The organism is Mycoplasmoides fastidiosum (genome assembly GCF_024498275.1).
Classification (GTDB): domain Bacteria; phylum Bacillota_I; class Bacilli_A; order Mycoplasmatales; family Mycoplasmoidaceae; genus Mycoplasma_N; species Mycoplasma_N fastidiosum.
This window is the reverse complement of record NZ_CP101809.1, coordinates 1-115343: the sequence shown is the minus strand read 5'-3', so window position 1 is coordinate 115343 and position 115343 is coordinate 1. Positions and strand designations below refer to the sequence as shown.

Genomic DNA, 115343 nt, shown 5'->3' with positions numbered 1-115343 from the left:
TTTGGTAATTGATGGATTTAATTTATTGATTTATCTGCCCAATGTTAAAAATAAAACCACAATGATTGCAACAATTAAAGCAACAGTAATACCAACTCGAATGATTTTTTGGCGTAAGTCTAAAGCACTTCATCAAATAACAAAATTTTCCCAGTTATCTTGCACCATAAAACTAATCTTTTGTCATACTGATTTTTTTTCAACTGGAACTGCTGTTGCCAATTTTTTATCAGTTGATTCTAAAGGTTTTTGTTCAGAAACTGAAGTAATTAATTCAGCGTTTGAAGTAGTTGAAACAGCTTCAACAACAGTAGCTTTAATTTTTCGCTTTTTATTTTTCTTCGCCATTTATATAAGCTGATTTATCATTAAATTTGTATAATGATGATTATAACAAATAATTAAATTAAACCGGATTGAGAAATCAGAACCAAAGGAATATTAGTCTTTTTCAGTTGCAAATTAACCGGTTATAATTATCGTTTAAAAATAACTGAATTTAATTAATTAAGAATAAAAATTTATTTTTAAATAACTCATTAGTACATGAATAAAATATTTAAATCTAAAAAGAATTCATCCAAATCAGATCCCGAATCAAATATTTTGGATCCTAGCATTGAAGAATGAAATCAATTGTTTCCTAAATTTGATGCTAAGTACCGACAATTTTGTGAAAACCAAAAATTTAATCTTGACCTTGATCAAGCGCAAAAAAATGCAGCAGCATTGTCGCTTAATCGTTGAAATCGTATGGTGCCCATTATTAGTTTCTATATTAAGAAACAGAAGCGAATGACTTGAAACCAAGTTATTCGTGAATTAAATGTTCAGGGTTTTAGATCAACCTTTTATCGAACCATTCATCATGTCATTGAAGCAATGATGAATTTAAAAGCATACGATTTAAATTTATTAATGAATCAACTAACTACTCCTAAAGTTATTCGCCCCAAAACATTAATGGTGCGAAAAAATGGACGGATTTATCGTAAATCTTAATCTTTCATTTTCTGACTAAATAATAAATAAATAAATAAATAAATAAATAAAACCCTTCACTTAAAAAAGTGAAGGGTTTTATTTAGATTTAAATTATTGATAACTAATTGCTTTTAAAGCTTTTTCATCAAAGTGTTTAATGAATTCAGTTAATAAGTGAACTAAGTGATTAAAATCATCTAAACTAACCACTCCATACGCTGCATGTAAATAACGTTGTGGAATCGAAACAATTAAGGTTGGAACCCCATCGTTACTATATTGTAATTCACTAGCATCGGTTCCACCGCCTTGTGATACAACTCTCATGAAAGGAATGTCTAATTTTTTAGCTAAATCTGTTACATATTTAGCTAATTTAGGATTAACTTGATTAAAGAAGTCTTTTAAAGTAATTGCTACTCCAGCACCAATTTTAGTGTTGCCTGGAATCGCTCCTGGAGTATCATGAGAAGCACAAACATCAACAGCAATAGCAATATCAGCTTTAATTTTAGTTGCAATGGTTTTAGCTCCACGACAACCAACTTCTTCTTGTACTGTTCCTACAAAATATGGATCATTTTTTAATGATGTATCTTTTAGATTTTCAAGCATCATTTCTAATGCCGCTAATGAAATGCGATTATCAACCGCTTTTCCTGCAATTAAATTATTGTCCATTAAAAAAGTTTCGGATTTAAAGTGAATTAGATCACCAATTTCTACACCTTTATCTAATGCATCTTGTTTGGAACTAAAACCAAAATCAGCAAATAAGTCATTTAGTTGTAATGCTTTATTGCGGGCTTCTGGTGTAATAATGTGTACTGATGTATGACCAATAACTCCTAAGAATTTTTTCCCACTGGTAGTTGTTAATTCAACTTTTGATGAAACAATTGCTTGGGGTCAAATTCCTCCAACAGTACTTAATTTAATTTGTCCACCATCTAAAATATCTAATACCATAAATCCAATTTCATCTAAATGACCAACAATCATAACTTTTGGCCCTTTAGCATTAGGGTAGTGCGCAATAATTGAACCTAAACCATCACGTTGGTAATTTAGTTGAAATTTTTTGGTCTCAGCTTGAAATTTAGCTGCAACTTCATCTTCATAACCACTTAAGCCATCAATTGTCATGTATTTAGCAATGGTGTCATAACTTTTTTTGATTTTATCGTTCATAATAAAGCTCCTTTTTTTTATTTAAATAAATATGAAAAAATCACAACCTGTTTTGAAATTACTAGTTGTGATTTTTAATATTTTTTCCTGATTTTATTTTAATTAATCAATCTATTGATTATGAGTTGGAATTATAAACACTATTTAAAAAATCAATAAATTTACTTGCTGTTCCTGCAGTATTTACTTCAGGTGTTGGCGGTGTTTGGTTGTTGTCTCCAGAACTATTGGTTGTTTCGGTTAAATTATACCAGTGAAAAATTCCGTTCCTAAATGCCATCACAGATGGAGTGCCAATTACTTGGGAATAATTGGCTTTGGCAAATGAGAATAGTGCACGAAAATCTAGTGCAGATTGATCATTACGCACATATTGACCGGCCACAATTCCGCTATTTAAACTATTATTTTGATTAGTTGATCATGGCAAAGTAAATAAACGATCGCTATAAGCATCTTGAGAAGCTGGAGGTTGATCTTCAAACATAATGAATTTAACACTAGGATTACTAATGTTATCAGCATAAGTAATTCCTTGTCCCCAAATTCCTCGAGATCAACTGGCATTGTTACTTGCGTTTCCTAATGGGGGAGTTCCTTGTGAAAAATTAGCGTTACTAAATAAAAATTCAGCACAGTGTGAACATGCTTCCGTACCAAAATACAAAACATAGTTCCCGTTATTATAGGAACGAGTACCTCTAATTAATTCCCCATAAGAAACATTTACTTTAGGTAAGTCTTGGTACTCAGTATTATTGCGAACATGTTCTGAAGTAATTTCACGAAATAAATTAGTATTGTAAGGATCATTATCTCTAGCAGCTAAAGTGATTAATGGAATCAAAGCAATTGCACCAAAACCCACAACTAATTTGCCAAATCTTTGGAAAAATTTCTTAGTTGAACTTTTAGGTTTGGAAGTTCTATCTTTTGTTTTAGTGACTGTAATTTTTTTAGGTGCTAAAACTTTCTTTTTAGCTACTTCATCAATTTTATTAACAACCCGTTGTGCAGCTTTTACTGGTTTAGGACTATTAGTTGCTGCAACATTGTTTGACTGTTTTGGTTCAACTAATTTTTGATTAGTATTATTAGTTGTTTGAGTATCTTTTGTTTGATTATTCATAAGTGATATTTGTGAAATTTGAAAAATCCTTGTTCTCCTAAATTTCGTTCAAGGCATGTTTTTAGATTATAGCACAAAAATGCTTGCCCAGAAAACTGATAATATTGTATAATTTAAAGATTAATTTTTTTAAAAAATTAGTTCAACATTTTTTTAAAAATGCTCTTAAATTTTTTTTATAAATATGATCAAAAATAACATTGGTGGTGTTCCGTTTGCAAATTATTTATGAGATGGATACCAAATTATTGCTTGATTTCTTTTATTTTCCTCCATCGTTATTTTTGCGATTTATTTCATTGTTAAATACATCAAAATTATTACCGTTAAATTAAATATTTCAGTTGCTTTCATTGGTGGCATTATTTTGCCTGTGGTAACTTCATTACCAGAATTTTTTACTGGTTTTTTTGGCGCTAGTATTGATCGAATTAGTCATTTACCAACCGGAGTTTTGTTCTCGCTTTACAATGTCACTGGTGCTAATGCAATTCAAATTTTTATTTTAAGTATTTTTGGAGTTTATCTTTTTATTTGGTGATATAAACAGCAAATTAATTTTCATAAAAAAATTCATCCAAATCAACGCTTTGGAGTTTTTACTCCATTTAAAAAAAAGAAGGGATTTGCTAGTCATCAATTAAACACTCAGTTATCTCAAAATGAAAATTCAAATGTTAATGAAAATCAACAACTAAATCAGTTTTATTTAACAAATTGAAGTCCAATTATTCGCATTAATTTCTTGCTATGAGTAATTACATTTGTCGAATATTTTGTAATGCTTCTTTTTTTATTAGTTCCTTCATGAGGGCAAGTGTTTAACATTGGTGGATTTAGTTTCATTAATTTTTTATTCTTTCTAACTTGACTTTCATACCTTATCTATTCTTATAAGTTTAATCCTGAATCAGAAGATTTATATTCTCCTTATCTAGAAAAATCTTGAGCTTGAAAAATTAATCCTAAATTACTTATTTTTGTAATTTTTTTAATGATTCCTTTTTTGTCTTTTAGCGCTTATTTAAACAGTGGAATTGTTGAAAATTTTGATACCGTTTTGAAAATTCCTAAAAGTGCGGCTGCTAGTTTTTTTCTTAGTTTAGCAACTAGTTTACCTGAAATTTCAATGTTTATTTCTCTAGCCTCTAAGCGTTTATTTGTAACTGCAGCTTCAGGCATTTTAGGATCCAGTGTTTTTAATTTATCAATTCCTTTTTATTCTAATTTGGTTAGTTTAAATCCTTTATATGGTGATAAATATACTGAAATGTTAGCAATTAGAAATCCAGAAGCAATTTTATTAATTCCCTGATTAATTCTTTCGATTTTACTTTATGTTTTTATTGCTTTAGCAATGTGAAAAAAAGCTAATCAAAAAGCATATATTGCTGTACCATTAATTTTTTTCCTAGCTGCTGGGTATATTGTTGGTTTCATGTTAATTAGTACAAGTATTTAAGGCTTGAGTAAAATTAAGTTTTTAATAAATTTCTACTATAATTAGATTTATAAAAATGGGTTTTTTAAAGTCATCTTTTTTGACTTGAAAAACCTTTTTTTAAAGTGTTAATATCACATTTATAAAAAATAGAAAAGGTTAATGGAGAATAAAAATGGCAAATTTTTTTATATTTTTATTGACCTTATGTTCTATTATGATTGGTTTATTAATCGGATCAATCTCATTTTCAAAAATAGTTAGTTACATTAAAAAAATTGATCTATTAAATCAAGGAAGTAAAAACGCCGGGGCAACTAATTTAGCTCGTCTGTCTAAATTGCGTTTTGGGTATTTAGTAGCTTTTGCTGACATGGGAAAAGTCATTTTAGCTGGATATTTATTTTATCTGGTTGCTGGTTACACTAGTTTAGCAATTTTAGATAGCGGATATATTACCGAAAACAACATGCAAACTGATTTCCGGTACGTTTTAACTTTTCTAATTTATTTGACTCCAGCTGTAGCAACATTTGCTCACTGTTTTCCTCTTTACAGCGGTTTTCGTAAAGGTGGTAAAGCTGTTGCTTCTTTTGCTGGATTTACTTTTTTTGTTTCCCCTTGACTTGGATTATTCTTTGTGGGGATTTGATGAGCAGTACAATTAATTAAAAGTTATGTTTCACTTTCTTCAATTATTGCTGCGCTTTTAACTCCTTTCTTTTATTGAATTCCTGCTTTACAACGGTTTTATTGGATTAGTCGTAGCCGAGCAATACAACCCCGTTTCTTTTTTATTCTTGGTCAAAATCGTTCTGTTGATTGAGTTTTAATCACCTATGTTTTCTTATTATTATTAGCAATTGCTTTACTATTAATTTGAAGACATCGTGAAAATATTGTTCGGTTATTAACTAAACAAGAGAGAAAATTTAGCGTCATTAAAAAGTTTATAAAAAAATAAAAATGGAAACCTCGTTTTCATTTTTATTTTGCTTTTTAGTTTAGATTTGTACAATGAAAAAATTAAACCACTACCAAATTTTAAAAGTTAATTATGAAGCAACAACAGCTGAAATTAAAAAATCATATCGTAAACTTTTAAAAAAATTTCATCCTGACATTTACAAAAAAGATGATGCTCATGACATTACAGTTTTAATCAATCAAGCCTACTTAATTTTGTCAGATCCTGTTGCACGTGATAAGTACGATCGCGAACTTTTTTTAAAAGATGATTTTGATCAAAATTTGGAACGATTTTTTCAAAATACCCAAAACCAAAGTTGAGAAGAAGGAAAAGCTACATCCATTTTTGATAAGGTGTATGGGTTTGATTCTGATAGCCAACAACAAAATACCACTGTTCAATTTCGATCTTCACGTTTTCAAAATACGAAAACATTTTGAAATAATTCTCAAGCAGATGATACTGAAAACATTGAAGATCAATTACAAAAACAGCATGAAGAAACTAAAAGTTGAAACGGTTATTTTGATAATGCCTTTGATGTCAAAATTAATAAAAAAGCAATCAAAACTTTTTGTCATGCTTTCAATGTTGATTGACACACTGTTTTAGAAATTTTGAATGAATCTAATTTAAATAGAAAAGAAATTTATTTCCGTTGTTATTATGGTCAACATTTTTTTGATCATTATCATCTAAATGCAAAACAAATTTTAGCTGAAAATGTTTATAAAAGTGTCATTGTTTACAGTGATGAATACAAAAAATTTGTTAAGCGCATCGAAGATCAAAAAGGCGGCTTAAACTTAAATGCCAAATTTTATTTTGATGAGATTTTATTAGAAACTAATTTTGAAAAACTAATTCGTTATTATCGTTTATTTGAGTGTAATTTTTGCATTGAAGATAAATATCAAAAGAAATTAAAATATTGTCATTTTTGTTTAAATAAACGTTTTTTAAAAGAACGTATGGCAATTAATATTCGTTGAAAACAAAAAAACCCTCCACAAACCAATACTATTGTTTTTAAAAATTTTGGCAATCGTAATGATTATTTTATTGGTGATCTAATTTTAAAATTAGTACCAATGAAAAATTTTGGCGAAAAAAATAGTCAAATGGTCATTTACTATGAAAAAGAAAATTTTTCTATTGACGAAATTGAAGAAAATAAAATTCTTTAATTTCAATAACTAATTCTGCATGCAAAAAAAAGTAGCGCTACTTTTTTTTTTTTTTTGTTATTTGGACCAAATTAGGCTAATTTTAAAATCCGTTTTACATCATTAAAAATCATTAATTCTTCGTTGGTGCGAACTACATAAACTGGAATTTTAGAGTTTTCTGATGAAATTACTTGAAATGCTCCAACAGAACCTTCATTTTTTATTGGATCAATTTCTAGTCCTAACAATGGAGTTTTTTCGCAAACTAAAGCTCGAACTGGAAAAGCATTTTCTCCAATACCAGCTGTAAAGACAATTGCATCAACTTTGCCCGCTAAATCATTTGCATACATCACAATGTAATTAGCTACTCGTTTACAAAATAAGTTCAAAGCTAATGTTGATAAGGGTTTACCAGCTTTAGATCCGGCAATTACATCCCGCATATCTGCAGTACCAGAAATCCCAAATAAGCCAGACTCTTTATTTAATAAAGTATCAATTTTTTGGGGATCTAATTTTAATTGTTGACTTAAATAATTAAAAATTCCTGGATCAATATCACCACTTCGAGTCCCCATTACCAAACCTTCTAGTGGAGTTAGTCCCATTGAAGTATTGATGGATAAATTTTCACGAATAGCTGTAATGGAAGCACCATTACCTAAATGTGCCACAATAATATTGACTTTATCTTTGTTTAAAATAGCTCGCATCTTTTCAGTAATGAATTTATAAGAAGTTCCGTGAAAACCATACCGTTGAATTTTTAAATCTTGAGCTAATTGGTGATTAATAGCATAAGTTTTATTTTCATCAGTTAAGGTTTGGTGAAATGATGTGTCAAAAACTCCAACATTACCAGCATGAGGTAATAATTTTTGCATTTCTTCCACAATTAAAACTTCTGGTTCATTATGCAATGGTGCTAGAGGAATATATTCTTTAATCTTCGCGATTTCTTTAGTTTCTAGTAAAGTAGAATCTTTAAAATAATTTCCACCTTGCACAATTCGATGGCCTACACCTACAATGGAATTACGGTTTTCTAAAATTTTTTTATTTTCTAAAAAGGAAAATAAAAATTTTAAAGCCTTTTCATGATTTGAAAAATCAGCCTTTGCTTCTTCTTTTTGGCCGTTATATTTGATGCTAAAGCTACCATCAATGCCGATTCGCTCACAAATTCCTTCGGCTAAAGGAGCATTTTGTTCTAATGAATACAAGGAATATTTAATTGAGCTACTCCCTGCATTAATAATCAAAATTTGTTTATTCATTTTTAGTTTCAATCTGATTGTATTAACATAAATTTAAATTTTAATATTAAATCTGAAAATCAGATCAAAAAAGTAAACTTGAAAATCTAAAAATCAAAAATTATTTAAGTATAATTTATATAAAAGCATTTTTGCTACCTTTGTTATGGCAATAAAAATTTTGTAATAAATTATTTGAAAAACAATTAGCCATTAAATTAGGCTTAATGGTTAAAGGACTTCTTTTTACTATGAATTTTTTCAGTAAAATCAAAAAATCTAAAAAAGAACAATCAACTGAAAAGATTGATTCACAAATTTTAGAAGAGTCTAAAATTGAAAATAACGAAAAATCCTTATCAACAAATTCTTCCAATAAGAATCAAGTTGTTCAAGAATCAGTAAATCAAGAAAATATTAGTGAATTTGAAAGAACAGCAAATGAATATATTGCTGAAATAAATCATTATGATCATAAATCTTTAATGCATTTTTATCATAATTACACTTTATCCAACTTAAATAAAATCAAACCCAATTTAGCTGATTTTAAAAATGTTTATGGTTCTAAAATTCATTATGATTCAAAATTCAAACGCTATAGATTAGAACAATTAGAAACAATTGAAGACTATCAAAATCTAATTAAATTTCTAGAACAAAATGATTTAATTATTTTTAAAAATTATATTAGCTCTTTTCTGTCCCAATCATTTCAAAATAAAAATTCCTATTTAAAAACATTACATTATTTAAAAATCAAAGATGATAATTTTAGATCTATTATTATTGATTTTGAAAAAATTGCACCACAATTTTTTAATTGAATTTTAATTAATGTCGAAATTGAAGAATTAATTTTGAAACGAGCAACTAGTTTTGATCATGCCTTCATTTACGTTATGGTTAATTTAATGTTAAAAGATGAAAATTTTGGCCGTTCTGGATTTTTCTTATTAAAACAATATTTAAAAGAAAATAATGTCTATACTGATTTTCAAAACATTCAAGACATTGCTTATTTCTGAAATTTATACGTTGATCAATGACGTTTAGCATTAACTAAATATGTGAAATGAGATCTTCGATATAACTCAATTCTAAAAAAACTTTACAATTTATCACCCCGTATTTTAAAGTATTGTCAATCTACTTTTCTACAGAATTATTACGATTCTGAAACCATTAATTTTGAAGATTCTTCTAACGACGAAGAAAACGAATAATAAAAAAACCTTATGCAGACAATGCATAAGGTTTTTTTATTGATTTAATTGTTTTTAACTTGCAACCAAAAGATTTGAATTGTAGTTTTCTTGTTGCATTTCTTGTTTATCAAGTTCTTTGAAAAATTTATGTAATTTAACAAGCGATACAATATCAGCGATGAATGCAAAAATTCACAAGATAGCAATAATTTGAAAAACTAAACTGTAAAAATTAAAAAATCAGAATCATTCGTAGTTTTTATGTTTTTTAATATTTTGTTTAATTTCACTTTTTCAATATGTAGAAATTGCAAATAATAAGATGGATAAAATCAAGTTAATTAAATATGTTAAAGCAGTGGCAGCTGATAAAAAGTAAACTAAACTTACTAAATCAGAATAATCTTGTCACATTAATTGCGCAGTAGATTCACTATCAACGGGAGAATATTTTAGATGAATTTCATTAGTTAATCAATTAAAAACAGAAATGATAACAATGATAAAAATAAAACCTAATAAGTGCAAAATTACTTTTGCAATTGTTGCATTGCGAGCAATTTTATATTTACTAAATCGATCAGGAATATATTTAACAAGTCCGGTCATAAAATCCTTTCATGAAAAATTTAATTTAAATTAAAGTAGTTTAATTAAATTGAATTTTTAATTGTTTTCTGTTTTACTTAAAATATAGATTCAAGGAACTAAAATAAAACCAATAGTATTTTTAAATGAATCTGATTTATGAAAAAAACGCTGTTTAATAGAAATTGTTCAACTAAAGACAAAAAAAATAATTGAACAAATAACAAAAATACTACTCAACATAAACAACGGTAGTGTTACTCAAAGAGAAGGAATAGCTCCAAAATTAAAGTTTCTAGAAAATAAATCAATAAGAGTAAAGTGATTAGTAAAGATCGCAATAACTAATGCGTATCAAAATAGTAGCAATCAGTCAGCAACTGAATAATCTAAATAGAAATTAATATTGCTTTTTTCAAAAAACATTAAACTTGGAACTAGGGAGTAGATTATTATTTTCCATTTTGCTCAATTAGTTTTTTTCACATGATTAAAAACTAATAAAGATGTAAAGACGCTCATTATTGAGAATAACACAATAAAAAAGGCAGAAAAATAATTAAAAGGCAACAAAACTTCAAAAACATTTTGCGATAAAAATAAAGCAATTGCAAAAGAAGTAATAATAAAAACACTCAATAAAGAGAAAGAGGCAACTTTTTTCATATTAGTTAAACCTAGAACTAATCCTAATTTATTAATTATTAGGTATTAATTTTTTTAAAAATGAAAATAATCATCTTCTTGATCGACTGATGAAATTAATGAATTTCTAAGTTATCTTGAATAAATTATTCTACGTTGTAAAAATTTATAATTTTTGATCTCAATAAAGACCAAATTACTAGTTATTCATTTGAAAAAAATCTGTTTTATATTAAAAAATTCATTCATAACAATGATTAAATTTAATATCTCTCACAACATAATTAATTGTAATCCTTTTTGATTTTAATAAAGTTAAATTATTATTTAGTTTGGCAAACTACACTTAACTTTATATGGTCCAAAAACCATGTAAAAACTTGTATTTATCCCATTTGTTAAAATATAAAGCCCACTTATCAAATAATAATTATTTAATTTGAGACTAAAAAGTGAATTATCTTCAAAAATTGAATAGTTTAATCAGAATAAAAGTAACATAAAAATTAAAAAACCTATGCTTTCACCGCATAGGTTTTTTAATTTTGATTCTTGACTTTTAATTTAATTGACCCTTTAAATTTAATAAATTTAGAACCTTCTGTTTCACTGTTCCAATCACTTCTTCAGCCCCTTGAGAACGAATAATTTGGTCAATTCATTCTGCAACTTGCACAAAATCTTTTTCGTCAAATCCTTTAGTTGTCATCGCTGCTACACCTAGACGTAAACCACTTGGTTTTTGTGGAGTTTGGGTATCAAAAGGAATGGTATTTTTATTGGTTGTGATATTAGCACTTTCTAATCATTTCTCCACATGATCAGCAGTAATTCCGTAACTATCTAAAATATTTAAGGTAAATAAATGGTTGTCAGTTCCATTAGTCAGAACTTTCACCCCTTTATCCAAAAATCATTGACAAAAAGCTTTAGCATTAGTTACAATTTTTTGAGCGTATTCTTTAAATTCAGGACTTAAAGCCTCACAAAAAGCAACTGCTTTTGCCCCAATAACATGTTCTAAGGGTCCGCCTTGTGTTCCTGGAAAAACAGCACTATTAATTTTGCGACTTAATTTTGGATTATTCCAAGCTAAAATTGCTCCCCGCGGTCCTCGTAAAGTTTTATGAGTGGTTGTCATCATTACATCACACCACGGAAAACAATTAGGATGTTGCCCGCCCACAATTAATCCAGCAATATGTGAAACATCAGCCAATAAAAAAGCACCAACTTTTTCAGCAATTGCTTTAAATCGTTCAAAATCAATCACTCGTGAATAATTAGAAGCACCAGCAATAATCATATTGGGTTTTTCAGCCAAAGCTTGAGCTTCAATGGCATCATAATCCAATAATAAAGTTTCTGGATCCACCCCATAAGCCACACATTCATATAGTTTTCCTGAAAATGAAACTTTAGTACCGTGACTTAAATGTCCTCCAGCATTAATATCCATCCCCATCACTTTGCCACCAGCGGGTACTAAAGCTAAATAAACTGCAAAATTAGCGGGTGTTCCTGCATGGGGTTGAACGTTTGCAAACCGGCAGTCAAACATTTCTTTGACTAAATCAATAGCCATTGATTCAATACCATCAATGTATTCACACCCCCCATAATATCGGGCTCCAGGATAACCTTCAGCATATTTATTAGTTAAAATACTTCCGGTTAGACGTAAGACATCAGCAGAAACAAAATTTTCACTAGCAATTAGTTCAATGTGTTCGTTTTGCCGTTGCTCTTCTAATTTTAATAATTCATTAATTTGATTTAATCGTGCTTGGTTTTTAGAATCCATCAAGTTATCCTTTTTTTAATTAATTCATTAAATTTAAATAGCTAAGCATAAATAAATAAGTTTCAAAATCCCTTTTAATTGATTTTGAAACTTATTTAAAATATTTTAAATTAAAAAATAACTATTTCTTAAATTGGGTTTTAATTCGACGTAGTTGGTCTAATGATTTTTCAACTAATTCGTTAATGGAATGTTGTAAATTAGGAAATTGGCCAGATTCAGCATAAATTCCTGGTTTTCCTTTCACCCCAAAAGCTAATGAAGATTTGTATTTATTACTTTTTTCGTAGTAAACTACTTCAGCTTTAAAGGTTTCTTCAGAATTAACAAAATTAAATTCTAATAACTTGGACAGTTTGTCTTGCAAATAGGCTTCAACAACTGGATCTTTTTCCATCCCTTTTCAGCGGATTTGTAAATGTAGATCGTTCATTTTGCTACCTTTATGAATAATTAATTTATTAAAATTATTTAATAAATCTAACTTTATTTTATATTAAAAAACGGCTTTCTGGATTTAAAACCAAGCCGAACAAGCCAGGAACATGAAAAATACAATTGAACTTTTTCAAGATTTTAACTTAGATCGTGGTAATTTAGAACGTTTTAAAAAACGTTTAAAAAAATTTTCTAATTTTCATAAAAAACTAAAAGTGATTCATATTGTGGGGACTAATGGCAAAGGATCATTATCCAATTTTTTGGCTGAAACTTTGATTCAAAATGGTTATAAAGTTGGATTGTTTACCTCTCCCAGTTTTATTGATCATAACGAACGCATTAAAGTAAATGGACAAATGATTAGTGATACTGATTTGATCAAATATTTACAACAAATTAAGGAATGAGTTAATAATCAGTCCATTAATTTTTTTGAAGTATTCACTTGAATTGCCATCATGCACTTTAATGCTCAAGGTTGTGATCTTTGTGTTTTTGAAGCTGGAATTGGGGGTGAATTTGACTCTACCAATGTCTTCAAAAATAATTTGGCTACTTTAGTTACTAGCCTGTCTTTTGATCATCAAGATGTTTTAGGATCAACTATTGATGCTATTGCTGCTCAAAAATTATTAATTGCAAAAAAACAAGAACCTGTATTTATTAGTTATAGCAATAAAAACATTAAACCCATTTTGTTAAAAATTCGTCAAGATTTAATTTTTGTTAATTACAGACAAATTAGTAATGATTTGTTTATTAATGACGCGGCTTGTAGTTTAATTAAATTTTGCAAATACTTTAACTACAAACTAGATTATGAAATTTTTAGGAAAAATATTTTAGGCAGACTATCTTTGTTTAGCAATAATGTTTTATTAGATGGTGCACATAATTTTCACGGCATTAAAAAGATGTACGCTAATTTAAGAAAAAATTTTGCACATCAGAAAATCATTATTGTCTACTCATCTTTACAAACTAAAAATTATCAAAAATCAATTAAGTACTTATCCAAAAAGTTAGCGAATCGTTTTTATGTAAGTTTTTTTCAACATGATAAAGCAATTGCAAAGGATGATGTTGATACTGCAGTTTCACAGTTAGAATGGGATCAGATTAAAACTTTTGTTGCACAAATGCAACAAGAGTATTTAATTGTTTTTTGTGGCTCTATTTATTTTATTTCCGCTGTTTATGATCTTTTATCATTAGATAAATTTCAAGAAATGAGACCGATTTTACCAGTACGAATTAAATCATAAAAATACCACATAGCTTTTTCAACATCTCACACATTACTTTTTTTAATAAATTTTTTTTGCTGACACAAAATTAAAATAAAATCATCAAATAGTTCGGGCGGATCAATTTGAATTAATTTTTTTAAAAGTGGTGAATAATTGTTTAACAAGAAATCGTAAGCATACGCCAAAGTTTTTTGCAAAGGAATTAAATCGCGTTTAATTGCTCCAATTAATGCTAACTGGTAACCAATTTCATCAGTTTCCACCCGACGATAAAAAATGCCAGGTGTGTCATAAATTCACATATTTTGGTGAAAGCGAAATCGAGTAAAAGCTTTAGTCAATCCTGGAGTATCAGCAACTCTAGCAACATTTTTTTGAACTAATTTATTAATAATAGTTGATTTACCTAAATTAGGCAATCCACAAACTAAAACTTGCAGAATCGGGTTTTTCATTCCTTTTCTTAAGGCTTGATCTAATTTGGGTTTTAAGGCCTGCTCAATTGCTCGAATAATATTGGTGCGAACATTTTTATCAAAAACACAAAAACTTAATTTGGTATCAATTAATTGATCTGCCAAATCTTTTTTAAGATAAATTTTTAAGATTGGTTTTTGAGCAAAAATTTGACTCAATTCTTGATTATCACTAGCCACAGGTGCTCGTGCGTCTTTGATTTCGATGATTAAATCAATCTGTGATTTAATTTTTTCAATTTCTTGTACGCTTTTATGCATGTGCCCAGGAAATCAGTTAACCCGACTGTTAGCATTGATTGGAGTTAGGTTTAAAATTTTTTTAGAATTAGTCATATGTGTAATTCTAAACTAAAATCATTTCTTTAACTCATTCAGTCCGAATTGATTGGTTTATAAAAACAAAAAATCATCTTTTTCAAGATGATTTTTTGTATGAAAATATTTTAGAATTTGTAATTAGAGATTTGCACATAAACAGCATCATCTTCTAGATATTGTTCATATTTTTTACGATCTCGAATTGTTCACAGACAAAGTGGTTTTTTAAAGGCTAAAATTTCTTTTTTCATTTTGTCATATATTTTAGTTCATGGATGAATGAATTGACAAATGCTTTTGATTTTTTTAGGATCAATTGCTTCTAATTGTGAACGAGTCCAAAATAAAAAGCCTAATTTCCATTCCTTATCTAATTCACGCATTTTTACTAAAGAATCAAAGTTAAAAGAAGAAAAAATAATTTTATCTTTTGCTTCGGGATATTTAATGGATAATTCATGAATGCGTTGTTCAATACCTTCATAATGGATGATATCGGTTTTAATTTCTACATTAATAAAACGGAAATGTTCAACATGTAAATATCGATCATAGAATTCTTCTAAAGTCATGATTTGTTGGGGCATACTACCTGGAACAAAATTTTTTGCTAAATCTAGACTTCTTAATTCACCTAGAGTAACTTTGTTAACTTCGCAGTTAAACCCAGCAGTACGGCCCGTTGTTTCATCGTGGATTATCACTAATTGATTATCTTTGGTTAGATGGACGTCAATTTCAATTCCATCAAAACCAAATCTTTCAGCAATATCAAAACTTAGTTCAGTGTTTTCAGGAGCAATTGCACTATACCCACGGTGGGCTAATAAAAATTGTTTAGACATTATTTAACTCTCTTCATCTAAAGTAACGTAAATTGTGTGTTTTCATCACACGGTAATTAGAGTATCAAACCAAAAATCCAGCAAGTAAACCAAGCATTGAAACCGCAATGCCAATTGCAATAATGATTTGGTATCCACCTTGACTAGTGTGTTCATTATTGTTAGCATCAGTAACTTTGTATAACGGATTTGCTTGAATACTGCCCGCTAATTGATAGAATCAAGCATCAGAAGAAAAACCAATGAATGACATTACTGCTGTTACAGCACCATAAGAATTTTTTGGGCGTTGGATTTCAGCAACTTGAGCGTAACGTAAAGTTACCATAATTCAGGATAAGACAGAAGAAATGAAGAATAAACAAACCATGAAAACAGCAACAACAATTTTAGCCACTGGTGAATACTGTACATAAATCATTAATCCTGTTCCCTCAACCCCTGGTAAGAAAATAAAAATCACAGTTAGGATTAAACCTAAAAATAAAGCAAGAATCAAAGCTAGAGTAATTGAACCTAAACGATCAGATCACTTACTTACTCAAGCACTAACAAAAAAACGTAATCCATATAATCGAATTCCCCCGATTACAGTCAGTGCAATCACTGGGAAATTAATGGTATTAACCAACATTTGGTTTAAATAATAAGCAAACGTTGATTGGAACATGTACATTCCTAAAATAAAGAAAGAAAGGGCTCAAACTTTTCAATCTTGCATCACTAAAAATAATTCTTTTAGACTAATGCTAGATTTTTCATTTGATTTTTTCTCGGCAATAAAAAAGTAAACTCCTATTCCAATACCAATTAAAATCGTTCCAAAAATGTATACATAAACTGCAAATGGTATTACATAACGAACTTCAGAAGTAACATTATCAACAGTTACATAACGAGTGCTTACCGAAGTCACAATAATTCCGATTAAAAAAACAAAAATTAATCCTACAACCCCGTTTAATGAGCCTTGTAAACCATAAATAAAACCTTGATTTTGTTTATCAGTTTGTTGAGAAATTAATTTGATTAGTGGCGATCAAAAAATTAAGGTTGAACTAACCCCTCAAACAGCAAAAATTAAAAAATATTGTGCTCTTAAAGATTGCTCGTTAATTCGATCGCTGCATAAGATTAAAGTACCAAATCAATAAGTAACAAATCCAGTAATTACTACAGCTAAAATTAATAACTTTCGCGAACTAAACTTATCGGCTAATCACCCACCAGGTAATTGAGTTAAAAGAGTAACCCAACCAATGATCGAAGTCATTAATGAAATATCCGCTTCTTTTACTCCTAGATAAAGTTGTAAATTTGGAATTAATGACTTTAAATAATATGGTGCAGCAATTACAAACACATCAGCTGCAGCTAAAAATAAAATAGCAAGAAATCTTTTTAGACCTAAAGCTTTAATTCTGGCAAATAAGCTCATTAGCGTACCAACTTTTTGAAATCAGCATCACGCGGATTTCTAATTGCAAAATAGATGTCTAAAAAATAAAACAAAAAAGCAGTTAAAAAAAACAATAACGAAAAAATAACAATTACATCAGGATAGCTTTCATAAAGTTTTGTTCCCAAAATTAATCACAAGAAAAAAGGTGTGCAAAAAATAATGAAAAAAACTTTAGTAACACCTGAAATATATTTTCTTAAATAAAAACGGTCAATTCCGAAAATACCTAAAAAAATTGCTAGTAACAAATTGGTATAGTAATTCAAATTAGATGTTCCTTCAGATCATCGACCTGAAAAACGCATCTCAGAATCAATTTTCCCCTCACTATTTAAGTGTTGAGCTAATTCTATATCCTTTTTAATTTCTTCTTCAGTAAGAAGAATTTTTATTTTTTTCATATAGAAAATAATGAATAAATTGTTTAAGAATAGTAACCAAATTCATAAAAAAATTCGATTCATTTTAGCTACAAAAAAGTTGAGATTTGAATCGAATTTTTAAAATAATTTGTTTAACAAAAATAATTATACCATTCTAAAAATTTCTTAAATAATCTTCGTATGATTTTTCAGATTATATTGATCCCTAAGTAAATAAAAAAATTCTGCAAGATTTTGCAGAATTTTTTTTGATTGTTACTAATCAAGATCCGATTGAACTCGAAAATTTCCCTGAATACTAATCACCCGATTGGTAATAATTAAACAGTGCTCATCATATTTGCGCACCATTTCAGTAATCTTGGGCACTTCTTTATAAAAACAAACAATTTCGATATTTGGGTGACTTTTTAGTGAATATCCCCCGATAGAGCGATTGATCGTAAAAGCATGAGCAAGTTTTTCAGCTAAAAAAACTTCCCGGATTTCTTCGATTTTGTCAGTGTAAATTTTTAAAGAAACCACATCATATTGCGGATAAAATTTTTGGGTTACTTGCTTACGAATGAATGCTGATAACAAAGTGGCTAATAAGACTGGAGAAAATAAATTTTGAACATCAACCACTCTTCTTCCAGTTCAATCGGGTGAATGGTTGACAAAAATTGCATAAGGAATAAACGAACCAAGAATGAAGGATACAAAAGTAATTACTAAATTAATATACATTGTTACTACACCAAAAAATTTCATGGTTTTTTTACTGTAATAAAAAAGATATCAATCTAATCCTCCTCGACATCCTCCTAAAATAAAAATTAAAGCTGCTGGAAAAGAAGTGAAAAATCCGGTTGCTAACCCATAAATTAAAATAATTACAACCCGTGATGAATCATTTACAAATTCGCCACTACTTAATTTTTGCACATTGTGTCACAAAAGAATTTGAATATTAGCAGCGCGTAATTCTTGATTAAAGGTTAATGGATCACCGAAAATAAAGAAATTATTTAATTGGGGAATTGAAGAAATAATTAATCCGGTAATTGTGCCTGAAATAATGTTAATGATCGAAATGATTGCAAATTGTTTGCCCACTTTAAAATACCCAAAAAAAGCAAAGGGAATATTGAAAAATAAGTTTAACGACCAGAATAATAAATTAAAAACGATCTTAGTTTGGTATTGTGAATAACCTGAAAAGGTCATTTCAAAAAAGACTAATCGAGAAATTCCTTGAAAGAGGCCAAAAATACCTAAGTTGTAGATTCCCGCATTCTGAAGAAAAAAGAAACTAAAAACCCCAATAATTGCGCCAATGATGGCTGATAATAAATAGCGTCGTAAAATATTTTTACGATCATAATACGAAGTAAATTTTAGGCTGCCAAAATTAATACTACGAACATTAATCTGACCATAGTTTCACTCTTTACTAAAAATTTTTTTAAATCCCTTTTGGAATTTATCTTTTTTTAGTTGGTCATCAATCATAAATCCACCTTTTTTGATTTAAATTTGCATTTTTTAGCGTTAATTTTGACAATTCCTTTCTTAAGGATTAATTATATGCTAATAATTTTAGCCTGATTAAAAAATCACTTAAATCCCGATTAAATACTCTTTATTCATAAGTAAAAAGAACCTTCTTTTTAGTCATTAGTTGCCGAATTAATTCAACCAATTCAAAAAGTTTTTTAATTCATAAAACTTTAAAAAATTTTTTTATTCTCATTTAATTTTGTTAAAATTACTCACGTTTATATGATGTTGTGCGGTTTTTTTAATTACTGCTGTGATTAACAAAAATTAGAAACAAATTCAATGACAACTCGTGGGTGCGACTCAGTAAATTATTTTTGCGATGGTCAACTTTAAGGTTCTGTCCGATTAAAATTGGTTAGTTAGTTTCAACTATGCAACCATCAGTTCTTTCTTTAGACTTTAGGTCATGCAAGGGAAAACTAGTGTGCGCTAGATGGTACGAAGCTGACAATGTTTAAGAAGCACATTGCCGGCAAGAAGCTCAACAAGAAAGTAAGATATTGTTTTTTTACTTTACCAGGCGTCAAATGAATGTTGAAGATAATATTTTAGCAATTGCGTCTTTAATTCGAGAAGCTAATCAACGGATTATGATAGTTTCACAAAACTTTATAGCGAAAAACCCAAGGCTTCACTCCTTGGGTTTTCTTTTTGTATAATTAAGCCATTAAAAACCAAAAAGTATTTAGTGTATGAAAAAAACAGTAAAAAATCTTGTTAATTGATTAAGAGCTTTTGTCGGATTAATTTCAATTGCTAATCTGCTTGCTTGCTTCTTTTTTTGAATTTTAGCAATTAACATTTGACGAAGTTTGTCGCGAATTGTTTTATTAACAATTAATACTAACTTTATTTTTTTGGATATTAAATCTAGTCTTATTGGTATGAGTATTAGTTTTGGCATTAGTTTAATCTTCATTGTTCTTTTTTGATACCATTCCTATCATATCCAGCAATGAAAAATGAAGAAATGAACTTTTTATAATTTATTTTTCATCATGCCTTTTGGGTTTTTAACTTTTTATTATTTTATCAATTCAGGTTATTGGGGTCTAGAAAATGGACAATTTGATTATGTTTTAAAAAGCCCTAAAGAAGTGATTGATCATCTCCCTCCCAAAGAAATACAAAAACCTTTATACAACCGGGAAAAAATAATTGCTAAAACTAAATTACAATTTCAAACTTTAGAAAAAAATGGTTTAATTAAAGAAGCAAATTTTTTAGCTCAAAAAATTTTTCATCAAAGTAGTTGAAAAACCATTAATTTTGATCAAGTTTCCATTAAAGACTTTTTCACTTTTAAGGCCGTTTTAGAACGCGTCCCTCGAAAAGATCTATTAAAAGTCAGTTTCAATCTTCAATTACACACTGATTATAATTTTGCTTTTGGCTTAGTGAATGATCGTTTAAAAGCCAAACAACAATATTTGCAAGTTTTTCTAGTGATTGATCGGACAATCACAACTTATGAAGAATTAGTAGAACTTACTTATCAACTAAAACAAGTATTTCAATCAATTGATAGTGTCTTCGTGGGCGTTTATACTAACAAGGTTCACAAAATATATTTCAATCGTCCCAAAAAATAAATTATAATCACCTTTAATTTTGAAAAGGTTTTATCATTTCAAAGAAAATCAGTAAACATAAGAAACCAATCATGCATCTTATTATTGATCATCCTTTAATTAAGGATAAATTATCTCGCATGCGAGATGAAGAAACTAGTTCAGTAATTTTTCGTAATAATTTATACGAAATTACTCAATTAATTGCTTATGAAGCAACCAAAAATTTCTTAATTAGTCCCAAAGAAATTCAAACTCCAGTTGCTAAAACCATTGGATATCGACTAAAAAATGAGGTAGTTATCGTGCCCATTTTACGCGCTGGATTAACTATGTCTGATGCTTTATTAAATTTAATGCCTAATTCTAGTATTGGTCATATTGGTCTTTACCGAGATGAAAAAAATCTAGTCCCAATTAAATATTACGAAAAAATTCCTACTAACGTTAAAAATAGTGATGTAATTATTTGTGATCCAATGATTGCAACCGCCAATTCCATTATTTCTGCTATTGAAATTATTAAAACTTATCAACCATTAACAATTTCTGTCATCGGCTTAGTTGCTGCACCTGAAGGATTAACTAAATTAAAACAAGTTCATCCAGATGTCAAAGTTTTTTGCGCTGCATTAGATGAAAAATTGAATGATAAAGGTTATATCGTACCAGGTTTAGGTGATGCTGGTGATCGGTTGTTCAAAACTAAATAATTCTGATAAAATCGACAACTATCTGCTTATTTTAAGGAGATAGTTTTTTATTTTTTACTCTGTAAAATTTTTTTAATTGATTTAATTTTTAAAGAAAATTTTTAAATTAAATCCCATTCTTTGTATAAAATGAAGTTCACTAAGTATTAACACAATATTATTCCATTGAATAATTAATCATTTAGTTAATACATTTGATACAAATATATAAAACAAAAATAAAAGATAACTTTTCAAAATAAATAACATCAGTTATTTATTTTGATATGCAACAGCAAATCTTTCTTAAACATGTTCAAAAATAAATTTAAGAAGCTAAAGTTGCGAAAAAGAATGACTTGATTATCTCTAGGATTATTGTCAACAGTTACTCTTGCAGCTTGTGCTCCGAAAATTACTAATCGCTTTCTTCGCAACGAAATGAATAAAAGCGGTTTGAAAAATTTATCAAATGAAGATCTAGTTCAAAAATTAACTAATAATTACAAAAGAAGTGAATTTAAAGACTTAAAATTTTCTGATAATTTTTACAAACCCAGTCAATTGGGTAAAATATCTGATCTTTTCAGTGAATTCAGTGAATTTGGTTATGATATTGATTTAAATTTTTTATTAAATTCATTCGTTTATAAAGAATCAATTACTAAATTATCCACTCCAGATATCACTAATGATATTTTAGATAATTTACGGTTTTTAACTTTTTTAGAGCCAAACATTGCCATTGATTTTGAGAAATTAGATTTACAGTTCCAATTAGAACATTTATCTAAAACCCAATCAATTTTAAATAACTTCCGGTTAGTATTTGAATTAACTAACAGCGATGATAATGAATTTAAATTATTTAATAAAATTGTTATTCAACCCAATTCTAAAGTACAAATAACTGTGCTAGCAGAACAGGTCAATGTTGAACCCTGATATCGTAAGAGTAATACTTATGAGGGTGACATTGAAAAATATTTTTCTTCCTGAAAATTAAGTCGCAGAAGTGAACCAATTAATGTTGATGTTGCTTATTTACAAAAATTTGTTTATGATTCTGCTAAACTCAACGAACAATCTGCGATCAGTTCTAGAGCTAATGTTTCATCAGATGAAACCAATAATTTTTTACAAGTTGATGATTTAGAAGTACTGATTCACCGAAGTTTTGCTCACAATATTTATTACACTCAAATTAATGAGTCATACGATTTCAAAAATATTTATGAAGAGGCAACACAAAAAATTAATCGTCTAACTCCCGAACAAATTAAAGCTGATCTGATTAATAATGAAATTAATATTAATCGAATTTATTATGCTAATGTCGCTCGTGATGTTGATAGCATTCTCAAATATTTTACTACCCCTAACATTCGTCAAAATAATGGTGAACTTTATTCAATTTTAGATTTACTTTATTTCAATCCAACTAAAGAATCTAAAGAAACATTGTTAAATAATTTTGACATTCCCAATTTTGCTAGAAATATTTTAATTAATATTTTCACTCCTGAAAATGGAGAAACTTTACCACCTTTAGAACAGATTTATGCTTTTATTGATGCACTTTTAAACAATGATTTTTATTCATATGTTTTTAAATATTTAGATATTCAAATCATTTGAAAACAAGATCCAGTCATTAATTTAACTAATCCTGAAGCTCCTAAAGTTTCCATGGAGTATACTAAAAAAATTACTTTTAAAAAAGATTTAGCTTTTGCTTTAAAGGGTCAAGGTCAATATAACGGTAAGTTAATTGATTATGATGTGACAAAATTATTTAATTTAACTAAATTTTTAGATGCGCTTGGTTTTCCCTTAACTGGTAACAATAGTGCTAGTGGAATTTTATCTACTTTAATGGAAAACTTAAAATTAGATGATTTAAAAATTCCTGCTAACACCTCTGTTGCAATGACTTATCGAGTTGATAATGGTAATTTATTATTAGACATGCCAGGAACTTTTGATGTAAACATTGTACCTAATTTTACTTTAGGTTGACAAATTGATCAAGCACATGTTAGCATCGATTTATCTGGTTTATATCCGTTGCTCATGTCAATTTTTGAGAAATTTAATCAATTTCAAACTCGGTTAAATAATACTGATTTTCTTGGTTTGATTGGTTTGCCAGGACTGGTAACAAAAGCTCAAGCTGGTGATTTAAAATCGCTGTTTGAACTATTAACTTATTTTTATGTTCCGCATTCACAATCTAAATCAGAATGAATTAATAAGAATGAAACAATTTTAACTAGTGAACAATTGGCTTCAAGGGTTAAACGGCCAATTGAATTATTATTTGAAGAATTCGTGCGGCAACCATTTGTTTTAACTAATAGCCATATTGGTGCTGGAGTTTCTAGTGCTTTTTATGAAATTCCTAAAACCATCAATTCGGTACCTTTATATTCTGCTTCTGCATCTGATCCAAATACTTACCAAATTAATTCTGAATTAGATTTAGAAACTTTAAGCACATTCGCTCCAGCGGCTGATATTGCTAGATCTGGAATCAACTATCAAAATCCTGATCTTTTTCAAATTGTTTGAAAAAGTGGCTATGAAAAAACTCAAATCGATAGTTATAACACTTTCTTCTCTCAAGAAAGTACGACGATTGATAATGGCGGACGCGATATTGCTTATCAAAAAATTTTAGAAAGTGTTCAATCAGATAACGATGTTAATCAAGATTTGATTAACCGTTTACAAGCAGCTGCTAAAACTAATTATCACAATCCATTAAACCAAGATATTATTCCCCAAATTTCTATTAATAAAATTCCTTTGTTGCAAGCAGTTGAAAAAATTTTACAGCAACCATTAGTTCCCAATAGTCGCTTAGCCAAATCCCCATCAATTTTAAAAGCCTTGCAAACCCTAATTTCTAGTATTGTTGAATTAGATGCTTATGTCATTACAACTACTTATCCTTCTAATTCCAATCAATTTGGTAAGGATAGTAATGGAAAATACAGTGCTAAAATTGAGATGATTAAATCAATTTATTTTAATTTCATCTCGCCTAAAATTAATTTTGATAATCTCAAATTCCCCGATGCATCAACCATTTTTAAAGAAATTTAAAAATCAACAAAAAACCAACCACTAATAGTGGTTGGTTTTTTGTTTGGATAATTATGATTTATTGATTTAATTGTGGTAGTTTTTCTTTAGCAACTAAATCTTCGTGTTCAACATTTAAGTTACGAATTCATTGCATTTTGAGTTTCATTAGTTCAAACCCACCCCATTTAATGATGTCTGATGCATAGAATAAAACTGTTGATAAAGCTAAATTTTCGCGTAAAGTTGACGAATAAGGTAAGATTGCATAAACAATAATTGCTAACCAAACAATTTGCAAAATCCCTGAAATCATGTTTGCTAATGAAACAATATTACTTCTGCCGCCTGATCCAATAATTCGTAATGTTGTTAATAATAACATTCAAATTGGATTATAAACAGCTGCAACCCAAACGGTTTCACGTAAATGATTTAAATAAAAGGCTTCAGCCTTTCACGCAGTTGCAGTCGCTTCGGCTTCTGAAGCATGTTTTACATTAACCATGTAATTATAAGCGCTAATATGAACTCCCGATGCAAACCCAGGAATAAGAGTTAAGATATAAATTAGAAGTGCTGTGGCAATTGTTAATGATAGTGCAACTAAAAAATTGATTCCCATTACTTTCTTCGAATTTCTCAGAGCCAGCTGCCAATCACCAATCCCGATAAATCGACCTACAAAATAATTAATATTGCCATTAATCGCTTGAAAACTTGAAGTCATCAAATTAGCAATCGCTAAAGCTAACCCTAACACTCCTGGTCCTGTTACTTGATATTCTTCGGGACCTAATGAAGGAAACCCAAAATTTCATAATGATGAACGGAAAACAACTAAATTAATTGCCACACTATAAATTAATGTGCCTAAAATTCGTTTGTTAAATTGGATAAAAATCACTTTTGAAAACTTTCAAAACAAAAAGTAATTAATCATGATTTCCCGTTTAGCACGGTATAAAAACACCACACTTAAAATTAAACCTACTCCAGTTGCAATGACTGAAGCATAAGCTGTGCCGACTGCGCCTCATTTGGCAACATAAACAAACAATAAATTAAAGATAATGTTAGTAAATAAAGTAATTAAAGTGGAAATAAATGATAATTTAGCAAACGCCACTTCACGTAATAAATTGCCTGAATTATAAGCAAACGCTAACAAAACTCAACTAATCGCAATAATTCGTAAATACTCAATTGTTTGGGCGGGATCACGATCCTGACCGTGAGAGAAAACATCTAAAAAAGGACCAGGCACACTTCAAGCCACAATTGCAAAAATTAGTGTAATTAATAAAGAAAAACTAATTCGGTAATTGACGACTTCAACTACTTGTTGGTATTTTTTGGCCCCATAAAACTGACCCACTAAAACCGAACCAAAAACGCCCACACCAATAAAAAAACTAGTAATCACTGCAGTTCAGGAATTAGCAAACCCTAATGAAGCTGTGGCATTAGGAATAGAAGTCACCATGAAATTATCAACGAATGAATTTAGGGCGAAAAAAAGAGCACCAAAAACAATCGGAATTGTTTTTGCTAAATATAATTTCCATTCAGCACGATTATCTGGAAAATATGCTTTCAGCTTGGATAAAATCTGCATAATTTTGTTCTCGATCTTCAAAAAAGATAAATAAAAATACACACAATTTGTGTGTATTTTTTTGAATTCAGATTTGAGTTTATAAATCAAAAAAATCTTTGCTAATAATTTTAACTAATTATTTGTTGTTAGATTTTTTTCTTTTAACCCATCATGTTCCACATTCAGATTACGAATTCATTTCATTTTTCATTTCATTAATTCGAAACAAGTTCATCTTAAGAAATCAGAAGCAAAAAAGACCACAGTAGCTAAAGGCAAATTCTGGCGTAAAACTGGTGAATGCGGTAGAATCACATAAACAATTACAGTTAATCATAAAATTTGGCCCACTCCTGTTAACAAGTTAACAGTTGAAACCGCATTGCTACGTCCTCCTGCGCCCACAATCCGCAAAGTGGTTAATAGTAACATTCAAATGGGGTTGAAGGCTGCGGTTACTAAAACAGTGTTGCGTAAAGTATCTAGGTAATAAGCTTCAGCTTGAGATGCAACTGCTGCAGCACTGGCTTCAGATGCTCCTGGTGTACTAATCATATGTTCATAAGCACTAGTGTAAACACCCGAAGCAAATCCGGGAATGACTGTGACAATTACAATAAAAATTGCAGTTGATAGACTTAATCATAGTGAAACTAGAAAATTAACTCCCATGACTTTTTTGCCGTTTTTTAAAGCAAGTTTTCAATCATCGGTTCCAATATAACGGCCCACAAAATAATTAATGTTGCCATTAATCGCTTGAAAACTTGAAGTCATCAAGTTAGCCACCGCTAAAGCTAAACCTAATACTCCAGGTCCAGTCACTTGATATTCGCTCGGACCTAAAGTTGGAAAACCAAAGTTTCATAAAGAAGATCTGAAGATTACTAAATTAATTGCTAAAGAATAAATAATAGTACCTAACATACGACGGTTGAATTGAATCATGATCGCTTTAGAAAATCTTCAAAACATGAAATAGTTAACCGTAATTTCCCGTTTAGCTTTGTACATAAATGCGACATTTAAGATCAAAGCCACAACCCGAGAAATAACCGAAGCATACGCGGTTCCTACTGCGCCTAAATTTGCGACATAAACAAAAATTAAGTTAAACACAATATTAGTCACTAACGTAATTAATGTTGAGATAAATGATAATTTGGCAAATGCAACTTCGCGTAACAAATTCCCTGAATTATAAGTAAATGCTAATAAAATTCAAGAAATGGCAATAATGTTTAAATATTCAATTGTTTGGTTTTGATCACGGTCTTGACCGTGAGAGAAAACATCTAAAAATTGAGCAGGTGCAGTTCAAGCCGCAATTGAAAATGCTAACGCAATAATTAACGAAAAACTAATTCGATAATTAATGACTTCAACCACTTCCTTATATTTTTTAGCCCCATAAAATTGACCAACTAAAACCGAACCAAATCCACCAACACCAATAAAAAAGCTGCTGATTGCTGCGGTTCAAGAGTTTGCAAATCCTAATGAAGCTGTCGCATTAGGAATTGAGGTTACCATGAAGTTATCGACAAATGAATTTAACGCAAAAAAGATTGAACTAAAGATAATTGGCACTGTTTTGACAAAATATAATTTTCATTCTGATCAATTTTCAGGGAAATAAGTTTTTAGTTTCGAAAATATAAACATTGACAAATAATTAAAAATCCATTAATATATACGAAAAATACACACATCTGTAAGGTGTGTGTATTTAAATTGAATGTGTAAGTTGATTATTAAAAAATTAGGCTAATTTATTTTCAGCAATGACTGCTTTCAAAGCGTCTAGTGCTACTGCTTCATCCTCACCATCAACAACCAGTTCCACTTCAGCACCGGTTTTTACACCTAAAGCCATCAGATTCATTACTGATTTGACATTGGCTTTCTTTTCACCATAAAACAATTCAATCTTGGAATCAAATCTAGAAGCTACACCAACTAATTTTGTTGCTGGACGTGCGTGTAAACCAATCGGGTCTAATACTTGAAATTTGTACTTTAACATTTATTATGTATCCTTGATAATTTTTATCAAAATCACTGTAATTTTAGCACATTTCTAATAATTGCAGAGAATCTTAACAATTAAAAATTTGAATGTAATTAAATTATAAACCATCGAATCAACCATGCTCTTTTATTTTCGGGTTTAAGTTCATAACCAATGCTTTTAAAAATATTTTCAATTCGAATTTGAACCATAGAAATTTGATCACTAATTAGAATATTAAATAATTATCACCAAGTTTTTTTGGTTAAAATTATTATTTATCCACTTATTATCAACTTTGAGGAAATTTCGGATGGATCCGCGTATTGAAAGCATCCTAATTAATACTGAAGAATTAGATGCAGGAATTAAAAGAGCTAGTGATTATATAAATCAAACTTATCAACATAACCCTCAACCACCAATTATTATCGGGATTTTAAAAGGCTGTATCCCCTTTATTGGCAAACTGTTACCTGGAGTTAGTATTGATGTTGAACTTGATTTTTTAACTGTCACTTCCTATCATGGTATTCAACGTAATCATAATGTGAAAATTGTGACTGATTTAGTAACTAATGTTGAAAACCGTGACGTCATTCTTGTTGAAGACGTTGTTGACACCGCTAACACTATTGCTAAAATTAGCGATTTAATTAGAATGCGAAAAGCTCGTTCATTAAGAATTGTGACTTTATTAGATAAACCATCCCAACGTTTACAAGATTTAAAAGTTGATTTTGCTTGTTTTACAATTGAACCCCATTTTGTTGTGGGGTTTGGGTTGGATTATTTACAACTTTTGCGCAATTTACCTTACATTGGTATTTTAAAACCAGAAGTATATAAAAAGAAAAAGTAGCTGATTTAATTTAATCGATAAAAAAACATCCAATAATAAATTGGATGTTTTTTTAATGTCTATAGTGATCTTTTATTAATTAGCTTCTTAAACCTAAAACTTTAATTAAATCACGGTAAGCATCAATGTTGCGTTTTTTCAAATAGTTTAGTAAACGGCGACGTTGGGAAACTAATTTGAACAAACCTCGTTTAGAAGAGAAGTCTTTTTTATTAACTTTTAAGTGTTCAGTCAAAGATTTAATTCGTTCAGTTAATAAAGCAACTTGAGCTTGAGTAGATCCAGTATTGGTTGCTGAACCACCAAAAGTAGTAATTAGTTCGCTTTTGCGTTCTTTAGTAATTGCCATGATGTGCAATCCTTTCATTATTTTTTTAAACATTTCTACCTAGATATAATTCTGAAAGGTAAATTATCCCAAGTAAAAATAATAACCGTAAAATTATAACTTATTTTATTTGTTCAATGGTGTTTAATTTTTGCAATAAAGTTTTTTTATTTTCTTCTCAAACTGGTAAAGCCAAAATTTCATTTTTATTACTATCAATAATAATGGTGTCGGTTTGATGGGTATTTAAATCAATTTTGGAAAATCGGTTAAATCGTTTGCGAGTGTTAAATTGAATGAATTTGGTTTTAGTATTTTTCAACTCATCAATATCAAAATTTCGGTGCAATAATTGATCTTGGGTGTTAAAAAACCAATCAGTAATACGGTGGTTTGGTTCATGAGATCATAAATAGTCATTGTTGTTTAATCAACCAATTCAACTATTTTGATAAGCTAAAAATAAATGCGGTTCTTCTAAAGATGAAAAATTAAATGTTAAAGAACGATAAGTTTCTTGAGAAGTGACGCTCAAATAACTAAACTTGCGTAATCGCCCATCGTAGTTATTAACCCCGATATACAAGCAATCTTTTTTAGGATTAATTTCTAAAACTTTAGCTAATTTATATAATGCATTTATTCGGGTAGCATTAATAGGACTAATATATAAATGATTCTTAGCTAAAAAAACATCAGCCTTAACAATTAAGTTAATTTTGGATAAAAAATCTTGTTTAATTTGAGCAATGTTTTCATCTTTGTCATAATGGAAAATAATTTCGACACTTCCAATGACTAATTTATTAATTGCATTTAAAAATTCATTCCAAGAACGGAAAAACTCAACTTTACCTCCGCCTTCATTCAGGATTTTATTATTACAGTAGTTATAAGCTCAGTCGTTTAATTCATAAGAAATTTTTCGACCATTCAAATCATTAATAATAACCACTAAGTCCCGGAGTGTGGCAATATGAGCAATTGCTTTTACTGTATTAGGATCAAATTTTTTCTGAAACATCATAGCATCAGCTGCAATGTTAAAAATAAATGAACCCGAATTAGCAATAATATAGCCACTACGAATTTTTAGTTTTTTAATTTGATCGACACAGTCCATGAGATTTTCATTAGACATAATGACCAAGTTTTGTTCGCCACTGATTTTTTGTAACAAACGCTTCATGTTTTGCAACAAATCTAGATCATAGTCAAAACTATGAAAAAAATCAATGTCAAAAACAATTAATTTCGAATCAAAGATCATATTAAAGCTTTACAGATGGTTGTTGATTTAAGCGAATTAACTCTTTAACAAATTGGTCGTAACTAATTTGAACGCTTGCGTCTTCGCCATATTTACGGTAATTTATTTCATTTAAATTAGCAACTTCTTTATCACCGATTACAATTTGATAAGGAATTTTTTGAATTTGAGCGTTACGAATTTTTTTAGCTAACCGTTCGGTTGAATGATCCACAAAACTACGTAAATTTAATGATTGTAATTTCTTATTTAATTCATTAGCAGCTGAAACATGTGTTTCATTATTAACTGGGATAATAACAATTTGTTTTGGACTTAATCAGAGTGGTAAATTTCCTTTATATGTTTCTAATAAAATTGCAATAAAACGTTCTAAAGTACCAATAATCCCCACATGAATCATAATTGGTTGTTGTACATTACCATGATCATCAATATAATGTAATTTAAACTTTTTGGGCAATAAGAAGTCTAATTGAATTGTAGCAACTGTGATCATTTTTCGACCAATTGTTTCCATCTGAAAATCAATTTTGGGACCATAGAAAGCAGCTTCGCCAATAATTGGTACATAATTGATTTTTAAGTCTTCTAAAACAGCTTTTAATTGACTTTCAGATTCGGACCACATCACTGGATCATTAATGAATTTTTGTTTATCATCAGGATCGTGTAATGATAGATCAATTCGGCTGAATTTAACCCCAAATCCAGTTGCAGCAGTTTTAATCATACTATAAGCTGTTTCAATGAATTTGGTGATTTGATCAGCACCTAAAAATGCATGATTGTCAATTAATTCCATTGAACGTACTCGTTCTAATCCGGTTAATCCCCCCGAATGTTCATACCGGTGTAAAATGGCATTTTCACCATAAATTTTGGGCAGCATTTTATAAGATCATAATTGTTTTTGAAATAAAACAATATGGTGTGGACAAGTCATAGGTCGTAAAACATATTCACGGTTTTCTAGAGCGATAGGGGGGAAAATATTTTCTTGATAGTGATCCCAGTGACCTGAAGTTTGATATAGTTCTTTAGAACCCAAAATAGGTGTAGTTACCAAATCAACACCATGAGCCACTTGAATTTGATTGACAAATTTGGTAATTAAATTTTTAGTAATAGTGCCGTTTTCTAATCATAATGGTAGTCCCGCTCCAATTAGAGGATCAAAACTAAAAATACATAAATCATGCCCCAATTTACGGTGATCATAAAGTTTTAGTTCTTCCAAAATTTTTAGATGGTTTTCTAAATCATCTGCATTATCAAAAGCTACTCCATAAATTCGAGTTAAACTTGGATTATTAGCATCACCCCGCCAGTAAGCTGAAGAAATTTTTAATAATTCAAAAGCTTTAATTTCTTGGGTATTGTGAACGTGACCCCCTTTACATAAATCAAAAAAGTGGGCACCAGTATAAACAACTTGTAAATCATTACCTTCTAACTCAGCAATAATTTCGGTCTTATACGGATTGTTTTGATAAAAGGTTAATAATTCTTGTTTAGTTTTCATCTGGGATGAAAAGACTAATTTTTGTTTGATAATTTGTTGCATGGTTTTTTTGATTTTGTTGAAATCTTTAGCAGATACTGAAGTTTCACCAAAATCAACATCATAATAAAATCCCTCAGCAATTGCTGGACCAATTGCTAATTTAGCATGTGGATAGAGTTTTAACAATGCTTCAGCTAAAATATGTGCTGCACTGTGATTTAATTCATATTTAATTTCTGACATAAACTTGGATCTCTCTGATCATTTCGCTTCATAGAATTGAAATGATCACTAAAAATTCATTTGTTGATAAGTTCTAGGAAAAGGTAAAGTATCTTTAATATTGTCCGTTCCCGTCACATACATCACTAATCGATCAAATCCAACTCCGAACCCAGCAGAGCGATAATAACCATATTTACGTAAATCAAGGTATCATTGCATGGAATCAAGTTCAATGTTCAATTCTTGACAACGTTTTTTCAAAACATCATAGCGATATTCCCGCTCAGATCCCCCAACTAATTCACCAATTCCAGGAACAAGTAAATCAGCAGCAGCTACTGTAATATCATCATCATTTACTTTCATATAAAAAGCTTTAAGTGATTTTGGATAATCAAAAATAAAAACTGGTCCCTTAACAACTTTTTCACACAAGTAACGTTCGTGTTCAGTTTTTAAATCCATACCAAAATGAATATTGTTTTCTTCAAAAGTAACTAATCCTGCTGCAGAATCATTTTTTAAAGTTACCACAGCATCTTTATAATTCATACGTGTAAATTTTTTATTAACTACTTCATTCAGTGTTGGTACTAAATTTGGTTTTTTATTAGCTTGAGCTAAATAATTTAATTCTGTTTTGCAATTAGTTAAAACATGATTCAATAAGTGTTTTAAAAGATTTTCGATTAGTTCTAAATTATCATCTAATGTTGCAAAACTTACTTCTGGTTCTAACATCCAAAATTCTGCGGCATGACGATTGGTAAATGATTTTTCGGCACGAAAAGTTGGTCCAAAAGTGTAAACCCTTTTTAATCCTAAGGCAAAAGCTTCGGCATGTAATTGTCCAGAAACTGATAAACGTGCTGGCTTTTTAAAAAAATCTTGGTTGTGTTCCATTTTTTGAATTTCAAATGCTTCACCAGCCCCTTCACAATCAATCCCTGTAAAAATAGGTGCATGCAGTCAAACGAAATTTAAACAAGCAAAAAAGTTATTAATTGCTGTACTTAATTGATTACGAACCATTTGAATTGCTTGAAAATATTTGGTACGATGTCGAACATGAGCAATAGTTCTTAAAAATTCAGGTGTTTGTTCTTTTTTTTGAATGGGAAAGTTTTTACAACTTGCTAAAACAACAATTTCTTTAGCTTGTAGTTCATAAGGTTGAGCAGCATTCGGAGTTTTTTTAAAATTACCACTTACTCGTACGGCTGCTCCCAACTCAATCTTAGTCGCTTCTTCGAAACCTAAAGTTTCGTTTTCTTTATAAACTACTTGTAAATTATTAAAACTAGATCCATCGTTCAATTCCAAAAAACCAAGAACTTTACCACTTTTGCGATTAGTTACTGCTCAACCGACAACGTGAATGAATTCGAGTTTATCTTTCTGAGCTTCAATTTCTTTAATGTCAATAACTTGCATTTCTTATTTTCCGTTCTTTTCTTCCAATTTTTCAATTTTTTCAATTCGAGCACAATGTCTTCCTGCTTCAAATTCCGTTGTTAAAAAAGTTTGAGTGATCTCGGTATTTTCAATAAAACTTGTAAACCGAGAAGATAAACATAAAACATTTGCTTTGTCATGAGCGACTGCATAATATGCTAAATCTTTACGATCAACTAAAGCTGCACGGATACCTCGAAATTTATTTGCAGCAATCGTAACTCCAACACCAGAACCACAAATAATTAACCCATAACTGTCCGGATCATTTTGTACTTTTAAACAAACTTTTTCAGCAATATCTGGATAATCATAAGCAGCAAAACTGTCTGTACCTAAATCTTCAAATGAACAATTAATCTCATTTAAAAAACGTTTCATATATTCTTTTTGACCAAATCCAGCATGATCAGCACCAAGATAAATTTTTTTAACTTTTATTTGATTCATTTTCTTCATTTTCCTTCTTAGAATTTAAATAATCATTAACAAAATAACTTCATTTAGGATTTTGAAATTTAATGTTAGAGTTTTTGTTTTTTTCAGCAATTTCGTTTCATGAATGATTATAATTTTTTATTTTATTATTTTTGGATTCAGCTTTAACAAGTTCTTCAATGTAATCTCGATTGTCGTATTGAAAAATATCAAAACCAAAAGTAAATTGAAAAAAAGTTCAGTAAATCATCATCCCTAAATTTAATAAACAAACTGATGCCATGAAAAAACCTAGATAACCCACAGCAGAAATATTACCCGGAAAACTAAATCCAATAGTGCTACCATTAAATTCATAATAATTTTTTACCACGATGAAATTAATGATTAAACCAATCATGTAAACTGATTGGCTAATTAGAAAAAAAATTGAACCGTTTTTCAAAAATTTAATTCGGTGAGGCTTTAGTTTATTTTTTTGAAAAAGATAATCTTTATTAGCTAATCATAAATAAGCAACTGCTAAACTAAAACTGATAAGTGAAGTAAAGGCAATGTATAAAGGGTATAGTAGTCCGCCAAAAAAACTATCATTTAAATCAGCAATTAAAATCATAAAAATTGCTAATGATGAAATCATGAAAGCTGATGCAATTGGTGCAAAATTTCAGTACCAAGTTCTTCATCTAAAATTTAATTTACGGCTATTCATTTATTTCAAACCCTCTATTGCAAAATAGAAATAATTAATTAAAGCAATTGCTGCAGTTTCACTTCTTAAGATATTATTACTTAATTTTATACTAATTGCCTTATCAGTTAGAATTTCAAATTCTTCTTTACTAAATCCACCAGCAGGACCAATAATTAAAGCAATTGTTTTCTGCATTTGAGTTCTGGTTATTTGTGCAAACTCTAATAAACGTGAACGTTCATCAGCGAACAATACCAAATCGTACCGTTCTAATTCTTCAAACATTCTTTCAGAATCAATCAGCGGTTTAATTTGGGCTAAATTAATTCGATTGGATTGTTTTGCGGCAGTTTCAATGATTTTTTCTAAGCGATCAATACGAATTACATCATTTTTTTGACAACGACTAAACAAAACTGGCACAAAAACATCACAATCCAATTCAGTCAACTTTTCAACCATTAAATCCCAAATTTTTTGTTTGGTTAATGGCAAATAAAAAGTAATTTGATATTGTTTAGTTTGAGCAACTGCTACTTCTTCAACTAATTCACAAACTACCTCTTTAGAATTAATTTTGGTTACTTTACAAAAAAATTTTTGTTGGTTATAAATACATAAAATTTTTTCATTGGTTTTTAATCGCAAAACCCTGTAAGCATGATAAACATCATCAAGTTCTAAGTAAAAAATATTTTTGATTCTTCTTTTAACAAAAAATTGACGCATTACAAACTCTTAAAATAATTATCCAAAATCGCGTTCACCAATTTGTAATCTTGATTAGCAGAATATTTTTGAGCTGTTATCACTGCTTGTTGAATCAAAACAGATTTAGGCGTTTGCATCGCATGAAATTCTGAAATTGCTTCCAAAATAATTGCTAATGTGGTTTTTTGTAGACGTTGCAGCGTTCATTTATTACTTAAAAAACTTTCTGAAATTTTCATTAATTCTAATTTGTTATTTAAATAATAATCAAAAACTGCAATTTCGAATTTAGTTCACTGATCATAATCAACAATGCGACTTTGATAATCATGAAAAGGAAAAGCAAAACTTAAATCAGCAAAAATTGTTTGAATAATGTTGACTCTACGTTTTCAAAATGGTAAATTCTGTTTATCATTACTTTCCATGATTTATTCTTCCTTTTGCAAAAAAACTTTATAATTTTGGTTTTTTAGAAAACGATATTGTTCCATTTCGTTTCTTCAAAAACCTAAAATAATGTATTTCATTTTTTTGTCTAAAACATTTAAATTATTTTTGGCAAAAACATTATCCATGTAAATGAAGCTTTTGTGATATCCATAAAATTTAGTTATTTCATCATTATAAATAAATATCAAAACTTTTGCTTGTTGGTGTTCAAGTAAATGTCGAATCTTATTGCTTGTCAAAAATCTAATTCGATATTCTAATCCTAAAACATTTCTAATATCGTTTCAAGTTAATAAATTAATAATCTTTAAAAAGTGATTTTTTTTATATCTAAATTTTTGAAAAAAGGCATTAAATGAAAAAGATCTTTGTAATGATTGATTAAAACTAGAAATAAAAAAGTCTTTAATTTTTGGCATAAATAAATGAAACTACAAGATTTTCTGATTTTTTAAAGACCATACAAATGGGTTTATTATTTACTCAATAAGATGAATCGATTAAATAGTAAATCTTGGATTCATCAGGATTAGAAAAAATAAAAATATTTCGGCTTTCATAAGCCTCATTGGCAATTTGATTTATCTTAATATCACATTCCAAATCACTTAATTTTTTTAAACCAGGAATTCTTTCTTTCGCTCTAACAACTGCATGTTTAGCTATTTTGATTTTTCCAGTTGCATAGTAACTCATTTTGAATTTCCATTTTTTGTTAATCTATAACAATCATGTTTCAATAACTTATTTAATTATACTCTTAGGATTCATTTGAAGTAATATTTCAAAAATCCAAATGGAATTTAATTTAATTCTGATGTTGATGTTGTTGCTGTTTTTTGTTTATTTATTCCAAAAAATTTGAAAAATTTATTTTGAGAATTGGAATTTTTACGAGTTAATTCGTTAGAAATTTTGACAATTCGCCCTTGACAGGCAAAAATAACATCCTCTCATTTTTTGGCGTTTAAATTTTCTAAAATCATGCGAGAAAATGCAGAATTAAACTTGTCATGTCTCTTTGCTAAAACAAATCAATATTTATACAATTTGATTGCCAATAAACGATATCCCAAAGCATTAGTAATTACTTTTTTATATAACTCTAAATTCTCTGACAAAGCATTAGCTTCATCTTGAGTTTTTATGGCTACATCATAACCTGTTAAAATTTTATCCACAAGTTTAGAACACTTATTTGCACTTTTTTGAATTTCAAGGTAAATTTCATTATTTTCGGGCAATAGCTTTTTGGCATAATCGTTAATTTGAATCATGAAAATTTTTAGAGTTCATTGCTTTTGAACTATTTCTTGAAAATTTTTATTACTTTTAAAAATATTTTCGTTTAATGTCCCCAATGAAAGACTAGTTTCTTTTAGATATTGAGCAATTGATAAATTAATTTCTAAGATTTCATGATTAGTCTTATTCGTCATGTCTTCTTTAGCTTGTGATAATTGTTTATTTGCTGAATTGAGACATAAAATTTTTTCATTCAATTCTTTATTTTGAGTAAAAATTTCTTGAGCTGATTTTTCTACTTCACTTTGTCAATTTTGAATAATTGCTCCAGCTCACTTAATAATGGATTTCAACATAAAATCAGTTTTATTAATAATTTCATCAAGCAAAATAGGCTGATTTAAAATAGCTGTTTCCTGTTTGTTTAAATTAACTTTAGCAGCATAAAAAAAAGCTGCTCTTAACATTGTGTTAACTTTTTTTTCAGAATTATTAAACCTTCCTCTTTTAATGTTTTCCAAAGTTTTTTCATAGTTTTTGTTAATAAATTGATCACACTGATTAATTAATTTCAATTCATTTGCAGAAAAGTGTAAAACTAATTGGTTTTTAGTTTTTCAAGCTTCAGGAAAAACTTTTGCAATTTTTTTCATTTTTTTCAAATTTTCATATGCTTTTAAATTTCATTTAGCATAAACTGAAAGGTTTGAAATTACTTGACTAAAATTTTTTACCAATTCTTCTTTATTAACATCACTAATTAAAGCATTAATTTTTTGTAAATATTTCCTAATACTTTTAATTAATCTAAATAAATCTTCGTTATAAAAATTTTCAGGTAATAAATTATTAACGTAGAAATTATCAATTTCCACATATTTTTGTTTAATACTAATTAATAGTTTTAAACTATCTTCCTTAAATGCCTTAGAGTCTAAAGCATATTTATCAATTTCAGAAATAGCATTTTGTAATTTTTGAATATCCTGATTAATTGAAATAAACTGTTTTTTATAATTTTTAAAATCTGAATATGTTTTTGTTTGACGCAATAAAAAAAGATTTTTTTTCGTAATCTTAATATTGCTTTCCAAACTTTGGATTGATTGTTTTAGAAAATCGGCAATTGATTTTAGTTGCTTATTTTTTGTTGTAATTGTATTAATATATTTTTCACGTTTAACAATTTGACTATTTTCAATTCCATTGAATTGAATTAATAGTTTATTTTCCTTTTTTTGGATAATATGCACAACTAATCAAATCAAACCAACAACTAAAAATATAAAAGCCAAAATTGCTGTAACTGTTAATAATGCTATTTCTAAATTACTCATAATCTCCAATGAAACAAATTTGTACTGAAAATTTTTAATAAATCTAATGTATAATATGAAGGATCATTTTTTAATCAAAAATTTAAGCACTGATTCTTTAATTGTAAATTAAAAAATGATCTTTATTTGTCTATTTTTCTCAAATAGAAAGTAGACAAATTACTACTCAAATTTTACATGAGGTCTTAATGACAAATTTAAAAACCGAAGTTGAATCAGTAAACGCTGAAAACACTGAGCAGGCCCCAAATGTGGAAGCTAATTCAACTGAATCCAAACAAGTAGAAGTTAGTTCTACTGACCCAAATAATTTTTCTGAATCAAATGAAACTGCAGATTCAGAAAAAAAGAAAAAACGATCTGAAGTTCCTTTAATTCCGCTTCCTAAATTAATTGATAGTGGGATTCATATTGGTTTAAAACCCAATAAATGAAATCCAAAAATGAAACCATTCATTTACACTAAAAAATTTAATCATATTATTGACATCCGAAAAACCACTGGTTTTTTAGAAAAAGCTTTTAGTTATTTGGTAGATGTTGTTCGTTCTGGTGGCGAAGTTATTTTTGTTGGAACTAAAAATAAATTAGTTCGTAACTTAATTAAAAGTGTTGCTGAACGTGTGGGCGTATATTATGTAACTCAAAGATGGTTGGGTGGAACTCTAACAAATTTCAAACATATTTCACACTCAATTAAAAAATTAAACGACTTAGACGTTTTATTAGCTGATGAAAGCTTGCAAGCAGGTAGAACCAAAAAAGAATTATTAGATCTTACTCGCGACCGCGATAAATTGGAAAAATTTTATGGCGGAATTAAAAATATGACTAAAATCCCTCAAGTTTTAGTTTGTTTTGATCCTGTAGAAGACATTAATTCTGTATTAGAAGCTAAAAAAGTTGGTATTCCAGTTGTTGCTGTTGCGAACACAAATGCCGATCCTTTATTAGCTGATTTTATTATTCCTGCTAATAATTTTTCTATTCGATCTGCATATTTAATTGTTAACGTTTTAGGTGATGCTATTGCATATGCAAACGATAACCCTACTGTTGTGGCTTATCGTTCCGCTGATGATATTGTGTTACCAGAAATTCAAAGACGCCACAATTTAAATCGAGGAAAAAGAAATAATTATTCTCCAACTCGTACAACCAAAGTACAAGTACATAGCGAAAAAACTGAGGCTAAACCTCAATCATCTGAAGCTCCTAATAATTAATCTCATTAATTTTTTATTAAAACTAATCGTTATATACGATTAGTTTTTTGCGCCAGTAGCTCAGTTGGATAGAGCACATGCCTTCTAAGCCTGCGGTCAGGGGTTCGAGTCCCTTCTGGCGCGCCATTTTAGTTTTAAATACTATTTAAAAAAGTCCGTTAATTATTCAACGGACTTTTTTTATGTATATTATGAATTTATAAATTCGCACTTGATTTTATTTTTTAATTTAAATTAAAATTATTAATTATGAAAATAAAAATTATTTTTGGTCTTGGTAATCCAGGATATCAATATCATCAAACTCGTCATAATGCTGGGTTTTTAATGATTGATCAGTTAGTTAAAAAATTTAATATTCAAAATTCTACAAATGAATTTGATGGAGAATGTTATGTTTTTCACTACAGTGATCAATTAAAAGTCATTTTAGTAAAACCACAAACCTATATGAATTTATCTGGACAATGTGTTCAAAAAATGATTAATTTTTTTAAAGTTCTTCATAAAGATATTCTTGTAATTTATGATGATTTAGATCTAAATTTTGGTAATTTACGCTTTAAAAAGAACGGATCAGCAGGCGGACAAAAAGGTATGATGGATATCATTAATAAAATTGGTCATAATAATATCCATCGCATTAAATTTGGAATTGGCCCAAAAATTGGTGAAACTTCCAATTTTGTTTTATCTAATTTTAATGCAAATCAATTTTTAGAAATTCCTGTTTTGGCTGAAAAAGTTTTTCAAGCAGTTAAAATGTTTTTGGATGAACAACAACCTGAAAAAATTATGAACTTTTTAAATTAATTTGCTTTTGTTTTTTAGATTTAAAACGAATTTTCTTAATTATTTTTAATCCTGCACCTAGTCCTACAATTCCAGATAATCCACCAATTGCTCCGTAAGCATATGTCATTTTTTGATCGTGATCATTTTGTAAAACTTTTGTTGTTGGCACTAGTGTTTTTTCTTCCGGATTAGTTTTTTCTATCAATTTTTCAATCGGTTTATTTACCACCGTTTGTGAATCATTTTGTAGTGGGCCTGGGATTGTTGATTCTTCATTCTCAGAATTATTGTTTACACTTTCTTCAACTTCATTTCGATTTTCTTCATGCAAATTATTGGTTGATTCACTTTGCTCTTCTTCGAGAACTAAATTATTTTCTTCAACTTCAGGTTCTGATGGTGGGGGAGGAGTATAGCTGAATTTATATTCCTTGCTTCCGCTCATATTATTTTTTAATAAACTCACATGTAGCTTTAATTTATTATTTTCAGGAACTGGCTTGAGAATAAAATCTGATCTGATAATTCCACGATTTTGAATTTCTGGAGTAATACTTAATAAATCTAATCAAATATTATCTTCAGTGTATCATTCGGGTTCATGTTCAAGTTCAGTAGTTTTTACTTCCGGAGCTAATATCAGATTATTGTAAAAAGTAATTTCTTGATTTTGATAAAAATCATTTCATTGTTTTTGAACATTTGCATTACGATGATCTTTTGGTTTAATTAGAGCTTTAAATTCATGTTCAAAATCATTTATTTCGCCCAAAATTTCCACATTAAATCGATTAATAGTTGTTTCATCAATATTTGGATTATTTAATTTGATCATTTCCTTAATTTTTTCAGGTTTAGCAAGATCACTATTAGCTCCAGTTTCATTAATTACAATACGATTAGGAATAGTTTGTAATTTTTTAAAATTACTTAATTTTAAGTTCATGTTTTGTAATCGAGCAAAATCATAATACTGTAATAATAGTTCTCCGGTTAAATCATTAGGAATAACTTTTATTCTTAACTGAAAAATTAATTTGCGATTATCAACGAGCCCTCTATCATCAATAAAACTAAAAATTTTTCTTAAGTTAAGATAATTTAAAAAATCAGAGGGATATAAATTTTTAAAATTTGTATTATCTATGTTTATTTCATTAATTAGACGATAGTTAATTCGACTTAATGAATTATCACTGGATAACTCAAAATCAGGATGATTTGCTCCTTTAACTCTAAAAGATCAATCATTGTAACCTGAATCGCTACTATTTCGATAATCAATTAATCGATAATTGTTAGAGTCTTTGGAACTAACTTTCATTTTGATATCCGAAATTCGCACTTGACCTTTTAATCCTCGTGGATCAAATGAGACAATAGTGCCATCAATTAATTCTCTTAGGTCATATGTCCCTGCTTTACCTAGTGAAACATAATTAGTTGATGTATCACGATTTTGAGCTTGAATTTTGTATGTTAATTCAAAATTAAGTTTAGAAGAAATTGCTAAAAATTTTCGTAGATCAATATATTTTTCTTTTAAAAAACGATCATTTAATCTAACTCGAATTCGATAAATGTTTTCAGCCATATAATATGGCTCTAAAATGAACATATCGTCAAAATTTAAATAAAAAATGTCATCAGTATACACATCATCTCTAACGCCTGTTGGAAAAAATTTTTTTAGTTTAACTGTTGAAGTTCCGTTACCATATCCAACTTTGGGTTCAATAAAAAAGTGCATATGTTGATATTGATAACTACCGCTTTTCTGGTTTTTTTGAGTAGCAATAAATTCACTCATATAAGGTCTTAAATAACCCTCACTTTTAAAAATGCTTGCATTAATTGCGTTATGATATCCGTATGAAGTTCAAACCATTCGATGCGATGTAGGATTACAATAAGAAAATCTTCCATAATTTTCACAATCATCGTTGATTCATTTACTTTTAGCTTCTTGACCTATTTCGACAAAATTAGGCAATTGTGTTTTAGTTCGACTTTGATATCCTGAATAAAAAGGAACAGTTCATGCTGTATGTAATAATTTTTTACCTGGTTCTAGTGCTTGAGAACTAAATAATTGATTTTTAAACCAATTCGGAAAATAAAATTCTTTCATGACATTATATTTAATTTCTCCATTTGGTCTTCATCAGTTAACCAAATCATTTCGGTTAATTTCGTATTCTCGTGCCAATCGTCTATCTTCATCTGTTCTAAAATCTTGAGCTCCAACATCTCAGTCGTAATTATTTAAACTTAACCCAAATTTGTTTAAACCAACTTCTGAATGATGATTTTCTTTATATAAAACAAAATAAATTGGAAGCTCAGGAGTCGATAATTGAGTATCATACTTAATTCTGCTTGATCGGTCTTTACATCATTCGTATCATTTGTTGCCGACTCCATAATGAATAAAACATCCAGCATTTGCATACACTTCAGATGTTAACTTATAATATCTGCGCTTGTATTTAGTATGATGAAAAATATCGCTCCGGTTTACTGAATTGTATATAGTCCGAATTTCTGAAGCTCGGTTTCGTAAATAATCATTTCGTTCCTGATCTATTTTTCGAATTTGTTCAGTTATTACATCTGATTGCAAATGTGTATTTTCTAAAGTATCATACAAATCATAACCAGCAAAGCGAGATTCTTCAATTGGTCTAATTAAAATTTCATTATCAACAGCATGACGAACATAACGATTATTTCTTAAGGAAAATAAATTATGATTTTGATAGGAATGATCTGATTTTTCATTCATTCCAATAACCAACAACGGGAAGGTGAACATTTCAATTGTCAATAATTGAAAAACCATTTTATTAAAGGTTTTCATTTTTTACTCCTTTCCTGCTTTAGTGTTCATTTATTAATGAAAAAAAGACAAAAAGGAGAATTTTTACAGAAAAAAACCACCGAATTATTCGGTGGTTTTTTAATCAATGATTTTTTCTTTAATCAAGAATGTAGTCAATTCTTTTTTAACCATTTCTTCTTTAAAAATTCATTCATAGATGAACAAATTATAGACTGAATAATTTTTTTGTTTCATGAAGAACGATAATTCTAAATTATGATCCAAACTAATTGATTCATTATGAATTAATTTAATGAATAGAATAGCTCTATTTTTGCGATCAGAAACAGATGTATAAAATTGACCTGTTGCTTCATTAAAAGTTATTTGAATTTGATACTTATCTTCTAATAAATTGAATAATCAATCTTTAATTTTTTTATGAACTTGGTAAATTAAATTATCTTGAGATCGTTCTTTTTTTTCTAAATTTTCTGTGAATAAATTACGTAGTAGTAATTGATTTTTTTTATTTTTTAAATCAATTTGTTCTTTGCTGAATGGTGCGTAAACAATCACTGAATTTTTAGCTCAAAATAAAAATTTGATTAAATCAGTACGCATTTTTGGATCATTGTAAAATGAATTGAGTGACAAATTTTTTGTGAAACTAATTCGATCATTTAAAACAAAGAAGATTCTTTCTACCGGAAAATTAATCTCTTCATCTAAATTTAAAACAATCAGTTTATTTTCGGCAATTGCTGTCATGATTGTTGGATATGATAGAAAAATTTTGAGTAAATAATTCTTATGAAATTGATTTTTGACCACAATTACATTAACACTTTGATCATTTTTTTCAAGAAATAAATTATTGAAATCATCTATCAATTTTTTGAATAAAGATAAATTAATATCTTTAAAGAAATAGTTTTCATTTACCAAAATTGTTTTAATTTTACGATCAATTTTATGATCATTTTTGTCTACAGCTAAGAAAAGATTATTGATTGTTTTAGCAATTCGATAATTATTAGTATTTAAGTTGTAGTTAATATTGAATTCTTTAATATTTAAATTTTTAATTTGCGCATTCAAACTATAACCCAGATTCTCTTCAGCATAATAATAAAATACATGAGTATTTTCTCAGTGTGAAAAAATTTGAGGAATTAATTTTGCATTTTTGTGGGAAATAAATCAATAAGCAGTATTGAATTTGTTATAAAAAACTTTTTCATTAAAGTAAAGATTATTATGTAAATCCCAGATAATAAAGGGAAATAATTCTAAAATGATTTTTCAAAATTTATCAATAAATAAACTTGGTGGAATTTTTCCGTTTTTATTGGTTGCATAATTAAACATTTTCTGTAATTCATTTTTTTGATTGGGAGAAAAATCAGTTATTCTCTTTCATAAATTTAAAAAATAGTTATGCACTAAAATATCAAGGTTATGTTGATATTTTTCATCTGAAAAGTTATCAATTAACCTCTTTTGAAATAAGTCTGAATTAATAAAGGTGTTAAAAACTGGTTGATTACGAATTCAATTTTCATTAGTAATAGCTAAAAATTCTTCGCGATTAACCAATTTTGCATTTAATAAGATTTTTAAATCTGCTCAAGATACATAAAATAATTTAGTATTTGCAGCATTATAAAAAAATTTATAAAGTGTAGTGTAATTAATTCTGTCGTCTTCAGATAAAGTATAAAAACGAACTTTATCGGGAAGTTTTTTTAGTTCAATATATTTTTTTAAGTAAAACAACCCTTTTTCCATGACGCTTTCATCATAGTCAACTAAAAATTTTTCATGCTGTTTTAAATTTTTTCAAAAATCATCGTAACCATAAGAAGCCAAAAACTTATTGTGATCAATTGATAAATTGTAAATAACTTTCAATTTCTTAATTAGAGAATTTAGTTTAATATTTTGTGCTTGACAATAATTAAAAGCAATCATAGCTCATTCAGATCAATTTTTGTTTTTAGTTTTTTCATTTATTAATCATAATGAAAAATCCAAATTTTGTTCTTGAATGGAATTCATTAAATAAATTTTTTGGAAAATTTCCAAAAAATTATTTTCATCTTTATCGTATTCCAAAAAACTTCCAACAAAATGCTTTGTATCATCGACTGAAAATTCTTCTAATTTATTTTTTAAATTCAAGATTTGATCGTAAAATAATCCATAATCCAAGTCATGAAAATTAAAGAAAATTAAATTCTTTAAAGGTGAATGTGAATTGGATAAAAATGAGAAATTAAACGATATTGATCATTAAAGATAATTGCATTTTTATTTTGAGCAACATTTGCAAAAACAAGTTTAAGAATAAATTCTTCATTAATAATGTTTGCTGCACCATAATGTAAAACTTGTTGATTTTGATGTTTTAAAAAAAATTTTTCAAATTGAAATCTTTGTTGTTGGATAACATTATCATAATTACAACCTGTATCAAAATTTTTCATTCATCTAAAATTAAATAGGTTTTTTAATTCAATTTTAATATCACTAAAAGTAATATTTTCCAAATAAAAATTAGGTTTTAGATTTAATCATTTATTTTTATATTCACCATCTTTTTCTTTTAAAGAATTTTTAAAAATAAATTTAGACAATAAATCTTCATAACCATTTTCTAAATTGAAATCTTGATTGCTATAACGTTTAAAAATTTGTAGTTCGTCATCGAATAATTGAGAATTATAAAAAACTTTTTGAGGGTTGATTTTAATTATGTTAATTTTTTTATCTTTGTCTACAACTAACTGTACTGGACACAAGATAAAAGGAATAGTTAGAACTACCTTTTTTTCTTCATCAAAAACTTCCAAAGTATTAGCAGTAAGAAATAAATTATTTTTACCTCATAAATTGAAATTTTGATAATTACTGATTTGCTTTTCTAATAAGTTTAAAGTTTTCGCTTTTATAATCTTTTTTCAATCAAAAAGCTTTTCTCAAAAATCTTGCAAATTTTTAGAGTTTTTAAATTGGCTAAATTTTTGTCTAATTATTTTTAAAAAACTTTCATTTAAATTAATATCTTTAGCTTTAATTACATCTAAAAATTCGTTAAACGTCTTTACTTCAACTAAAATTTGAAAAACAGTTTCATACTTGCGGTTTAAATTAAAGGTTAGATGAGTTTTTTTGTCATTTAAAAAATCTAAAATTTCTTCACTATTAAAAAAAATTTGTAGATTAATTTTTCTTAAATCTTTTAAATCATAATCAGTTATAAAATCACTAAAATTTTCATCATTAGAAAAATTCATTTTGACTCTCCTTCTAGTAATTTATTCTCCTGTTTGATTGAATATTTGAGTCCAAAAAATTGTTCAAATAACCGGTCAAATAGTAATTTCCTTTATTAAAAGAGATAAAAATGTTTTATAATAAAGGTTAAGTATTGTGGTGTAATTGAGTGCTGCAATAAAAACTATCATTTCTATTAAATCAAAACTCTATTGATGTAATTATATACTTAATAATATTTTGCCGTAAATAAAGGATTTGATTTAGTTTTCAAACCCAAGAAAAATAAAAAAAGGAGATAACAATGGCTGTACAACAAAGAAGAGTTAGCAAAACTCGCCGCGACAAAAGAAGAAGTCATATGGCTTTAAAAAATCCTACTTTAGTTGCCTGTTCTAATTGTTCAAAAATTATTAAACCACACCGTGTTTGTGTTGAATGTGGCTACTATAAAAATATGAACGTTTTAAATAAATAAAAATTAAAATTTTAAATTTAGATATGTCCAATGATTCTAAAAAAACATTAAAGAGTTTAGAAAAGATCAACATTAAAAAATATTCAAAAATGAAGGTAAGTGATCTTTTCCCAATTTTCAATAGTGTTTTAATTTTGAACATCATTATTATTGGTGTATCTATTGGAATTATTATCGCTAAATTTTTATAAAAATTTAGTAATCGTTTTTTTGATAATAAAACCATTAAGGAATTTCTTCATGTCAGGATTCAAATTAATCAAATTATCTGAATTAGAAAAAATTTTGGATGATACTTCTCAACCTCTAGATAAACCCCTAGTTGTTTTATTTAAATGGGAAAAATGTGGCGTATGTACTGTAAATGTACCAATCATTGAAAAATTATTGTCATCTCCAGAAGTTATTGGAACAACTTATAATTACTGAATTGATGTTGATAAAGAAGATATTTGAGAAGAAGACCAAAATAATCCCCGTTGACAAATTACTGTTGCCCCAACATATCACGTTTATGATAAAAATCGTAAACTTGTCTTTGAACACAGAGCTTTTTTATCACTCGAAATTTTAAAAGATGTTATCCAGAAACAAATTTAAAATTTACTGGCCTATTTTTTTAGAAAAACGCTATATTTTTCTTAGTTTTTTTGCTGGTTTAATTTTTTTACTTAATTTTTTAATTTCCAACATCATTAGCGATCGTTGAATTAATAGCATAATCCAATGAACAACTCAAAGTAATTTTATTGCTTTTGCTGTTGTTCTTTTTTATTTATTTTTTTCTAAAAGCCCTTTGTTTAAAACAAATTTTTTAGTATTATTTGCTGGTAATAATTTATATGTTGCTGGCATTGGTTTTTGAATAATTCTTTTTCCAGCTGTATTTGTTGGCTTGCCTGAATATGTTGTTCCAATAAATAATATTGATGAAACATTGAACAATTTACATCATGATTTTTTTTCTTATTTTTGAAATCATTGCATAACCCAAATTTGTTATTTTTTATTCACAATTAGTGTTTTTCGCTCTGGTGACAAAAATTTCATGTATCCCGCAAAAATTCGTAATCTTTTTGCATCAATCTTAATTTGAAGTACCTACTATATTGTTATTTTTGGCATCGCTCTCAGTTTAACAACAAAAATTTTTCCAGTTTACGGAATTTTTAGCAATTTTAATCCAAATACAATTTATGAGACTTATAATGGCCATAAATTGTTTAATGGTCGGGTGTTATCGGTATCGATTATTGGAATTTATCTTATTGGTTTAATAATTGTTTATCTAAATTGACGGATTTCAATCCAGTTGAATTCAGATACATCAAAAAAATTATTAAAGAATATTGATTTAAAATAAAGAATCTATGAAAAATCATCTAAAAAATTTCTCTGATAATTTCAAAACAAAAACAAATTCAACATTTATTAAAAAGCAGATTTTAAATGCTTCATTATTTCATTTAATCTCTTTATTTTCACTTCTTTGTGCCATTACCTTATTAATTATTGGTTCTGTTAAAGATTCCAGTCTATATGAGGGGTTTGGTCTATTTTTTCTAGTTGTCTTTTTTGTTTTACTATGTTGTTCTTGATCATTAATTTTTCTATTAAATCAAAACGCTTTTTTTGTGAAACGTCTTATTGGTTCAAAATTTAATTATTTATTTTTTGCTTTTTGATTGGGTTTTAGCTTTTCTGATAAATTAACCGAATACGAATTAACTCATAACTATGATTTTAGTAAAGAAAATAGTCAAATAATCGTTCCAACAAAAACCAAAAAAGCTGTGCCAACCAAAAACACCACTGAATTATTAATTGGTGAAGAAAATCATGGTACAGAAATGATTGCTACCACAATTATTGATGCTAAAGAGCAATCACCTGTTTTAACTGGTAATTTTAAAGATGAAATTGCATTGCGTTCAGACAATATTAGCCAAAAACAAGAAGAATTACAGGACAAATTAAAACAATATCAGGAAATGCTGTTGAAAAAAGAAGAACTAGAATCACAGTTAGCAAGTTTACAAAGTCAAGTTAATTCTACTTTTGATGCCGAATTAGAATTGCAAAGAACTGCTGCTTTAGAAAAAATTAAAACCGAAATTTTAGAACAGTCTACAATTATCATTGATTTTGAAAAAGATGTTGATTCGTTAATTAGTGAAATTGATTTATCTTCCAAAACGAAGATGATTCGTAAAAAAGACGAGTTAGAAAAACTTTTAGCTTATTACCAAAACAAACAAAAAAATCAATAAAAAAAGAGTTATTTTTAATAACTCTTTTTTTATTTTTAATACTTGGTTTTAAAATGAATTTTTTTAAAATTCAAAATCTTCATCACGAATTTCTTCAATTTTAGTGGATTTAATATATCCATTTCCTTTAGTGGAAAAGAAATCGTGGTTCTTGGTTCCGGTATTAATTCCGTTTAATACAATTGGATTCACATCTTCTTGAACAGTTGTATATTGTGAATCAAAACCTAAGTTTTGCATCGCTTTATTAGCATTGTATTCTACATATGTTAAAACTTGTTCGGTTAATCCCACTTTGTCATAAAGATTTTTAGTATATTCTCGTTCTACTTCCATTAATTCTTCTAATAGATGAATAACGCGGAATTGTAATTCTCCTTGTGTTTTTTCATCAAATTCTTTGAATTTTTTACTAGCTAGCAAACCAATATAAAGACCATGAATAGCCTCATCGCGCACAATTAAATTAATAATTTCTGCACTACTCATCATCAATCCACTACCAGCTAAATAAAGAGGATAAAAAAATCCAGAATAAAATAAAAATGATTCTAGGAAAACTGAGGCAACCATTGCCATATACAAATCCTCATCATTATGAATATTTTCATAATAACTTAAAACAATTCCCAATTTCTTTTGTAAGGCCGGTTCATTTTCTACTCACTTGAATAATTGATCAATTCTTTCAGAAGATGATAAAGTAGAAAAAATAGAAGAATAGCTTTTTGCATGCATTTGTTCCATCATTCCCATGAATTGAACCGTTGCTTTAGAGTGCAGGTTGGTTAAATTTAATGAAAGATTTGTCATCCCAACCGCACCTTGATAAGTATCTAAAAGTGTTAAACCCGACAAAACCTTTTCATAAAGATCTTGTTCATCTTTATTTAATTTGGTTTCTCATTGCAACTTATCTGAAGATAAAGGGATTTCTTCGTCAACTCAAAATTGCCGAACATTCTGATCTCAAAAAATTTTGGAGTACTCGTCCTCCATTTGGTTTCAGTTAACTGCTTTTAATTTATTCTTCATAGTGTAAAACGAAATATCAAATTTAAATAAAAATAGATTAAAAAAACACCATGATGGTGTTTTTGGAATTGGATTCAATTCAAACAATTAAAGTCTTTTGAACTTAAAGTCTTCACACATTTTAATTGCTTGATTCGCTCTAATTTTACAACTAAAACCCTAAAGCTTGACAAAAGTTTCGGTGATTTTTCCCCCATTTTGCGTCAAAATATCGATTTTGCGTGAAAAATTAAACATTTTATTTTTTAATATTGGCTTGGATTTAGCTCATATTTGAAATATAATTACCCTACAGGCGACAAAAAACCTTGAAAACAGGTTTTTTCCGTAATTAAAACGCAATTTTATGTAAAAAATAAGTTTTTGCATAAATTTTTTTTGTTTAACAAGGTGTCTGTTTTTTTTTTTTTTTTTTAATAAAGATTACGTTTTTTTTATTCTGATATACAAATACTTTAATAATTTTTATGATTTTAGTTTTTATAAGTCGAACCAACAATATTAAACGTTTTATTCAAAAATTACAACACATTAATCGAATTATTGAATTGAATCATCAAAATTACACAATCGAAATTAATGAACCTTTCGCTTTAATTACTTACACCGATAAACTCGGAATGGTGCCTGAAACAGTTGAAAAATTTTTAGAAAAAAATTATCATTTTTTGAAAGCAGTTGCTGCTAGTGGTAACCGAAATTTTGGGAATAATTTTGCGAATGCTGCAAATGTAATATCTGAGAAATATAACGTACCCATTTTATTAAAGTTTGAACTTTCAGGAACTCAAGAAGATGTTGATGAGTTTCAAAATAAATTTTTAAATTTATAAAAATGTCAATTAATGAAAAACAAATTAGGAGGTAATGATTATGGAAAAAAGCAGTGCGAATAAACAAAGTAGTAAATACATTGAATATAACAATTTATTAAATCGCCGAAAAGAAGATGGTTTTTTTGATCTTGAAAAAGATCAATTAGCCATTAAAGAATATCAAAAATCCATTCAGGATTTAAGCATCAATCATGGCGGACCAATTGAAAATATTCAATGATTAATTGAACATAATTATTATTCTGATTTTTTACGCGACTACAATCATGATGATGTGAAAAGATTAGTGGAGAAAATTAGATCTTACAACTTTTCTTTTACTTCTTACATGGCGATTAGCAAATTCTATGAAAGTTATGCTTTAAAAACTGATGATCGTAAATACTTTTTAGAAAATTACGAAGATCGTATTATTGCAGTTGCTTTAGATTTAGCTGGTGGAGATTTTCAATTTGCTTGAGATTTAGCAGTTTCAATGATTGAACAAAGATACCAACCTGCTACCCCTACTTTTTTAAATGCCGGAAAAAAACGCAAGGGTGGATTAGTTTCTTGTTTTTTACTAGAGGTTGATGACTCGCTAAATTCTATTAATTTTATTATTTCAAATGCGATGCAACTTTCTAAAATTGGTGGTGGTGTGGCAATTAATTTGTCTAAATTAAGAGCACGAGGGGCTGAAATCTTAAAAATTAAAAATTCTGCTTCGGGAGTAATGCCAGTTTTAAAAATTTTAGAAAATGTTTTTTCATATGCAAATCAATTAGGACAACGTCCTGGTGCTGGTGCTGCTTATTTAAATATTTTTCACTATGACTTAAAAGAATTTTTAGATTGTAAAAAAATTAATGCCGATGAAAAATCTCGGATTCAAACTTTATCAATTGGATTAATTATTCCAAATAAATTTTTTGAACTTGCTGAAAAAAATCAACCCTTTTATATTTTTGAACCATACACAATTTACAAAAAATACCACAAACATCTTGATGATTTGGATATGGATCTTTGATACGATAAACTAGTTGCTGATGACGATATTATTAAATCAAAAGAAGATCCTCGTAATATTTTGGTTCAAATTTCTAAAACCCAATTTGAATCTGGTTATCCATATATTATGTATAAAGATAATGCTAATCGAGTAAATCCTCTTAAAGAATTAGGCCAGATTAAAATGAGTAATTTATGTACTGAAATTTTTCAAATACAAACTACTTCTAAAATCAACGACTATGGCATGGAGGATGAAATTGGTTATGATGTTTCATGTAATTTGGGTTCATTAAATATTAATAATTTAATGGAATTAAAAAACATTGAAGAATCTGTTGATATTGCAATGCGTGCTTTAACACGAGTTTCTGATATCTCTGATATTTCTAATTCACCTGGTGTTAGAAAAGCTAATAGTGAATTGCATTCAGTGGGTTTAGGCGCTATGAATTTAGCTGGTTGATTAGCAAAAAAGAAAATTGCTTACGAAGATCCAATTGCTATTGAATTCTCATCTGTTTTATTTGCTGCAATTAATTTTTATTCCATCAAGTCCAGTTGCAAAATTGCTAAAGAACGTAAACAAACCTTTAAAGGTTTTGAAAAATCAGAATATGCTAATGGTAAATATTTTGATCGTTATTTGAATAACAGTTATTTGCCACGCAGTTTAAAAATTATTGAAATGTTTGAAGGTATTAAACTACCTACTGTAAAAGATTGAGAAGAATTAAAAACAGAGGTGGTTAAATATGGTTTATACAACGCTTATCGTTTAGCAATTGCACCAACTCAATCAATTAGTTATATTCAATCATCTACTGCATCAATTCAACCAATCATTGACACAATTGAAACCCGAATGTATGGTGATTCATTAACCTATTATCCAATGCCGTTTTTAAGTAAAGATAATGCTTTATTCTATAAATCTGCTTACAACATTAACCAATTCAAAATCATTGATTTAATTTCTGAAATTCAAACTCATATTGATCAAGGTATTTCTACCATCTTATATGTAACTAATCAAACTTCCACTCGAGAATTAGCGCGATTATATATTTATGCCTGAAAAAAAGGTTTGAAATCTTTATACTATACAAGAACTAAAAACCTAGAAGTTAATGAGTGCTTGGCTTGTGCGGTTTAGTTAGAAAATAATGATAAAATAACAAAGATGTGAATTAAACTTCACGCATAAAAATTGGAGTTCTTAATGAATAAAAAAATTGCATTAACAATTGAAGTTTCACAAGAAACTTATGACAAATTAGAAGAACAATTAGAAAATATTAAATCTAATGCAGATTCAGCTGAATTAAAATCATTCGTTGATGTTCGCACTGTTGAAGAATTAATTGAAAACTATGTGAAACAAATTGCTTTAATGAATGAAACATATACAGCAGCAGCTGAAAAAATGGAATCTTTGTTTCGTAAATTTGAAGAAAAAGGAGTTGACTTAAATGACTTTTTTACTTCTTTATTTCCTAATAAAGATGAAAAAAAGCAACAAGAAGAAGAAAAAGTTAACGATTCTACTCCGGTTGATGACAAAAAATCATCTGTTAAAAAAAGCTAATTTTTTAATCACAAATATGCAAAAAAACCACATGTTAATTCATGTGGTTTTTTTATTTGTTTTATTAAATGGTAAAATTAATTGATAAAAAAGAAAAAATAATTTGTTATTAAAGTGCCTTCTCGTATTTATTTGCATAGAAAAAACATTCCCAATGCCATTACAATTTTTAGAATAGTTTTAGCCTTGGTAGCTGTTATTTTCTATTTTCTAGCAGTCAATAATCACCATTATCTTTACACAGTTAATTTCACTGCGCTCAATTTAATTTCTTCTGTTTCTCAATGAGGATTTATTGGAGCCTGTTTATTTTTTATAGCAGCTATAAGCGATTTTTTTGATGGTTATTTAGCCAGAAAATGAAAAGTGGTTTCCAACTTTGGCAAAATTGTGGATCCGATTGCTGATAAAGTTTTAATTAATGGAACTTTTTTAATTTTGGCAATCAATTTTCAAATCGCTGTTGCTTGGGCCGTTTTATTATTTATTGTTCGTGATATCATGCTTGATAGTTTGAGAATGATATCAATCCGAAAAAAAATAATTGTAAGCGCTAGAAATTTAGGCAAGTGAAAGACTTTTTTACAAATAATAGCTATTTTGTGAATTTCCTTATTATTTTCTATTCCAATCACCCAATTTCAAAATTCAAATTTTTGGTTTTATTTCATTGTTCAGAATGGATTCACTATTATTGCTTTATTTTTTTCATTAGCTTCATTTATTGATTATTCAATTGTTTTTATTAAAAATAAAGTTCATCTTGGTGCTTAATTGAAACACAAGTTATTTCAACAAAATCCACTTTTTATTTCTCCGCTTTATGGTGAAGAAGAATTTCAGGATTTTTTAATACAAAATGACAGCCGTTTAGGTTTTTTGTTAACTTTTAATTTTTATTGTAAAAGTTTAAAAAAACAATCGCTTTTTCTAGAAAAATACATCGGAATCCTAATTAATACAATTTTTTCAAACTATAAAAAAATTTTTTTTATTACAAGGAACTTTGTTTATTCTGCTTTTTTGGATTTAACCCATTTAAATCCTGAAAAAACCGAAACAATTGCTAAATTAGAACAACAAATTGAATGAGCTGTTAATTATATCAATAAGGTTTTTCAATCCATTGATACCGATTATGAATTACGGTGTTATCAAACCATTTGAGGTTATGATTTTTATGATCATGTTCAATTAATGAAAGTTGCTGAATTGGGTGTCCATAATTCTGAATATGGAGATCGAATTTTTTATAAAAAATTCAATCCTCATATTCTTAATTTTGACTTAGATGTTGCTCGCGAAAAAAAAGATTTAAAATCTTTTTTACACAACTATAATTTAAGTTTTTCTTTGCAGTTGAAAAAAGATAATACTCACAATAAAGAGTTATATGTTGGACAAATTTTAGATTTGAAAAATCTTATTTTGGATCTTAATTCATTTTTTAGTGAAACCGTACCGTTAAAATTAAGACCAATTTTTTTGCGATACATTAATTATCAATTTTTAAAAATTTATGCTCGAATTGAAAGCCCCAAAGCTCCCATTTTGATTTGTTTACCAGTTAAGTATTTGATAAAAAACAAAAATGAATTTTGGCGGTTTTTAAATAAAATTAATTATTTAAAAATTGATCATAATAATATTTTGTTTTATTTTTATGATCCTCAAAATATCAGCGAGTCCATCAAAGAAAACATATATTCTTGATTTGAAAATAATAATTTCAGCCTAGAATATCGAAAGTGAAAATAATGGAAAATAATTTAATCATTCTAATTTTGTTAGGAATTTCAACAGGCATTTTAGGCATTTTTTTATGTGCGGGGATTGTCTTTTTTTTCCGTAACAAAAAAGTGCAATATGTTTTTCGACAAATTGTGCGACTTTTTTTACAAAAACGCAAAATTGATTACTTAGAATATAAAAATTTTTCCAACCAGTTGGCTGGTGTTTTAACTCGACTTTCTAAAGATGTGGTAGGCGGTTTAATTGTTGTTGAACAAAAAGATGATTTAACAGATTATGTGAAATTAGGTTATTCAGTTCGTGCTAAATTCTCATCTGAATTTGCTACTAACATTTTTTACAATAAACTCTCGCCTTTACATGATGGAGGCATGATCGTCCGTAATACCGAAATTATTTCAGTTTCATCCTATTTTCCAGTAACCAAACAACATTTAGAATCTTCTTTTGGGGCTCGTCATCGTGCAGCTGTGGGAATTAGTGAAACAACTGATGCTTTGGCCTTTGTTGTTTCTGAGACAACCGGAAATATTTCATATGCTCAAAAGGGTAAAATTAAAATGTTAGCTAAAACTGCTAATAAACTAACTAACCAAATTTATGAATTACTAGTTAATAATAATCCTTCTGATTTAGTTAGTGATGAAATCATTATCCAAGGAACTTTGGAAAAAAATCGATCTTTATGATCTTAAAAAAATTTTGGTATAATCAAATAACTGTTATTTAAAAATAATATTTTTATTAAAAAGAATATTAATTGTTATAAATAACAATGCATATTAATTATGAAACAACGATATCAAATCAATAAAGTAGAACAGTTCAATTCTCCTTGAACCCAATACGAAAAAGACGGACGAATTAAATACTATCGCCGCTCTAAGTTAGAAGATCAAAATCAAGCCCCTTCTACTAAAGAAGTTGAAATGCAAAAAGTAATTGAAGAAAATTTAATCAAAAAGCAAGAAGAAGAAAAATTTCTAGCAAATCGTGCTACTTTCATTAAAACTGATACTGTTAATGAAAAATTATTAAATTCAACAATTAAACTAAGCACAACTGCCACCAAAGAAATGTTAAAAACCCTGCCATGATATAAACGTTTAGGTTTGTTCAGAACCAATTATTCTTTTGGTTACAATTTCCTGCGCACGTTTTTTGTGATGGGTTTAATTATGTTGACAATTATCTTTTTTTGCATTTATTATTTATCATTTACTCACGAATTGCCTTATTTAATTTTAGGAATTATCTTTTTTGTCTTTTCCATTTTTGCACTTGGTTATTTCGTTTATCGATTCCTCTAGCTTTAATTCCTTTTCTCGTCAAAACAATAAAAAAAGCAAACAATTTAAAGTTGTTTGCTTTTTTTATTGTTCCTTTAAGTAGGCGAAGTTAGTTTAAATTTTTAATTAGTTCGATTGATTCAAGGTTTATGACTCTGCATTTTCTTTTTCAGTTGTAAAAATTTTCAATGGTGAAAACCAAGATTAACTCCGTTATGAATAAAAGAAATTAATCAAGTAACTCCAATATAAACCCCAATTGTTGCCCCAATATTATTTGGAAAATCCAGGCCTAAAATTTGACCCGCCGCATAATATTCGCCCGGAATGCCTGCAAAATTTGATCAATCATTGACTGATAAACCAGTTACATTTCATTGCACATTACCAAAACGAATGAATAAATAAACATACAATAAATAAATGCCGCCCATGAAAACGGTTGAAAATAATGCTTTGGTGTCAAATTTTTTCGGATAAGCAGCCAAGATAATAGCGCCCATAAACACAATGTTATAGTGCATTAAAAAATATAATCGGTTCGGGTAAAAACCTAAAAAAATAAATTCGGCATTAACTGGCCCCATGCTGGTAATTTTTAAAGCATATAAAGTAATCCCGCCTGTAAAAATACTAATCGTAGCTAACTGGCGAGTAATTTTACGCTTCTTATCAAAAATTAAATTTAATCCCATAAAAACTGATAAAAAGGGACACATATCCAACAAAAAAACCTTAGAATAAGCAATTGAATATTGATAATCAGGTGCTGCATTGGACAGATTTAATCAATTAGAAAAATCTAAACCCCATCGGGCTGCAACAAAATAAATAACAGCAATTCCCCCTCAAAAAGCAAATAACCAGTATTTGACTTTAGGTTTTAAAGCAAAATTGTGAAATCGAAAATAAAAAATAATTCCAACACAAGCAACGATAATTAATGATGCAATAAGCAATAGATTTGATTCAGCTGTCATTGTTAATCATCACTCCTTACTATGCTTGTTTATTGCATTAGCTGTTACGACTTAATTTAGCAATTTCCCGACGTAAAGTAATTTCTGTTTGATGATCAAAAATTCCTTCAAGTTTTTGATCAAATAATTTTTGTTCAATTTCACGGTGATGATCCAAGAAATACTGATCAGTTGTTTCTGTAGAATTTAAAAAGAATTCGGCATAAATTTGACAAAAATATTTATCAATTAACATCACACCTGGACCTAATAAAAATTCTTCAGTTGTTCCGTTTAAATATTTAATGATGGCAATGCCTAGCTGAATGATACGAATTGTTGGTAATTGGTTACGATTAACGCCAACGAATCCATCATGAACCTTGATTTGAGCGTATAAAATTAAATCATTAAATTTCACCCCTTCAGGAGTGGCGATGTGTAATCTTAATTCGTGATCATGATTCATAATAATATTCCTTGTGAATTAAACCAATTATTTGTATCAATTATTTGTTTTGATCAGCTTCAATTTGTTTTGCTTTAGCATAAACATCATCAATATTACCAACATACAAGAAAGCTTGTTCTGGTAAGTGGTCAACTTTACCATCAATGATCTCTTTGAAACTTCTTACAGTTTCTTTTACTGGAATATATTTACCTGATTGGCCAGTAAATTTTTCAGCAACAAAAAATTGTTGGGAGAAAAAGTTACGAATTTTACGAGCACGATAAACGGTTAATTTATCTTCTTCAGATAATTCATCAATTCCTAAAATAGAAATAATATCTTGTAATTCCTGGAATTTTTGCAAAATTTGTAACACTTTTCGAGCTACAGTGTAGTGTTCAATTCCAACTACTTCAGGGTTTAATAATTGTGAACTAGATTCTAGTGGTGAAATTGCAGGATAAAGTCCTAGAGCCGCAATTTTTCGGTCAAGCACGGTTTTAGCATCCAAGTGAGCAAATGTTGTGGCTGGTGCAGGATCAGTTAAGTCATCAGCAGGCACATAAACTGCTTGGACTGAAGTAATTGATCCTTTTTTAGTAGAAGTAATCCGTTCTTGTAATTGACCCATTTCAAAAGCTAAAGTTGGTTGATAACCAACCGCAGAAGGCATCCGACCTAACAACGCTGAAACTTCAGAACCAGCTTGGGTAAATCGGAAAATATTGTCAATAAACAACAACACGTCCTGACCACGTTGATCGCGGAAATATTCAGCCATGGTCAATCCGGTTAAAGCAACCCGCATCCGTGCACCTGGTGGTTCGTTCATTTGACCGAAAACTAGAGCAGTTTTATTTAAAACTCCACTCTCTTCCATTTCATAATAAAAATCATTTCCTTCTCGGGTGCGCTCTCCAACCCCAGCAAAAACTGATAATCCCCCATGATTAGTAGCAATATTATGAATTAATTCTTGCACAATAACGGTTTTACCAACTCCAGCACCACCGAATAAACCAATTTTTCCCCCTTTAGCGTATGGGGTTAATAAATCAATAATTTTAATTCCGGTTTCCAAAATTTCCAGCTTAGAAGATTGGTCTTCTAAAGATGGAGGGTTGGCATGAATGGTTCGAAATTCAATGTTTTCAGGCATGGGTTTTTCATCAATTGGTTGTCCAGTTACATTAAAAATTCGTCCTAAAACCCCTTCACCAACCGGAGCTTGAATGGTTTTTAAAGTACGATTGACCACTAAACCTCGGTACAATCCATCGGTTGGACCCATGGAAATACAACGAACAATGTCGTTACCGATTAGTTGGGCAACTTCTAAAACAATTGTGTCATGGGTTTCAGGGTGAATAACTTTTAAAGCCTCGTTAATGAAGGGGCTAGATTTTGGGTTAAATTTCACATCGACAACCGGACCAGTTAACTGGTAAATCACCCCGTTGTCTTGATGTTGTTGATCAATCTGTTCATTCATTGTTAACATTTCTACTTTCTTTGTTTTTGGGATGATCCACTAATAATTTCAATAATTTCTTGAGTAATTGAAGCTTGACGAGTGCGGTTGTATTCGAGTTTGTATTCATCTAACAAAGCATTAGCATTATCAGTGGCCGCATTCATGGCATTAAAGCGAGACGATGACTCAGAAATTTTTGCTTCTAATAAAACCGCATAAAATAGATGGGTAAATAGTTGGGGGATCAAACTAATCACAACTGGTTCAACATGAAATCCCAGTTCATAATGACTTAAATTTTCTTCAAACGCATATGACATTAAAGCACTTTTATCATTGTAGGATTCCAGTTTAATTGGTAAAACTTGGAAAGTTTCAGGCTCAAATGTTAATGAATTAATGAATTTGGTATACACAAAAATAATTGAACTAAAATCATTTTTCAGAAAATGATCAAATAAATCTAATGCCTCAATAAACATTGCATCAGTATCTAAATTTCGATCAATTTGACTAACTGTATCTAAAATTTTTCATTCCGGATGTTGGGAATTAATGATTGAATGTAAACGGGTTCCATAAACAATTAACTGGTCTTTTTCTGGATCTTTAATTAGTTTTCGCAATTTTTTAACAATCTCAGAATTATACCTACCACACATACCTAGATCTGAACCAAAAGCAACATACAATTTTTTTTCGCTAGTTTGATTACATTTGTTATATTCATAAAATAACCGATTTACGGTTTTTAAATCAAGATCAGGATTATTAATTGTTTCGCGAAAAACATTCATGATTCCCGCAAAATAGTTTTGGTAGATTTGATATTTCTTTTTATACTTTTGCAATTTAACAGTTGTAACCATTTTCATTGCAAAAGTAATTTTAGCAGTGACCTCAATTGATTGGATCCGTTTTTTAATGGATTCTAAATTACTCATGAATTTTCACCCTAAAGATTAGCTAATTCATCAGAACTTAATTTAAATGATTCCACTGTTTTAGCATAATTTTCTAAGGCACTACGACTAAACGCTTTTAAAACTTTTAGTTTTTCTGGACTCAGTTCTGAATTTTGAATCAAAGCTTGACGAATTTTAGTCTTTTTGAATTCTTTAATGGCAAAAGCACTAAATCCCTGAATCTCATGCAGAGGAACTAATTTGATGAAGCGGTTTTGAATTAAATAAAGTAATAAAATTTCATCGACTTGTTCGTATGGTTGATTATTAGTTTGTCGCAACATTAAAGTGGTTTTTTCACCATGCTCAAGAATTTTTTTAGTATTTTCATCTAAGTCAGATCCAAATTGGGAGAAAACATTTAATTCATTATATTGAGCTAAATCCAATTTTAATGAACCACTCAATTTACGAATTCCCGCAATTTGCGCAGCTGAACCCACCCGAGAAACGGATAGTCCAGTATCAATAGCAGGACGTTGACCAGAATTAAATAAACTGGATTTGGTAAACAACTGTCCATCAGTAATGGAAATTACATTGGTAGGAATATAAGCTGAAATGTCTCCGGCTTGAGTCTCAATAATTGGTAGAGCTGTAATTGATCCCCCACCATTCTCTTTATTTAAACGACCCGCGCGTTCTAGTAATCGAGAATGTAAATAGAAAACATCTCCGGGATAAGCTTCTCTTCCGGGTGGTAATTGTAATAACAGTGAAAGGGTGCGATAAGCAATTGCTTGTTTTGATAAATCATCATAGATGATTAAAACATCCTTACCAGCATGCATTCAGTGTTCTGCAATTGTAACACCCGCAAACGGAGCAATATATTTTAAAGCTGGCAAATCTGAAGCTGAAGCCGCAACTACAGTTGTGTATTCCATTGCTCCATTAAGTTTTAAAGTATTAATAACTTGCGCAATTGTGGAATTTTTTTGGCCAATTGCTACATAAACACACAAACAATTTTGACCTTTTTGATTAATAATGGCATCTAGAGCAATAGCGGTTTTTCCGGTTTGTCGGTCGCCAATAATCAATTCCCGCTGGCCTCGACCAATCGGAAACATGGCATCAACACTCAAAATACCAGTTGCTAACGGTTGATCAACTGATTTTCGCGCCATTACTCCGGGCGCAATTTTTTCAATTGGTGAATATAATTCAGTTTTTAATTCACCCTTGTCATCAATTGGCTGACCTAGAGCATTAACAATTCGTCCTAATAAGGCATCACCCACAGGAACACTCACCACTTTACGAGTTCTTTTCACCAAACTACCTTCAACGATGTCAATGTAATCATTCAACATGATCACTCCAACAACATCAGATCGTAGTGAAAAAGCAATTCCTAAAATACCGTTATCAAACTCTAACAATTCGTTTAATAAACATTCTTTTAATCCGCCAACCGTAACAATCCCGTCACCATTACTGATGACCACACCAGTTTCATCAGAAATTTTTTCTTTTTTGTAGTCTTCAATTAGTTTACGAATGACACTACTGTATTGGTCTAGTTTCAAATTTGAATTAGCCATAAAAATGATTCCTAAGGATTAATTTTTTTAATTTCTTTTTTCAAGTTATTTAGTTGGGAATTTAACGAATAGTCTTCAACATAATCATTGATTCGTACACTAATGCCTAAAACCATTTCAGGAATAACAGTATACTGAAAGACTAATGGTTGGTTGTATTTTTTAGTTCAACCAGTTTCTAGTTTATTTTTTTGTTTTGAACTTAATTCATAAGCAGATTGCACTTGCACCACTTGAATATTCAACCGTTCTAAAACCATTGCATCAATAGTCTGTACTAAATCTAAAAAGTAATAACTATATCCACTGTCAATAAAAAATTTTAAGCCATTCACATAGTTAAGATCATATGGCTCAACCCTTAAAAGTTGATCTAAAAAATTAATTTTTTGCTTTGACTCAACTGACAAATCAGTAAATAAATTAATTAATTCAACATTTTTTTCAAGTAATTTTAAAACCTGATAATTTTGTTTGGAAAGATTTTCTAGTTCTTGCTTAGTTGCAAAAAAACTAATAATTGCTTCAGCAAATTGCTTAAACAATAAAATACGTTTTCTCATTGTGATAATTAATTTAATGAATCTAGATATTCATCCACGAATTTTTGATTGGCTTCATTGTTAGCATCTTTAGAAATAATTTTGCTTGCAATTGCTAACGCTAATGTGGAAACTTCATCTTTTAAATCCTGTTGAGTAGATTTTTTAATTTGTTCAGCTTGTCTTAAAGCATCTTCATGAATTAATTTTGCTTTATTATTTGCTTCTGTCAAAGTCTTGTTGGTAATTTCTTCAGCATCTTTTTTAGATTGATAAAGTAAATCACTAATGGTTTTTTGGGTTTCTAAGCGTTCTTTTTTAATCTCAGCTAAATTTTGAGCTGCTTCGTTACGATCACGATCAGCTGATTCAATATTTTCATTCAATAATTTACGACGTCTTTCCATATACATTCTGGTTGGCCGTCAAATTAAAAAAATGATAACCGAAATAACAACAATTGCACTGAAAATATGGGCAACTAGAATCCAAACATTAGGAATAATTTGTTTAAAGAAATTATCTCCACCTAAAACAGATTCGTTCTGTTCAGCCATAATAGTTGCTTGTGCTTGTTGCAATAAATTGGGTAAAAAATTTTGCATAATTTATGTCACCACTTTGGTCTAAATGACTTTTAATTTGCAACGAAAATTAAAAGCAGAGAAATAATAATTCCATAAATTGCGACAGTTTCAGCAATCGCCACACCAATAATAAACTGTTTGAAAACTCGCGCTTCTACTTCAGGATTACGAGCAATCGCTTCAATTGCTTTACCCCCAATATAACCTTGACCAATCCCTGATCCAAAACCAGCAATCATAGCCACCCCAGCACCAATATAGGCACCAAAGCTATTGGTAATATTAACATTTGTTTCCTGTAAAACATGTTTTCCTGTTTCACTTATTTGATGTACTTGATTTAATAATTCTACTAACGGTTGAAATTTAGACATATTTTTCCTTAAATAATCTTGTTCTTATTTTTTCAATAATTTTCTATTAATTCTTTAAATAAAATCTGGCATCATTAACGATTCTGTACTGAAGAAACGTTTTGATTGAATTCTTTTTGGCACTTCATTCATTTGCTCAGCTGACATATTCGCTTCTGTTGTTCAGTATGACAAAGTTAACATCATGAAGATTAATGGTTGAATTAATCCTGGCACCATATCAAAATACATGTGCAATGGAAAAACCACAAATCCAGAAATTGTTGCTCCTAAATAACCAAATCTTTGACCAACAAAATTGTTAACAATTAATTCGTATAAAGCACCTAAAATAATTGAGCCAGCAAACATATTTCCCCAATAACGAAACATCAAAGAGAAATTTTGGCTTAGTTTACCAATCCATTTTAATGGATCAGGAATTGGAATTTTTCACTTTTTATAACCAATTTTAGTTGTGAATTCATTTAAATAATGTCATTTTTGGTATTTAATTCCAAAATAAAAAGTTCCAAAAAAACAAATCAGAGCCAATGACAACGGCACTGTAAATGAACTTCCTAATGATTCTAATCCCGCAATACCAATCAAGTTAGATGATCACAGAATTGTAAAAATATATAAAAAATATCAGGTAAATGTTTCATACCTTTTACCTAACATATCCACAACTGTATTGCGAACTCAATCGATATAAAGTAAAACAAAAAAAGCCAAACCTCTAGGTACTTCAGTTGTTTTTAATTTTTTAATGGAGAGATAATAATAAATCCCGACACCTAAAACAAAAATTGTGACAGCAATAAAACTCCAAATATGTTCGGTTGGTTGCGTTGCATATTTGCCAAATTGTGGTGAATTATTCATAAAATCACGCTTTCTCAAAAGAATTCAAATTTGCGAATTCTTTTCTAAAACTAATAAAGTATTTTATACCTTTTTTCTATAATTTATACCTAATCACAAACTTTTCCAAAAAAATAATGAAGATGCTAAAGAGGTAAGCTAATTGGTTTGGAACAATCCCTAAAATAATAAAAAGGATCGAAAAAATGTTGTTATTGACTAAGTAATTAATTAAAATACCAAATCACAAACCAGTTATTGCAATTAAAATAATTAGGAAATAAACAAGAAATAATTTAGTTTTAACTATTTTTTTTGTAATTTCATTTTCTTGATTTGTTCTAATTTCTTTTTGAAAATTTTGAAACGTTTTGTAATGAATACGCTCATTTAATCAATAACTCATTAAATTAAAAATTGTTGAAAAAATCAGTGAATAACTAAAAGTGGTTGCTCCACGAAGTTGTGTTAAGTCTAATACGATTGCAACCATTAATAAAATTAAATAACAATTCAATAAGATAAACTTAGTTAAATATCGGTATGAATAAAATAATTTCATTAGCCATTTTTTTCTTTAGTTGTTCGTTTAATTCGCGACTCTTCTTTTCATTTATCAATTAATTTCTTCTTGATGTTTTTTTCAATTTCTTGACGTTTTGCTTTAGTTTTAGCTTTTTTAATTTGAACTTTTATTTTCTTTTTATAATTTGGTTTAATTTTTTTAGGAGCTTTAGCAATAATCTGTTTAATCTCTGTTTCTAAATTTTCATTAATTTTTATTTTTTTAAAAGTTTGGTCTTTAAAAACAATTTTTTTATTATTCAGTTTAGCTTCGTAAAATTTAATATCTTTTTTAGTTAAGTGATTAATAATGTTAAATTCATTATCAGTTACTAATGAGATAATTTTTCCTGGCTGATTATATCGACCAGTTCGACCTGATCGATGCATGTATCAAACATTATCTTTGGGCATTTCATAATTAATAACCATTTGTAAATGTTTAATTGAAATTCCTCGTGCTAATAAATCCGTAGCAAAAATAGTCACTATGTTGCGATGATTAATTAAATTCATAGCTTGAATTCGTTCGCGTTCTTGCATTTCTCCATGAAATAAAATCGGACGAAATTGTGAATTTTGAACAACTCATTGGTGAACTGATTCTAATTCTTTTTTTGTATTAAAAAAGACAATTGACCCAGTTAAAGTATTCAAATAATCTAAAATAACTAATAGATCATTATTTTTCTTTTCGGGTCGAGTAATTAAATAATAATGTTTGGATTCGGTAATTTTTTTCTGATTAAAAATTAATGATTCATAAGTTTTGAATCAAATTTTTAACTGTTGCATTAAGCCCTTGGGGATAGTAGCTGAGGCTGCAATTTTTTTCGTGATTAAACCTCTATTTTCTTTAATGAAAAACTGAATATCATTCAGAAAACCCATTTCAATTAAAACATCCACTTCATCTAAAGCTAAAACAAGTCGAAATTTTTGTAAATGGTTTTTAATCTCTTTACTAAAAACTTTCAAACGCTCAGGAGTGGCTAAAATTAAATGTTTCTGAATTAAATTTTCAATTTTGGTTGTTTTATTTAAAATAACTACTTTAATTAATTTAGTAAAGTTTAATTGTTTTGCAACATCGAAAACTTGCTGAATGAGTTCTTTAGTAGGGAAAACAAAAAAAGCTTTTTGATCAGGTTTTTTTAATAGATAATCAATTAAGAAAATTAAAAGACTAATTGTTTTTCCAGTTCCTGTTGGTGCAACAAGGATACTGTTATTTTTTCTGTTGAGGTTATCAAAGATTTCAATCTGAGCTGGATTAGGATATAAAAATTTATTTTTAATTAATTCATCAACCAGTTGATTATTTGTTAATTTTCACTGCGCTTTTTTCATATTAGATTAAAAAACAAAATATCTCGTGGAAGTCCACAAGATATTTTTTTCATTTTTTAAATTTTTTATTCTTTTTCTTCAACTTTTGTTTCTTTGAAAGATTCAGCCTTAGTGTTTGGAAATAAAGTACGGCCACCGTCTTCAATTAAGCTTTTTTTGTAGTTAGGCAAACTAAATTCATAGTTGCCACTAGAAATGTATTTAGTTTCATAACTAAAATTAGGTTTACCGTATTTTAAAAAGACATCTTTAGGAATTAAGATACGTCCTTTTTTATCACGAATAATATCTCTTTCTTGTAAACCTTTAGCTTTTAATGATTCTAATTCTAACTCACTGGTTTCATAGTTTTCATAAACTCGATAACTAATTTTTTGACCCAAGATACTTTCGTCTAATTTAGAAAGTTCACTATATTCTTGATAATTGGTTTCAAAATTTTTAATTATATCTAAATCAAGTTTTGGTGGCAATTTGCCATGAAATGAAGATTCTGCGATTCTGTTGTCTTTGCCTTTGAACTGAACTTTCATTCGAGCATTGCTAGTAATTTCTAAGATTTCATGTTGTAAACTTAATCTTTGTTGAGCTAAATTTTGTTGTAAATTTCTTTCAAAATGAAGATCTTTAACGGATTTAAAATTATCTTCATAACGGGGTTCAGTGTAAATTGGAGTGCCTAAATGTCCAGAAAAACGTTCGTATAATTCTCGGTTACGTTTTTTTGAAAGTTCTTGTTTTTGCACTAAAGCAGCAACAGTATCATTCGGATCAACTGTTTTTTCTTGATCTTTTCTTTTTAAAATGAATGGTGCGGTAATTTTGATATTTTTCATAATTTAAAAATCTGGGAATTTACTTAAAAAGTTTATACACGTTTTTGTGCTTCGCTTCGGACTTTTTCAACCATTTTACGACGAGCATTAAAGGTAAAGTTGGCTTTGTCTTTAAATCTTAAGTATCCGGTATAAGTAATAAAGATTAGTAAAGATAAAGTTACAAATACATAAAAAAGAATGAAACCAATTACTTTTGTAGTGTATGGGTCACTAGTCAAGGCTAAAACTTGATTGTTACTTGCGAAAGTAATGCCAAATCCGTTAAAAGATCCGATAAAAATCATTAATAGCCAAGCAATAATGAAATAGGCTAAAACTGTACTGATAATGCCAATAATTAAATTAATTTTTAAACGTTGATCAATTGTTTCTTCTGTTGCTCTGATTTTTCGAGAATTTCAGATTAGTAATAAAAAATAACCAATCAGAAAAACAACTAATCCTAAAGCGGTGTAAAAAGCAAAGTTTACATAAACTTGCAAATTATAAAGAATAGCCAAAATTAGAAACAAAATAAATGCTCCTAAAAAAAGGCCGATAAAACTGCGAAAAGTTATATCAGTAATAGTAAGAAAAAACGATCTTTCGTTCTTTTGTGACTGTTGTTTAATCATATACTTCAAATTTATCCAAAAAAAGATATCTAGCTTTTAATTATACTCTAAAAAAGACCTTTATTTTATTTAGGGTTCTGTCTACCTGAATCTTGATCAATAGATGTTAATTTCAGATTTAGATTAGGTTGAAATTCTGAAATTTGGTTCATGTAGTATGAATTTTTAAACTGATTATATGTTTTTTCGAAAATGGGAGTCAAAACAAAAATGACTAAAGTTAGAATTGAAGTACGGATTGGAGTGAAAATTGTTTCACGCAAAATGCGCGGAATCAAGTAAACAACAGGTCCATACTGATTAATCAATTCTGGGGTTCGCCCATTATTTAAAAATTGATAATACATAATAGCAATTTTTGGTCCTAATAAAAAAGACCATAAAAAAATCATTGATGTGTAAATGATTGAAGCATAAAGAAAAGTTAATAAAATTTTTCTTCGTTTGAAATAAGTGTAAAACACAATTGCTTCAAAAATCAAAAAGAAAACTGATAAAGCTACTAAACTAGTAACAAATAATCCTTGATTAAATCAGTTTATTTTGAAATTAGGCTCTTGAGTATTAAATCACCAAATAATATAGCCATAAGAAATGCTTAAAAAAGTAATGAACAATATTTGTTGAATAACTAGATGGATTCATATTTTTTCTGAATTTCGAAAAATTCGAGATAGACTACCGATTATTCCTGAAAATAATGCAACAGTTGGCTCTTGTAAAGCATAGAGGTAATATCATGTTCCTCCAGTTATCAAATAACTTAAAGAATCAGTAACTCATCCAAATAAAAATCCATAGATTGGACCATAAAATCAACCAATTACAAAAACCGGAATTCAAGCTAAAGAAATTCTAGTGCCAAATGAACTTAAAGGAATAGAAAATTTACCTAGAACTAAGCGAATAGCAATTAATACAGCCAAAATTACCATGTAAGAAATAACTCGAAATGGACTGGCCGGAAAAATTGGAAAGAAGAAATGAATGATTTTGGCAAAATTTTTATTAAATAAAATTCTGCTTTTTAATAAATTATATTTTTGAATAAAAAAAAGGGCTGTAATTCTTTGATCAAAACCTTGAATTCAACCCTTAATTTTTTGATTAATTAGATACCTATTTTTAAATTTGCTTCAATTTTTTTTATTTTTTTGAAATGCTAAATTTTTATTCATTCAAGCACCAACTATATTTTATTTTTAGTGAAAAATTTAACGATTCATTTCGAATAAAATGGTATTTATTCTATCCCGAATTTTCGCATCATCTCGTTTTGGATTCAAGAAAATTGCTGAGACAAACAATAAAATACAAACTGCACAAAGAATCACTATTATCATGTAAATATAATAAATTGCAGAGAATAAATCGCGAAGTTTGACATTAAGACTTGCGCTTTCAGCAAAATAATTTTTTCCTCGTAATGAAAAAATAAAAATAGATCTGAAATTTTCAAGAGAGTTAAATAAAAAAATAACTAAAATTCCAATTGAAATAAATGCCAAAATTCTTGTTGAAAGAAAGTATTTAATATTATCGTTATGCTGTCCTCAGAGATCTCGATAAATTTTAGTTAAAGAAAAAAGCGAAATAGAAAGAAGAATAATTCCAACTACCAATGAAGTTACTGGTATTAATTGAATTTGATCTGCTCCATTTAAACGGCTTCTCAAATTTGCAATTTGTTCACTATTTAATCCTAAAATTTTTTGATAATCATCTAAAGATAAAGAAAAACTAGATGAATTATTAACCAGAATTAAAATTGAAAAAACAATACTTAATAATGAGATTAAACTAAACAAGAAAAATAAAGTATATTTTAAAAATATAATTTCTCGAGGTTTAGTTTTATATATATAAAAAATACCACTTTCAATTTCTGCTCGCAATCTTTGTTGAGCCGCAAATGATTTAGCAGTTTCGTTCAAAGCTTCACGCATTTGTTCTGGATTTAAAAAATCACTATCATTTCCAGCAAATGTTTTATTATCTTGAACGCTTTGTGCTCTAGAAAAAACTCTTGGCTCTTCTGTTGCTTGAATAACTGGTTCTGACTCAGATTGTGCATCAGATTTTGAAGGCAAATCATTAATGTCACAACCATAAAGATTTTTAATAACTGTATTTAAATAATTAATATCATCAATTAGATCATATTCATCATCGAAATTTACAGTTTTAGAAACTGCATATTTTAAACCGACGATGTCATTATATTTAGCAATAAATTCATCCAATTCAGCAACATCATTTTTTTTGTCTGACAAAAAATAAAAAATGTCTAATGAATGAGTAATTGCTTTTTTTAATTGTTCATTTTTTCTGATTAAATCATCAACAACTAATTTTGAGCTTAAGATAATATCTAAATATTTTTTTAGGCGGTTGTATTCACGATTAATCACTGCATTAGCGATCACGGTTTACCTCCAAACATAGTGTTCTAAAAAGACAATAATGTCTTTTTCAATTCCAAAACACTAATTGCATCATTTTTACGAATAGATACATTGTAATCAAATAATTTTACAATAATTTTATCCAATTTAGCGCTTAATTTTGGGCCTAAATCATTATATATCTTTACATAAGAATTTAAAGCATATGGTGGACGACCCATTAATTCTGCTATTTTCATTATATTGTTTATACTTTTTTATAAAAATAAAAAGCAAATAATTCCTCAACCTTATAATTTAAAATATTTAACAAAAATTTAGCATCTTCTAAATTAGTGCATTTATTGTTAAAAACTTCTATTCATTCTTTTTTTCAGACAATAATCAATCGATTAATAAAAAGAAATCTTGTTCCTTGTAATTGCCTACTAGTTGTTGTAAATCTTTCATTGATATTTTTTTCTTTTCAAGAATGCGATTTTATGAAAAATTTCACGAATAAATAAAGCGTCTTTTGGAAAAAAATCATAAACTAAATTATTTAAATTCGTTTCAAATTTCACATTATTTTTTTAATTAAATTATCAATAAAAGCTTTTTTAGTACGCGCGTTTAAAACTTCTTTTTTATGATCAGAATTATCTACTAAATCTAATAAACCTTTAATACTTTTATTGGTTAATAAACTAGGACTATAGACTAAAATCAAAACATTTATATTACTCATTTTTAAATGTTGCATAATTCTTACAAATCGATCAATTTGTAAATTATTACTTTTGCTATCATTATCCTTTTCTCGCATTTCCTTTCATTTATTTGTTAAAAAAATGGGATTATTAATAATAAAAGCTTCGGGTGCATCAAATAAACTATTTTGTTCTAAAGATCCGAATAAATTTTCAAAACTTTCACAAGAAATTACTTGGTAATTCAAATTTTCTCTAACAAAATCTTCTTTTAAACTTTCAAGAACACCAGGATCTAGACAATAATATAAATTGATCATAAAAAAATTAATTAAATTTTTTATTTAATAAGTAAATGAAATACAAGAAAATGAATAAAAAGAAAATTAATCCTTGTGAATGTCATGAGTTTCAAAAAGTAGCATAATAATACATGCGATTAAAATGCATCAAATTAATAACTCATAAAAAAAATTCAACTATTTTCTGTATTAAGGGAATAAGATAAATTATAAATCAAGTTAAAAAAACAAAGAAATATAACCCCAATATTATTCCAGAAAAAATAAAATTATTAAAAATAGCAAAGTAATAAATTCTTTTAGTAATGGATAGAAAAATCGCTGTTACAAAAATTCAAATTACAAAATTGATTAAAAATCACCCTAAAACTTTGGAACGTAATTTTAAATTGACAATATATTTAATTAAGAAAATAATTCCCATACTTAAAAGAAAACTGTAACTTAAAAATATTTTGGGATTAAACGTCAAAGAACTAATTGCCACTTTGGCTCAATGACCATAAAAATTATCTTGTTTATCTTTTTTAAAAAATGCAGCCAAAATAACTCGAAACATTGAATATTTAAAATCAATAACAATTCAGTAAAAACCAATGAAAATAAAAGATGCTATATTCCCAAAATTTTTATTAAAAAAGAAAATTTTCTTAATTATTTTTTCTAAAAGAAGAAAATGTAATCCACTAACAACAACTAAATGCAAAATGCTTAAATCCCGAAAAATTTCATAAATATCGGTTTTGTAATCATAAACATTTAGAATTAGCATTTTTACTAATTCTCCACTTGATCTTTGATGGTATATTTGATCCATTCATTTCAGAATAACATTATGGAAACGATTATTTGGTCATAATCAGTTGAAAACAGAACTATTTTGATTAATACTTAATAGTGATAAACTATAGCCAACTCCTACTGCTAAGCTTGTAATAATGATGACCATCATTCACTTGAGTTTTAAGTAATATAAAACTATCATGAACAACGGAATGAAACCTAAATACATTCAATCACTTTTATTAAAAAATCAAGTTGATCAAATTAAAACAATAGCAAAATAAAATAATTCTAAATCCAGTTTTTTTCAATTCAACTTTCACTTAAAATTCAGTTCATTTCACGGCTTCTTCTTCAAAAAATATAATTGGTTTTTCATAATAAGAAACAAGAATTTTTCTGATCATTTATTAAACAAAAAAATTAAAAAAAGAGAATTTCTTAATCTACTTTAAAAAGTGGCAAACCAAAAATAAATTATTATAATTTACTCTATTGTATAATTATTAATACTGAGTTTTTTAAAATACGAATAATACTAATGAATAACGATACAAATACTTTTAATAATAAATATCAAAATGATCAAGAATATGGAGATTTCTCTACTTTAAAAAATCTTGATTCGTTCTCAAAAGCAAAGACTGAATATAATTTGCAAAACTTTTTTGAAATTCGGGGACAAATTTTATTTTTACCAGATTTAACATCTAACTATTCTGTTCACGAACGTTTTGCCAAAGAGATAGTTTATTATGAATACCATGCAATTAATTACCCAGGTCATGGTTTAACTCCTGTTAAACCGAATTTGAAATTTGATGATATCGTTGAATTAGTAACTGATTACATTCTGCATCACCGTTTAGATGAATTAATAATTATTGGTCACGGATTTGGAGCTTTAGTTGCTGCTGCTGTTACAAGAAAAATTCCGGGCAATATCAACAAACTTGTTTTTGTTTCTCCATTAACTTTAGATAGTTTTAAATTAGTCAAAAACTATGAAGCCATGATTCTTCCCCAAGACCTACAAAGTTTATGTGCATCTCAAGAAGCTAAATTTCATAACTTTAATGAATTAACTAATTACAGTGATTACCAAAAAGATTTAGTTTCAGAACTGAATTATTTAATTAAAAATCGAAACAATTTTCTTTCTATTTTTGAAGAAGTTTATAACAAAAATTTTTTAGAAAACGCTCAACGCTTATATTATGAAGAAATTCAAATGGTACCAACCCTTTTAGTTTTAGGTAAAAATTCCAAATTAACTGATTTACAATCTGATATTAATTATTTTACTGATAGATTTGATCGTTTAAAGGTTTTTGAAGTTAAAAATACTGGTTATGTACCATTTTTACAAGCTAGTGGTCGTTATTACATTAATGTTCTAAATTTCTTAAATAATGATGAATTTACCTACGAAAAACCAACTTCAACTGTCGATCTAAATAACTCGAATCCATCAGAATTTAATCGGCAAATGAACTTTGATAATGATTCTGATGCCTTAAAAATTAGCGAAAAAGTTGATCAAAAAATTAAAAAAGTAAGTTGATTGAAAAAAATTTTCAAAAAGATTTTTAAACTAAGTTAAAATTTAGCTTAGTTATTTTGCGCCCGTAGCTCAATTGGATAGAGTTTCTGACTTCGGATCAGACGGTTGGGGGTTCGAGCCCCTCCGGGCGTGCCATAATATAAAAAACACCAGAAATATTTCTGGTGTTTTTTTGTTTTTAATTGGTATTAATCAAAAAATTATTTTTTATGGCTAACAACAAATTCATTAACTTTGGCTAAATCCAATCCAGTTTTTAAGGATGGAGCATATTCAGCATATAAAACTTTATTATTACTGTCTAAAACAAAAACAGCTCGATAAGCCAAAAATTCACATTCAGGAATATAAACTCCAATTGCTTTTTCTAAATCTACCCCATGTTGCCCTGAACCAGCTAATGAAAACATTAAAGTTGTTTCAGAATTTTTAGCACCACATCAACTTGAACCAATAATTGGTGAGTCATTACTTACACCAATTAAAAGGTTTTGTGATTTGGTTAATTCTTCAGATAACTCTTTCATTTGAACATCACACAAACTTGTTGATAATGAAGGAACAATCATTACTACTTTTAGATCAGCTTTCAACGAAGAAAGTTGTTCTTTTTCAAATTTGTGACTGTATAAATTAAAATCAGGAAATTGATCTCCTACTTTTAATTTAACTCCTGGAATTTCTGATAATAAAAAATCTCTAATTGCCACGTTTGTACCTTTCGATTTTATTGATTTATTGAAATTAAAATTTCATGTTTTTGATTGAATTAAATTACAGTATTTAACATCAATTCTAATTTTTAAATCTATATATTATAATAAAAATATATTTTACAATATTCAAGAGAAATACTCAAAATTTAAAAATGATTAATAGTTATATCGATCAAACAAATTTAAAAACCGATGCAACACAAGAAGATATTATTGCTCTTTGTGATCAAGCATTGCAATACAAATTTAAATCTGTTTGTGTCCCCCCATGTTATGTTAGACTAGCTGCTGCCAAACTAGAACATTCAGAAACTCGAGTTTGTACTGTTGTTGGTTTTCCGTTAGGATATACCGATACAAAAACTAAAGTTTTTGAAGCAACTCAAGCGGCTCTAGATGGTGCTTTAGAAATTGATGTTGTAATCAACATCAATAAGTTAAAACAGGGTGATCGAGAATATTTAATTGACGAACTATCATCAATTAAAAAAGCAATTAAAGGTCGGGTTTTAAAAGTTATTTTAGAAACTGGAGTTTTAAGCGAAGAAGAAAAACACTTAGCTTGTGAAATTCTAAATCATGTTTCTCCCGATTACGCTAAAACATCTACTGGTTTTGCTGGTAAAGATAAAGGTGCAACTGTTGAGGATGTAACCTTGTTACGTTCTTTACTAAATTCTGAAATTCGAATTAAAGCTTCTGGTGGCATTCGCAATTATGCTGATGCCAAAGAAATGATTAAAGCAGGCGCGCAAAGAATCGGAACTTCAGCTGGTGTAGCTATTTATGATGAGTATTTAGTGAGTGATTTAGACAAACAAGTTAAAAATGATTATATCGATACTGAAATGATTGATGATGATTATTCAAGTGATGATTATCAAATGGAAGAATCAGTCGAAGATTATTCATACGCCCCTGTTGCTGAACCAGTAGTCAATGAGCCAACTTTTGAACAACCAACTAATCATTTTGAAGAAGACCGTTATGACGAAAACACCTTCTTACAATTAGACGAGTTAAACGAAACAGAATTAGAAGAATACGAAATGTCTGCTGATTCTTCTTATTCAACCAAAGAAGAAACCAACGAACAAACAAACGATAGTTCTGTCGAATCTTTTGATTTTCATTCAACCGAAACTGTTGTTTCTCACAGCCATGAGGTGATTGATGAAAAAGAAAATCATCCCGATGAAACCTTTGAATTCAATTCAACCGAATCAGTTCTCGATGAAATTTCTAACAGTCACGATCGTGATGATGACATAAATGATGAGGATGATAATTATTAAATTAATTACTAGAAACTAGTAACTAAAATTAGGCAGAAAAATTAATATCCTTACATAGTTAGAATGAAAATTAAACGTAAAAATAAAGAAATTTTCAATATTGTCTCCTTTATTGAAAAGAAAAAAAACAAACAAGCTCATACTGAAGCTGAAATTGAAGAATTCATTCAATTGGTGCATCAACAAAAAATTGCTGATTATCAAATCACTGCTTGATTAATGGCAGTTACCATTAATGGCATGAATGACGATGAAACTTATTATTTAACGAAAGCAATTTTGCATTCTGGAAAAATTTATTCTTTAAAGAGTTATTCCAGAAAAAAAATTATCGATAAACATTCAACTGGTGGAATTGGTGATAAAGTCTCTTTGATTTTGTTGCCAATTCTTGTTGCGTGTGGACTGAATGTAGCCAAATTATCAGGACGAAGTTTGGGATACACTGGGGGAACAATTGATAAACTAAATTCTCTTAATGTTCGAACTAATATTCCTTTAGATAATGCTGCTAAAAGATTATCAGATATCGGAATGTTTGTAATCGAACAATCCAAAGAAATTGCACCAGTTGATAAAATTCTGTACGCTTTACGAGATGTTAGTGGAACTGTGAATTCAATTCCTTTAATTGCAGCAAGCATTATGTCTAAAAAATTAGCTCTAAAAACTGATTATTTATTTTTAGATGTTAAATATGGATCGGGCTCTTTCTCTCGCACTCGTAAAGATGCTGTTGCTTTAGCAACTGCTTTAGATAAAATTGCTGTTCGGTTTAAAGTAAATTTATTTTTACATATTACAAGCATGCAACAGCCACTAGGTTCTAGTGTAGGAAATTTAATTGAGTTATCAGAAGCTTATTCTTTTTTAAACAACGAATCAGTTGCTAAAGATTTAGCTTTATTAATTCAAGAATTTGCGATCGATATTTTAGTCGCAACTAAGCTTGCCAAAGATAAAATAGCTGCTAAAAAGAAATATTTAGATGTTTTGAAAACTAAAGCCGGATTGCAAGTTGCAACTGAATGATTTAAAAGCTTTGGTGGTGACATTAAAATATGAAAAGCTAATAGTTTTTTTAAACCTAAGTATCAAAAAAAACTATACGCTTCAACATCTGGTTATTTTGATGTTCTATCCAACGATGGAATTGGTTATGTTGCTAACGAATTAGGTGCTGGACGAAAAACTAAAACTGATAGTATCGATGTTCACGCTGGATTACGATTTCATAAAAAACTTAACGATAAAATAAGTAAAGGCGATTTATTAATCACACTCTATTCATCTAATCCAATTAACAATAAAGTTCTTACCTTATTGGAAGAAAAAATTGCTATTCGTAAAAAACCAGTTAATGTTTTGAAGTTACTAGAAAACTATGCTCGAAGTAAATAAACTTTTTGAAAAAAACAAAATTTTTGCAAAATTACAACAAATTTTACCTAAGGCAATGTGTACTTATTCTCAATTTCACGTTGCGGCTATTGTAGTTACTGATAACGGTTATTTTCACGGTTTTAACATTGAAAATTCTGCTTATCCCAATACAATTTGTGCTGAACGAACAGCTTTATTTTCTGCTTTATTAAATGGCGCTTCCACCATTAAAGAAGTGCATCTGTTAACCGATGATGTAACTGGAAAGGCTAATATGTGTGGTTCTTGTCGTCAGACTTTATCTGATCATGTTGCGCCCAATTGTATTGTTTATGTTTATGCTCATGATGGTACATATAATAAATTCTTTTTTTATGAATTATTACCAGAAGCATTTAATAATCAATTTTTATAAAACTAAAACCTATTGGAATTAATTTATATTATGGATGCTAAACTGAAGATTACCAAAGCAGATATTAAAGATGCCATGGATCGTTTAATGCAAGAAGATGATTGAAAAAATTTTGTTATTACTTTACAAAAATTAGAAAAAATGTAAATTATCTTTTTGTAATGTCTTACATTAGATAATTTACATTTTTTCTATTTTTACTTAGGTATTTTTTTAAAATAACTAACTTTAAAAATAAAAATGATTAATTTTGCATTATCTTTTAACTCTGAAGAAAAAAGGATTTGAATGTTGATGGTCTTAGAATCTTTAGAAGATTTTACCCAAGAAATTCTTGCTACTATCCCTTTTGAAAAACAATTTTTTTATAAACCTTTGCATGATTTACAAGCTGTTGATTTGTTGGAAGGTATCATTAATAAATATGTTTATTTAGAAGAAGACTTAATTGATACTGATTCTTCTGTTAGTCACAATCAATTTAATTTGTTGTATTTTATAACTGATGTTTTCATTCTTTTGTTAAAAAAGCACCTATTTTTAGAGGGCAATAAAAGATTTGCTTTACTTTATTTAAAAGCTTTTTTATACCAATTTGGCTGACACTTAGAATGAACAACCACTAATCTCTTAAAAACCGATTCTAATTCAGTAAAACCATTTGATTCACTTAGTCCCAGCCCCATTGAAAACACACTTGTACATTTCATTAAAGAACTCCAAGGGCAAAAAGATTATTCAATAATAAGACAAGAAATTTATGATTGAATTAAAGCTCGTATTGTTCTTATAAAATAAATTATTATCAATAAAAACCCCTCTCAGACTTTAATTTGAGAGGGTTTTCAAATTATGCAGAAAAAATAAAAACCACATTACATAATAACAAACTTAATGCTGCTCTATTTCTAGCCTGACATGGTTCGCCGTTATTATTAATATGGCAATAATAATTATAGTCAATAAAGAACTAGATTTTCATTAAATTTTCATTAAAGAAACAAATAGAACAATGATGAATTCTATGTAGATTAACTACCCCTTATTTTTTTAATATATAATTAAATCATAGTTAATTATTTTGAGAATTAAAGTAGTTATTCATTCATAAATTTATTGGTTGTAAGAAATGAATTCAACTAAAATCAAACTACTATCATTAGATCTTGATGGAACTCTTTTATATAAAAACAAAAAGCATCAATTAATTCGCAATAAAAATTCCACAATTACTAATGGTAATTTAGAAGCATTGAAAAACTATGTTTCTCAAAAAAACAATTTTCTTTTAGCTACTGGAAGAAATATGACAAATGTTCTACATTATGTTGAACTTTTAGAATCTTATTTGTCGTATCAAATTCCTTATCTTGTCTGTTTAAATGGATCATTAATTTTTGATAACCTAAATAAAAAAATTCTTGCGCAAAAAACTTTCTTAACTGAAGATTTTCAGGATCTTACTAAATATTTATTAAAAAATAAAATAATCTTTTTTGCACAAGCTTTTAATTATCAAAATCAAAAAATTAATGATTTAACATACATTCGCAAATCATTGATCATTCATAGATTTATTCGTTTAAATTTTGATCGAAACAAAACTATTCTTTTTAAAAATTCTTTACCCGAACATCAGTATAGTAAATTAACAATTATTTTAACTAAACCTAAATCTGTAGAACTGAAAAAAACTCTAGTCGAAATATTTGGTAACAAATTTAATTTTTGCATTTCAGGTAAATACGCAATTGAAGTTAGTCCTTCTGATACTGATAAATTTTCCGCATTAAAAATCATTGCCAAAGATTTGAATTTAAATCTTACCCAACTTGGCGCAATGGGTGATCAAGAAAATGATTTTACTTCTTTAAAAAATTGTGGTTTTAGTGTTGGCATTGATTTAAAAGACAAAAAATATTTATCACATATTTTTAATGTTGTTGATTTTAATACAACCAATTTAAATGGTTTGGGTGTGGCTAGAGGAATTGCAGAAATGAAAAGAAAAAACTTATTTTAGCTTTTAAAAAAAGGCCAACTATGAATAATTTACCTAAAATTATTTTCTGTGATCTAGATGGAACTTTATTAGATAACGAGCAAAAAATGCCTCATCCCCATTTATTTAATTATTTAAAAATTATGAAAGAGAATAAAATTGTTTTCATAATTACTACAGGCCGTTACCTTGATGAAGCAATGAAGATTTTCAATATTCTTGGTAGTGATTCTGAATTAATGCCTTATCTAATTACTTCTAATGGTTCACAAATTTATGATACCAAAAATCAAAAATTTCTTCTAAATGCCCACTTTAGTGAAACAACATCTCAGAAATTTTTTCAGCATTCACAAGAACTATTAAAGCAATTTAATTTTTGTTCTTTATTAGTTTTTCGCAGTACTGAAAATGGAGGAGCAGTGAAAGCAACTCCAATCATAAAAAACGTAATTAGTTCTTTGCAACATGCTGATAGTGAAGATATAGCATCTGAAGAAAAAAGTCACGTCTTTATTAACATTGATAAGAAAAAACAAACTTTACCCCACATTGTTTTTGAAAACTCAATTAATTACACTGAAAGTGATTATTTAACAGCAGATAATTTTCAAAATCTGAGCAAGATGGTTGTTTTATCATTTTTAGATAACTCTGAAGAATTGCAGACATTTATTCAAAATAAATATAAATTTTCTGATAGCGACATCACTTTTTCTTCTGGTCACTCATTTGAAATTTCTGTTTTTCCCTATAATAAAGGTCATTCAGCCAAAACTCTTTGTGAACTAATGAAAATTAATATTAGTGATGCAATGGTATTAGGTGATTCTGGCAATGATATTAGCATGTTAACCAGTGGAGCATTTAGTTGTTCGCCTGATTGAGCTAATCCAATTGTTCAAGAAGCAGCTACTAAAATTTATTCTGGAGTTGCATCTGAATGAGTTCTAGCAGCTTTTGCTGATCGATTTATGACTAAATAAATTGTTAACTAATTATTCAAGATTAAAAGCCAAATTAAACTTCCTAGAAATTTTTTGTTTTTCAACAAAAATAATAGTATTATATTTATAATTATTTTTTAATGAGAAAAATATGGACAAAACACTAGTTATTGCTGCAGTTAATTCAGCAAATTCAATTAATTTAGATTTATCCAAAAAAATTTCATATGCTGGTTCATATGACTTATTAGATCTAAATGACTACAAGCAAAATCTACCAATTTTATCCAATTCTCTTTTAGCAGAAAAAAAATTCCCTGAACAGATTAAAGAAATCTTAGTAAAACTTACAGGCTATCAAAACGTTATCATCGTAACACCTGAACACAATGGTTATTACTCTGCCTTCTTTAAAAACATTATGGACTGACTAAGTCGTTTAGACAATGCTTTTTTCTTAGATAAAAATGTTGTTTTAGTTGTTGCTTCTCCTGGAAAATTAGGCGGATTAAGTCTACGTAAATTTGCAAGTGAAACACTCAAGTACACCGGAGCTAAAAGTATTAAGGATTTTGAATTCGGATCTTACTCAGTGGATCAAGACGTTGCTGAAAAAGTACAAGAGGTTGTTGAGTACATTAACAATCTGTAAATTTAAAATAATCTTCAGTTTTTTTGAATTTTTAACTCAATAAAAAGAAAATCTTATAGTTTTTTGAATTTTTGTATACAAAAAGAAAACCCTATAGTTTTTTTGAATTTTTAACTTTATAAAAAGAAAGATGAAAAAATGAGTATTAAATCTCTAGATCACAAAGAAGTTGTGGTTAATTTTCATGATGTAACTTTTAATAAAAATAGAATCAGTATTCAAAAGCAAAAGACCATTAGGTACATCAAATACCTAGTGGCTTTTTTGTTTGCTGTTGTTTTAGTTACGGCATTAACCATTATTAACATTCGTTTTGCTAATAATGGTAAATATAATTTCCAAGACTTATTTTATATTTTTTCAACCAATAATATTTTTAGCACTAACACTAGTCAACTAACTAATGTCACCACATCAACGGGGCCTACTTTTGGTGCGTTTTCGTTTACTGACTTACCACCAATTCGAAAAGCTACTTGAATTTCTATTGCCACTGCTTTAGCTGGAATTGGATTAGCTATCTCTGGCTCAATTTCTCAAGGATTAACTAAAAATCCCTTGTCTGATCCTACCACATTAGGAGCTACTGAAGCCGTAATTTTTGGTTCCATTCTAATGAACGTTTTAGTTGGGTCAATTGTTGATGCCAATAATTTTCAATACGTATATTTAGCTTTCAGTTTTTTAGGCGGATTGTTATCGGTTGGATTTATTTTAGTCATCCTAAAATATTTATCCAATCTAAACTATTTAAAAATTACTCTAACTGGTTTAGCAATTAGTATTTTCTTTAAAACATTAAACTTTTTACTGCGAATCAATAATGCTTCTGCAATTAGAACATCTTTTGCAATTAGTATTGGTGGAGCAGAAAATATTTATGGTTTATATCCTTCTCAAGAAACTGTTTTATATATTGGGATTGTCTTAGTTGCCATTGGTTTTATTACATCAATTTTCTTATCTAAAAATTTAAGCTTATTAGAGTTGGGTGATGATAAGGCTACTAGTCTTGGAGTTAATATTAAATCTGTAAAAATTTTTGGTTTACTAGTTATTTTAATTTTGATTCCAATTTCAGTTTCTCTGGTTGGAAACGCTGCGTTTGTAGGCTTATTTGCACCCCATATTGTGCGAATTATTTTTCGAACTCGAGACTATCGGATTGTTGTGCCTATGGGAGCCTTATTAGGAGCATCTGTAATGTCCTTAGGTTTGACTTTAAATACATTCACCAGCACAATTCCTTCTTCTATTTACATGGTGTTCATTGGAGCTCCAATGTTAATTTATTTAGGCTGAAAACAAAAGAGTCAATAATATGAACCCATTAGAACAAATAACAACTAACAAAGAGCCTAACTTAATTCAAAGCCACCAATTTCAAACTGATATTGTAAAAAAACAACAAGATGCTAAACGCAAAAAAAGCATCATTCATTTTATTTCTATCACGATTATCTTTGGTGTTATTTTATTTTTTGGTTTAACCCTTTTACGCCAAGGATTTAATTTTAGTTTACAAATTTTTAGTTTAAGAATTTGACAATACCTCATCGCAATTTTTGGAGGAGGTTCATTGGGTGTTGCCGGATTATTATTGCAAAAAACAACTAAAAATAATTTAGCTGATGTTTCCATTTTAGGAATTGGTTCACTAAACATTATTTTTATTACTATCTACATTTTTTCTTTCCGTAACGGTGACATTCGTAACCAAGAAATCATTCGTCAAGTTTTACCTTTAATTACAATTGGTGCTTCCATTTTAGGAACATCAATTATTTATACCTTAACCAAAATTGGTAATAATAATTTAGATAAATTTATTATTGTTGGAATTGCTTTGCAATTTTTGTTTGAAGCCATTTCTATTTCTATTTTGAATCCGACTATTTCAGCCGCTCCTGGTAGTACTATTAATTTTGCTAACAGTCAAATTATTAATTTCAGTTTGGGTAAATTTCCTGATATTAATCAACTTGCCACTTCTTCACGTTGACGATTAACCTTGATTATTAATTTTGTAGTCATTGTGTTAATCATGGGGGTGATTTGAGTCTTACGCAAAAAAATTGATTTAATTGAAACTAGTGAAAAATTGGGGATTTCTTATGGTGTTAAAGTAGAAACCCTAAAATTAATTCTTTATTTATTAATTGCTTTATTAGCCGGAATTGAAGCTGCTATTTTAGGCACTGTTGCCTTATTGGGGATCTTAGCTCCAAATATTTCTAAACCACTATTTGGAAACCAAACTAAAACTAATTTATTTTCCACTTTCATCATTGGTGCAATTATGGTAATGTTAGCTGCTTTTGTTTCGGTTAATTTAGCCACTGATATTCCAATTGGATTCTTATCAACAGCAATTATTACTCCTTATTTTATTTTCTTAATTCTTAAACGAGATCGCAGATAATGAAGCAATATTTGCAGGAAAATAAATCGTTATTAGTTTTTACTAGTTTAATCTTTTTGGGATTAATTTTTGCTGTTGTTCTAATCCCTTTAGAAAACCAAATTCATAACACCTGATTAGCCGCTAAAAACCAAGCAGTTAATGATTTAAAGTATGAAGATGCTAGTAATTGAAATTACGATCTCAGCTATTTATTTCGGAATAGTGGTTTATTTTTAAATAACCAATTTTTGCTACAACGGAACCGATTCGCTACTGCTGATGCTGATTTACTTTTATTGGTTGTCAACGCTTTTAACACTAGTATTCCGCTTGAACAAAATAATTTTTTAGCAACCGCACAAATTGATAATGGTGCGGGGTTTGTGCAATCTGCTACTACATTAAATACTTATTTACAAACTTTTGCTTTTCTAAGTTGAAGCGCAATCATTATTGTGGTTTTTTTAACTGCAGCTATTTTTTGAAATTTGACTATTGGCTTTTCAGAAAAAAATGCTTATAAAATCTACAGTTTTTTATTGGTTTATTTTTTTAATCTTGGTGGTTGATTTATTAGTCTTTTATTATGAAAACTAAGTAACAAACAAGTTAAAGCATTAAGTTTTGATAATATTGAAAAACTAGCTAAATACCCACCGTTTTTATGGATTAGCCGTTTCAATAATTTTTTCTTAAAATTTAATAATTCCAATGATCACCGTGATGAATTTATTTCCACTAAAAACCTTGGTTTTACCTATAGTCATGGTCATAATCTTATTCGTCATTTGTCCGATGTTTTCAACTTATCAATTCATGAAAAAAAATATAAAGAGAAATATCACATCTATCGTCGGAAAAAACTTATCGAATTTATTACTAGATTATTCCCTTTCTTAATTGTGAAAGAAAAATACATTTTAAAAAATCTTAATTTTAAAATTCCTAAAGGTTCATTCACAACTATTATTGGACCAAATGGTTCAGGTAAATCAACTTTAATTAAAGTTTTACTAGGATTAGAACGACATTATTTTGGATCAATTTACTGGAATAAAATTAATCTTCACCGAATTAAGCGTAAGTCTTTTGCTCAAAATGTTGCTTATTTTCCACAAATTTTAGAAATTCCTAGTGGTTCTAATGTTTATGATTTTGTTTGTTTTGGTGCTATTCCCCATCAAAATTTAAGTGGCAAAATTAGTCCTGAACAAGAACAAAATATTTTGAATGCATTAGTTGAGACCAATACTTTACAGTTTATTGATCGTAATATTAATGAGTTATCTGGTGGTCAAAGACAGAATGTTATTTTAGCTACTGTTCTGGCTCAAAAAACCGATACGATCATTTTGGATGAGCCAACAACTTATTTAGATGTTAATAACCAAAATTTATTATTAACCCTATTAAAAAAATTGAATGATCGGGGTAAGACTATTATTGCCATTTTACATGATCTAAATCAAGCGATTAGTTATTCTGATAATTTAATCATTTTAAAAGACGGCGAAATTTACAGCCAAGGTGCCCCCCGTAATGTGGTGAATTCTCAAATGGTAAAAGAGGTTTTTGCTGTTGATGCTAATGTTGAAATTATTAATGGCATTCCCCAATTATTTGAATTAAAGGTTGATAACAATCATTTAAATAAGGAATCTGAATAATATGCAAAAATTTTTCATTGATCTCTACAGATGATTTGTTTATCTTTTCTTAAAAAGTATTGGTTATTATAATTTTGATTTAAAAACCAAAATTCAACAAAATCTTTACAAAATTCTCATTGGATGAATTTTGTTAATTGTTGTTTTGATTATTTATTTTGTTACCCTCAATCAAATAACAGCTTTAAATCGCATTGTTGCTGAAAACAATAATGCTCAAATTACAGTAAGCTATCAAGCAGGATGAATTAGTGGAGCTATTGATGGTAATAATTTATTTGGATTGCCATCTCAATTTCAATTTTTAAATAACCAAAATGATTTCTTAACAACTGTTAACAATTTAGATCCTACCACAATTACTGTTAACGAATTAGTAAGTCAATTTTTATTAGTAGCAACCAATTTAAAATTAGTGCTTTCATTTAATTTGATTAATTTAATATTGTGATTAATTTGAAATTGAAGAAATTTAGGAATTGTTTGACTCAAAATTAACATTAAACCAGCTATTAAATTTTTGGTGGCTCTAGAGTTATTTTTAGGTTTCTTTTATCCTTTCTTTACTTATTTTTACTTTAAAAAACACCAAATTCAATATGTCATAATTAGAACTGATCAAAATTTTTCAACCATTTTTGGTAGTCTAACAACTAATTTAAAAATTGGTTTTATTAAAAAGTTTAATAAATTGTTTTTAGGTAAAAATAATTTATCTGATTTTGATTTTCCGATTGATAATTTTGATCCTAATACCTTTTTAAAAACTGAACAACTTTCTTTTACATATGAAAGATCATTCGCAAACCGTTTTCGCAAATCAAAAATAATTCAACCTGAAAAACTAATTTTAAAAAAAATTAGTTGTAATCTGGCTCAAAATAAATTTACTTCTATTTTAGGTGCTAACGGATCTGGTAAATCAACTTTTTTAAAATCTGTAATCAATCAAAACCGACATTATCTTGGTAATATTTTTTGGGGTGAAAAAGATTTAAAAAATATTAGTCTGAAAAAATTTGCCCAAAATGTTTCTCATATTGCTCAGGGCCATGAATTAATCACTGGCATTAAAGTGTATGATTTTGTCGGTTATGGACGAGCTCCTTATTTAAGTTTGATGTCTTCACTAAAAGATTCTGATCACGAAATTATTTATCAAGCCATGAAGAAAACCAGTACGCTTCATTTAAAAGATAAATTTACTAGCGATTTATCTGGGGGACAGCAACAAAAAGTTTTGATTGCAATGACAATTGCTCAAGATACTGATACAGTTGTTTTAGATGAGCCAACTACATATCTGGATATCAAAAATCAAATTGAACTGCTAGAAATGCTGAAAGAAATGCAAAATAAAGACAAAAAAACTATTATTGCAATCTTACATGACATTAATCAAGCTGCCCAATATTCAGATGAAATTATTCTAATTAAGAATGGTGTTATTTATGATCAAGGTCCACCCACTCAAGTAATTAATCATAAATCATTACTAGAAGTTTTTAATGTGACTGCTGATTTAACCATTCATAATAATCAAGTTTATATTAGCAATGTTAAATCAACATTAGTCGAAATATAAATAAACCCAAATGAAAAACCACTATTTGTCTTAATTTTCAAAAAAATGGTGGTTTTTTCGTGTAATTTTCACATTTTTTAAGCCCAAATTATTAAATTGTTTATTTGTTTTAATGTAAAATCAAAATTGGATTCAACAGTATTTGAATCCGTTTCAATCATTTTAAAAAGTTGTAATCAAATTATCTAAAATGCGAAAATTTAAACTATTTTCTAAAATTTCAATCTCTGCTTTTGCCTTCAGTTTTGTATTAATTAGCTGTGGTAATGCAATACAAGATTCTGGACAAGTGGATTCTAATCAAACTAGTCAAGCCCTTCAAATCGCTCCACAAACCAATAATATTCGAGTTGGAATGTGAAACATTGCTAACTATGAAGAAAAGGGAGATAAGTTTTCTTCTGAACGCGCTAAAGTTTTAGCTGATGTTTTGTATCAAAACAATTTAGATTTATTAACCGTAATCGAACCCACTTATAAAAATGCAACTGGGTTTACTGAACTAGTTAAAAACTTAAATCATTTAGCTGGCTCAGAAAAATATGAAGCAATTATTTCCTTACCTTCAGTTTCTGAACAACCAATTTTAAAACGTGTTTCTTTAAGTGAACGTTATGGTTTTATTTATAAAAAGGATCGTTTAAGATACGAAACATCTCCTCATCAACAAGAACCAGCTGATTTTAGCACTTTCAATATCACTGATAGTCCTTATGATAAGGGTGGATCTCAAGAATTAAATGATACTGGTAACCGAAATATTTTATTCTTTAAAGAAAAAGCTGATGAAAAGCATTTTTATACAAGAAGACCAGGTGCTATTAAATGGACCGATCTAGTTAATAATCAAACTTTTGTAACTATTGCCGCTCATGCTTCATCACCAGATGCAAGAGATAGTCAAGGTGAAACTAAATTTAATTGTGCTGATTTAAAACAGTTTGGAATTGAGCACGGAACGAAATGTGATAGCAAATTAGGTAGCAATGAAGCTTGAGATGCTTTAAAAATTCCTGATGTACTTAAATATTTCAGTGAAGTTTTTAAAGAAGATGATATTTTCTTTATGGCCGATACTAACATTCGCTTTAATAATAATTTTCTTTTTGAGCGCGCCACAAAAGAAGGTTATAAAAATATTTTTCCACTAGACGCAGCTGGTGAAAAATTAGAAACTGCTTATGATAAAGATCGTGGTCCTGCTAAATTCCGGACAACCTTAAGTAGTCCTGATCGTCTTAATGCTTATGCAAATGCATATGATAAAGCTTTTTATAAATTTCAAAACTATAATGTTCAAAACCCTACGCGTTGAGACTTGTGGAATTTATATTATGACGTTGAAGATAACGGAGTAACATCTAATCAAAAACAAAAAATTTTAGCTTTAAGTTATCCTGAATATGATCATTATACAAAAGCAATTATGGATGAAATTTATTATCAAAAAGCCGGTGCAAGACAACCAAAAAATCCACCTAAATCTCCTGTTCATACATCTTTAAAAGAATTAATTTCTGATCACACAATGGTTCACTTTGAATTACAACTTAAAAAGTAATTTATTACTTAATTAAAAAATAAAAAACCACTCTATAAAAAGAGTGGTTTTTTTGTAGTACATTTTGGTTTTTAACTAACCCTTAAATCTTCATACTGGTAACGTAAAATTTGTTGGGTTGGTGATTTTTTGGTTCATAACAAGATGGAATTACTCAAGCCTAATTGTCCAACAAACATTAAAAAAATTAAACCAATCAAACCAACAATACTAGATTTTCCCGTTACACCGGTTGTTAATCCTGAAGTTCCAAAAGCCGAAATTGCTTCAAAAATAACATTTGTTCCGCTTTGTAGTTCTGTAGTCGTACTGCTTATTAAAATCATAACGACAAAAATTAAAGCTAAAGCTAAAATAAACGTCATTAGTGCTTCAATAACTAAATTACGATGAATTGTTCGTTTGAATACAGAAACATATTTTCTTCCTACTGCTCGACTATATAAAAAACGGATAATGATAAATAAAGTAACGGTTCGGATTCCTCCTCCAGCTGATGAAGGTGAAGCTCCAATAAACATTAAAGCAGACATTAATCAACGGGATTCAATTGTTAAATAGTCCATTGGAACACTAGAAAATCCAGCTGATCTTGAGGAGAAAGTAACGAATATAAAATTTCAAACTTTATCTCCAGACGATAATTTAGAAAAATTATAAAAAGGAGTTTGGGTTTTGATATTTTCCATTTCAATGGAATCATAAAAAAGTTTGAAATTACTTGAACGCGGTAATTCAAAGACAAGAATCAATACTAATCCAAAAAAAGCAATCACAAAATAACTTAATACCGAAATTTTGGTAAACAATGTGATGCGATGAATATAACCTTTTCTTTTTGATTGAATTCATTGAAAAATATCATAAAAAATCGGATATCCAATTCCCCCAGCAATTAAAGCAATTAATAAAAAGAATGAAAGAATATTCCCTAAACCACCATTGTAAGCATAAATAGAAGTTGGTCCTAAAATATCAAATCCAGCATTATTTAACGCTGAAATTGTATGAAAATAAGCGGCTCAAATGGATAGTCCAACGTTACCATAAAATTTATCAGCGTTCAGATAATTAAATTGTGGTAATTCTAATAATTCTGCATTTTCAGGAGTTTGGGGTTTAACGTTATAAAAGAAAAACGAAAGCGCAAATCAAATAATTAGTTGCAGAATAAAAATCACAACAAAAGCAAAACCAATCATTTTGTGACTTTCTCCTGATTTGGCATTACCTCGTTCTGAGTTTAACAAATACCGTTGAGAAGCAGTAAAATTAGTTTTATTGATTAAGTATTTTCAAATCAAAATGGCAATCGCAATTAAACCTAATCCACCAACTTGAATTAATAAGGTAATAATAAATTGCCCTGGAATACTAAAAATATAACCAGTTACTTTTGTTGTTAATCCTGTATCACTAAAAGCTGAAGAAGCAAAAAAGATGCTGTCAAAAAAAGTATAAGTTTGAAAAACTTCACCATTTTGGTATCAAACATAGGAATTATTTTCATAAACTCACCCTGAGTTTAACGAAAATGGCATATACAAAAAACAAGCCCCAACGAAAATAGTAAAAAAATAGATTCGGAAGAACTTTTTATAAATTGTATCCCCCAGAAGTATTTTCAAAATCTTTTCTTTATAGAAAATAATTTTTTTCTTTTTTTTGTTGCCCAGTTTTTTCATATTTTAAAAAGCTATTTCAGTTGATTCGTCTTGAATGATCAGTTTTTTTGGTTTACTACTTTTTTATGTCTATATATTTTAGTAAAATAAAATTTATTTTAAATAAGAGATTAATCAAATTATTAAAATATCATATTAACCCAATTTAATATTAAAATTAACTACTTGACAAATCATTTAAAAAACTTGGAATAAAAGATTTATGGATATTAAATTATTCAAGCATCGAACGAATCGATTAGTAAAAAATTATTGTATTATCGGCTTAGGCCGGTTTGGTTATGGTGTGGCTGAAGTTTTACAAAAAGAGCATCAAAATTTAACTATCATTGATTTTGATGAAGAAGTTGTTGAACTGAAGGGAAAAGATTTTTCTGACGTTCAACTAGTTGATGCAACTAACATCCATAATTTAACTGATATTGGCATTAAAGATTATGACATCATAATTGTCGCTGTTTCAGATTTTGAAAAATCAATCATTATTTGTTCTAACTTACGAGAATTAGGAATTAAAAATATTATTGCTAAGGCAACTAATTTAATTCATCAACGCATTCTAAAATCAATGGGAGTTTCTCGAACAATTATTCCCGATGTTGAGATTGCATCTAAGGTTGCTTATCAAAGTATTTATGGTTTAAATGTTGATTTATTTCGGTTTGATCAGGCCGACAGTCAAAAATCTTTTATTGTAGAAGTACCTGTATTTGCTTCTAGTTTATGAAAAAAATCAGTGGCTGAAATTACTAACAAATTTGGTCACCGACAATTCACTATTATTGCTATTAAAAATTCTAAAGGTGAAATTCGAATGCCCATTCGTGGCACTGATATCATTAACCGTGGCGATATTGTCTTTTTGATTAGTGTGGTTACTAATATTTCATCAATCATTGATGTTTTTCAAAAAGACTAATTATTATCATCAATATCAGGACAGGTCACATAACTGTTAGCTAGTTGTCCAGTAATTCCTTTATGATCTAAAACATCACATAAAGAAGGTTTAGATAATTTATTACGAGCTTGAAATAGTTCATAACGGAAAGCTGATGAGAAAAGTAAAAATTGTCCAACATGTCGTTTTGTTTGATAAATTGGATTGATGTATTCTTTAGTTCCGTTATAAATGCCAATTAAGTTTAAACCTGTTCGGGGCGAATTTGGCCTAAATCATTGATCACTAATTACTAACGAACCTGATGAACCTGGTTTTAAATTTAAATTAGTTGTTAAAATTTTGCTGCCAATGGATAAAAAATTTTGTCCGTTATAAGTAACTAAATCAGAATTTTGATCAACATTTGCTTGTCTGAAATGTTCATTTGTGAAATAGGAATCACGACTATAAATTTTTTGATTTCAAAGTTCATTAGCAATTGTATAGATACTTTTATCTGAGAAAGTACCATTTTTTACTTCTGCTTCAATTCATTTTACAATAGGTTCACCATGACGAAATGGTGTTGTTGGAGCAACTAAATTAGGATTGTTTCGGTTTGGTCTGATTGCTTTAAAACCAGAAATAATATCAGAAACTTTTTTAGTTGCGACATACTCTTCAGCAGAAGTTGTTTGATTTCTCACTGATCCTTCAAAGAATAAATAACCTTGATCATCATTTGATTGAAAATTTTCTAAGCCAAAAAATTCTAATTTTGGATTTAGATTGCTTACTGCAAAATAATCATGCCAATTAGCAGCCGTAATTTCACTTGGTAAAATATCATCGATTTTTTGATTGGGTTTTAATTGAAAAACTGGTTCGGCTGTGCCAACTAATTCATCAATTTTTTGATCAACCGTTAAAGTTGAATAACCTCCCACTAAATATTGTGGTGTCATTAAATTATTTTCCAACACAAAATTTCGATTAGTAGGAATGGCAGAAAAATTAACATCATTAGTTTGCATTCGTTCATTGAAAGTTTTCAACCAGTTGGGTTGTTGATTTTTTTCAAAACTAATTTTTAAAACCGCAAAGTCAACTGCAAAATTAAATTGACTATATTGTTGATTAATATCGGCTGTTTTAATGAATGGATTATTCAATCCTGGATTATAAGAATCAACCCATTCAATATCAGACAATTTTTGTGAAGAAATTTCATCTCGATAAACATCTAATAAATTAATATTTTGATCAAAGTTAAATAGTTTTTTATTGATTGCTAAATTAGTAGCAGTATATACCAATTCCACATTTTTACTATCAACATCCAAATAAATATTACGTTCTTCAGAAATTTCGTTATTTCTGATTAAAGGTTCGTCTGATTGATAAAGGTTAAAATTAGCTTTCTCTGCTCCTTTAATCTCAATTTGACTGCTACCATAATTAAAAAACCCAACTCGAAATTTTTTACTAGCGCCATTCTGGGTTTCTGATAATTTGGGAGATGATTTATCCTCCGGATGATTTACTTTTATAAGATCTTCGTTTGGGAAAAAAGCTTTTGCCACATGTAAATTAGTACCAATTAATAAATGAATTCTCTCATCATCATTAATCGCTTCACCTTCAGCATTAACTTCATTTCTGTTGGCATAAGTATTGATAATAAATCCTGTTCCACTAATTTTGCTAGATTGTTCAGAATTATTTTCAACTCCTGTTGTCTTAGGGGTTTCATCTTCCATGTATAAACTGACACTGTGGGTTCTTAAATAATCTGCTCCTGGCAGATTATTCTTATCAATCGGAACAGAAATGTTTTGGCTTGTTCCAGGTTTATTCATATTAATTTCAGAAAAGCCTTCATCGTATTGGGAAACATTCACTTGTTGATTTTCTAAACAAGCTGTTAATAATACTGAAGATGACAAAATTGAAAAAAATGTCAGAATACTTCTATTTCATTTTTTCATATTTTTATAGATATCTCCAACAAACAAAATTTTTTGTTTTTGTAGTAATTAAAAATTTAAAATGTTAATAAATGATTAACAATTAAATTATTAGTTAATTTTGTTTCTAAGAATAGAAAGTTAAACTCATTTTATCACGATACAGCAATAACCAAAATGATAAAATCTTTGAACCCGTCTTACGTGAAAAACTTAATGAATAACTAGATTGTTTTTAACTAATTTTATATGGAATATTCAAACTAATTTTTTTGCAAAATTAAACGAGTCCTTTTAATGAATAATTTCTTTTATCGCAAGCAAGCTTTTTTACTTCTAGAAAAATGTGGCAGCGTTGAACAAACCAAAACACTTTTTTTAGAAAAATTAAGAAACATGCTCAATCAGTATTCAATCCTAAAACAAACAATTATTGAAAACAAACACTTACATAATGTCTTTTCTGATTCGGCAATGTTCATTATGGATTTAAATATTAAAAAAATCGAAGCCTTAATTTTTTTAGCAAATTCTGGTGAAGCTGAATGAAATATTTTATTATCTTTCACTGAAGAAAATAAATCTAATTTTATTGATGATTCATTATCAACTAAATATAGTGTTTTAAATATTGATAAACTGGGTGATTTTAAAAAGAAATTTTTTTACATCTTAAAAAAATATCACATCATTAATTCTGAACAATTTGAAATGATTCAAAAAATTAATATTGCTCGGGATAATCTTAGTTTAGCTCATTTAAATGATTATTATTTAGATGAAAATAAAATGTTTAACCAAAACATGGAATTCGATAGTCAAGAACTTGAAACTTTCCGAAACACTCCATTACAACTCAAAAATTTTGATAGTAGTTTTTGAAATTTTATTCAAGTAGTCTTACATAGTTATCACTGATATTTAGATTATTGTATTTATTTATTAAGGGTTAATAAATATAATTACAGCAAAATTATTAATAGCATTGATACACTATTAGAAACTAACAATCCTGCTAATCTAAAAACTCATATTCCTGAAAATATTTGAAATGATAAAAAATCATTCACAGATTTCTTGTGTGAATTCCGAAAAATTATTACTGATATCAACCAGAATGTTGGTCGGATTAATTTTTATTTTGAACAATTTTATTTATTAGAAAATTCTAAAATTAATCCGTTATTAAATCAATTATTTGTCTTTTTCTTATCGGCGAGTTGTATTGATTCATATAGCATAAAAAGTAAAAATCGCACCAATAACGAACGCTTATTGCATGCTGAGTATTATTTGGATTTAATTAATATTATTCTGCGTGAAAATTTATTTTTTGAAAAACACATTAATAAAAAAATGTTAGAGAATTTTATTAATTTAAACAAAACTGAACTTTCAATCATTGCTAACGAGAAGGTTTTAACTAATCTTAAAACTTATCATTTTAAACAATATATTGTTTTCTCTAAAAAAATTAAACAGATTATTTATAACCCCAATTACCGAAAGCGTTTAGATTATTTTTTACGCAAATATTTTAAAGACTTACGAGTAATTGGTTTACCTAAATTTTTTAAATTACCAGCTCAAACCCCAACTAAAATTAATAATAATATTTTTGAATTAGTAAAAAATCAAGATCATAACCAATAAAAAAGCCTTCAATAAATTGAGGGCTTTTTTTATTTTTGAAGTAATTGTTATTCTTTTGGTTTTTCAATTTTTTTCAAATTGTTTAAATATGGTTGTAATGCTTCAGGAATTAAAACTGAACCATCTGCTTGTTGATAGTTTTCTAAGATTGCAGCAAATAAACGATCAATAGCTACACCCGAGCCATTTAAAAGCGCAACATAAGCAGTTTTATCTGTACTTGTTTTGCGATGGCGAATTAAAGCTCTTCGGGCTTGAAAATCCCCTGTATTAGAACAAGAAGAAATTTCTCGATAACGTTTTTCTGATGGTAATCAAACTTCTAAATCATAAGTCCGAGCCGCAGAAAAACCTAAATCACCAGTACACAAATCAACTACTTGATATGGTAATTTTAAAATTTTTAAAATTGATTGGGCGTTTTCGGTTAAGTTTTCTAATTGCTTTGCTGCATCTTTTTGATCACAAATCATAATTAACTCGGTTTTAGTAAACTGGTGTAATCGAATTACTCCCCGTGTATCCCGACCGGCTGCACCAGATTCTTTACGAAAACATAAACTAGTGGCAGTCATTTTAATTGGTAATTTTGCACTATCAATAATTGTATTCGCATACAAACTAATCAACTGTGATTCTGAGGTTGGTGATAAATACTTATTATTGCCCAAATTGAATAAATCAGCTTCAAATTTTGGTAATTGCCCCGAACGGAATAATGATTCACCACTCAAAATTACAGGCACAGCATACGGATAATAACCGTTATTAGTTACTTGGATTTTAGTTGTAAATTCAGCTAAAGCGTTATAAAGTTGCGCCCCTAAACCCTTATAGACAACAAAACGGGATCCTGAAATTTTACCTCCAGCTTCAAAATCAACTAAATCTAAATCAGATGCTATATTTCAGTGGGGTTGTGGTTCGAAATCAAATTTAGGAGTTTGCCCTCATTGAAATAACACCTTATTATCATTTTCATCAACACCAACAGGAACTGCTTCATCAGGCAAATTAGGAATTTGATGAGAAATTTTGTCAAAATCAGCACTCACTAACGTTAAACGAGTTTCTAAATCATTTAATGTCTTTTTAATTTGCTGCATTTCTTTTTGTAATTCCAAAGCCTCTTTTTGCTTATTTTGATTATAAGCAATACCGATTTTTTTGGATAGAACTGTTCGTTGATTATTGAGCTTTTCTTCTTCTAATTTCAATAAAGATAATAAATCATAATTATCTTTTAAATTTTTAATTAAGGAAGAGTTTACTTGTTTTTGTAAAAGTTTTTCTTTAACAAATTCGAAATCTTTTTTTAATAATCGTAAATCAATCATTAGTTCTCATTAACCCCTTTTTTCCAGTTAGGTTTGGAAAATAACAATAAATTTGTTATTGATTTTCTTGGTCAACTTTTTCTTTTGATTCTTCTTTGACTAGGCGTTCTTTGGCTAAACGCTCTTTTGCTTTTAAAGCTTCTTGAGGTAATTTTTTGTATTTATGAATGTAATTAATTTGTTCACGCACAATTGTTTCCAATAATAATAAACATTCAACAATTAATTTCAATTCCTCTTTGTTTTCAATGATGATCTTTTTAGCAATTTCATATTGCTGATTAATAATTAAATTTATTTCATCATCAATTGCTTTAGCTGTAACATCAGAATAATTTTTAACATACGGATTTTGTTCGCCTTCAGAGGGAACATATTGGGTTAATCCCAATTTGGACATTCCTAACTGAGTTACCATGGCCCGAACGATATTGCTTACTTTATATAAATCATTAGAAGCTCCTGAAGTAATTTCTTTTGGACCAAAAACTACTTCTTCCGCTGCTCGACCTGCCAGAGTTGTTGTGATAATGGCTAATAAGTCTTCACGTGATTTTAACATGACTTCTTGCTCTACTGGAGCTGATAAAGTATATCCCCCCGCTTGTCCTCGGGGAATGATGGTGATTTTTTCAACAACATCACCTTTTTGGGTATAAAGCCCAGCAATCGCGTGCCCTGCTTCGTGATAAGCAATTTTACGTCGCTCGCTCAAGGTAATAATTCGGGATTTTTTCGCTGGCCCCGCAATTACCCGATCAATTGCCTCATCAATGTCTTGAGTGCTAATACTGTGACGATCATATCGTACAGCTAATAAAGTAGCTTCATTTAAAACATTTTCCAATTGTGCTCCAGAGAATCCAGGGGTTCGACGCGCGATATCTTCTAAATTCACTTTGGAAGATAAGTTTTTGTTACGTGAATGGATTTTTAAAATTTCTTCTCGTTCTTTAATATCTGGCAAGTTCACTTGAATGTGTCGGTCAAATCGACCTGGTCGTAAGATCGCATCATCCAATGAATCTAATCGGTTAGTAGCTGCAATCACAACTACACCCGAAGAAGTGTTAAATCCGTCTAATTCACTCAATAACTGGTTAATGGTTTGATCAGCTAAACCACCTGATCCTCCATTAATCATTTTGTTGCCCCGTTTTCCAGCCACAGCATCAATTTCATCAATAAAGATGATACATGGCGCAGCTTTTTTAGCACGGTTAAATAAATCCCGAACCCGCTTAGCACCAACTCCAACAAACATATCGTCAAATGATGCTCCAGACACTTCAAAGAATGGTACATTCGCTTCACCTGAAACAGCTTTAGCTAATAAAGTTTTTCCAGTTCCTGGTGGGCCATATAGAACAATCCCTTTTGGAGTACGAGCACCCATAGCTGTATATTTGCCAGGGTTTTTCAAATAGTCAACGATTTCCATTAACTCTTCTTTTTCTTCTTTAATGCCCGCAACATCTTTGAAGGTAATATTTAGTTTAACAGTTTTGGCATTAGACTTGCCAACTCCAAAAATGGAGTCTTGACCAGCTGCTCCTGCTTGAGCCCGCATAAATAAACGAATCAAGAAAATAACGATAATTAAATAAATTAAAATTGGAATTGTTGAAACGATTACACTTTGCAAGAAAGAAGGGCTTGGAATGCTGGAATTGCTTTTGGCAAGATTTAAATAATTATATAAATCTAATAAGCTTTGTGAACTTGGCACAGATGTATTAGAAATTTCTATCAATTGTTCACCAGGACGAGAAATAGAAAAACTACCGGTGTCCACATTGTAGATTAATCGATCACTGCCAATTTCATATCAAACCGTCTTAGCATCGCTTCCATAACCCACGTTATAAGCAATGTTTTGACTATTTGAACTTCCTTTGATTTGAATTCTTTGCAGTGGTGAATCTGCTGATAAATCCGCTTGGGGATTTGGAGTGGTTGTAAGATTAATTCGGTTTTCGGTATTATTATTGTTTTTTAAAACCAAAATTGTTTGATTATTTTCTCTTGCAACATCGAATGAATGAACTCCAATCACTTGAACACGGCCATAAAAGCCTAAAAAGTAAATTAAAAGTCCAATGATTGTTCCAATGATAAAAACAATAATAATTGGTTTCCAGCGAAAACGTCCCTTCGGATGGGAGTCGCTTTGAGCTTGAGAATCACTTGAATTTTTTGGTCTAAACTTGGATTTTATTCTTGATCAGACACTTTTTTTGTATCGGCTATCAATTAAACCAAGTCATTTTGCTAATTTGAACATTATTCTTCCGATCAATGTAATAATCACTGCGTTTTTAGGTTGAGAAAATTTGTTAACAAACCCTTAATTGCAGTGGTCTTAGTCATCACTAATTCTAAATTATATAATAAACTATAAAAGAGCGTCAAAACTCTTTAATAGAGAGATCAAAAAATTATATATGAAGGATTGTTCCTTGAAGAAATGTTTCCAGTTTTCCACCCCCAAATTAGGGGGTTTAAATTTGTTAACAAATCCTTTAAATGACCGTGTTTTGATCACTTTTACACCTAGTATACTAATGCTATTTACCAGTTAAAAATGGGGACATTTTTGATCTGGTTTTATTCGCTTTAATCTATTTATCCCCAATATAAATGGGTATAAAAATATTTTTTCCCCAGTTTTTAGCTTTTTTAGCCCCTAAAATGCCTAAAAACGGGTTTTTTTGCAATTTTTTAGTTGCTTTATCCTAAAGAACGATTTTTAGGATAAATAAAATTTTTTTTCGTTCTTTTGTGTGCTTTAATTATCACTGTAGCGTTCACCAACGCTTTGTCTTACATTAGACTCCATATCTCAAAAATAACATTCTTTCTGTTTTTATTCAGATTATTATCTTTAATAATCAGTAGATTGCTGTTGTTAATTTTGGATTTGTTCAATTTTTAGCCGTTTATAGAATCGTAGATATCATGACTAATTTAACCCTTAGAAACAAAGCTTATTTCCATGTAAGCACCAATCTAGAACCAGTAAATTCCTTAAGTTTACACTTAGTTTATGGTCCTGCTATGGGTTCGAATGCAATAATGTTATATCATTTGCTGACCGAATTCTATAATCGCAATAACTTATTGCGAGCTAATACCCCAATTGCTATCGATGAATTATTGACCTTTTTAGGTCTTGATTTTCAAGAATTTGATGATTTACGCTCCCAATTAGAAACCTTTAATTTGTTACAAACTGGGTACAGTCAGGATAAAAATGGTTCCTACTTGTATCATTTTGAACTATTAAAACCCTTATCATTAGAAGAAATCATGAAAAATCAAAAACTGATTCTTCTTATTAAAAAACAATTAGGAGCGCGATCTAGTTACATTATGTTAAATGTTGAAACCTTATTAGGAATCAACAAAAACAATTCTGTGCTTAATAATCGCGAACTTTTCAATATTAGTGCTGATATGGACGAAGCATTAAGTAATTCTAATGAATATGCTCAAGAATTTTTTTATGAAAATGGACAGCAAGTAGCAATTTCTGCTTCTTTAAGTCAAATGCCCGTTTCTGATCATATTAGTAATGAAATTAAAACTGAGTTTTACTCTAATATCTATGCCACTTTAAAAAAACCATTTGGTATCGATCAAAACATTTGAGCTCTAATTAATAAATACGCGGTTGAACAAAAAATCTTAAGTATTTCTCGCCTTTCTACTTTAGCTTATAAATCCATTGTGCAACGTAAAGGGAAAATCAATATTTCTTATGACAATTTCAGCATTTTAATTAATGAAGAATTATTTGGCGATGATGATAATGATATTCAAGCCAAAATTGAAAGTTATAAAGAATATTGAAAAAGTTGTGTAGAAGTTTCTGGTGGCGAATTTGTAAAAAATGCCAAAAAATTATTTGGTAATGTTTCGCCTGAAAATATTTATTATTTTTACTATTCCAAAGTACCAACCAAAGGCATTAAAACTTGAATTAGTGACACTCATGCTTTAGGTTTTACAATTCCAACTATTAATGCGATTCTAAGTTTTGTCCATACTTGGATTAACAATATTAATGCTGGTTATTTAAAGAAATTAATTAAAACTTTAGTCCAAAATGAGAACTATTCTTTGCGTAGTGTTCTAAATCACTTAAAAGATGTTATCGTTAAAGATTATGAAGAAAAAAATAACAAATTAAATATTGTTCCAACCAAACAATCAATTAATTTAAAAAATTTAGCTGAAAAACCCAAAACAAGAAAAGTAGTCATTAATTCTGAACTACTCGCTAATGATTCACAAATTAGCGATGAAACTGAAGATCTTTTTGCTGATTATCGCAATAACGATCAAACAGATGATCTTGAATATTCTAAAAATGATAATAAAGAAGATGCAGAAATCTGAAACGAACTTTTTAAATAATTATGACTTTAACTAATCATGATGAACAATTTAAAAATGATTTAGAAAAATCTTTGTTCAAATGTTCGTTTGAAGAAGTCAGAAATCATCCTGAGTTAGTTCATCTGAATCTCACTGATCAAGAAATTATTCAAAATAGATTTTTGCTAGCTAAATTTTTGAATCGTTCAAAATTGTGCAATTCTCAATTAGAATTGTGCTCTAACATTAATACTCATTACCGGTTTTATCGACAAGAAGATCACGTTGAAAAAATTCTTAATTATGAAACTTATCGTTGCACTAAACTGAAAGCTTGAGATCAATTACATTACGAAGATCAATTAAAGCTTTATAACAAACTCGTTTTCAGCCATAATATTATTCGTCCTGACTTAAATGTTTTAACTAAAATTTCTGAACAGATTAAATCTAAAGTGGCTGAAGCTACTACCAATATTAATCCCAAATTGTTTCAGATTATTGATGAAATCAAGTGATTTTATAAATCTTATATTAATGGTAACAAAAATATTTTTTGCTCAATTGTGCCAAAAAGTTTACGTTCATCAGAAATTTTTTTCTTTTTTATTTTGTTACAAGTTTTAAAACGAACTAACACTAAAATTCATGTAACCAATATTGTTGGTTTAAATGAATTAATTAAAAATCGTAAGTTTAATAATTTGTCCAATAAAAAAGAAACCGATAGTGTTTATCGGGCTTTTAAAAATGCAAAATTTTTATTATTAATTGATTTTGATAATTCATCATTAGAAATGAAAGATCATTCCCAAAACATTTATCCTTTTTTAGCAGAACGTATTTTGCATCCCGAATTTTCAACTGTTATTATTTCTGGTAGTTATTGAGAAAAATATTATGAAAAATTAAAAATTCGGGATGATGCTCGATTATCTTTCACTAAGAAGAATATTACTTCTATCAATTTAGAAGGTGAAGTTTTTGATTTTTATCAAAATGAATTCAGCTTTAATCAGGAACAACAGAAAAAAAAGTCTTATAAAAATTTATAAGACTTTTTTTGTTGTTATTTTTCTTGCAAAATTTTGGCAGCATCTTCTACTACTAAAGCAATCTTATCAGGGTGATCCAGCAAACATCCCGATGCGTTTACATGTCCTCCACCTTTTCAAGTTGTAGCTAATTTTTTTACATCATAGCCCTTAGAACGAAATTCAGTTCGAATTGCATTTTCTTGTTCCTGGGTGAAATAAATTCAAATGGGGTAGTGTTCAATATTACCTAACATATTCGGAAAATTAGCTAGTAAAGGAGAATCAATCCCCAATTTCTTTTGGGTGGCTAAATCCATGTAATAATAAATTACTCCACCTTTTGTTTTGAAATTATTTAAAATTTCACTTTGAATTTTTAGTTCTTGTAGACTTCGTTTTTTTAATTCTGAATGAATCAAATCCTTATCTGCACCTTGTTGCCAACAAGTCAAGACTGCTTCCATTGTTTTAGTTTTTACCGATGGAAAAGTCATTCCCCCTGTATCAGTAAAAATTCCTAAATAAAATAAAGTGGCTGTTCTAGCATTGATTACTCAATTCATTGTTAAAGCAAAATCAACTAATAACTCACAACATGAAGCATAATTGGGGTCATCTAATTCAGCAAATAATGGTAAACTGGATGCATGATTATGATGATCGAACCGAATCATTGCTGCAAATTGGTAATTAAGTAAAATTTCACTTAATTCGATTCGTTCTGGATTATTAACATCAACAATAATAGCTAAATAATCACTAAAATCTTGAATCACTCGATGATCAGCAAAATCAAAATTCAAAAAAGGGAAATGACCATGAGCATTGCCAAAAACTAAAATTTCTTTTTTGGGAAAATTAGTTTTTAATAAACTTTGTAAACCAAAAGCAGCTCCTAAGCAATCTCCATCAGGTCGAGTATGGTGGAAAATAATGATTTTTTTGCTTTCAATAATTTTTCTCCCTAAAACTTCGAATTGATTTTTATTTTTCATTAAGACTAAATTCCTTTAAGTATTCAATAATTGCATCAGTTTGTTCTTTTTTAAAAGTTCCTGCAGTTGAAAAATAATGTCCACCCATTAAACCAAATGGTGCTAAAGAATTTTCTACTTTAATTGAATTAGAACGCAGTCGAATGCGGAAACGACCATCTTCTAATTCCACAAAAAATGCTCATAATTTTGTACCTTTAATATTGCCAATCATATTTGCATCATTGGCTTCAATGACATTTAAATTAAATTTCTTGATTACTTCTTGAGTAATAAAGCAATATACAAATTGGTTAACAATTTTCATGTTTGTTAACACATATCCCATGAAACGAATCTGATTTTCAGTTCTGCGGTTAATCTCTAAATTAATGTCATAGGGTTTTAAACCATTTTGACATAAGTATGAAAGTGTTGAAAAAGTACGAGCATTAGTGCGTTCAAAAGACATTCGTCCACTATCAGTGTTAATTCCTAGATATAAAAAATCAGCGGCTAATTTATTCATTTTTCAATGCAGATTTTTTGCCATTCAACCAATTTGTTCAGCAACAGAAGTATATAAATGATCATCTCATTCATAGTCGTATTGAATATCTGGTTGAGAATTATGGTGATCAATTCTTAAACTAGTTTTAAAAATTTTTGGATTATATAAATATTGAGATTTAGCAACTCTTCGACTGCCATCACCATCAACTACAATTGCTAAAGAATTTTGTAAAAAGTGAGTATCCAAATTTTCTAAATTAGTATTTGTTTTTGGAAGAAACGGATATAAATTTTCATGATCCCCAATTGCAAAAACCTGTTTTTCAGGAAAATTTAATTTGATTAAATTGAGTAATCCAAATTGTGCTCCCAAGCAATCTCCATCTGGATAAACATGATGAAAAATAAAAATATTGTCGTGACTTTTAATTAAGTTTTCAATGTTATGAAAAATCTCTAATTCTTTTTTCATATTATTTTTAGTTGTATTCATCAATTGTCTTATAAATCATTGTTAATAATTCTTCTTGTTGCTCGCGCAAAATAATTGTTCCTGCAGCAAAATCATGACCACCCCCACCAAAAAATCGTGCTATTTCGTTAACTTTAATACCATTAGAACGCAATCGACAACGGTAACGATTTTCAGAAGTTTCAATAAAAAAAAGTCAAACCAAACTATCATCAATATTAGCAATTAAATTAACATTGCTTCCCTCATTTTCAGTTAGATCATATTTTTGTAAAATTGCTTCGGTCACAGTGTATCAACAAACTTGATTTTTTTTCTGAAAATTAGAAAGTACATGAGCAGCAAATTGCAATTCTTTTAAAGATCTTTGTTTTAATTGATTATTAATCCAAAAATAATCAAATTCAACGTTTTCAAATAATCAAGTCATTAAATCAAAAGTTAGTACTCCAACTTTTTCATAATTGAATCGACCTGAATCCGTGTTAATTCCTAGGTATAAAAAATTAGCTGCTGTGCGATTAATTTTTCAATTATATTGTTTAACAAGATCTAAGATTTGTTCGCAACATGCTACATATTTTGAATCAACATAAAAATAATCATAATCAACATCATGATTATTTGGATGATGATCAATTCGTAATCTTTTAGTAAAATTTTCATTCACTAAAATATCAGCGGCTTCAATTCGGTTCGCACTACTTGCATCAACTACAATTGCTAATGAATTGTGGTTGATTTGATCTTTGGAAATTTGATTAAAATCATCCATTTCAAAATTCATAAAACTAAAAATATTTTTTGAGTCTCCTAAACAAAAAACATTTTTGGTTGGAAAGTTAATTTTAATTAATTCTTTTAACCCAAATTGCGAACCTAAACAATCGCCATCTGGTCGAATATGGTGAAAGATAAAAATGTTATCAGCCTCACTAATTGCTTTAACAATTTGAGTGTTTGAGCCTTGTAAATTTCAGTCCATATTATGCCTCTTAAATATAATTATTATAAATATTACTTTTATGTTTAACTAAATAACTTAGATAATAATTTATAATTTAGGTTAGATGAAAGAAGGTAAATTTTATGAAAAATTATCTGGCATATATTAACGGAAAATTCGTTGATAGTGCAAACAAAGTGCAAATTTACTCACCTGAAACTAGCCAAGTAATTGGTACCTATCCAGCATTAAATAAATCACAAATTGATGATGCATATGATGCTGCTTCTGTTGCTTTCGAAGTCTGAAGTCATTATTCGCATCAAAAACGAGCTCAATATTTATTGGCTTTTGCTGCTGAATTAAAAAATCATGTGGAGCAAATTGCTGATTTGATGAGTGAAGAAATTGCTAAAAATTTAAATGAATCAAAAATAGAAATTTTAAGAACTGTTGATTACATTACTGAAACTGTTCATACTTATTTAGAGTTAATTGAAAATCCAGAAGTGTATTCTCATTCAACTGATTTAACAATGCCAAAAGATAAAGTGGCCGTTTATCATCGCAAACCTTTTGGAGTTGCTCTAACAATTTCTCCATTTAATTATCCTGTTAATTTAATGTTAGCAAAAGTTGCTCCTGCTTTAATTACAGGAAATACTGTTGTGCATAAATCTGCAACTCAAGGTTCATTGGTTGGCGCTTATGTTGCCCAACTATTTGACAACATTGAAGTTGCAGGTGAAAAATTATTACCAGGTGTATTTAATTATGTAACTGGTCGTGGTTCTGAAATTGGTGACTATTTGGTTCAACACCCTAAAGTTGCTATTGCTTCATTTACTGGCGGAACTGATGTTGGAATTCGTTTAGCATCTCACATGGCAATGCGTCCATATGTTTTAGAGTTAGGTGGTAAAGATGCAGCATTAGTTTTAGATGATGCTGATATTGAAAAAACAGCTAATGAAATTGTAAAGGGAAGCTTCAGTTATTCTGGTCAAAGATGTACTGCAATTAAACGGGTTTTTGTCAGTGATAAAAAGGCTCCAGAATTAATTCCTGTATTGGTTGAAAAAGTGAATGCTTTAACTGTTGGTTCTGCTAAAAACAATTGTCAAATTACTCACTTAGTTGAGAAAAAATCTGTTGATGTTGCTAAACGCCTTTATCAGGATGCATTGGACAAAGGTGCTAAAAATTTAACTAATGAAATGAAAATTGAAGGTAACTTAGTCACTCCAGTTTTATTAGATTTAGTTACTCCAGCCATGGATGTAGCATGAGTAGAACCATTTGCGCCAATTATTCCTATTTTGCGTTATCAAAACATTGATGAGGCAATTAAATTGATCAATCAGTCTGAGTACGGACTACAAGGTTCTATCTTCACTGAAGACTATCATCAAGCTGTTGAGTTAGGTAAAAAATTCCAAACTGGAACAGTTAACATTAACCGCGCTTCTAGTCGTGGTCCTGATGTATTACCATTTTTAGGAATTAAAAATTCTGGCTTTGGAATTCAAGGAATTGGTGAAGCATTAAAATTCTATACCCGCACTCAAGGTTTAGTCTTAAACGATGAAGAAATCATCAACAAATTTGATGTTGAAGATGCTACAACTGAAGAATAATTATTCAGTTAAATTCATTATTAAAAAACAAAAACTATTGCAAGTAATTGCAATAGTTTTTTTATTAATATAAATGGTAGGATCAATGGGGCTTGAACCCATGACCTCGCCCTTATAAGGAGCGTGCTCTTACCGACTGAGCTATGATCCCAAAAAAATATTCTTTAAATCATGTTCATTAGTATTTTACACGCTTAAAGAATATTTAGAATTTTAACCAATCAAACTCAATTTAAAATGAGAAATTTCTTGTAATAAACAAGAATTGGTTTGATTTGTTTTACTCTTGCTCTTCAAAACCAGTTTCTTCGCTCTCAACAAACCCTTCTTCTTCTGAAATTTCATTTTCTGAATCCGGTGCAGAATATTTAGTTGCATAAACAATTTTTTGATCATTTAGTCGCTTCATATCAATCAAAACAACTCCAGCAGTATTTCGTCTCATTACCCGTAAGTTCTTTAAACTAAACCGGTTGCTGATTCCCTTATCAGTGATTAAGAAAATGTCTTCATCGCCTTTAACAAGCACACACATGATCATTTTGCCACTGCGTTCAGAAATTTTTTGAGCAATAATACCTTGGCTATTACGAGAAGTTAAACGAAAATCTTCAACTGAAGAAAGTTTACCTAACCCATTTTCACTAATTGATAACACTAAATTACCTGCTTGAGTAGAAGAAGCTGAAATTAAATAATCATTTTCTTTTAACTTGATACCTCGTACTCCTCTAGCAGTTCGACCCATATTACGAACTGATGCAGCTTTGAATCGGTTCATACGGTTTTGGGATGAAGCAAATAAAATTTCATCTTCATCAGTTCCAAAGAACACAAAACTCAGTTCATCATCCTCTTCTAAACTAATTGCACGTTTTCCATTTCGGAAAATTTTACTAAATTCTTTTAAAAGAGTTTTTTTAACATATCCTTTTTTGGTTGCAAAAATTAATGATGTTATTTCTGGATCATAATCATCATTAACAACCAAAATTGTTGCAATTGTTTCTGTTTTAGTTAAAAATTCAAAAATTGTTTGAACTGGTTTCCCCCGACCCACTCGTTTGGTTTGGGTGATTTCATAGGCAAAAGTTTCATAAATTTTACCTTTAGAACTGAAGAAATATAACTTGTCATGCGCATAACAAGTTAAGACCATTTTAGTATCGTCGTCTTCATACATTAAATTAGCTTTAATGCCTACTCCACCTCGTTTAGTTGCACGATAGTCTTCAATTGAAGTTCGTTTTAAATAACCTTTTTGGGATAAAGTAATAACCATTGGATCATTAGGAATTAATGATAAATCATTGATTTTCCCAGTCGAATTATGATAAACAATGGTGCGGCGTTCATCTCCGAATTTATCACGAATATGTGTAATGCTGTTGGTAATAATTTCGGTTTGTTTTTGTTTGGAACTTAAGATAAGTTCATGATTATCAATATTTTGTTGTAATTCTTTGATGTTTTCAAATAATTTATTTCGTTCAATCCGTTTTAAATTTTTTAAAGGTTGATCTAAAATATCCTTAATTTGAATCTCAGTTAAATGATAATCCGTTGCTAAAATGGCTTCAACATCATCTGCTTCTTGAATTAATTCAACAATTGCTTTTAAATTTTCAGCAACAACTTTACGACCTTCTAACAAATGCATTCGCTCCCGCATTTTATTTAGATTAAACTTGGTCTTGCGAACTAAAACTTCAAATTGATGAGCTAAATAATTTTTTAGAACATCAATAATACCTAAAACTTTAGGTTCACCATTAACCAACATAACCATGTTAACTGCAACATTAGATTGAAGTGGACTGTGACGGTATAAAGCGTTTAAAACTAAATCAGTATTAGCTTCTTTTTTTAATTCAATAATTAATCTAATTCCATGACGACTAGATTCATCCCGAATATCATTAATGTTGCCTTCAATTTCTTTAATGACAACACCATTTTTCCCTGGTTTAGCTAGCTCAACAATTTTTTTAATTAAGTTTTCTTTTCTTAAGTTGTAAGGAATTTCTTGAACAACTAAACATTTGCGGTCATTGATTTCTTCAACAACTACTTTTGCTCGGTTATAAAAACTTCCGTTTCCTGTTTCAAAGTAAGATTGGATACCGTTAGTATTATGAATTTCTCCTCCAGTTGGAAAATCAGGTCCTTGAATGTATCGTCCCATTTCTTCGCTAGATAAATTGGGATTTTCTAATAAAGCTAATGCTCCATTACAAATTTCAGTTAAATTGTGAGGCGGAATTGTTGTTGCCATCCCCACTGCAATTCCTAAAGCACCATTAATTAAAATGTTAGGAATTGCGGTTGGTAAAATAGTAGGTTCAGATCTAGTTTCATCATAGTTAGGCATGAAATTAACGGTATCTTCTTTAATGCCTTCTAAAAAAAGATCACCTAATTTAGATAAACGAACCTCAGTATATCGCATCGCAGCAGCTTTGTCTCCATCGATTGAACCAAAGTTTCCTTGTCCTTCAACTAATGGATAACGGGATGAGAAATCTTGAGCTAAACGCACTAAAGCTTCATAGATTGAAGTATCACCGTGAGGGTGATAATAACCCATTACTAACCCGACTAAATTAGCGGATTTATGAAAACGTTTATCGCTTGTAAACCCTCTTTCAAAAGCCGTAAACAAAATTCGTCGGTGCACCGGTTTCAATCCATCACGAACATCTGGAATTGCTCGAGCAGTAATCACAGACATGGAATAGTCCAAAAAGGACTGACGCATTTCTTGAGTGATTTCAATCGGATTAACTTTAGACGTGCTTAAGGATTGAATAATACTTTCAATTTTATTTTTTTTATTGTTTTTTTTATTCATGTATTAATTTCTGCTGGTTAACTAAATTAAATATCTAAATTTTTGATTGCTTTGGCATTTTTCAAAATAAATTCTTTTCGTGCTTCACCATTATTACCCATTAATGTTAAAAAAGTTTGATCAGCAATCATCGCATCTTCAACATTGACTCGTAAAAGGGTTCGAGTACTTGGATCCATTGTGGTTTCTCACAATTGTTCTGGTGACATTTCTCCCAAACCTTTAAAACGACTTACTTCAAAATTCGCGTTTGGGTTGTTTAATTTGTATTCTTCTAAAGCAGCATCATCAGTTAGATAAATATTTTTCTTCACATAACTCACCCGATAAAGTGGGGGTTGAGCAATATAAACATGACCATCTTCAATCAATTTACGCATATAACGATAAAAGAAAGTTAATAGCAAAATACGAATATGAGATCCATCAATATCCGCGTCAGTCATAATGATAATTTTGTTATAACGCAATTTGCTAATGTCAAATTGTTCTTTAAACGAACAACCAATTGCAGCTAATAAACTTTGAATTTCTGAATTTGATAAAGTCTGAATCACATTCATTCGTTCGGTGTTTAACACTTTTCCCCGTAAGGGTAAGATCGCTTGAAATTCCCGTTCCCGACCGTTTTTAGCAGATCCGCCCGCAGAATCTCCCTCAACAATGTATAATTCAGAAATTTCAGGATCTTTAGTTGCACAGTCTGCTAATTTACCGGGTAAAGATGCAAAAGAATTTAATAAATTTTTTCGTTCAACTGATTTGAAATTTTCATAACGTAATCGGGATTCACGTTGCTCTTTAACTCGATTTAAAATTACTTTTTTATCGGCTGGATTCTCATTTAAAAAGCGTTCAAAAACTTCTTCAGTGACATCTTGAACAAATTTGGAAACTTCAGGTGAAATTAAACGGTTTTTAGTTTGACCTTGATACATTGGAGTTGCATAATATAGGGCAACAATAGCAGTTAATGGAATAAAAACATCCGCTTTAACTAAATCAGCACGTTCTTTAATTAATTTTTCTTCCAACATAAATTTACGTAAAACTTTTAGTAAACCGTTTTTAAATCCATCATCATGGGTCCCACCATTATCATTGAAAATGTTGTTAGAAAAACAATAGATGATTGGTTCATCAATCATGTTGACATACTGGAAGGCAATGTTAACTTTAATGTTAACTTTTTCTTCTTTTCGATTTAAGATTTGACCTTCTTTTTCTCCAGAAATAATCAGTTTCTCAACTGGGTTTCGACTTTGATTTAATTCTTTAACTCAGTCAACAATTCCTTTTTCATATAATCAAGATTTGTTTTCTTCATTATTTTCATCAATAAAATTAAATTTAACCCCTTTGTTTAAGTAAGCTAAACGTTTTAGTTTTTCCTTAATTCATTCTGGGTTATACTCATTATCTTCAATAATGGAATAGTCCGCTCGTCAACTAATTTTGGTTCCCGTTTTAAGACCAATATTTTGATTAATGATCTTAGTTGGTTGTTGAGTATTCCCACCATCAACAAAAACCGCTTGATAGTGATTCCCATCACGATAAACATTTGCTTCTAATCAAGTTGATAAGGCTGTTACACATGAAGCACCAACTCCGTGAGTCCCTCCAGAAACTTTATAACTATCGTTATTAAATTTTCCACCTGCGTGTAATTTAGTCAAAACTACTTCTAGAGTAGAAATGTTAAATTCTTTTTTAATTCCAACCGGAATTCCCCGACCATTATCTTCTACTGAAACAAATCGATCTGGTTTTAGGGTTACGGTGATTTCATTAGCAAATCCACCAACTGCTTCGTCAACAGAGTTGTCAATAATTTCTCATACCATTTGGTGTAATCCGACAACATCTGTTGAACCGATATACATTCCCGGACGCATTCGAACCGGTTCTAAACCTTCTAATACGTCAATGGAGTCATCATTGTAATTTGTTTTATTTTCTTCTAATTCTAGTTTTTTTCTATCTGTCATTATTGCCTTTTACTTAATTAATATGATGGATTTTTTGCTTTACTCTCTTGAACTTAAAAACAAGTTTGTTATTGGTTTAACAAACTTGTTTTTTCATGAATAAATTTTTGAAGAAAGCAATCACTACTTAATCACGAGCAATCAAAAATTTTTGATTCAGAATTTCTATAACATCGTTTGGATAAATTTTGGCACCGCGTTCGGTTCGTTCAATTTTATTGATTAAAATTTTGTTCTTTTGTATGTAAGTTTTGGCCTCATTTCCAGAGTTAATAATCCCTGAAAATTTTAAAAATTGACCCAAAGTAATGTATGGTGTTTTTATTAAAATTTTTTGCATAAAACCTAATAAATTTATAGGTATTTATTATATCAAATAACCATTGAAAACCTCGTAAAATCAGGCTTTAATGCCTTTTTCAACATCAAAAAAACCACCCTTTTTTAGGTGGTTTTTTCTTGAATTTTTAAGTGTTTTTTAGGAACAAAAAATTATTCTAAATTTGGTTCATCTAAAATTTCATAATCTCGAACTGAATAACCTTTAGCTGGTCTTCAACGTCTTGAATATTGATCACGTAATTCGTCTAAACTAGAATATTTTTGGGGACGATTGTTAATTAGTTTGCGAATAAAATTATTAACAAAAGGAGCAAAAGCAAAAAAGGCTAATAAAACAAGGAATAGCACAGCTACACCTCAATAATATGGAGTGGCTGTTGGGAGTGTTTCTGCAAAGCCACCTCATCCAACCGCTTCACCAATTCCCATTCCAGTATTCATAAATGCGCGGATAAAGAAAACATAAATTGCTTGATATAAAACAACGAATCAACATCCGACAAATGAAATAACTGCAAAAACAGCATTAACTCAGAAGCGACGATCACGAGTTACTTTTGCTTTAACTTTTTTAATTAAACTTAATAAAGGTAATAAACCATAAATTAAAAAGAAGAATAAAGTTGGAAAATTAGTTATCCCATCAATAAAGACATCTGAATTAAATCCGTAAGAAAGACCAATATATAGTAGGGTTCATAAACTAGAAATAATCAACTGTAAGTATAAACCGGCTAATTTTTCGTTTCCACGAGCAAATTTCAATAAGCTGCGGGTACCAATAATTTGATTTTCTAAAATGGTTCCTGCATACAAGTTAATACTTGAAGCAGAAAATCCGTTTAAAACTCCAAGCACTGAAATTAAGATTAATGCAAAAAATGCTTGAGTAATACCACCACTAATTTGACGAGCTTGAACTTCAGTAATTCCAAATGTATTAACTAAATTATTGGCATTAAAAACATTTCAAGAAATGCCTTGAGAAACTAAAATTTGAGCAATGGTAATTACTAAGTAAACAACTCCAATGGTAATAATTCCCCCAGCCACAACGAATGGTAGATCTCGTTTTGGTTTTTTCATGTCGGGAACTAAAGTTCCAAAATTTAAAAAAGAGTCAAATGCAAACAAAATTGCTGGTAATGCAACAATTATGGAATTTAAATTTAAGTTTTGTACAACAAAAGCTGGTTGACCATCAGGTCTTGGAATTGCTGCTGGGTTTTCTTGAAAGAAGAATAAATTATTCTGACCAGAAACCGCACCAAAAACAATTCCAAAAATCATTACTGCGATTAAAGGAATAAATTTAATAACTAAAGTTCAGCGTTGAAAAAAGGCTGCACCGCGTAAAGAAATATAGTTAAAAATTAAAAATGAAAGATATAATCCGGTTCCTACAAAAATCACTAAGCTGATTGAAGAAAATTTGCCAAGACCATCAGACAGAATTCCACCGTAATTACCACTGAAATTTAATAATAAAATTTCAGCTGCAAAATAAGAAATTCCAGGTAGTAGCAAACCATAATAAAAAACAGGTAAATTAAACTTAATAAAATAACCTAATTTTTTACCACCAACTTTTTCGGCTCAACGGGCTAATCCTAGTCGTGAGAAAGCAGATAAACTAATATCGATATAGCTTAATCCAGTAACAATACAAATCAAACATGCAATTACTCATGACAGAATAATTGATGTTGGATTATATCCTGCTGCTCTAAAAACGCTATTGTTCTTTAGGAAAATCCCAATTCCAACAACCGAACCCACTAACATCGCGAATACTGTAAAAAGTCCGATTTTGGTAACAGTTCTCTGGTTCATGTTAACCTTTTATTATTTATAAAATTTTTAAAATTCCCTAAGATTTTAAAATTATTTTTATTAATATTTAACTTTAAATTATATAAGATTTATAGAAAAACACATTAATTCGGAAGGGAATTTGATGTGTTTTGTTCTAAAAAATTCTTGTTGGTAAAATGATTTCTTGATAGTTGCTGTTGTCATCTAAACTTTTGATTACAGCTGGTTGTGAAGGTGAATTAAATTGAAAAATTACATGATCATCTTCAATGTTTTTTAACAGTGCTTTTAGTTTCTGAGAATCAAATGAAATGATGATGTTGCTTTTTTTTAAATTTTCAATTGCAATTTCTTCTTTTGATAAACCTCTTTGTCCACCTTTGTTTTCAATGATGAATTTATTTTTATCAACTTCACACTGAATTATTTTAGGAAAACTATCAGTTAACAAAGCACTGCGATCAATTGCTTCAATCAATTTTTTACGATCGATTACAATTTTGTGCTCATATTCTTTGTCAAATCAATGCAAAATTGAAGGATAAGATCCTTCAACTAAGCGACATTTCATTTGTAAATTTTCTTTTTTGACAATTAAACTGTTTTCTTGTAAATAAATTTTAAGCTTTTCGTCTTCTGCACTTAAAAGTCCAATAATTTTATGAATCGTTGAGGGAATAATTGTAAATTCAAAATCTTCGTTTTCATTAGGGAAAACTCCATAAACAACACTATAAGAATCAGTGCTAGAAACATTTAATCTTTTATTAATGTTATTGAAATTAATCCCAATAATTGCAATTTTGATTTTAGCAGATAAACTATCGGTTGCTTGTTTTACAAAATCTTTAAACCGGTAATAAGTTTCTTTTAATAAATTTTTACTAACTTCAATTTCTTGATAACCTTTAGTGTCAAAATCCTCAAAATAAAATGAATTATCATCTAATGAGGATAAATTAGAAACAAATGAACCACATTTCAATTGAAAGTTGTTGTTTTCGGTTTTGAAAATTTCAACATAATCACCTTTCAGGTGTTCTGCAAGGTTGGTTAGCAATTTAGCATCAACAAAAAGTTTTCCCTCTTGGATAATCATTAATGACTCTTTATCCTCTGGGATTTGGTACTTAACGTTAATTAAATTGTCTGAAGCATGAATAGTTAAATAGTTGTCTTTACAAGTGATTAAAACTCCATCAGATTCGCGTTTTAACCAGTGGGCTGAAATTGAGATTGCAGCCACTTTTTTAAGTTGATGAAAGTTTCTTAAAGAAATTTTTAGCTTCATTCGGGTTTTGACTTTCGTTTGCTTCTTCTATACAAAAAGCTTATATGCTATTTAATTATAAATAAACAACTAATAAATAATAAGTAATAATGAATAATTAATATTGTCAAAAAAATTATTATATGAGGATAAATAAATTATTTTGTGGATAACTTAGATGAAAATAAACTTTCAACGTAATCTTTAAAATGTTTATTTCGTTTGAACTCATTTTCCATTTGATTTAAAGAGTTCTTGATTGTTGTATGATCGCGATCAAGTACTTTGCCAATTTTTTTCAAACTCATTTTCATTTCTGTTTTAAGGATATAGGCAATGACATTTCTGTTATTAACAATTTCTTGTTTTCTGGATCGACCCAATACATCAGTAACATCAGCCTTTAATTTTTCACAAATTAAGACAATTTGGTTATAAACATCATCTCGGTTATTTTTAGGAATTGTGTCTAAAATACCAATTTTTTCCAACAACTCCTCAATGATTTTGGCATCAACCATAATTAGTTGTTCTCCAGCATTTAAATAAAATGAAAGAGTTGCTAAATGACCATAAACACGGCGAATATCTTTTCCTAATAAAAAAGCTAAATATTCAATAGCACCAGCGGTCAACTTTAAATTGGGAGATTGAGTTTCAAAAAAGCGTTTAATTAAAGTTTTAATGACATTAGTATCAGCTTCTTTGATTTCACATTGAATTCCCGAAAGAATTCGGGATTTTAAAGCGGGATCAAAATCGTTAATATCACGCAAAGGTTCGCTAGAAAAGAAAATAATTTTTTTATTTCGATTTAGTAAAAACTCAACAAGGGAAAATAACATGGAATTAATATTATTTAATCCCTGAAATTTGTGCAAATCGTCAATAATCAAAAAGTCACAATCAGCAAACTTTTGAATAAAGCTTTTAACGTCAAAACAAGAATCGCGTAAATGGTTGTTATATTCAAAATTTAGTTTAAAGCTATCAACATAAATAATTTTTTTATCTTTGTAAAGTTCTTTGAAATAATTTACCAAAGTAAAAGCTAAATGAGTTTTACCAACTCCAACATCACCATGGAAAAAACAAGTTTTAAAAAATTTATTTTCATAATTCTTAATAAAATCACGACCAATTTTT

Annotated in this window: 103 protein-coding genes, 3 tRNA genes and 1 other RNA gene; 43 read left to right on the top strand and 64 right to left on the bottom strand. The window is 28.8% G+C overall.

Features of this window, described 5'->3' with window-relative positions; genetic code table 4:
• Nucleotides 1-30: 30 nt before the first annotated feature.
• Entirely contained in the window at nt 31-348 is a 318-nt protein-coding gene (locus tag NPA10_RS00535; RefSeq protein ID WP_256547594.1) for a hypothetical protein, read from the bottom strand.
• 198 nt (nt 349-546) lie between these two features.
• Between NPA10_RS00535 and NPA10_RS00530 the strand changes: the two genes are divergently transcribed.
• Entirely contained in the window at nt 547-1002 is a 456-nt protein-coding gene (locus NPA10_RS00530; RefSeq protein ID WP_256547592.1) for a hypothetical protein, read from the top strand.
• A 93-nt stretch (nt 1003-1095) separates the two neighbouring features.
• Here NPA10_RS00530 and NPA10_RS00525 read toward each other — a convergent pair whose 3' ends face one another.
• Nucleotides 1096-2175 carry a M42 family metallopeptidase gene (locus NPA10_RS00525; protein WP_256547591.1) on the bottom strand — a complete coding sequence of 360 codons (1080 nt, stop codon included), beginning with the start codon at nt 2173-2175 and terminating at the stop codon, nt 1096-1098.
• Between the two features lie 118 nt (nt 2176-2293).
• Nucleotides 2294-3304 carry a DUF6856 family protein gene (locus NPA10_RS00520; protein ID WP_256547590.1) on the bottom strand — a complete coding sequence of 337 codons (1011 nt, stop codon included), beginning with the start codon at nt 3302-3304 and terminating at the stop codon, nt 2294-2296.
• 184 nt (nt 3305-3488) lie between these two features.
• Here NPA10_RS00520 and NPA10_RS00515 point away from each other — a divergent pair, with 184 nt between their 5' ends.
• The 3 genes from NPA10_RS00515 (at nt 3489) to NPA10_RS00505 (ending at nt 6902) form a co-directional block, all read left to right on the top strand.
• Nucleotides 3489-4766, top strand: coding sequence for a hypothetical protein (locus tag NPA10_RS00515; RefSeq protein WP_256547589.1), 1278 nt, complete (start codon nt 3489-3491; stop codon nt 4764-4766).
• A 196-nt stretch (nt 4767-4962) separates the two neighbouring features.
• A complete protein-coding gene (locus NPA10_RS00510) occupies nt 4963-5709 on the top strand; it encodes a glycerol-3-phosphate acyltransferase (RefSeq protein ID WP_256547588.1) in 747 nt (248 codons plus the stop codon).
• 53 nt (nt 5710-5762) lie between these two features.
• Nucleotides 5763-6902: a J domain-containing protein gene (locus NPA10_RS00505; RefSeq protein ID WP_256547586.1), complete on the top strand. Its 1140-nt coding sequence runs from the start codon at nt 5763-5765 to the stop codon at nt 6900-6902.
• 71 nt (nt 6903-6973) lie between these two features.
• Here the strand turns inward: NPA10_RS00505 and NPA10_RS00500 are convergent, their stop codons facing one another.
• Nucleotides 6974-8164: an acetate kinase gene (locus tag NPA10_RS00500; protein WP_256547585.1), complete on the bottom strand. Its 1191-nt coding sequence runs from the start codon at nt 8162-8164 to the stop codon at nt 6974-6976.
• A 230-nt stretch (nt 8165-8394) separates the two neighbouring features.
• Here NPA10_RS00500 and NPA10_RS00495 point away from each other — a divergent pair, with 230 nt between their 5' ends.
• Nucleotides 8395-9369 (top strand): hypothetical protein, encoded by a 975-nt coding sequence (locus tag NPA10_RS00495; protein WP_256547584.1) that lies wholly within the window; start codon nt 8395-8397, stop codon nt 9367-9369.
• Between the two features lie 54 nt (nt 9370-9423).
• Here NPA10_RS00495 and NPA10_RS00490 read toward each other — a convergent pair whose 3' ends face one another.
• The 4 genes from NPA10_RS00490 to NPA10_RS00475 all read right to left on the bottom strand — a co-directional run bounded on the left by NPA10_RS00490 (nt 9424) and on the right by NPA10_RS00475 (nt 12821).
• Nucleotides 9424-9960 carry a hypothetical protein gene (locus tag NPA10_RS00490; protein WP_256547583.1) on the bottom strand — a complete coding sequence of 179 codons (537 nt, stop codon included), beginning with the start codon at nt 9958-9960 and terminating at the stop codon, nt 9424-9426.
• A gap of 57 nt (nt 9961-10017) precedes the next feature.
• Nucleotides 10018-10605, bottom strand: coding sequence for a hypothetical protein (locus tag NPA10_RS00485; RefSeq protein WP_256547582.1), 588 nt, complete (start codon nt 10603-10605; stop codon nt 10018-10020).
• A 538-nt stretch (nt 10606-11143) separates the two neighbouring features.
• Nucleotides 11144-12388 carry a serine hydroxymethyltransferase gene (gene glyA / locus NPA10_RS00480; RefSeq protein WP_256547581.1) on the bottom strand — a complete coding sequence of 415 codons (1245 nt, stop codon included), beginning with the start codon at nt 12386-12388 and terminating at the stop codon, nt 11144-11146.
• 121 nt (nt 12389-12509) lie between these two features.
• The gene (locus NPA10_RS00475) at nt 12510-12821 is read right to left on the bottom strand and encodes an HPF/RaiA family ribosome-associated protein (protein WP_256547580.1); all 312 of its coding nucleotides are present in this window, start codon (nt 12819-12821) and stop codon (nt 12510-12512) included.
• Nucleotides 12822-12933: 112 nt separating this feature from the next.
• Here NPA10_RS00475 and NPA10_RS00470 point away from each other — a divergent pair, with 112 nt between their 5' ends.
• Complete coding sequence (locus NPA10_RS00470) at nt 12934-14094, top strand: bifunctional folylpolyglutamate synthase/dihydrofolate synthase (protein WP_256547579.1); 1161 nt, start codon at nt 12934-12936, stop codon at nt 14092-14094.
• On the opposite strand, the gene ylqF is transcribed toward NPA10_RS00470, so the two are convergent.
• The 5 genes from ylqF to NPA10_RS00445 all read right to left on the bottom strand — a co-directional run bounded on the left by ylqF (nt 14025) and on the right by NPA10_RS00445 (nt 19060).
• Nucleotides 14025-14891, bottom strand: a complete 867-nt coding sequence (ylqF, locus tag NPA10_RS00465) for a ribosome biogenesis GTPase YlqF (RefSeq protein WP_256547578.1) — start codon at nt 14889-14891, stop codon at nt 14025-14027. The two genes, NPA10_RS00470 and ylqF, sit on opposite strands and share 70 nt — an antisense overlap.
• A gap of 110 nt (nt 14892-15001) precedes the next feature.
• Nucleotides 15002-15724: a glycerophosphodiester phosphodiesterase family protein gene (locus NPA10_RS00460; protein ID WP_256547852.1), complete on the bottom strand. Its 723-nt coding sequence runs from the start codon at nt 15722-15724 to the stop codon at nt 15002-15004.
• Nucleotides 15714-17159 carry an MFS transporter gene (locus NPA10_RS00455; protein WP_256547577.1) on the bottom strand — a complete coding sequence of 482 codons (1446 nt, stop codon included), beginning with the start codon at nt 17157-17159 and terminating at the stop codon, nt 15714-15716. Before NPA10_RS00455 ends, NPA10_RS00460 begins: the two co-directional genes overlap by 11 nt.
• Nucleotides 17159-17584 (bottom strand): TM2 domain-containing protein, encoded by a 426-nt coding sequence (locus NPA10_RS00450; protein ID WP_256547576.1) that lies wholly within the window; start codon nt 17582-17584, stop codon nt 17159-17161. Before NPA10_RS00450 ends, NPA10_RS00455 begins: the two co-directional genes overlap by 1 nt.
• A 240-nt stretch (nt 17585-17824) precedes the next feature.
• The gene (locus tag NPA10_RS00445) at nt 17825-19060 is read right to left on the bottom strand and encodes a DUF2179 domain-containing protein (protein ID WP_256547575.1); all 1236 of its coding nucleotides are present in this window, start codon (nt 19058-19060) and stop codon (nt 17825-17827) included.
• 743 nt (nt 19061-19803) lie between these two features.
• Here NPA10_RS00445 and NPA10_RS00440 point away from each other — a divergent pair.
• The 3 genes from NPA10_RS00440 (at nt 19804) to NPA10_RS00430 (ending at nt 24482) form a co-directional block, all read left to right on the top strand.
• Nucleotides 19804-20703 carry a hypothetical protein gene (locus NPA10_RS00440; RefSeq protein ID WP_256547574.1) on the top strand — a complete coding sequence of 300 codons (900 nt, stop codon included), beginning with the start codon at nt 19804-19806 and terminating at the stop codon, nt 20701-20703.
• 71 nt (nt 20704-20774) lie between these two features.
• Nucleotides 20775-21395 (top strand): uracil phosphoribosyltransferase, encoded by a 621-nt coding sequence (gene upp, locus NPA10_RS00435; RefSeq protein ID WP_256547573.1) that lies wholly within the window; start codon nt 20775-20777, stop codon nt 21393-21395.
• 333 nt (nt 21396-21728) lie between these two features.
• Complete coding sequence (locus tag NPA10_RS00430; protein WP_256547572.1) at nt 21729-24482, top strand: hypothetical protein; 2754 nt, start codon at nt 21729-21731, stop codon at nt 24480-24482.
• A gap of 58 nt (nt 24483-24540) precedes the next feature.
• On the opposite strand, the gene NPA10_RS00425 is transcribed toward NPA10_RS00430, so the two are convergent.
• The 3 genes from NPA10_RS00425 to NPA10_RS00415 all read right to left on the bottom strand — a co-directional run bounded on the left by NPA10_RS00425 (nt 24541) and on the right by NPA10_RS00415 (nt 28087).
• Nucleotides 24541-26079, bottom strand: a complete 1539-nt coding sequence (locus NPA10_RS00425) for an MATE family efflux transporter (protein WP_256547571.1) — start codon at nt 26077-26079, stop codon at nt 24541-24543.
• A 114-nt stretch (nt 26080-26193) separates the two neighbouring features.
• Nucleotides 26194-27651 carry an MATE family efflux transporter gene (locus NPA10_RS00420; RefSeq protein ID WP_256547570.1) on the bottom strand — a complete coding sequence of 486 codons (1458 nt, stop codon included), beginning with the start codon at nt 27649-27651 and terminating at the stop codon, nt 26194-26196.
• A gap of 172 nt (nt 27652-27823) precedes the next feature.
• Complete coding sequence (locus NPA10_RS00415) at nt 27824-28087, bottom strand: HPr family phosphocarrier protein (protein ID WP_256547569.1); 264 nt, start codon at nt 28085-28087, stop codon at nt 27824-27826.
• Nucleotides 28088-28385: 298 nt separating this feature from the next.
• On the opposite strand from NPA10_RS00415, the gene hpt reads away from it, so the two are divergent.
• Nucleotides 28386-28934 carry a hypoxanthine phosphoribosyltransferase gene (gene hpt, locus NPA10_RS00410; protein WP_256547568.1) on the top strand — a complete coding sequence of 183 codons (549 nt, stop codon included), beginning with the start codon at nt 28386-28388 and terminating at the stop codon, nt 28932-28934.
• 79 nt (nt 28935-29013) lie between these two features.
• Here hpt and rpsO read toward each other — a convergent pair whose 3' ends face one another.
• From rpsO to NPA10_RS00355, 11 genes are all read right to left on the bottom strand, one after another.
• Nucleotides 29014-29283 (bottom strand): 30S ribosomal protein S15, encoded by a 270-nt coding sequence (gene rpsO / locus NPA10_RS00405; RefSeq protein ID WP_256547851.1) that lies wholly within the window; start codon nt 29281-29283, stop codon nt 29014-29016.
• A 100-nt stretch (nt 29284-29383) separates the two neighbouring features.
• A complete protein-coding gene (locus NPA10_RS00400) occupies nt 29384-30532 on the bottom strand; it encodes a hypothetical protein (RefSeq protein ID WP_256547567.1) in 1149 nt (382 codons plus the stop codon).
• A 1-nt stretch (nt 30533) separates the two neighbouring features.
• Complete coding sequence (thrS, locus tag NPA10_RS00395; RefSeq protein WP_256547566.1) at nt 30534-32282, bottom strand: threonine--tRNA ligase; 1749 nt, start codon at nt 32280-32282, stop codon at nt 30534-30536.
• Between the two features lie 48 nt (nt 32283-32330).
• Nucleotides 32331-33698, bottom strand: a complete 1368-nt coding sequence (gene asnS / locus NPA10_RS00390) for an asparagine--tRNA ligase (RefSeq protein WP_256547565.1) — start codon at nt 33696-33698, stop codon at nt 32331-32333.
• A gap of 3 nt (nt 33699-33701) precedes the next feature.
• The gene (locus NPA10_RS00385) at nt 33702-34169 is read right to left on the bottom strand and encodes an RpiB/LacA/LacB family sugar-phosphate isomerase (RefSeq protein WP_256547564.1); all 468 of its coding nucleotides are present in this window, start codon (nt 34167-34169) and stop codon (nt 33702-33704) included.
• Nucleotides 34150-34869, bottom strand: coding sequence for a hypothetical protein (locus NPA10_RS00380; protein WP_256547563.1), 720 nt, complete (start codon nt 34867-34869; stop codon nt 34150-34152). Before NPA10_RS00380 ends, NPA10_RS00385 begins: the two co-directional genes overlap by 20 nt.
• Complete coding sequence (locus NPA10_RS00375; protein ID WP_256547562.1) at nt 34870-35580, bottom strand: RsmE family RNA methyltransferase; 711 nt, start codon at nt 35578-35580, stop codon at nt 34870-34872. It abuts the gene before it with no gap.
• A complete protein-coding gene (locus NPA10_RS00370) occupies nt 35580-35990 on the bottom strand; it encodes a DUF1948 domain-containing protein (protein WP_256547561.1) in 411 nt (136 codons plus the stop codon). The genes NPA10_RS00375 and NPA10_RS00370 overlap by 1 nt, the downstream gene beginning before the upstream one ends.
• Nucleotides 35991-35993: 3 nt before the next feature.
• Nucleotides 35994-36434 carry a hypothetical protein gene (locus NPA10_RS00365; RefSeq protein ID WP_256547560.1) on the bottom strand — a complete coding sequence of 147 codons (441 nt, stop codon included), beginning with the start codon at nt 36432-36434 and terminating at the stop codon, nt 35994-35996.
• Nucleotides 36421-36711: a hypothetical protein gene (locus tag NPA10_RS00360; RefSeq protein ID WP_256547559.1), complete on the bottom strand. Its 291-nt coding sequence runs from the start codon at nt 36709-36711 to the stop codon at nt 36421-36423. The genes NPA10_RS00365 and NPA10_RS00360 overlap by 14 nt, the downstream gene beginning before the upstream one ends.
• 107 nt (nt 36712-36818) lie before the next feature.
• Nucleotides 36819-38597, bottom strand: a complete 1779-nt coding sequence (locus tag NPA10_RS00355) for a coiled-coil domain-containing protein (protein ID WP_256547558.1) — start codon at nt 38595-38597, stop codon at nt 36819-36821.
• A gap of 188 nt (nt 38598-38785) precedes the next feature.
• Between NPA10_RS00355 and rpsB the strand changes: the two genes are divergently transcribed.
• The 3 genes from rpsB to pth all read left to right on the top strand — a co-directional run bounded on the left by rpsB (nt 38786) and on the right by pth (nt 40636).
• The gene (gene rpsB, locus NPA10_RS00350; RefSeq protein WP_256547557.1) at nt 38786-39823 is read left to right on the top strand and encodes a 30S ribosomal protein S2; all 1038 of its coding nucleotides are present in this window, start codon (nt 38786-38788) and stop codon (nt 39821-39823) included.
• Between the two features lie 49 nt (nt 39824-39872).
• Nucleotides 39873-39949, top strand: a tRNA-Arg gene (locus tag NPA10_RS00345).
• Between the two features lie 123 nt (nt 39950-40072).
• On the top strand, nt 40073-40636 hold the full coding sequence (gene pth, locus NPA10_RS00340) for an aminoacyl-tRNA hydrolase (protein ID WP_256547556.1): 564 nt from the start codon (nt 40073-40075) through the stop codon (nt 40634-40636).
• Here the strand turns inward: pth and NPA10_RS00335 are convergent.
• The 3 genes from NPA10_RS00335 to NPA10_RS00325 all read right to left on the bottom strand — a co-directional run bounded on the left by NPA10_RS00335 (nt 40617) and on the right by NPA10_RS00325 (nt 46738).
• Nucleotides 40617-43478: a hypothetical protein gene (locus NPA10_RS00335; protein WP_256547554.1), complete on the bottom strand. Its 2862-nt coding sequence runs from the start codon at nt 43476-43478 to the stop codon at nt 40617-40619. The two genes, pth and NPA10_RS00335, sit on opposite strands and share 20 nt — an antisense overlap.
• A 99-nt stretch (nt 43479-43577) precedes the next feature.
• The gene (locus tag NPA10_RS00330; RefSeq protein ID WP_256547553.1) at nt 43578-45623 is read right to left on the bottom strand and encodes a hypothetical protein; all 2046 of its coding nucleotides are present in this window, start codon (nt 45621-45623) and stop codon (nt 43578-43580) included.
• A 59-nt stretch (nt 45624-45682) separates the two neighbouring features.
• Nucleotides 45683-46738, bottom strand: a complete 1056-nt coding sequence (locus NPA10_RS00325) for a hypothetical protein (RefSeq protein WP_256547552.1) — start codon at nt 46736-46738, stop codon at nt 45683-45685.
• A gap of 284 nt (nt 46739-47022) precedes the next feature.
• On the opposite strand from NPA10_RS00325, the gene rpmF reads away from it, so the two are divergent.
• The 4 genes from rpmF to NPA10_RS00305 all read left to right on the top strand — a co-directional run bounded on the left by rpmF (nt 47023) and on the right by NPA10_RS00305 (nt 49466).
• A complete protein-coding gene (gene rpmF / locus NPA10_RS00320) occupies nt 47023-47196 on the top strand; it encodes a 50S ribosomal protein L32 (protein ID WP_256547551.1) in 174 nt (57 codons plus the stop codon).
• A 240-nt stretch (nt 47197-47436) separates the two neighbouring features.
• Complete coding sequence (locus tag NPA10_RS00315) at nt 47437-47796, top strand: thioredoxin family protein (protein ID WP_256547550.1); 360 nt, start codon at nt 47437-47439, stop codon at nt 47794-47796.
• A 196-nt stretch (nt 47797-47992) separates the two neighbouring features.
• On the top strand, nt 47993-48559 hold the full coding sequence (locus tag NPA10_RS00310; protein WP_256547549.1) for a hypothetical protein: 567 nt from the start codon (nt 47993-47995) through the stop codon (nt 48557-48559).
• A 271-nt stretch (nt 48560-48830) separates the two neighbouring features.
• Nucleotides 48831-49466 carry a hypothetical protein gene (locus NPA10_RS00305; protein WP_256547548.1) on the top strand — a complete coding sequence of 212 codons (636 nt, stop codon included), beginning with the start codon at nt 48831-48833 and terminating at the stop codon, nt 49464-49466.
• A 63-nt stretch (nt 49467-49529) separates the two neighbouring features.
• Here NPA10_RS00305 and nrdF read toward each other — a convergent pair whose 3' ends face one another.
• A complete protein-coding gene (gene nrdF / locus NPA10_RS00300) occupies nt 49530-50501 on the bottom strand; it encodes a class 1b ribonucleoside-diphosphate reductase subunit beta (protein ID WP_256547547.1) in 972 nt (323 codons plus the stop codon).
• A gap of 467 nt (nt 50502-50968) precedes the next feature.
• Between nrdF and nrdI the strand changes: the two genes are divergently transcribed.
• From nrdI to NPA10_RS00265, 7 genes are all read left to right on the top strand, one after another.
• The gene (gene nrdI / locus NPA10_RS00295) at nt 50969-51334 is read left to right on the top strand and encodes a class Ib ribonucleoside-diphosphate reductase assembly flavoprotein NrdI (protein ID WP_256547546.1); all 366 of its coding nucleotides are present in this window, start codon (nt 50969-50971) and stop codon (nt 51332-51334) included.
• 40 nt (nt 51335-51374) lie between these two features.
• Complete coding sequence (nrdE, locus tag NPA10_RS00290) at nt 51375-53486, top strand: class 1b ribonucleoside-diphosphate reductase subunit alpha (RefSeq protein ID WP_256547545.1); 2112 nt, start codon at nt 51375-51377, stop codon at nt 53484-53486.
• 66 nt (nt 53487-53552) lie between these two features.
• Entirely contained in the window at nt 53553-53918 is a 366-nt protein-coding gene (locus tag NPA10_RS00285) for a hypothetical protein (RefSeq protein ID WP_256547544.1), read from the top strand.
• A gap of 132 nt (nt 53919-54050) precedes the next feature.
• A complete protein-coding gene (pgsA, locus tag NPA10_RS00280) occupies nt 54051-54692 on the top strand; it encodes a CDP-diacylglycerol--glycerol-3-phosphate 3-phosphatidyltransferase (RefSeq protein ID WP_256547543.1) in 642 nt (213 codons plus the stop codon).
• Nucleotides 54693-55676 (top strand): hypothetical protein, encoded by a 984-nt coding sequence (locus NPA10_RS00275; RefSeq protein ID WP_256547542.1) that lies wholly within the window; start codon nt 54693-54695, stop codon nt 55674-55676.
• Nucleotides 55676-56365 carry a diadenylate cyclase gene (locus NPA10_RS00270; RefSeq protein ID WP_256547541.1) on the top strand — a complete coding sequence of 230 codons (690 nt, stop codon included), beginning with the start codon at nt 55676-55678 and terminating at the stop codon, nt 56363-56365. The genes NPA10_RS00275 and NPA10_RS00270 overlap by 1 nt, the downstream gene beginning before the upstream one ends.
• A gap of 93 nt (nt 56366-56458) precedes the next feature.
• Nucleotides 56459-56980, top strand: a complete 522-nt coding sequence (locus NPA10_RS00265) for an ABC transporter permease (protein WP_256547540.1) — start codon at nt 56459-56461, stop codon at nt 56978-56980.
• Nucleotides 56981-57081: 101 nt separating this feature from the next.
• On the opposite strand, the gene NPA10_RS00260 is transcribed toward NPA10_RS00265, so the two are convergent.
• The 17 genes from NPA10_RS00260 to NPA10_RS00180 all read right to left on the bottom strand — a co-directional run bounded on the left by NPA10_RS00260 (nt 57082) and on the right by NPA10_RS00180 (nt 72482).
• The gene (locus tag NPA10_RS00260; RefSeq protein WP_256547539.1) at nt 57082-57939 is read right to left on the bottom strand and encodes a DUF5378 family protein; all 858 of its coding nucleotides are present in this window, start codon (nt 57937-57939) and stop codon (nt 57082-57084) included.
• A 37-nt stretch (nt 57940-57976) separates the two neighbouring features.
• Nucleotides 57977-58387, bottom strand: a complete 411-nt coding sequence (locus NPA10_RS00255; protein WP_256547538.1) for a hypothetical protein — start codon at nt 58385-58387, stop codon at nt 57977-57979.
• A gap of 40 nt (nt 58388-58427) precedes the next feature.
• A complete protein-coding gene (gene atpD / locus NPA10_RS00250; RefSeq protein WP_256547850.1) occupies nt 58428-59864 on the bottom strand; it encodes a F0F1 ATP synthase subunit beta in 1437 nt (478 codons plus the stop codon).
• Nucleotides 59865-59875: 11 nt separating this feature from the next.
• Nucleotides 59876-60790 (bottom strand): ATP synthase F1 subunit gamma, encoded by a 915-nt coding sequence (gene atpG / locus NPA10_RS00245; protein WP_256547537.1) that lies wholly within the window; start codon nt 60788-60790, stop codon nt 59876-59878.
• Nucleotides 60791-60801: 11 nt separating this feature from the next.
• Complete coding sequence (atpA, locus tag NPA10_RS00240; protein ID WP_256547535.1) at nt 60802-62358, bottom strand: F0F1 ATP synthase subunit alpha; 1557 nt, start codon at nt 62356-62358, stop codon at nt 60802-60804.
• 11 nt (nt 62359-62369) lie between these two features.
• Nucleotides 62370-62921 carry an ATP synthase F1 subunit delta gene (atpH, locus tag NPA10_RS00235; protein WP_256547534.1) on the bottom strand — a complete coding sequence of 184 codons (552 nt, stop codon included), beginning with the start codon at nt 62919-62921 and terminating at the stop codon, nt 62370-62372.
• 8 nt (nt 62922-62929) lie between these two features.
• Nucleotides 62930-63505: a F0F1 ATP synthase subunit B family protein gene (locus NPA10_RS00230; protein ID WP_256547533.1), complete on the bottom strand. Its 576-nt coding sequence runs from the start codon at nt 63503-63505 to the stop codon at nt 62930-62932.
• A gap of 32 nt (nt 63506-63537) precedes the next feature.
• On the bottom strand, nt 63538-63831 hold the full coding sequence (atpE, locus tag NPA10_RS00225; RefSeq protein ID WP_256547849.1) for an ATP synthase F0 subunit C: 294 nt from the start codon (nt 63829-63831) through the stop codon (nt 63538-63540).
• 84 nt (nt 63832-63915) lie between these two features.
• Nucleotides 63916-64728 carry a F0F1 ATP synthase subunit A gene (locus NPA10_RS00220; protein ID WP_256547532.1) on the bottom strand — a complete coding sequence of 271 codons (813 nt, stop codon included), beginning with the start codon at nt 64726-64728 and terminating at the stop codon, nt 63916-63918.
• A 540-nt stretch (nt 64729-65268) separates the two neighbouring features.
• On the bottom strand, nt 65269-66621 hold the full coding sequence (locus NPA10_RS00215; protein ID WP_256547531.1) for a DEAD/DEAH box helicase: 1353 nt from the start codon (nt 66619-66621) through the stop codon (nt 65269-65271).
• Between the two features lie 65 nt (nt 66622-66686).
• Nucleotides 66687-67457 (bottom strand): hypothetical protein, encoded by a 771-nt coding sequence (locus tag NPA10_RS00210; RefSeq protein WP_256547530.1) that lies wholly within the window; start codon nt 67455-67457, stop codon nt 66687-66689.
• Between the two features lie 32 nt (nt 67458-67489).
• On the bottom strand, nt 67490-68074 hold the full coding sequence (locus NPA10_RS00205; protein WP_256547529.1) for a hypothetical protein: 585 nt from the start codon (nt 68072-68074) through the stop codon (nt 67490-67492).
• 65 nt (nt 68075-68139) lie between these two features.
• Nucleotides 68140-69252, bottom strand: a complete 1113-nt coding sequence (locus tag NPA10_RS00200; protein ID WP_256547528.1) for an ECF transporter S component — start codon at nt 69250-69252, stop codon at nt 68140-68142.
• A 36-nt stretch (nt 69253-69288) separates the two neighbouring features.
• Entirely contained in the window at nt 69289-70500 is a 1212-nt protein-coding gene (locus NPA10_RS00195) for a hypothetical protein (protein ID WP_256547527.1), read from the bottom strand.
• A 23-nt stretch (nt 70501-70523) separates the two neighbouring features.
• On the bottom strand, nt 70524-70700 hold the full coding sequence (locus NPA10_RS00190; protein ID WP_256547526.1) for a hypothetical protein: 177 nt from the start codon (nt 70698-70700) through the stop codon (nt 70524-70526).
• Nucleotides 70701-71020: 320 nt separating this feature from the next.
• Nucleotides 71021-71488: a hypothetical protein gene (locus NPA10_RS00185; protein ID WP_256547525.1), complete on the bottom strand. Its 468-nt coding sequence runs from the start codon at nt 71486-71488 to the stop codon at nt 71021-71023.
• Nucleotides 71489-71495: 7 nt separating this feature from the next.
• Nucleotides 71496-72482: a ComEC/Rec2 family competence protein gene (locus NPA10_RS00180; RefSeq protein ID WP_256547524.1), complete on the bottom strand. Its 987-nt coding sequence runs from the start codon at nt 72480-72482 to the stop codon at nt 71496-71498.
• Between the two features lie 312 nt (nt 72483-72794).
• On the opposite strand from NPA10_RS00180, the gene NPA10_RS00175 reads away from it, so the two are divergent.
• Both NPA10_RS00175 and NPA10_RS00170 read left to right on the top strand, forming a co-directional pair.
• Entirely contained in the window at nt 72795-73856 is a 1062-nt protein-coding gene (locus NPA10_RS00175) for an alpha/beta fold hydrolase (protein ID WP_256547523.1), read from the top strand.
• Between the two features lie 19 nt (nt 73857-73875).
• Nucleotides 73876-73952: transfer RNA gene (locus NPA10_RS00170), tRNA-Arg, on the top strand.
• A gap of 65 nt (nt 73953-74017) precedes the next feature.
• Here NPA10_RS00170 and NPA10_RS00165 read toward each other — a convergent pair.
• A complete protein-coding gene (locus NPA10_RS00165; RefSeq protein ID WP_256547522.1) occupies nt 74018-74527 on the bottom strand; it encodes a redoxin family protein in 510 nt (169 codons plus the stop codon).
• Nucleotides 74528-74685: 158 nt separating this feature from the next.
• Between NPA10_RS00165 and deoC the strand changes: the two genes are divergently transcribed.
• The 4 genes from deoC (at nt 74686) to NPA10_RS00145 (ending at nt 78424) form a co-directional block, all read left to right on the top strand.
• Entirely contained in the window at nt 74686-75828 is a 1143-nt protein-coding gene (gene deoC, locus NPA10_RS00160) for a deoxyribose-phosphate aldolase (protein WP_256547521.1), read from the top strand.
• Between the two features lie 63 nt (nt 75829-75891).
• On the top strand, nt 75892-77229 hold the full coding sequence (locus NPA10_RS00155; RefSeq protein ID WP_256547520.1) for a thymidine phosphorylase: 1338 nt from the start codon (nt 75892-75894) through the stop codon (nt 77227-77229).
• Nucleotides 77213-77626 carry a cytidine deaminase gene (locus NPA10_RS00150; protein WP_256547519.1) on the top strand — a complete coding sequence of 138 codons (414 nt, stop codon included), beginning with the start codon at nt 77213-77215 and terminating at the stop codon, nt 77624-77626. Before NPA10_RS00155 ends, NPA10_RS00150 begins: the two co-directional genes overlap by 17 nt.
• Before the next feature lie 288 nt (nt 77627-77914).
• Complete coding sequence (locus tag NPA10_RS00145; protein WP_256547518.1) at nt 77915-78424, top strand: hypothetical protein; 510 nt, start codon at nt 77915-77917, stop codon at nt 78422-78424.
• A 58-nt stretch (nt 78425-78482) separates the two neighbouring features.
• Here the strand turns inward: NPA10_RS00145 and ffs are convergent.
• Nucleotides 78483-78578: signal recognition particle sRNA small type (gene ffs, locus NPA10_RS00140), an RNA gene on the bottom strand.
• Nucleotides 78579-78755: 177 nt separating this feature from the next.
• Between ffs and NPA10_RS00135 the strand changes: the two genes are divergently transcribed.
• The 8 genes from NPA10_RS00135 to NPA10_RS00100 all read left to right on the top strand — a co-directional run bounded on the left by NPA10_RS00135 (nt 78756) and on the right by NPA10_RS00100 (nt 88444).
• Nucleotides 78756-79649 carry an HAD-IIB family hydrolase gene (locus tag NPA10_RS00135; protein WP_256547517.1) on the top strand — a complete coding sequence of 298 codons (894 nt, stop codon included), beginning with the start codon at nt 78756-78758 and terminating at the stop codon, nt 79647-79649.
• Between the two features lie 20 nt (nt 79650-79669).
• The gene (locus NPA10_RS00130; protein WP_256547516.1) at nt 79670-80614 is read left to right on the top strand and encodes an HAD-IIB family hydrolase; all 945 of its coding nucleotides are present in this window, start codon (nt 79670-79672) and stop codon (nt 80612-80614) included.
• A 112-nt stretch (nt 80615-80726) separates the two neighbouring features.
• Nucleotides 80727-81227 (top strand): NAD(P)H-dependent oxidoreductase, encoded by a 501-nt coding sequence (locus NPA10_RS00125; RefSeq protein ID WP_256547515.1) that lies wholly within the window; start codon nt 80727-80729, stop codon nt 81225-81227.
• A 138-nt stretch (nt 81228-81365) separates the two neighbouring features.
• A complete protein-coding gene (locus NPA10_RS00120; protein ID WP_256547514.1) occupies nt 81366-82547 on the top strand; it encodes a FecCD family ABC transporter permease in 1182 nt (393 codons plus the stop codon).
• A 1-nt stretch (nt 82548) separates the two neighbouring features.
• Nucleotides 82549-83649 carry an iron chelate uptake ABC transporter family permease subunit gene (locus tag NPA10_RS00115; RefSeq protein ID WP_256547513.1) on the top strand — a complete coding sequence of 367 codons (1101 nt, stop codon included), beginning with the start codon at nt 82549-82551 and terminating at the stop codon, nt 83647-83649.
• Entirely contained in the window at nt 83649-85298 is a 1650-nt protein-coding gene (locus NPA10_RS00110; protein WP_256547512.1) for an ABC transporter ATP-binding protein, read from the top strand. The genes NPA10_RS00115 and NPA10_RS00110 overlap by 1 nt, the downstream gene beginning before the upstream one ends.
• Nucleotide 85299: 1 nt before the next feature.
• Nucleotides 85300-86883 carry an ABC transporter ATP-binding protein gene (locus tag NPA10_RS00105; protein WP_256547511.1) on the top strand — a complete coding sequence of 528 codons (1584 nt, stop codon included), beginning with the start codon at nt 85300-85302 and terminating at the stop codon, nt 86881-86883.
• A gap of 190 nt (nt 86884-87073) precedes the next feature.
• On the top strand, nt 87074-88444 hold the full coding sequence (locus NPA10_RS00100; RefSeq protein WP_256547510.1) for an exonuclease/endonuclease/phosphatase family protein: 1371 nt from the start codon (nt 87074-87076) through the stop codon (nt 88442-88444).
• Between the two features lie 71 nt (nt 88445-88515).
• On the opposite strand, the gene NPA10_RS00095 is transcribed toward NPA10_RS00100, so the two are convergent.
• Nucleotides 88516-89985 (bottom strand): potassium transporter TrkG, encoded by a 1470-nt coding sequence (locus tag NPA10_RS00095; RefSeq protein ID WP_256547509.1) that lies wholly within the window; start codon nt 89983-89985, stop codon nt 88516-88518.
• A 346-nt stretch (nt 89986-90331) separates the two neighbouring features.
• Between NPA10_RS00095 and NPA10_RS00090 the strand changes: the two genes are divergently transcribed.
• Entirely contained in the window at nt 90332-91048 is a 717-nt protein-coding gene (locus NPA10_RS00090) for a potassium channel family protein (RefSeq protein ID WP_256547508.1), read from the top strand.
• Here the strand turns inward: NPA10_RS00090 and NPA10_RS00085 are convergent.
• Nucleotides 91045-93000: a DUF31 family putative serine protease gene (locus tag NPA10_RS00085; protein WP_256547507.1), complete on the bottom strand. Its 1956-nt coding sequence runs from the start codon at nt 92998-93000 to the stop codon at nt 91045-91047. The two genes, NPA10_RS00090 and NPA10_RS00085, sit on opposite strands and share 4 nt — an antisense overlap.
• 276 nt (nt 93001-93276) lie before the next feature.
• Between NPA10_RS00085 and NPA10_RS00080 the strand changes: the two genes are divergently transcribed.
• The gene (locus tag NPA10_RS00080) at nt 93277-94632 is read left to right on the top strand and encodes a hypothetical protein (RefSeq protein ID WP_256547506.1); all 1356 of its coding nucleotides are present in this window, start codon (nt 93277-93279) and stop codon (nt 94630-94632) included.
• 47 nt (nt 94633-94679) lie between these two features.
• Here the strand turns inward: NPA10_RS00080 and serS are convergent, their stop codons facing one another.
• Nucleotides 94680-95969: a serine--tRNA ligase gene (gene serS / locus NPA10_RS00075; protein ID WP_256547505.1), complete on the bottom strand. Its 1290-nt coding sequence runs from the start codon at nt 95967-95969 to the stop codon at nt 94680-94682.
• A 55-nt stretch (nt 95970-96024) separates the two neighbouring features.
• Nucleotides 96025-98253 (bottom strand): ATP-dependent zinc metalloprotease FtsH, encoded by a 2229-nt coding sequence (ftsH, locus tag NPA10_RS00070; protein ID WP_256547504.1) that lies wholly within the window; start codon nt 98251-98253, stop codon nt 96025-96027.
• Between the two features lie 674 nt (nt 98254-98927).
• Here ftsH and NPA10_RS00065 point away from each other — a divergent pair.
• Nucleotides 98928-100388: a hypothetical protein gene (locus tag NPA10_RS00065; RefSeq protein ID WP_256547503.1), complete on the top strand. Its 1461-nt coding sequence runs from the start codon at nt 98928-98930 to the stop codon at nt 100386-100388.
• Between the two features lie 2 nt (nt 100389-100390).
• Entirely contained in the window at nt 100391-101404 is a 1014-nt protein-coding gene (locus NPA10_RS00060) for a hypothetical protein (protein ID WP_256547502.1), read from the top strand.
• A 14-nt stretch (nt 101405-101418) separates the two neighbouring features.
• Here NPA10_RS00060 and NPA10_RS00055 read toward each other — a convergent pair whose 3' ends face one another.
• The 3 genes from NPA10_RS00055 to NPA10_RS00045 are packed head-to-tail and all read right to left on the bottom strand — an operon-like array spanning nt 101419 to nt 104330.
• Nucleotides 101419-102381, bottom strand: a complete 963-nt coding sequence (locus NPA10_RS00055) for a DHH family phosphoesterase (protein ID WP_256547501.1) — start codon at nt 102379-102381, stop codon at nt 101419-101421.
• Nucleotides 102371-103366 (bottom strand): DHH family phosphoesterase, encoded by a 996-nt coding sequence (locus NPA10_RS00050; protein WP_256547500.1) that lies wholly within the window; start codon nt 103364-103366, stop codon nt 102371-102373. Before NPA10_RS00050 ends, NPA10_RS00055 begins: the two co-directional genes overlap by 11 nt.
• On the bottom strand, nt 103353-104330 hold the full coding sequence (locus NPA10_RS00045; RefSeq protein ID WP_256547499.1) for a bifunctional oligoribonuclease/PAP phosphatase NrnA: 978 nt from the start codon (nt 104328-104330) through the stop codon (nt 103353-103355). The genes NPA10_RS00050 and NPA10_RS00045 overlap by 14 nt, the downstream gene beginning before the upstream one ends.
• Nucleotides 104331-104434: 104 nt before the next feature.
• Here NPA10_RS00045 and NPA10_RS00040 point away from each other — a divergent pair, with 104 nt between their 5' ends.
• Complete coding sequence (locus NPA10_RS00040) at nt 104435-105928, top strand: aldehyde dehydrogenase family protein (RefSeq protein WP_256547498.1); 1494 nt, start codon at nt 104435-104437, stop codon at nt 105926-105928.
• 74 nt (nt 105929-106002) lie between these two features.
• Here NPA10_RS00040 and NPA10_RS00035 read toward each other — a convergent pair.
• The 7 genes from NPA10_RS00035 to NPA10_RS00005 all read right to left on the bottom strand — a co-directional run bounded on the left by NPA10_RS00035 (nt 106003) and on the right by NPA10_RS00005 (nt 115324).
• Nucleotides 106003-106079, bottom strand: a tRNA-Ile gene (locus NPA10_RS00035).
• 129 nt (nt 106080-106208) lie between these two features.
• Nucleotides 106209-108779, bottom strand: a complete 2571-nt coding sequence (gene gyrA, locus NPA10_RS00030; protein ID WP_256547497.1) for a DNA gyrase subunit A — start codon at nt 108777-108779, stop codon at nt 106209-106211.
• Between the two features lie 26 nt (nt 108780-108805).
• Nucleotides 108806-110770: a DNA gyrase/topoisomerase IV subunit B gene (locus NPA10_RS00025; RefSeq protein WP_256547496.1), complete on the bottom strand. Its 1965-nt coding sequence runs from the start codon at nt 110768-110770 to the stop codon at nt 108806-108808.
• 127 nt (nt 110771-110897) lie between these two features.
• Nucleotides 110898-111110, bottom strand: coding sequence for an RNA-binding S4 domain-containing protein (locus NPA10_RS00020; protein ID WP_256547495.1), 213 nt, complete (start codon nt 111108-111110; stop codon nt 110898-110900).
• A gap of 152 nt (nt 111111-111262) precedes the next feature.
• Nucleotides 111263-112945 carry an APC family permease gene (locus tag NPA10_RS00015; RefSeq protein WP_256547494.1) on the bottom strand — a complete coding sequence of 561 codons (1683 nt, stop codon included), beginning with the start codon at nt 112943-112945 and terminating at the stop codon, nt 111263-111265.
• Between the two features lie 136 nt (nt 112946-113081).
• On the bottom strand, nt 113082-114218 hold the full coding sequence (locus NPA10_RS00010; protein ID WP_256547493.1) for a DNA polymerase III subunit beta family protein: 1137 nt from the start codon (nt 114216-114218) through the stop codon (nt 113082-113084).
• 137 nt (nt 114219-114355) lie between these two features.
• The gene (locus tag NPA10_RS00005; protein WP_256547878.1) at nt 114356-115324 is read right to left on the bottom strand and encodes a DnaA/Hda family protein; all 969 of its coding nucleotides are present in this window, start codon (nt 115322-115324) and stop codon (nt 114356-114358) included.
• Nucleotides 115325-115343 lie beyond the last annotated feature (19 nt).